Annotated in this window: 98 protein-coding genes (2 of these 98 only partly in view); 85 read left to right on the top strand and 13 right to left on the bottom strand. The window is 56.6% G+C overall.

The genetic code is table 11. The features are described from left to right. From rfbD to LDN12_RS09700, 8 genes are all read left to right on the top strand, one after another. On the top strand, positions 1-358 hold the final stretch of the coding sequence (rfbD, locus tag LDN12_RS09735; RefSeq protein WP_223922481.1) for a dTDP-4-dehydrorhamnose reductase. 470 nt of this gene lie to the left of the window's left edge; only the last 358 of its 828 coding nucleotides appear in the window; the start codon falls outside the window, past its left edge; the stop codon is at positions 356-358. Positions 359-510: 152 nt separating this feature from the next. Beyond that, on the top strand, positions 511-870 hold the full coding sequence (locus LDN12_RS09730) for a cupin domain-containing protein (RefSeq protein ID WP_223922480.1): 360 nt from the start codon (positions 511-513) through the stop codon (positions 868-870). 19 nt (positions 871-889) lie between these two features. Continuing rightward, complete coding sequence (locus LDN12_RS09725) at positions 890-1,402, top strand: hypothetical protein (protein ID WP_223922479.1); 513 nt, start codon at positions 890-892, stop codon at positions 1,400-1,402. Between the two features lie 13 nt (positions 1,403-1,415). Continuing rightward, positions 1,416-2,492 carry a mannose-1-phosphate guanylyltransferase gene (locus LDN12_RS09720; RefSeq protein WP_223922478.1) on the top strand — a complete coding sequence of 359 codons (1,077 nt, stop codon included), beginning with the start codon at positions 1,416-1,418 and terminating at the stop codon, positions 2,490-2,492. Positions 2,493-2,501: 9 nt separating this feature from the next. Next, on the top strand, positions 2,502-3,659 hold the full coding sequence (locus LDN12_RS09715) for an ATP-binding protein (RefSeq protein WP_223922477.1): 1,158 nt from the start codon (positions 2,502-2,504) through the stop codon (positions 3,657-3,659). Positions 3,660-3,768: 109 nt separating this feature from the next. Then, complete coding sequence (bioF, locus tag LDN12_RS09710; RefSeq protein WP_223922476.1) at positions 3,769-4,944, top strand: 8-amino-7-oxononanoate synthase; 1,176 nt, start codon at positions 3,769-3,771, stop codon at positions 4,942-4,944. Further along, a complete protein-coding gene (locus LDN12_RS09705; protein WP_223922475.1) occupies positions 4,945-5,772 on the top strand; it encodes an alpha/beta fold hydrolase in 828 nt (275 codons plus the stop codon). Continuing rightward, the gene (locus tag LDN12_RS09700; RefSeq protein WP_223922474.1) at positions 5,765-6,577 is read left to right on the top strand and encodes a methyltransferase domain-containing protein; all 813 of its coding nucleotides are present in this window, start codon (positions 5,765-5,767) and stop codon (positions 6,575-6,577) included. The genes LDN12_RS09705 and LDN12_RS09700 overlap by 8 nt, the downstream gene beginning before the upstream one ends. Before the next feature lie 10 nt (positions 6,578-6,587). Here LDN12_RS09700 and LDN12_RS09695 read toward each other — a convergent pair whose 3' ends face one another. Beyond that, complete coding sequence (locus LDN12_RS09695) at positions 6,588-6,860, bottom strand: helix-turn-helix transcriptional regulator (protein WP_223922473.1); 273 nt, start codon at positions 6,858-6,860, stop codon at positions 6,588-6,590. 631 nt (positions 6,861-7,491) lie between these two features. On the opposite strand from LDN12_RS09695, the gene LDN12_RS09690 reads away from it, so the two are divergent. The 5 genes from LDN12_RS09690 (at position 7,492) to LDN12_RS09670 (ending at position 11,679) form a co-directional block, all read left to right on the top strand. Next, positions 7,492-7,956 carry a hypothetical protein gene (locus LDN12_RS09690; RefSeq protein WP_223922472.1) on the top strand — a complete coding sequence of 155 codons (465 nt, stop codon included), beginning with the start codon at positions 7,492-7,494 and terminating at the stop codon, positions 7,954-7,956. Beyond that, positions 7,953-8,249, top strand: coding sequence for a type II toxin-antitoxin system RelE/ParE family toxin (locus tag LDN12_RS09685; RefSeq protein WP_223922471.1), 297 nt, complete (start codon positions 7,953-7,955; stop codon positions 8,247-8,249). Before LDN12_RS09690 ends, LDN12_RS09685 begins: the two co-directional genes overlap by 4 nt. Positions 8,250-8,469: 220 nt before the next feature. Further along, a complete protein-coding gene (locus LDN12_RS09680; protein ID WP_223922470.1) occupies positions 8,470-10,995 on the top strand; it encodes an SEC-C domain-containing protein in 2,526 nt (841 codons plus the stop codon). A 136-nt stretch (positions 10,996-11,131) separates the two neighbouring features. Then, positions 11,132-11,356 (top strand): antitoxin MazE family protein, encoded by a 225-nt coding sequence (locus LDN12_RS09675; RefSeq protein ID WP_223922469.1) that lies wholly within the window; start codon positions 11,132-11,134, stop codon positions 11,354-11,356. Continuing rightward, positions 11,353-11,679: a type II toxin-antitoxin system PemK/MazF family toxin gene (locus LDN12_RS09670; protein WP_223922468.1), complete on the top strand. Its 327-nt coding sequence runs from the start codon at positions 11,353-11,355 to the stop codon at positions 11,677-11,679. The genes LDN12_RS09675 and LDN12_RS09670 overlap by 4 nt, the downstream gene beginning before the upstream one ends. A gap of 700 nt (positions 11,680-12,379) precedes the next feature. On the opposite strand, the gene LDN12_RS09665 is transcribed toward LDN12_RS09670, so the two are convergent. Both LDN12_RS09665 and LDN12_RS09660 read right to left on the bottom strand, forming a co-directional pair. Then, entirely contained in the window at positions 12,380-13,366 is a 987-nt protein-coding gene (locus LDN12_RS09665) for an ABC transporter ATP-binding protein (protein ID WP_223922467.1), read from the bottom strand. Continuing rightward, a complete protein-coding gene (locus LDN12_RS09660) occupies positions 13,363-14,325 on the bottom strand; it encodes an ABC transporter ATP-binding protein (RefSeq protein ID WP_223922466.1) in 963 nt (320 codons plus the stop codon). The genes LDN12_RS09665 and LDN12_RS09660 overlap by 4 nt, the downstream gene beginning before the upstream one ends. A gap of 203 nt (positions 14,326-14,528) precedes the next feature. Here LDN12_RS09660 and LDN12_RS09655 point away from each other — a divergent pair, with 203 nt between their 5' ends. Together LDN12_RS09655 and queA are read left to right on the top strand one after the other, a co-directional pair. Continuing rightward, positions 14,529-15,659: a SpoIID/LytB domain-containing protein gene (locus LDN12_RS09655; RefSeq protein WP_223922465.1), complete on the top strand. Its 1,131-nt coding sequence runs from the start codon at positions 14,529-14,531 to the stop codon at positions 15,657-15,659. A 14-nt stretch (positions 15,660-15,673) separates the two neighbouring features. Further along, complete coding sequence (gene queA, locus LDN12_RS09650; RefSeq protein WP_223922464.1) at positions 15,674-16,705, top strand: tRNA preQ1(34) S-adenosylmethionine ribosyltransferase-isomerase QueA; 1,032 nt, start codon at positions 15,674-15,676, stop codon at positions 16,703-16,705. Here the strand turns inward: queA and LDN12_RS17880 are convergent. Next, positions 16,698-16,820, bottom strand: a complete 123-nt coding sequence (locus tag LDN12_RS17880; RefSeq protein ID WP_274382206.1) for a hypothetical protein — start codon at positions 16,818-16,820, stop codon at positions 16,698-16,700. The genes queA and LDN12_RS17880 overlap by 8 nt on opposite strands. A 53-nt stretch (positions 16,821-16,873) precedes the next feature. Between LDN12_RS17880 and tgt the strand changes: the two genes are divergently transcribed. The 7 genes from tgt (at position 16,874) to LDN12_RS09615 (ending at position 24,247) form a co-directional block, all read left to right on the top strand. Continuing rightward, positions 16,874-18,031 (top strand): tRNA guanosine(34) transglycosylase Tgt, encoded by a 1,158-nt coding sequence (tgt, locus tag LDN12_RS09645; protein ID WP_223922463.1) that lies wholly within the window; start codon positions 16,874-16,876, stop codon positions 18,029-18,031. After that, entirely contained in the window at positions 18,032-18,355 is a 324-nt protein-coding gene (yajC, locus tag LDN12_RS09640; RefSeq protein ID WP_223922462.1) for a preprotein translocase subunit YajC, read from the top strand. A 67-nt stretch (positions 18,356-18,422) separates the two neighbouring features. After that, positions 18,423-20,015, top strand: coding sequence for a protein translocase subunit SecD (secD, locus tag LDN12_RS09635; RefSeq protein WP_223922461.1), 1,593 nt, complete (start codon positions 18,423-18,425; stop codon positions 20,013-20,015). Between the two features lie 9 nt (positions 20,016-20,024). Beyond that, positions 20,025-20,945: a protein translocase subunit SecF gene (gene secF, locus LDN12_RS09630; protein WP_223922460.1), complete on the top strand. Its 921-nt coding sequence runs from the start codon at positions 20,025-20,027 to the stop codon at positions 20,943-20,945. Positions 20,946-20,983: 38 nt separating this feature from the next. After that, a complete protein-coding gene (locus tag LDN12_RS09625; RefSeq protein ID WP_223922459.1) occupies positions 20,984-21,559 on the top strand; it encodes a tetratricopeptide repeat protein in 576 nt (191 codons plus the stop codon). A gap of 66 nt (positions 21,560-21,625) precedes the next feature. Then, positions 21,626-23,344 carry a single-stranded-DNA-specific exonuclease RecJ gene (gene recJ, locus LDN12_RS09620; RefSeq protein WP_374045048.1) on the top strand — a complete coding sequence of 573 codons (1,719 nt, stop codon included), beginning with the start codon at positions 21,626-21,628 and terminating at the stop codon, positions 23,342-23,344. 3 nt (positions 23,345-23,347) lie between these two features. Continuing rightward, complete coding sequence (locus LDN12_RS09615) at positions 23,348-24,247, top strand: cation diffusion facilitator family transporter (protein WP_223922457.1); 900 nt, start codon at positions 23,348-23,350, stop codon at positions 24,245-24,247. Between the two features lie 117 nt (positions 24,248-24,364). Here the strand turns inward: LDN12_RS09615 and LDN12_RS09610 are convergent, their stop codons facing one another. Beyond that, positions 24,365-26,602, bottom strand: a complete 2,238-nt coding sequence (locus LDN12_RS09610; RefSeq protein WP_223922456.1) for an EAL domain-containing protein — start codon at positions 26,600-26,602, stop codon at positions 24,365-24,367. Between the two features lie 419 nt (positions 26,603-27,021). Here LDN12_RS09610 and hrpB point away from each other — a divergent pair, with 419 nt between their 5' ends. Beyond that, complete coding sequence (hrpB, locus tag LDN12_RS09605) at positions 27,022-29,553, top strand: ATP-dependent helicase HrpB (protein ID WP_223922455.1); 2,532 nt, start codon at positions 27,022-27,024, stop codon at positions 29,551-29,553. 294 nt (positions 29,554-29,847) lie between these two features. Here hrpB and eno read toward each other — a convergent pair whose 3' ends face one another. Beyond that, the gene (eno, locus tag LDN12_RS09600; protein ID WP_223922454.1) at positions 29,848-31,137 is read right to left on the bottom strand and encodes a phosphopyruvate hydratase; all 1,290 of its coding nucleotides are present in this window, start codon (positions 31,135-31,137) and stop codon (positions 29,848-29,850) included. Between the two features lie 449 nt (positions 31,138-31,586). Between eno and LDN12_RS09595 the strand changes: the two genes are divergently transcribed. The 12 genes from LDN12_RS09595 (at position 31,587) to LDN12_RS09540 (ending at position 45,586) form a co-directional block, all read left to right on the top strand. Further along, complete coding sequence (locus tag LDN12_RS09595; protein WP_223922453.1) at positions 31,587-32,801, top strand: efflux RND transporter periplasmic adaptor subunit; 1,215 nt, start codon at positions 31,587-31,589, stop codon at positions 32,799-32,801. 4 nt (positions 32,802-32,805) lie between these two features. Further along, positions 32,806-33,507: an ABC transporter ATP-binding protein gene (locus LDN12_RS09590; protein ID WP_223922452.1), complete on the top strand. Its 702-nt coding sequence runs from the start codon at positions 32,806-32,808 to the stop codon at positions 33,505-33,507. Then, entirely contained in the window at positions 33,494-34,651 is a 1,158-nt protein-coding gene (locus LDN12_RS09585) for an FtsX-like permease family protein (protein ID WP_223922451.1), read from the top strand. Before LDN12_RS09590 ends, LDN12_RS09585 begins: the two co-directional genes overlap by 14 nt. 168 nt (positions 34,652-34,819) lie before the next feature. Next, entirely contained in the window at positions 34,820-36,190 is a 1,371-nt protein-coding gene (locus LDN12_RS09580) for a sigma-54 dependent transcriptional regulator (RefSeq protein WP_223922450.1), read from the top strand. A gap of 59 nt (positions 36,191-36,249) precedes the next feature. Next, entirely contained in the window at positions 36,250-36,462 is a 213-nt protein-coding gene (locus LDN12_RS09575) for a type IV pilin protein (RefSeq protein WP_223922449.1), read from the top strand. A gap of 202 nt (positions 36,463-36,664) precedes the next feature. Further along, positions 36,665-36,877, top strand: a complete 213-nt coding sequence (locus LDN12_RS17875; protein WP_274382205.1) for a type IV pilin protein — start codon at positions 36,665-36,667, stop codon at positions 36,875-36,877. 51 nt (positions 36,878-36,928) lie between these two features. Continuing rightward, complete coding sequence (locus LDN12_RS09565; protein WP_223922448.1) at positions 36,929-37,249, top strand: hypothetical protein; 321 nt, start codon at positions 36,929-36,931, stop codon at positions 37,247-37,249. A 100-nt stretch (positions 37,250-37,349) separates the two neighbouring features. Continuing rightward, positions 37,350-40,961 carry a tetratricopeptide repeat protein gene (locus tag LDN12_RS09560; protein ID WP_223922447.1) on the top strand — a complete coding sequence of 1,204 codons (3,612 nt, stop codon included), beginning with the start codon at positions 37,350-37,352 and terminating at the stop codon, positions 40,959-40,961. 60 nt (positions 40,962-41,021) lie between these two features. Further along, the gene (locus tag LDN12_RS09555) at positions 41,022-42,965 is read left to right on the top strand and encodes a hypothetical protein (protein ID WP_223922446.1); all 1,944 of its coding nucleotides are present in this window, start codon (positions 41,022-41,024) and stop codon (positions 42,963-42,965) included. Positions 42,966-43,008: 43 nt separating this feature from the next. After that, positions 43,009-43,803, top strand: coding sequence for an ABC transporter permease (locus LDN12_RS09550; RefSeq protein ID WP_223922445.1), 795 nt, complete (start codon positions 43,009-43,011; stop codon positions 43,801-43,803). After that, entirely contained in the window at positions 43,800-44,663 is an 864-nt protein-coding gene (locus tag LDN12_RS09545; protein WP_223922444.1) for a hypothetical protein, read from the top strand. Before LDN12_RS09550 ends, LDN12_RS09545 begins: the two co-directional genes overlap by 4 nt. After that, on the top strand, positions 44,660-45,586 hold the full coding sequence (locus tag LDN12_RS09540) for an ABC transporter ATP-binding protein (RefSeq protein ID WP_223922443.1): 927 nt from the start codon (positions 44,660-44,662) through the stop codon (positions 45,584-45,586). The genes LDN12_RS09545 and LDN12_RS09540 overlap by 4 nt, the downstream gene beginning before the upstream one ends. A gap of 11 nt (positions 45,587-45,597) precedes the next feature. Here the strand turns inward: LDN12_RS09540 and LDN12_RS09535 are convergent, their stop codons facing one another. Continuing rightward, positions 45,598-47,817 (bottom strand): tetratricopeptide repeat protein, encoded by a 2,220-nt coding sequence (locus LDN12_RS09535; protein WP_223922442.1) that lies wholly within the window; start codon positions 47,815-47,817, stop codon positions 45,598-45,600. Further along, a complete protein-coding gene (locus tag LDN12_RS09530; RefSeq protein WP_223922441.1) occupies positions 47,789-50,323 on the bottom strand; it encodes a PAS domain S-box protein in 2,535 nt (844 codons plus the stop codon). The genes LDN12_RS09535 and LDN12_RS09530 overlap by 29 nt, the downstream gene beginning before the upstream one ends. A 295-nt stretch (positions 50,324-50,618) precedes the next feature. On the opposite strand from LDN12_RS09530, the gene LDN12_RS09525 reads away from it, so the two are divergent. The 3 genes from LDN12_RS09525 (at position 50,619) to LDN12_RS09515 (ending at position 52,954) form a co-directional block, all read left to right on the top strand. Beyond that, entirely contained in the window at positions 50,619-51,071 is a 453-nt protein-coding gene (locus tag LDN12_RS09525; protein WP_223922440.1) for a Fur family transcriptional regulator, read from the top strand. Beyond that, entirely contained in the window at positions 51,056-51,808 is a 753-nt protein-coding gene (locus tag LDN12_RS09520) for a metal ABC transporter ATP-binding protein (RefSeq protein WP_223922439.1), read from the top strand. The genes LDN12_RS09525 and LDN12_RS09520 overlap by 16 nt, the downstream gene beginning before the upstream one ends. Positions 51,809-52,114: 306 nt before the next feature. After that, entirely contained in the window at positions 52,115-52,954 is an 840-nt protein-coding gene (locus tag LDN12_RS09515; RefSeq protein WP_223922438.1) for a metal ABC transporter permease, read from the top strand. Here the strand turns inward: LDN12_RS09515 and LDN12_RS09510 are convergent. Then, positions 52,938-54,101 carry a DJ-1 family glyoxalase III gene (locus LDN12_RS09510; RefSeq protein ID WP_223922437.1) on the bottom strand — a complete coding sequence of 388 codons (1,164 nt, stop codon included), beginning with the start codon at positions 54,099-54,101 and terminating at the stop codon, positions 52,938-52,940. The two genes, LDN12_RS09515 and LDN12_RS09510, sit on opposite strands and share 17 nt — an antisense overlap. A gap of 249 nt (positions 54,102-54,350) precedes the next feature. Here LDN12_RS09510 and miaB point away from each other — a divergent pair, with 249 nt between their 5' ends. The 16 genes from miaB to holA all read left to right on the top strand — a co-directional run bounded on the left by miaB (position 54,351) and on the right by holA (position 73,865). Next, positions 54,351-55,676 carry a tRNA (N6-isopentenyl adenosine(37)-C2)-methylthiotransferase MiaB gene (gene miaB / locus LDN12_RS09505; RefSeq protein ID WP_223922436.1) on the top strand — a complete coding sequence of 442 codons (1,326 nt, stop codon included), beginning with the start codon at positions 54,351-54,353 and terminating at the stop codon, positions 55,674-55,676. A gap of 189 nt (positions 55,677-55,865) precedes the next feature. Then, positions 55,866-57,542, top strand: coding sequence for a glutamine--tRNA ligase/YqeY domain fusion protein (locus tag LDN12_RS09500; RefSeq protein WP_223922435.1), 1,677 nt, complete (start codon positions 55,866-55,868; stop codon positions 57,540-57,542). Between the two features lie 26 nt (positions 57,543-57,568). Continuing rightward, on the top strand, positions 57,569-58,459 hold the full coding sequence (era, locus tag LDN12_RS09495; RefSeq protein ID WP_223922434.1) for a GTPase Era: 891 nt from the start codon (positions 57,569-57,571) through the stop codon (positions 58,457-58,459). Beyond that, complete coding sequence (der, locus tag LDN12_RS09490; protein ID WP_223922433.1) at positions 58,456-59,811, top strand: ribosome biogenesis GTPase Der; 1,356 nt, start codon at positions 58,456-58,458, stop codon at positions 59,809-59,811. Before era ends, der begins: the two co-directional genes overlap by 4 nt. An 84-nt stretch (positions 59,812-59,895) precedes the next feature. Next, on the top strand, positions 59,896-60,957 hold the full coding sequence (locus LDN12_RS09485) for a response regulator (RefSeq protein WP_223922432.1): 1,062 nt from the start codon (positions 59,896-59,898) through the stop codon (positions 60,955-60,957). Between the two features lie 82 nt (positions 60,958-61,039). Then, complete coding sequence (locus LDN12_RS09480; protein WP_223922431.1) at positions 61,040-61,423, top strand: response regulator; 384 nt, start codon at positions 61,040-61,042, stop codon at positions 61,421-61,423. 12 nt (positions 61,424-61,435) lie between these two features. Then, a complete protein-coding gene (locus tag LDN12_RS09475; RefSeq protein WP_223922430.1) occupies positions 61,436-63,541 on the top strand; it encodes a chemotaxis protein CheA in 2,106 nt (701 codons plus the stop codon). 4 nt (positions 63,542-63,545) lie between these two features. Then, the gene (locus tag LDN12_RS09470; RefSeq protein WP_223922429.1) at positions 63,546-64,346 is read left to right on the top strand and encodes an ExeA family protein; all 801 of its coding nucleotides are present in this window, start codon (positions 63,546-63,548) and stop codon (positions 64,344-64,346) included. A gap of 15 nt (positions 64,347-64,361) precedes the next feature. Further along, positions 64,362-65,114 (top strand): chemotaxis protein CheW, encoded by a 753-nt coding sequence (locus LDN12_RS09465; RefSeq protein WP_223922428.1) that lies wholly within the window; start codon positions 64,362-64,364, stop codon positions 65,112-65,114. 65 nt (positions 65,115-65,179) lie between these two features. After that, positions 65,180-65,644: a chemotaxis protein CheW gene (locus LDN12_RS09460; protein ID WP_223922427.1), complete on the top strand. Its 465-nt coding sequence runs from the start codon at positions 65,180-65,182 to the stop codon at positions 65,642-65,644. After that, a complete protein-coding gene (locus tag LDN12_RS09455) occupies positions 65,637-67,649 on the top strand; it encodes a HEAT repeat domain-containing protein (protein ID WP_223922426.1) in 2,013 nt (670 codons plus the stop codon). Before LDN12_RS09460 ends, LDN12_RS09455 begins: the two co-directional genes overlap by 8 nt. After that, a complete protein-coding gene (locus LDN12_RS09450; RefSeq protein WP_223922425.1) occupies positions 67,646-68,524 on the top strand; it encodes a protein-glutamate O-methyltransferase CheR in 879 nt (292 codons plus the stop codon). Before LDN12_RS09455 ends, LDN12_RS09450 begins: the two co-directional genes overlap by 4 nt. After that, positions 68,521-69,582, top strand: a complete 1,062-nt coding sequence (locus LDN12_RS09445; RefSeq protein ID WP_223922424.1) for a chemotaxis response regulator protein-glutamate methylesterase — start codon at positions 68,521-68,523, stop codon at positions 69,580-69,582. The genes LDN12_RS09450 and LDN12_RS09445 overlap by 4 nt, the downstream gene beginning before the upstream one ends. Positions 69,583-69,847: 265 nt before the next feature. Next, the gene (leuS, locus tag LDN12_RS09440) at positions 69,848-72,319 is read left to right on the top strand and encodes a leucine--tRNA ligase (protein WP_223922423.1); all 2,472 of its coding nucleotides are present in this window, start codon (positions 69,848-69,850) and stop codon (positions 72,317-72,319) included. A gap of 11 nt (positions 72,320-72,330) precedes the next feature. Beyond that, on the top strand, positions 72,331-72,858 hold the full coding sequence (gene lptE / locus LDN12_RS09435; protein ID WP_223922422.1) for an LPS assembly lipoprotein LptE: 528 nt from the start codon (positions 72,331-72,333) through the stop codon (positions 72,856-72,858). A 2-nt stretch (positions 72,859-72,860) separates the two neighbouring features. Then, positions 72,861-73,865 carry a DNA polymerase III subunit delta gene (holA, locus tag LDN12_RS09430; protein WP_223922421.1) on the top strand — a complete coding sequence of 335 codons (1,005 nt, stop codon included), beginning with the start codon at positions 72,861-72,863 and terminating at the stop codon, positions 73,863-73,865. 182 nt (positions 73,866-74,047) lie between these two features. Here the strand turns inward: holA and rpsT are convergent, their stop codons facing one another. The 3 genes from rpsT to purM all read right to left on the bottom strand — a co-directional run bounded on the left by rpsT (position 74,048) and on the right by purM (position 76,072). After that, complete coding sequence (gene rpsT / locus LDN12_RS09425; RefSeq protein WP_223922420.1) at positions 74,048-74,311, bottom strand: 30S ribosomal protein S20; 264 nt, start codon at positions 74,309-74,311, stop codon at positions 74,048-74,050. An 88-nt stretch (positions 74,312-74,399) separates the two neighbouring features. Next, on the bottom strand, positions 74,400-75,020 hold the full coding sequence (gene purN, locus LDN12_RS09420; protein ID WP_223922419.1) for a phosphoribosylglycinamide formyltransferase: 621 nt from the start codon (positions 75,018-75,020) through the stop codon (positions 74,400-74,402). After that, on the bottom strand, positions 75,020-76,072 hold the full coding sequence (purM, locus tag LDN12_RS09415; protein ID WP_223922418.1) for a phosphoribosylformylglycinamidine cyclo-ligase: 1,053 nt from the start codon (positions 76,070-76,072) through the stop codon (positions 75,020-75,022). Before purM ends, purN begins: the two co-directional genes overlap by 1 nt. Positions 76,073-76,248: 176 nt before the next feature. On the opposite strand from purM, the gene pilB reads away from it, so the two are divergent. From pilB to ccsA, 22 genes are all read left to right on the top strand, one after another. Beyond that, positions 76,249-77,955, top strand: coding sequence for a type IV-A pilus assembly ATPase PilB (gene pilB, locus LDN12_RS09410; RefSeq protein WP_223922417.1), 1,707 nt, complete (start codon positions 76,249-76,251; stop codon positions 77,953-77,955). 14 nt (positions 77,956-77,969) lie between these two features. Continuing rightward, positions 77,970-79,073 carry a type IV pilus twitching motility protein PilT gene (locus LDN12_RS09405; RefSeq protein ID WP_223922416.1) on the top strand — a complete coding sequence of 368 codons (1,104 nt, stop codon included), beginning with the start codon at positions 77,970-77,972 and terminating at the stop codon, positions 79,071-79,073. Positions 79,074-79,092: 19 nt separating this feature from the next. Further along, on the top strand, positions 79,093-80,310 hold the full coding sequence (locus tag LDN12_RS09400; RefSeq protein ID WP_223922415.1) for a type II secretion system F family protein: 1,218 nt from the start codon (positions 79,093-79,095) through the stop codon (positions 80,308-80,310). 3 nt (positions 80,311-80,313) lie between these two features. Beyond that, entirely contained in the window at positions 80,314-81,951 is a 1,638-nt protein-coding gene (locus LDN12_RS09395; RefSeq protein ID WP_223922414.1) for a nitrogen regulation protein NR(II), read from the top strand. A gap of 1 nt (position 81,952) precedes the next feature. Next, entirely contained in the window at positions 81,953-83,119 is a 1,167-nt protein-coding gene (locus tag LDN12_RS09390; RefSeq protein WP_223922413.1) for an ABC transporter permease, read from the top strand. A gap of 15 nt (positions 83,120-83,134) precedes the next feature. After that, the gene (locus LDN12_RS09385) at positions 83,135-83,878 is read left to right on the top strand and encodes a hypothetical protein (protein ID WP_223922412.1); all 744 of its coding nucleotides are present in this window, start codon (positions 83,135-83,137) and stop codon (positions 83,876-83,878) included. Continuing rightward, on the top strand, positions 83,878-86,571 hold the full coding sequence (locus tag LDN12_RS09380) for a cation-translocating P-type ATPase (RefSeq protein WP_223922411.1): 2,694 nt from the start codon (positions 83,878-83,880) through the stop codon (positions 86,569-86,571). Before LDN12_RS09385 ends, LDN12_RS09380 begins: the two co-directional genes overlap by 1 nt. Before the next feature lie 103 nt (positions 86,572-86,674). Then, positions 86,675-87,337, top strand: coding sequence for a YgdI/YgdR family lipoprotein (locus LDN12_RS09375; RefSeq protein ID WP_223922410.1), 663 nt, complete (start codon positions 86,675-86,677; stop codon positions 87,335-87,337). A 408-nt stretch (positions 87,338-87,745) separates the two neighbouring features. Next, entirely contained in the window at positions 87,746-88,336 is a 591-nt protein-coding gene (locus LDN12_RS09370) for a hypothetical protein (RefSeq protein WP_223922409.1), read from the top strand. Positions 88,337-88,470: 134 nt separating this feature from the next. Further along, positions 88,471-90,117, top strand: coding sequence for a fatty acid--CoA ligase (locus LDN12_RS09365; RefSeq protein ID WP_223922408.1), 1,647 nt, complete (start codon positions 88,471-88,473; stop codon positions 90,115-90,117). Between the two features lie 302 nt (positions 90,118-90,419). Further along, the gene (locus tag LDN12_RS09360; protein ID WP_223922407.1) at positions 90,420-91,154 is read left to right on the top strand and encodes a hypothetical protein; all 735 of its coding nucleotides are present in this window, start codon (positions 90,420-90,422) and stop codon (positions 91,152-91,154) included. Positions 91,155-91,299: 145 nt separating this feature from the next. Then, positions 91,300-93,345, top strand: a complete 2,046-nt coding sequence (locus LDN12_RS09355; RefSeq protein ID WP_223922406.1) for a tetratricopeptide repeat protein — start codon at positions 91,300-91,302, stop codon at positions 93,343-93,345. Between the two features lie 9 nt (positions 93,346-93,354). Further along, complete coding sequence (locus LDN12_RS09350; protein ID WP_223922405.1) at positions 93,355-94,896, top strand: glycosyltransferase; 1,542 nt, start codon at positions 93,355-93,357, stop codon at positions 94,894-94,896. Next, positions 94,893-95,771, top strand: a complete 879-nt coding sequence (locus tag LDN12_RS09345; RefSeq protein WP_223922404.1) for a glycoside hydrolase family 26 protein — start codon at positions 94,893-94,895, stop codon at positions 95,769-95,771. Before LDN12_RS09350 ends, LDN12_RS09345 begins: the two co-directional genes overlap by 4 nt. A 184-nt stretch (positions 95,772-95,955) precedes the next feature. Further along, on the top strand, positions 95,956-96,549 hold the full coding sequence (locus LDN12_RS09340) for an ACP phosphodiesterase (protein WP_223922403.1): 594 nt from the start codon (positions 95,956-95,958) through the stop codon (positions 96,547-96,549). Between the two features lie 215 nt (positions 96,550-96,764). Next, positions 96,765-99,347, top strand: a complete 2,583-nt coding sequence (locus LDN12_RS09335) for an EAL domain-containing protein (RefSeq protein WP_223922402.1) — start codon at positions 96,765-96,767, stop codon at positions 99,345-99,347. A 71-nt stretch (positions 99,348-99,418) separates the two neighbouring features. Further along, on the top strand, positions 99,419-100,411 hold the full coding sequence (locus tag LDN12_RS09330) for a D-2-hydroxyacid dehydrogenase (RefSeq protein WP_223922401.1): 993 nt from the start codon (positions 99,419-99,421) through the stop codon (positions 100,409-100,411). 25 nt (positions 100,412-100,436) lie between these two features. Beyond that, on the top strand, positions 100,437-101,393 hold the full coding sequence (locus LDN12_RS09325; RefSeq protein WP_223922400.1) for a diguanylate cyclase: 957 nt from the start codon (positions 100,437-100,439) through the stop codon (positions 101,391-101,393). Between the two features lie 154 nt (positions 101,394-101,547). Further along, positions 101,548-102,138, top strand: a complete 591-nt coding sequence (locus tag LDN12_RS09320) for a DUF502 domain-containing protein (protein ID WP_223922399.1) — start codon at positions 101,548-101,550, stop codon at positions 102,136-102,138. 38 nt (positions 102,139-102,176) lie between these two features. Further along, complete coding sequence (gene recQ / locus LDN12_RS09315; RefSeq protein ID WP_223924049.1) at positions 102,177-103,997, top strand: DNA helicase RecQ; 1,821 nt, start codon at positions 102,177-102,179, stop codon at positions 103,995-103,997. A 191-nt stretch (positions 103,998-104,188) separates the two neighbouring features. Continuing rightward, positions 104,189-105,025, top strand: coding sequence for a zinc-ribbon domain-containing protein (locus tag LDN12_RS09310; RefSeq protein WP_223922398.1), 837 nt, complete (start codon positions 104,189-104,191; stop codon positions 105,023-105,025). 9 nt (positions 105,026-105,034) lie between these two features. Then, positions 105,035-105,754, top strand: a complete 720-nt coding sequence (gene ccsA, locus LDN12_RS09305) for a cytochrome c biogenesis protein CcsA (protein WP_223922397.1) — start codon at positions 105,035-105,037, stop codon at positions 105,752-105,754. Positions 105,755-105,833: 79 nt separating this feature from the next. On the opposite strand, the gene LDN12_RS09300 is transcribed toward ccsA, so the two are convergent. Continuing rightward, complete coding sequence (locus tag LDN12_RS09300) at positions 105,834-107,234, bottom strand: DEAD/DEAH box helicase (protein ID WP_223922396.1); 1,401 nt, start codon at positions 107,232-107,234, stop codon at positions 105,834-105,836. 183 nt (positions 107,235-107,417) lie between these two features. On the opposite strand from LDN12_RS09300, the gene LDN12_RS09295 reads away from it, so the two are divergent. From LDN12_RS09295 to LDN12_RS09255, 9 genes are all read left to right on the top strand, one after another. Continuing rightward, positions 107,418-108,386 carry a polyprenyl synthetase family protein gene (locus LDN12_RS09295; protein ID WP_223922395.1) on the top strand — a complete coding sequence of 323 codons (969 nt, stop codon included), beginning with the start codon at positions 107,418-107,420 and terminating at the stop codon, positions 108,384-108,386. Between the two features lie 47 nt (positions 108,387-108,433). Continuing rightward, the gene (locus tag LDN12_RS09290; RefSeq protein WP_223922394.1) at positions 108,434-108,952 is read left to right on the top strand and encodes a TlpA disulfide reductase family protein; all 519 of its coding nucleotides are present in this window, start codon (positions 108,434-108,436) and stop codon (positions 108,950-108,952) included. Positions 108,953-108,962: 10 nt separating this feature from the next. Next, positions 108,963-109,694 (top strand): cytochrome c biogenesis CcdA family protein, encoded by a 732-nt coding sequence (locus LDN12_RS09285; RefSeq protein ID WP_223922393.1) that lies wholly within the window; start codon positions 108,963-108,965, stop codon positions 109,692-109,694. Further along, the gene (locus tag LDN12_RS09280; RefSeq protein ID WP_223922392.1) at positions 109,691-110,122 is read left to right on the top strand and encodes a VOC family protein; all 432 of its coding nucleotides are present in this window, start codon (positions 109,691-109,693) and stop codon (positions 110,120-110,122) included. The genes LDN12_RS09285 and LDN12_RS09280 overlap by 4 nt, the downstream gene beginning before the upstream one ends. Positions 110,123-110,347: 225 nt before the next feature. Further along, on the top strand, positions 110,348-110,884 hold the full coding sequence (gene pyrR / locus LDN12_RS09275; protein ID WP_223922391.1) for a bifunctional pyr operon transcriptional regulator/uracil phosphoribosyltransferase PyrR: 537 nt from the start codon (positions 110,348-110,350) through the stop codon (positions 110,882-110,884). 159 nt (positions 110,885-111,043) lie between these two features. Then, positions 111,044-111,976 (top strand): aspartate carbamoyltransferase catalytic subunit, encoded by a 933-nt coding sequence (locus LDN12_RS09270; RefSeq protein ID WP_223922390.1) that lies wholly within the window; start codon positions 111,044-111,046, stop codon positions 111,974-111,976. 165 nt (positions 111,977-112,141) lie between these two features. Next, a complete protein-coding gene (locus LDN12_RS09265; protein WP_223922389.1) occupies positions 112,142-113,416 on the top strand; it encodes a dihydroorotase in 1,275 nt (424 codons plus the stop codon). A 46-nt stretch (positions 113,417-113,462) separates the two neighbouring features. Next, positions 113,463-114,584, top strand: a complete 1,122-nt coding sequence (gene carA / locus LDN12_RS09260) for a glutamine-hydrolyzing carbamoyl-phosphate synthase small subunit (protein ID WP_223922388.1) — start codon at positions 113,463-113,465, stop codon at positions 114,582-114,584. A gap of 202 nt (positions 114,585-114,786) precedes the next feature. Further along, positions 114,787-115,343: the 5' portion of a radical SAM protein gene (locus LDN12_RS09255; protein WP_223922387.1), read on the top strand. The gene runs 346 nt beyond the window's last position; only the first 557 of its 903 coding nucleotides appear in the window; it begins with the start codon at positions 114,787-114,789; the stop codon falls past the right edge of the window.

Genomic DNA, 115,343 nt, shown 5'->3' with positions numbered 1-115,343 from the left:
CATGCTGCGCCTGGGCGCGGAGCGGGATGAACTCTCGGTGGTGGACGACCAGATCGGTTCCCCCACCTGGACCGTGGACCTGGCCCACGCTATTCTGGCCCTGATCGAAAAGGGGTGCCGCGGCGTCTACCATGCCGCCAACGGGGGGTATTGCTCGTGGAATGAGTTTGCCCGCGCCATTTTTCAGGAGGCGGGGATGGGGGTAAAGGTCACCGCCATGACCACCGAGCAGTTGAACCGTCCGGCGAGGCGTCCGCTCTATTCAACGCTGGACTGCGGCAAACTGTTGCGCGATTGCGGCTATGGGCCGCAGCCGTGGCGGGATGCGCTACGCTCGTATCTGAGATTGAGGAAATAACAGGCTGTTAAAAAACTCAGGTTGTTCAAAAATAGTCAGATCGTCGCACCCGCAGAAGGCCCTGCGGAGGCGTAGCAGCGCTACGCCGCACAAAAGGGCTTTCGAGGACGGAGGCGAGATGGCTGTTTTTCAACAACCTCCCAGGAGAAGATATGGAACGGGGAGAGCGCCCTTGGGGGGAATACGTCGTACTGGACGAGAACACCAGCTACAAGATCAAGCGCATCGAGGTCAAGCCGGGACAACGCTTGTCGTTGCAGAAACACCATCACCGCAGCGAGCACTGGATCATCGTGTCCGGCATTGCCAAGGTCACCTGCGGTGATGACGAGTTTCTGGTCAATGTGAATGAATCCACCTTCATCCCCATCGGGAAGACCCACCGCCTGGAAAATCCGGGGAAGATCCCCCTGGTAGTCATCGAGGTGCAGAGCGGCGAGTATCTCGGGGAAGACGATATCGTCCGTTTCGATGATGATTACAACCGGTGCAATCTCCCCGATGCCTCTTAAAGTTTTACTGTGACTAAGTATGTTCAATTATCTGAAATATAGCGCCATATTTGTATTGTTGTGCCTGCTGACGGCCTGCGCCACCACATCCACCACGGTTGTGGATGAGGAGGTCGTCACCAACAAGCAACCGATGGCTACCTATAAATCCCTGGTCATCCGCAACTTCGACTTGAGCCGCGATTTGTACACCAACGTCCCGGAAGAGCGCATGAGCGAGCGCGAGCGGAACTACGCCCGGATGCCCGACGAACTGGCCAGGCAGATAGAACGGTACGTCCTGTCCCGGCATATCTACCAGGAAGTGACCCGCGACGGCGAGATAACCGGGACGACACTGGTATTGAAGGGGAAATTTACCAGGGTGGGGCGTTTTCGCGTCTCCATCACGGCGACGCTCCACGACGGTGCGACAGGCCAGGAGGTCGCCTATTTCCGGCAGACCCTGTGGGATGTCTTCGACACCAGCGAAACCCTCAACAGCCTGGCCCGCGAGGTATCCGACTTTATAGATCGCATCCAATACAAGTGAGGAAGGGACGACCATGTATATCGTGATCCTTGCCGGCGGTTCCGGCACCCGTTTCTGGCCTTTATCCCGTGCCGCCCGTCCCAAGCAGCTCATCTCCATCACCGGGGACCGGACCATGCTCCAGCGGACGGTCGAACGGGTGCTGCCGCTCAACCCCAAGCGTATCCTGGTGATCACCAACCGGATTCAGGCCGAAGAGACGGAGCTTCAGCTCTCCGGCTACAAGGGCGTGCCCATCGACGTCATCGCCGAACCCTCGGCCCGGAACACCGCCCCGGCCATCGGGCTGGCGGCCGCCATCATTGCCGCCCACGATCCCGCAGGGATCATGGTGGTGCTGCCCGCGGACCATTTCATCAAGGACGAGGAGGGGCTCCGGGAAACCCTGGTGCGCGCCCGCCACGCGGCGCACAACGGTTACCTGGTGACGCTGGGCATCATGCCGTCCCGCCCCGAGACCGGTTACGGCTATATCGAGGCCGATCTCGAACTGCGCGGCGACGGACCGTTCCCGGTACGACGCTTTGTGGAGAAGCCGCCGTTGGAGCAGGCGGTCCGTTACCTGGAAGAGGGCAACTTTTTCTGGAACAGCGGGATGTTCATCTGGCGCTGCGACACGATCCTGGGGGAGATAGCCTTCCATGTACCCGATTTGGGGCGGGCCCTGGCGGGCATATCGTTTACCGGCGATGTCTGGGAACTCTCGGACCTTGCCGCGCAGATCGAGACGATGTACGACGCCGTTGCCGGCGTTTCCATAGATTACGCCGTCATGGAGAAATCCTCCAAGGTCCTGGTGGTGCCGGTGGAAATGGGGTGGAGCGATGTGGGAAGCTGGAGCGCCCTCCCCGAGGTGGTCGCCCCGGACGCCTCCGGCACGGTTTGCATCAACGCCGCAGGCCATGTGGCCATCGATTCGTCGGATTGCCTGATCTACGCCGACGGCAAAATGGTGGCCACGGTCGGGGTACGGGGGCTGGTGGTGGTGTCAACCCCGGATGCCCTGCTGGTGTGCGACCGGGAGCGGGCCCAGGATGTGAAAAAGGTGGTCGAGCAACTGACGGCGCGCGGGCTTACGTCCTATTTGTAGGGGGCTGGCATGGCTCAAACACAATCCGCACTCTCCATGACCCGGTTTGCCCCTGCCGAGCTGGCCTCCGGCGATGTTCTGGCGGAACAGCAGCGGGCCGTTCTCCACGAAGAGTTGGTGGACACCCTTATCCAGGCCATGCCGGGCTATGTGGTGCTGGTCAACGAACAGCGGCAGATCGTGGCCTGTAACCGTAACGCGCTTCAGCTTTCCGGGGCTGCCGACAATGGGGAACTGGTCGGCAAGCGTCTCGGCGAGGTGCTCAACTGCGCCCATGCCGAAGATTCCTCCGGCGGGTGCGGCACCAGTGAGTATTGTTCCGTATGCGGCGCCGTGCTCGCCATTCTGAAGAGCCAGGAGAGCGGCGGACAGGTTGTGCGCGAGTGCCTGGTCGCCGTGAAGGGCGACAGGGAGCTTGCCCTCGATATGCTGGCAACGGCGACGCCGATCCGTATCCACGACCGGAAATTCACCATCGTGGTACTCCAGGATATCAGCAACGAAAAACGTCGCGAGGTTCTGGAGCAGCTTTTTTTCCATGATGTCGTCAATACGGCCGGCGGCATTCATGGTCTGGCCTCCCTTATGGCGGAGCGGGAGGACGTGTCCGGGCATGCGCCTTCCGACTACGTCGGCTGGCTTGTGACGCTGTCGGGAAACCTGCTGGACGAGATCCAGGGACAACGCAATCTGCTGGCGGCGGAACGGGGAGAGTTCGTGCCCGAATGCGCCCCCGTAAGCATCCGGGAGGTATTGCTCGAAACCAGCCGGCTTTTCAACCATCACGAGAGGGCGCCCGGCAGGGAGTTGGTGCTGAAGGACGGCCCGGATTTCATCGTCACCACCGATGCGGCGATCCTGCGCCGGATCATCGGCAATATGACGCTGAATGCCCTGGAGGCCACACCGGTCGGAGGCGTGGTGACGCTTTCGGCCGATTCGGACGGATCGCGGGCAACTATCGAGGTACACAATAGCGGCGAGATTCCGTCGGAGGCGCAGTTGCAACTGTTCAAGCGCTCATTCAGCACGAAATCTGCGTTGGGCCGGGGCATCGGCACGTACAGCATGAAATTGTTCGGGGAGCGCTATCTCAAGGGCAAGGTCGATTTCAGAAGCAATCAGGACGAGGGCACGGTTTTCTCCTTTTCCCTGCCCCTGGGTTAGGGTCCTGTACGGCTCATGTGTGTGAAAAACCGGGCATGCGAACACCAGCATTTTTTTTGCCATACTTGTCAACCTCGGTATTGATGCGGGTTGACTATTCGGAGGCATTGTGGAGATTTCCATTCAACAGGAGTTGGAGCAGATCAAGGAGCGGGGACTGTATCGCAGGACGCGCCTTATCCAGGGGCGCCAGTCGGCGTGGGTGGAGATGGCCGGCAAAAAGGTGCTGTTGCTCTGTTCCAACAACTATCTGGGGCTTGCCGATCATCCGGCCCTGATCGCGGCGGCGGCCGACGCCGCAACCCGGTTCGGCGTTTCGAGCGGGGCCTCGCGGCTCGTGTCCGGCACCATGGAGTTGCATGAGCGCCTGGAGGCGGCGGTGGCCCGCTTCAAACAGACGGAGGCGGCGCTGCTCTTCAACAGCGGTTACGCCGCCAATACCGGCATCATCCCGGCGCTGGCCGGGCGTGGCGACGTCATTTTTTCCGACAGGCTCAACCATGCCAGCATCGTTGACGGCGCTCTTCTGTCCGGCGCGCGGCTGGTGCGTTATCCCCACAACGATCATACCGCTCTGGCCCGGCTGCTGGAAAAACACCGGGGCACGGGCCGCGCCCTGATCGTCACGGACGGGGTCTTCAGCATGGACGGCGATATCGCCCCCCTCGGGGAACTGGTCCGGCTCAAGACCGACCACAAGGCGCTCCTGATGGTGGATGACGCCCACGGCAGCGGGGTCCTGGGGGAACAGGGGAGGGGCACGGCCGAAATGCTGGGCGTCACGGACGGCGTGGATATCGGCATGGGCACCTTCGGCAAGGCTCTGGGGAGCTACGGCGCCTATGCCGCGGTTTCGGCGGAGTTACGGGAGTTGTTGCTCAACCGCGCCCGCAGCTTCATCTTTTCCACCTCCCTGCCGCCGGCCGTGCTGGCGGCGTCCCTGGCGGCGGTCGAACTGGTCCGATCGCCGGAAGTGAAGAGCCTGCGGGAACAACTCCGCCGCAAGAGCGCTCTGTTCAGAAACCATATGCGCTCGGCCGGTTTCACGCTCCCCGACGGCGAAACCCAGATCGTGCCGCTCGTGACCGGGGAGGCCGACACCACCATGCGGTTTTCCGGGATGCTGTTGGAAGAAGGGTTGTACGTCCAGGGGATTCGTCCCCCCACCGTGCCTGCCGGTGCCTGCCGGCTCCGTTTTACCCTCATGGCGACCCACGGCGACGCAGACCTGGACCGGGCGGCCGAGCGGGTCATAGCGGTCGGCCGCAGATTGGGGGTCATCTAGATGCCGTGGTATGAAGATAGCCGGGGGGAGCGGCTCCGGTACCGGGAACAGGGGCAGGGACCGGCGCTGGTGCTGATCCACGGCTGGTGCATGTCCTCCGCCGTCTGGAGCCTCCAGCTTGACCGGCTCTCCGCCCGGTTCCGCGTGATCGCCCCGGACCTGCGCGGCCACGGCGACTCTCCCGTGGGTTCCGGCGAGTGCCGCCTGGAGACGTTTTGCTCCGATATTATCGACCTGTTCCGTTATCTCGACCTGAACGGCGCCATCCTGGCGGGGTGGTCCCAGGGGGCCCAGGTGGCGGTACGCGCCGTACCCCTCTTGCAGGAGCGTTTGAGCGGCCTGGTGCTGATCTGCGGAACGCCGCTGTTTACCTCCGCCGCGGATTTTCCCCACGGGTTGGCCCCGGCCGAGGCCCAGGGCATGGCCCTCAAGGTGCGCCGTAACCTGAAACGGGCCCTTGAGGGGTTTGTTGCCCGCATGTTCGTTCCGGGAGAGTTGGCCGCGAGCGGCCGGGAGGAGGAGATCCGTGCCCTACTGGATGCGGTGCCGGTCCCGGAAACGGCCGTGGCGCTGCAATCCCTGGCCTCGCTCGCGGAGGCCGACCTGCGGAAACAGCTTGCGGCCATCGACCGGCCGACCCTGGTGATCAGCGGCGAACACGACCCGATCTGCCCGTCTGCGGCTTCGGCCTTCATGGCAAAACGGATTCCCGCCGGCCGCCATGTGACCTATGCCGGGTGCGGCCATGCCCCTTTCCTGACCCGTTGCGACGGGTTCAACGCCGGTCTGGCGGATTTCAGCCGGGAGGTGCGCGGCGCATATGTTTGACAGGCGCAAGGTAGGCAGATCGTTTCACCGCCATGCCGACGCATACGACCGGCTTGCCTCGGTGCAGCAGCGCGTGGTGCGGCGTCTCATGGAACTGTTGGCGGGGCGCGTGACGGAGACGCCCCGGATTGCGCTGGACATCGGCTGCGGCACCGGGGCGCTGACGGCCGCCCTGAAGGAGCGCTACCCGAAGGTGCACCGCTGCGGGCTCGATCTGGCGCTCAACATGGTTCGGCAGGCCAGCGTCAAGGAGGAGGGGGATTGCCTGTTCGTCAACGGGGATGCGGAACACCTCCCGTTCCGGGATGGTTCCTTCGACCTTGTGGTCTCCGCATCCACGCTGCAATGGCTCGGTTCGCTGGATGGCTGTCTCCGGGAATGCCGGCGCATCGTTACAAAGGACGGGTTTATCGCCCTGGCCTTCTTCGGCGGCGCGACGCTGTGGGAGTTGCAGGAGAGTTACCGCGAAGCGCTTGCCCGGCGGGCAGCGCCGGACGACCCCCGTCTCGGGCGGCTGCATCGGTTCATGGGGGTTGCGGCGGTGCGGGAGGCGTTGGCCCGCCTCGATCTCGGGCAGGTGCAGGTGACCAGCGAGATCGAGATGGACCATCACCCCGACGTGCAGGGGCTGCTCAGGTCCATCAAGGGCATCGGCGCCGGCGCGGCGGCGCGGGGCGGCGCGGGCGGACTCGGCTGGCGGAGAATTATCGAGGATATGTCGGAGGTTTACCAACGGCGCTTCTTTGCGGATGGGATGATCCCTGCGACCTACGAGGTGATATATCTTATGATAAAGCCGGCTTGACGCCCGAATTTCACAGGACGGCTATGATCTTCTTGGCCAGGGGGTGGATGACGCTGTAGTGCACCTCGACGCCATCCCGTTTGCCTTCGATGATGCCCTTGTGTTTCAACAGGGCAAGGTGCTGGGATACCGTGGCTTGCGGCAGGTTGAGGCACTCCCAGATATGCTTCACGTTGCATTCCTGGGTGCAGAGGCCGGCCACGATCTTGAGCCTGATCGGGTGTCCCAGTACCTTCAAAACCTCTGCTTCTGTCGCAAATTGCATATTTACATTGAATTCCATGGTTGTCCTCGTATAAGAAATAATGAAAAAATATATATATTGATTTCTGAGCTGTCAAGGAGAATAAGCGCGGAGAATTAATAATATTCGGAGCAGGCGGCTGATCGGGGGGCAAAAAGGTCCCTCTTTTGACCCGGTTCTCGAAAGGACTTTACGGTTTGTCACGTATCTATTCGATTTTGCTTAATTTATACGGCAAGCTCCAGATGCACAATGTGCAAGGCGAATATTTCGCCGGGCAACCCGCAGATCATAATCGGCCTGGAGATTCAACCACACCTCCGGTGACACCCCGAAGTACGTTCCCAAGCCATTTGAAGCAGATACGCCATTTGCCATTGATGCGTATGTCTCTCAAAAGCCTAAAACGTTTTACAAACCGATCATCAAAGAGCACTTCGCTGTCTTTATCGTGGAAACCCTTTAATATATGAAATCAACCTATCCGAAACATGGCATTACGCCAATTGTAATAGCCAGATTTATTTGGTGAAACTGTAAATGCCTCTTAATCGCGCCCAGTGGGGATGCTATGTCAAGTTGCCGGGCGGGGTATTCATTTGCCCGTTGCCAATTATTTATTATTTGGTTATAAATGTAATTACAAAGTAAGTAACCGGAGGTGGGTTGTATGGCAACAACGATGGACACAATAGATCATGTGACCCTGCAACACCTGGTCGAGGCCGGGGCCGTGCGCGGCGCGGAAGTCATCGGCCAACCGGGGGGGTGGGGAATCGTCATCAAATATGGCATGATGGAACGGACTTTGGCAGCCCGGCGTGGTGCCGTCAGGGTTTTCAGCCGGTTTGAAACCCTTGTGAACTACCTCAAGAGCATTGGTATATCGCAGTTCAACGTCAATGCCAGTAACTATGACCCTGCCGAGAAGCGGGTACGCCCTGACGCGGCAGCCCGGATGAAGCGGACCTTCGACGCCGCCGAGCATGACAAGTGGTTCCGGGAGCAGGTTGCAGAGGGTATCCGGCAGGCAGACAACCCGAGCGCGGCATGGCTTTCTGATGCCGAGGTCAAGGCAATGAGCGCGAAGCGCCGGGAGGCGTGGGCAAAGCAGGCTAAAGGGCGTGCCGCGTGATCCTAGTATGGTTGCCCATTGCCGCAGAGGAACGTTTCGAGCAACTGGACTACATCGCCCAGGACAACCCGCTTGCGGCGATCTCGCAGGATGAGGAGATTGAGCGGCAAACCAGTCTTATTGTTTTGCAGCCGGAAATGGGGCGGATTGGGAGAGTGAAGGGAACCCGCGAGTTGGTTATCAGTCAGACCCCTTTTATTACTATCTACCGCATCATGGGCGAGCGGATAGAGATTCTGCGGTTTCTGCATGGGGCTCAGAAGTGGCCTAAGAAGTCGAAAAGCAAGCCTTGATACAAGACACATCTAAAGGTGCTCAACAGCAGCGCAGGCACTTACAAGACTTACGACACGCCCAAAAAGGCTGGCGGGTCAAAGCCATTCCCGTTGGCCAAATGGAATTGGAGGTACAGGGTGGGCAGCCAAGGAGACGCATCTAAGAGTATAAGTTTAGAGGAAATTATGTGGGTCCTCTCGGTCCCCGAGTTCTCCTTGCAATGCAAATGAGGATCAAATGGAATTGACTGCCAGTAAACGGCTTCGTGAGGCTTTTTCGCATTGGGTAAAGGCAGCTGAGTCATACAAAAACTCAGATGAGTTTGTCATTTATTTAAATGCCTGCATCCAAGCTTTACGCAATGTTACCTTTGCGTTGCAGTCTGAGAAGTCAAAAATCCATAACTTCGAAGATTGGTATGCTCTATGGCAACAAGCTATGGCAAAAGATACGATAATGATATGGTGCAGAGATGCACGAAATCAAATTGTAAAACAATCTGACTTAGAAACCAAAAGTGTAGCAATCGTATCTATACATAACAATTATCTAAAAGAACCATCATTTACACTGGAAGTCAACCCATTAGAAAAAATCGAAACGATAGGCAAAATGGTTGTTGAAATGGATTCATCGTTTGGTGCTGAAAAGGGGTATTTAAAAGTTGAAAGGCGATGGATTGATAAGAATCTAGAGAGCATTGAATTGCTAAGCGCCCTTGCCCACGCCTTCACAGTGCTTATCATTTTAGTGAACGATATAGACGACAAATTGGGGCCAGACAGAATTTATCCGATATTCGATAAAGAAAAGACGAAAATAGAACCAGGAATAATATTTCAGCTTCTTGAAGAATATACTCCGTCGTGCATGCAGAGCTTTGAAGATTATCGAACGGAATGGCTATCTATCCCAGACTTAAAACCAATTCATTTAAGGTTTCTTCCATTAAAAATGCCAGCTGAAATTTTGGAAGCTGCAAAAGAAAGATATGGTAGTACCTATAAGGAAATGCCCGACTCCTTCGAGGGCCGGTTCAGTTACTTTTTAGAAACAGCAAAACAACTATTAGAAGCAGACGGGTATCATATGACGGTGGTATTTATGGTTAGCTCTCACCGTCGCTTGGAAATGGTGCAAACAAATTTTAGGAATCAAGAAGATAAATATTTATTCTGGCAGAATATTGCAAAAAAAGCAAAACAGCATGGCATCAAAGAAGTATTTTTTGTCGGAGAAGCTTGGAATTATAGTGTTGCTGATAAGATCGAATTCGGCACGCCTGATAAGATCTCTGATAAGCAAGAGATCCTTGCAATCTCTGGGCTATCATCGTTGGGGGAATGTCGGAATGTCGCCATTCCTTTCCGCAAAATAAACGGTAAGTGTGTTTTAGGACCACCACAAGAAGATAAGCTTGTGCCTAATTTCTTTGTTCCAGTACAAAAAATCTGGGGAATTAAACGCAATTCACCAGAAGTCCTAGACCAAGAAGTTGATCCTTATTATCCGTACTCAGACAAAGTTTTAACACAGCATTATTTGCATACATTTGAGCCAGGGCCTAAAGATTCATGTTTGTGTGGTTCTGGTCAAAAATTTAAAAACTGCTGCAGGGGGCTGTACAGTAGTGTGGCTATGAGTGAGGCTAGAAAAGCATATGCATGCGAGAACTATAAAGACGCACTTAGAGCCGGTCGTTTACATCTCACGTGGTACTTACTTTGTCACAGAGCTCATACCGTACCTTTAATAAAGACAGGCGCAGATATTGCTGACAAGTTTATAACTATGGATGTTGATGCGCTAACAGGTATAATTCAATTTTTAAAGAAATGTTATGATATGGCTGGAAATGGAAAAGACTATTACGGAGTTCTGAAATTCCATTCAAAAGCAGTCGAAGACCAGCGATGGTATGATGAAATAGCCTACTTGAAGGCATTGTATCAATTGGAGAAAGCTGGAAATATAAAACTGGCTTATAAAGAATTAAAAAAAATTTCAGACCTAGAAACAACTACAGATATAAAGGTATTAAATCTTTATCTGCAACTTGTTGGGGAACAATTAACTTCGGAAGAAAAGATTTCAATTATTGACCGCATTCTTGATGCGAACCCAGAGGCCGGAACAGTTCTGCACTATCAAACCATGAAGGCGATGCTACTTTATGTGAACAAAGACGTTAATTCTGCCATCAATCTTCTTCATAATACCATTGCATCATTTAAACAGGGCCACCTCGCAAGTTCTTCAAGTTCAGAAAAAGTTCTTTTTGCTGATTGCTTATACTATTTAGGTACTTTAACTGATGAAGAAAATCACCTGAATGAATCACTAATGATTCTAACCCAATTGCAAGAAAGTTCAGCCTTGTCCCCGTCTGATTTAGCTAGAGCATATTTTATCTTGGGAGAGCTGAATTTCCACATTGGTAAGTTTACTGAGGCAAGGAGATATTTTATTGATAGCATAGCCATCGAACCTTCCCCAGTTGGTAATATATTTATTGCAAAAGCAAGCTTAGCGTTGAAAAACTTTGAAGAGGCTAATGAATATTTAACATCGATAGACATAGAAAAGTTAGATGACGGAGAAAAATTGGATTTTGTGCTTGTGCTGTATGGAATTGCTACGGCAACGTCCGATTCTAAACATTTCGACACAGCGAAGAAGATGCTAATGTCTATAACAAAAATAGGTGCGATTTATATGGAGATGAGAAACGATCTTCTAAGTAGAATTGGTGAAAGAGTATAAGGCGGGGTCAGCCCTTGAAAGTGAAATAATCTGAAAATGACAAGCTACCGCCGCATTGACACCCAGGCAATGCCGGGCAATACCCCTTGACATCCTTTCGGCCTGGTGTTACATGTAACAAAAGGAGGATGTTTTTATGCGAACCCAATCTGTTAGACAACGAGTACAAAGCCACAGAGATCGCCTGCGTGCCGCAGGTCTGCGGCCTGTGCAGATTTGGGTGCCGGACACCCGGCGACCGGGCTTTGCCGAAGAATGCCGCCGTCAATCCCGGCTTGTGGCACAAGCCGACAAAGCCGACACGGATATGCAACGTTTCATGGATGAAGCCTTGGCGGACGTGGATGGGTGGACTGAATGAGGCGCGGAGAGCTTGTCACCATTGCTATGCAAGGTGACTTTGGCAAGCCAAGGCCCGCCCTGGTGATCCAGTCCGACCAGTTCAACGGGCATAGCACTGTTACTGTGTTGCCGGTGACAAGCACGCTGGTGGAAGCCCCGCTGTTGCGTGTCACCGTCCAGCCAAGCAGCGAGAACGGCTTGCAGAAGCCTTCCCAGGTAATGGTGGACAAGGCCATGACCGTCAAGTACGACATGATAGGGCCGGCATTCGGGCACGTTGATGCAGATACGCTGGTGGAGATTGAGCGGTGCCTGGCCGTGTTCCTGGGGGTGGCAAAATGACGGTCAGGATTATCAACCAGGACGCGGCCGAACCTCGGAGGTTACCTACGGATGAGGAAGAGAGTTAGAGCGTATAAAAGTGAAGCCATGGAGGCGGCGCACGAAACGGCGCAAGACCTGCATGAAATTGGGTTGATTGATGCGAGGACCATGCGCGAATTCGACGAAGCGTGCCTTACGCCAGTTATGGAAATGACCCCGCCGAGATCATCGAAACACGGTCCAGGATCGGCGTAAGCCAAGCCGCCTTCGCACACTATCTCTTTTATCTTTATCTAATAAATTATTTCAATCCACCTCAAGCGACCTTGCGCCTCAACGGAGTAACCTTGCTGTCTATGCCGATGATGTTGCTGTTAAATTTGCGCTCCTAAGCTTTCCAGGGTTTGTTCTTTTCCTTGTCGTGCTTATGACAATTGTTGGTAAGGATCACGCCTTGCTTGACGTCGTTCAACACCGTGTCGATGATTTCATCCATAACCCCCATACCAACCCCATGCCGACCATGAAAGTTGCCGCCGTCCGCCCCGGATCGTGAGGGGTGAATTTTTCAACCCCAGTCTGTTTTCGGTGGCCGGTTTTCCACCTGCATCAAGGGCTTAAAATGGGGAGTTTTCCTATTTAAGCCCCTATACCGGCCCATGCTGTTAAAGAGAAAATGCCTGGAGAACTTTAAATGGTATCCAAAGCAGGCGGCTGGTCAGCCGGCGAAGATGTCCCTGCTCAGGTGACAGGCGGCAAAATGGCCGTCCCGTTTCTCCTCCAGAGGGGGTGGGGTGGTGCGGCAGATTTCGGCGGCGTAGCGGCAGCGGGGATGGAAACGGCAGCCGCCGGGGATGGCGAGGGGCGAGGGGAGGTCGTCGGCCAGGAGGACCGGCGCGTCGCGGCGTTGCCCGGCGATGCGCGGGATGGCCGCGATCAGCGCTTCGGTATAGGGATGCTGGAAATGCTGGAAGAGCTGGGCAGCCGGGGCGCTCTCCACGATGACCCCCAGGTACATGACCAGCACCCGGTCGCATACATGGCGCAGCACCGAAAGATCGTGGGACACGATGATCATGGTCAGGTGGTGCTCGGACTTCATGGCCTGGAGCAGGTTGATGATCTGGGCCTGAATGGAGATGTCGAGAGAGGAGACCGGTTCGTCGGCGATGATGATCTCGGGCGACGAGGCCAGGGCCCGCGCTATGCCGATGCGTTGGCGCTGACCGCCGGAAAATTCGTTGGGGAAACGGTCGGCGTGCTCGGCCTTCAGGCCGACCGACTCCAGCAGCTCCAGCATTTTGGCGCGGATGGCCTGCCGGGAAGCGCCTCCGGCAATGACCAGCGGTTCGGCGATCGAATCGCCGATGCGCATGCGCGGGTTCAGGGAGGAAAAGGGGTCCTGGAAGATCATCTGGGTCCGCTGCCGGAATTGTTTCCGTTCCGCCGGGGAGAGGGTGTCGATGGCCGTACCGCGGTAGCGGACCTCGCCGCCGTCGGAGGGCAAGAGGCCGGCCAGGAGCTTGGCCAGGGTCGATTTGCCGCACCCGGATTCGCCCGCAATGCCGACGGTTTCTCCCCTGGCGATCTCCACATCCACCTCGTCCACCGCGGTGAGCACCCCTGTTTGCGAGGCGGGACCGGCGCTGACGCGGAACTGTTTGCGGAGTTTCACTCCGCCGAGTAGCGGTTGATTCTCTGTCATAGGCGTTTCCAGCAACGGACGAGATGGCCGGGAGAGACCTCTTCCAGCTCGGGGACCTGGGTCAGGCACGGGGGCTCCGCATGGGGGCAGCGCTCGCAAAAGCCGCACCCGGACAGTTGCTTCGTCAGGCCGGGAGGCTGTCCCGGAAGGGTGGCAAGCGGCTGTCCCGGCTGGGCGTTCTGGGGGAGGGACGCAAGAAGCGCCGCGGTATAGGGGTGCCGGGGGGCGCCGAGAAGTTCCGCCGTCGGGGCCGATTCCACGATGCGCCCGGCATACATGACGCAGGTCCGCTCCGACCGTTCGGCCACAATACCCAGATCGTGGGTGATCAGCAGGATGCCCATGTCCTCCGACCGCCTGAGGGAGTCGATCAGTTCCAGGATCTGGGCCTGAATGGTGACATCCAGCGCGGTCGTCGGTTCGTCGGCGATCAGGAGCGCCGGGCTGCAGGCCAGGGCCATGGCGATCATGACCCGCTGGCGCATGCCGCCGCTCAACTGGTGGGGATAGTCGCGCATGCGGTCCCCGGACGACGGGATCCCCACCTTGCGCAGCAAGTCGGCCCCGCAGGCCTCGGCTTCCCGGCGCGACATGCCGCGGTGCAGCCGGAGCGGCTCCGTAACCTGTTCCCCGATGCGCAGAACCGGATTGAGGGAGGTCATGGGCTCCTGGAACACCATGGAGATCCTGCTGCCCCGGATGGAGCGCATGGCCTCCTCCGGGAGCGGGACGAGATCGGTGCCGTCGAACGTGATCTCGCCGGAGCTGATGAAACCGGGCGAGGGGATGAGGCGCATGATGGAGAGCGCGGTCAGCGACTTGCCCGACCCGGATTCGCCCACCAGGGCCACGGTGCTCCCCTTGCGGACCTCCAGGCTGACGTCGTTGACCGCCGCCAGGACCCCTTGCGGGGTTCTGAAGCAGGTGCTCAGATGTTTGATCGAGAGGAGCGCGCTCATTGCCGGACCCTGCCGGGGGAGGCATGGCGACGTCGCGGGGGTAAAGGCGCTCTATTCGTATAATGGAGAGTCATTGCGGCAGCAGTGTAACGAGTCTCCCCCCACATTTCAATGGTAAATTTGGCGGCCGTCGCACGGCGGCCGGATGTTAAAACAAATTGACATACAGCCTCTTTGTGTGGTCTTATCATCAAGTTTTGCAGATGACAAAAATACGCATAGTTATGGCTGGGTTGTTGATTGCGGCGGCCTTTGTCGTTTTGGCGGGACGCAGGTGCGATGCCGCGCTGTCGGTGGATACGATCAGGGTCGCCATTGTCAAGAACGCCCCCGGTGTCACCGTTGACGGTAACGGCCTCCTGGCACTCCGGGAAAACGGCGCCGCCGTTGCCCTGAACCCCCCTGTTGCCGTTAAGGCGGGCCGGGACGATGTGCTTGTGGATGGCGTGCCTTACCGCCGGCTGGTCTTCTCGGCGGCGTCGGCGGTTTCCATCAACGGCAAGCGGTATCGCGGGGTTGCCGAGATACGTTTTAACGATAAGGGCTTGCTGGTCGTCAACGAGTTGCCTCTTGAGGACTACCTGGTCGGCCTGATCAATTGCGAGATCTCCTCCGCCTGGCCGATCGAGGCGATCAAGGCCCAGGCGGTGATCGCCAGGACCTATGCCGTCAACCGGAGAGAATCCCGGCGCGATGCGCTGTATCATCTCGAATCGTCGGTTATCGACCAGGTGTACAACGGCTGCGAGATCGAGGATAACCGCGCCCGGCGGGGGGTCTCGGAAACCGCGGGCGAGGTGCTGACCTACAACGGCGCCATCATCCAGGCCTTCTATCACTCCAATTGCGGCGGCAAGACCGAGGCGGCGGAGAATGTATGGGGAATGAGCATTCCCTATCTCAAGGGGGTCGATTGCCAGTACTGCCGGTTGTCGCCGTCCAGCGCCTGGGACCAGAAGCTGAGCCTGCGGGACTTGGAGGAAAGACTTAAGGCCGCCGGTTACAAGGCGACGGGCCTGATCGATATCCGGGCCGGGGCTCGCAACAGCAGCGGCCGGCTGAAGGATGTCATCGCCGTTACCCGGCGGGGCGAGGTCGCCGTACCCGGCAACCAGTTCCGCAAGGCGATAGGCTACGGCATTATCAAAAGCACCAATTTCACCGTCAAGGTTGTCAATGGGGACGCCATATTCTCAGGCCTCGGCAACGGGCACGGCGTGGGGCTCTGCCAGTGGGGCGCCAAACAACGGGCTCTGGAAGGCTTTTCGTATGCCGAGATCCTTTCCTACTATTATCCCGGCACGGAACTGAAAAAGCTCTCTGACATTCGCTGAACGGTCGTACGGTTATGTTTGTTAAGGATTTCAATTACCACCTGCCCCAGGAACTGATCGCCCGTTATCCGGCTTCCGAACGGGACGCGTCGCGCCTGATGCTCCTGGGTCGCGGTTCGAAAACCATCGGCGAGGATGTTTTCGCCCACCTGGGGGACCATCTGCGCCCCGGCGATCTGCTGGTGATGAACGACACGCGGGTCATTCCGGCCCGGCTGTTCGGCGCCAAGGAAACCGGCGGGAGCGTGGAACTGTTTCTGGTGAAGCGGTTATCCCCCGGGGGAGACGAGTGGGAATGCCTGCTGCGCGGGTCGAAACGCTTTCGGGAAGGGCAACCGATTCTGCTTGCCGCCGGGATGACGGCGCGGGTGATCGCCCGCCAGGGGCCCGAATCGTGGCGGGTGGCGTTTTCGGGCGCCGAACCGTTCGATACGTGGCTCGAACGGGAGGGGCACATACCGCTTCCCCCGTATCTTCAGCGCGATGACGACGTGCAGGACCGGGAACGGTACCAGACGGTGATCGCACAGGTCCCCGGTGCGGTGGCCGCGCCCACGGCGGGCCTCCATTTCACCCGTGAGCTGCTGGCCGAGCTGGAGGCCAAGGGGGTGGGCAGCGCCCGGTTGACCCTGCATACGGGGCTTGGCACCTTCAAGCCGGTGCGGGTGGAACAGGTGGAAGAACATCGCATCCACCGCGAATGGTATGCCATTCCCACGGAAACCGCCGATGCCGTCCGTTCCACCAGGGAGCGGGGAGGCAGGGTGGTTGCGGTCGGCACCACCAGTGCCCGGGCGCTGGAGTTTGCCGCCGACGATGACGGCAACATCAGGGCCGGCGCCGGTGAAGCCGATATTTTTATTTATCCCGGCTACCGCTTCCGGGTGGTGGACGGCCTGATAACCAATTTTCACCTCCCGGAATCGACGCTGCTCATGCTGGTGGCCGCCTTTGCCGGGCGGGAGTTCGTTCTCGACGCCTACCGGGAGGCCGTTACCCGCGGTTTCAGGTTTTACAGCTACGGCGATGCAATGTTGATTATATGACCTGAACCCGTGACGCCTCCATGCCTTCGCCGGTCAGCAAGGCCTCGGCCTTTGCGTTTGAAGCGTTTGCAACGATCGGACGGGGTGCCGCCGGGCGGGTGGGTTGTCGAGACATGGCGGCGGGCGGGCTCCGGTTCTTCCGGACGCTGCGGTATCACGGATTCAGATATGATAGTAGAGAGAGGGTATGTGTCCGGCACTTTTTCCGTTATTCACCGCGATGCCTCGTGCGGAGCGCGCCTCGGTTCTTTGAAAACGCCCCACGGCGAGATAGAAACCCCGATCTTCATGCCGGTGGGCACCAACGCCACCGTCAAGGCCATGACCCCCGAGGATCTGCATGCGGCCCACGCCCGGATCATCCTGGCCAACACCTACCACCTGTACCTGCGTCCCGGCCACCGGCTGGTGGAAACGCTGGGCGGCCTGCACCGCTTCATGAACTGGTCGGGACCGATCCTCACCGACAGCGGCGGGTTTCAGGTCTTCAGCCTGGGGGAATTGCGCAAGATCAGCGAGGAAGGGGTCAAGTTCCAGTCGCACCTGGACGGCTCCTATCATGTGCTGACGCCGGAGTTGTCGATCAGGATCCAGGAAGCGCTGGGCGCGGACATCATCATGTGTTTCGACGAGTGCCCGGCGGCCACGGCGGATTACGACTATGTCAGCCGCTCCCTGGAGATGACGACCCGTTGGGCGAAACGCTGCAAGGAAGCCCATCACCGCGAGGGGCAGCAGTTGTTCGGCATTATCCAGGGGGGTATGCATCACGACCTGCGCGCCCGCAGCCTGAACGAGATCTGCGCCATCGGCTTTGACGGTTATGCCCTGGGCGGGCTTTCGGTGGGAGAGGAAAAGGAACAGATGTACGGGGTGATGGAATGCTGCGCCCCGCTCATGCCGCAAGACGCCCCCCGGTACATCATGGGGATCGGCGCCCCGGAAGACCTGGTCGAGGCGGTCTGGCACGGCTTCGACATGTTCGACTGCGTCATGCCGACCCGTAATGCCCGTAACGGCATGCTCTTTACCAGCCAGGGGCGGATCAACATCAAGGCCAAGCAGTACGAGGAGGACGGGGGGCCGCTCGACCCGGCCTGCGGCTGCCATGTGTGCCGCACCTATTCCCGGGCTTATTTGCGGCATCTTTACCGGGCCGGCGAGATTCTGGCTTCGCAGTTGAATACTCAGCACAATCTGTATTATTATCTCGATCTGATGCGCCGGATGCGCGAGGCGATTCGTGAAGACCGCCTGGATGTCTTCCGTCGGGATTTTTACGATAGTCAGACGAACAATCAGGCTCAAAAAAAGGAGGATAGTTAAATGTTTGGATTGGCATTCGCAATGGCTGGCCCCCCAGGTGGGGCAGCAGGGCAGGCGGGCGGCATGGCTGCATTTCAGCAGATCATCCCGCTGGTTTTGATGTTCGCCATTTTTTATTTCCTGTTGATCCGCCCGCAACAGAAAAAGGCCAAGGAGCACAGAACGCTTCTGGATGCGCTCAAAAAGGGCGATAGCGTAATTACCGCCGGCGGGGTGCACGGCAAGGTGACGTCGGTCGACGATACCATGGTGACCCTGGAGATCGCCACCGGCGTCAACATCAAGATCACCAAGAGCTACATCGCTACCATCAAGAAGGACTAGTGTAAAAGCAGGACACTGAGCAGGACGCGGTATACAATGTTATTACATCGAAGGGAGAATGAGCCTCATGCCGAAAGGAATTGGCTGGCGTTTTGGCCTTATAGGCATTTTCATCCTGCTGTCGTTTCTCTACCTGACCCCGACCCTGGTACCCAAGCTGCCCTCCTGGTGGAGCGGCCTGTTGCCCAAGGACAAGATCCATCTGGGGCTTGACTTGCAGGGCGGTACCCACCTCGTACTGGAGGTCGATACCCAGAAGGCGGTCGAGGGTACCCTGGACATCGTGGCAACCGACCTTGAGGACACGCTGACCAGTAAAAACCTCCACTTCAAACGAATCAGCCGGACCGGTTCCGACAAGGTGACGTTGGTCCTTTACGAAAAAGGGACTGCCGACACGGTGCAGAAGCTCCTCAAAGACAAGTATCCCGGCTATGAGCAGAGCCCTCTCCACGACGAAGGCGGTTTTGTCGCCCTGGATCTGCGGGTGAGCGAGAAAGATGCCCAGGACCGCAAGGACAAGGCGGTTCAGCAGGCGCTGGAGACCATCAGGAACAGGATAGACCAGTTCGGCGTCTCCGAGCCGATCATCCAGCGGGAGGGCGTGGACCACATCGTCGTTCAGCTTCCCGGCATCAAGGACCCCCAGCGCGCCATCGAGCTGATCGGACGCACGGCGCGGCTTGAGTTCAAGATGGTCCGGGAGGATATCTCGCCGTCCGCAGCCACGATTCCCGACGATTCGGAAATCCTGAAGGAAAAATCCGTCGATCCGGCCACCGGCGCCGTCAGCGAGACACCGTTCGTGCTGCAGAAAAAATCGCTCATCACCGGCGATCTGCTGACCGACGCCCAGGTGCGCATCGATTCCCAGTTCAACCAGCCCTACGTGGCCATCGAGTTCAACTCCCTGGGCGCCAAGCTGTTCGATCAGGTGACCGCCGCCAACGTGGGCAAACGTTTTGCCATCGTTTTGGACAACAACATCTATTCGGCCCCGGTCATCCGGGAGCGCATCTCCGGCGGCAGCGCCCAGATATCGGGCAACTTCACCGAGAAGACCGCCTCGGACCTGGCAATCGTGCTCCGCGCCGGCGCGCTCCCCGCTCCGGTCAAGATCATTCAGAACGTGACCGTCGGCCCCTCCCTGGGGCAGGACTCCATCAACAAAGGCCTGATGGCCGGCCTGATCGGGGTGGTGCTGGTCGTTATCTTCATGACGATCTACTACAAGCTGTCCGGCTTGGTGGCCAACCTGGGCATGGTGCTGAACGTGGTCTACCTGATGGGAGCGCTGGCGGCTTTGGGCGCCACCCTGACCCTGCCGGGTATCGCCGCTATCGTCCTGTTGATCGGTATGTCGGTTGACTCCAACGTTCTTATCTTCGAGCGCATCCGCGAGGAGCTCAAATTGGGCAAGAGTCCCAAGGCGGCCCTGGATGCCGGTTATGACAAGGCCTTCATGACCATCATGGACTCCCACATCACCACCCTGATCACGGCGGCGGTGCTGTTCCAGTTCGGCACCGGTCCGGTCAAGGGGTTTGCCGTTTCCCTCAGCCTGGGTGTCATCATCAACCTGTTTACCTCGCTGATCGGCACCAAGGTGACCTTCGACCTGTTCCTGCACAAGGGAACAGCCAAGAAAATGAGCATATAGGGGGAGCACATGGAACTTCTGGGCAAGACCAACATAGACTTCATCGGAAAACGCAACATTTCGTTCGTCATATCGTCGATCATCGCCATCCTGGGGATCGTCGGCATCATCCAGATCGCCCGCGGGGCGGCAAACATGGGGATCGACTTCTCCGGCGGCACCTCCATGCAACTCAAGTTCGCCAAGCCGATATCAATGGCGGATGCGCGCACGGCGCTCCACAAGCACGGCATCGCCAGGGTCGACCTGCAGGAGATCAAGGATGGCAATAAACTGTTGATCAAGATCGACAAAAACGCCGGCGCCACCGTCGGCAAGTCCGCCGATGCGGTCAAGGCCTCCTTCTCCTCCGAGTTCGCCGACAACCCCTATGTGGTGGAGAGCACCACCGAGATCGGCCCCTCCATCGGCGACAAGCTGCGCAAGGACACTTTGGTGGCGGTGGCCATTTCGCTTCTGGGCATCATCCTGTACATCGCCTGGCGTTTCGACTTCAAGTTCGGCATCGGCGCCACCGTGGCCACAATCCATGACTGCCTGGCCATGTTTGCGGTCTTTTACCTGTTCAACAAGGAGATCAACCTGTTGTTCATCACCGCGGTGCTGACCATTGCCGGTTATTCCCTGACCGACACGGTGGTCGTATTCGACCGTATCCGCGAGAACCTGCACAAAAACCTCAAGGGGGCGATGCAGACCATCTTCAACAACAGCATCAACGAGGTGCTTTCCCGGACCATCGTCACCTCGCTGACGGTTTTCCTCGCCGCGGCATCACTGTTCCTCTTCGGCGGCGAAGTGATCCATGACTTCTCGCTTGCCCTCCTGATCGGCGTGCTGGTCGGCACCTATTCATCGGTCTTCGTTGCCAGCCCCATCGTGGTCCTGCTCGAAAACCGCGCTCTGGCGAAACAGGGCGACAAGGCCTGACCGAATCAAGGATTGAAATTCAGAAGGAGAAACAGCCATTGAAAAACGAAACTATTCTCTTAGCTGTTGTCGCGTTGATTGTTGGTCTTTTAGGCGGTTATCTCGTGTTCAGCATCAGCTCCAGCAATAAGGAACAACAGGCCATGCCGACCATCCCGGCCGGTTCCGGCACGCCCACCGACTATGCGCGGCGCATTGCCGAAGCGGAAAAGATCGTGGCGCAGGACCCCAAAAACCTCACGGTCTGGATCTCTCTGGGCAACGACTACTTCGACACCGATCAGGCCCAGAAAGCCATAAACGCCTACGGCAAGGCCCTGGAGCTGGACCCCAACAACACCAATGTGCTAACCGACCAGGGGGTCATGTACCGCAGGGTGGGGTGGTTCGACAAGGCGATCGCCAATTTCGAAAGGGCGCTGAAGATCGATCCCAAGCATCTCCAGAGTCTGTACAACATGGGGATCGTCTATGCCGTCGACCTGAAACAGCCGGCAAAAGGTGTGCCGTACTGGAAGCGGTACGTCGAGGTGGACCCGACCAGCGCCACCGGCATCCGGATCAAAGGCATGATCGAACAGTACGCCAAGGGAACACCGCCGGTCATGAAATAGATCAGAAAATCCCCCGCCAGCCGGGGGATTTTTTTTGCTCGCGCAACGGAAACAGCGCAGGTAAGGATGATAACCGCCGTGCACAGAAAGTGGAATACAAAACAAACGGATTTGACAAAGGCGGCGCGTCTGGCCGAAGATGCTTCGCTGCACCGGCTTACGGCAACCGTCCTCGTCGCCCGGGGGATCGAAACCGCCAACGAGGCCGCCACGTTTCTCGCCCCGTCGCTGTCTGACATGCTCGACCCCCATCTGTTGCAAGGGATGGATACGGCGGTCGCACGGCTCCTGACTGCGCGCCGCAATCGGGAAACCGTATGCATCTACGGCGATTACGACGTGGACGGCATCACCGGCACCGCCCTGCTGGTTTCCTTTCTGAGGCAGACCGGCTTTTCCTGCCGTTATTTCATCCCCAACCGCTTCGATGACGGCTACGGGCTCAACCGGGAGGCCATCCAGGGGATCATTGCCCTGGGAACCGATCTGATCGTGTCGGTGGACTGCGGTATTACGGCGGTCGATGAGGCGTTGTTCTGTACCGGACAAGGGATCGACCTGATCGTTGTCGACCACCATCTGCCCAAGGAGACCATCCCTGCCGCCCTTGCCGTCATCAATCCCGTGCAGCCCGGCTGCCCCTATCCCTTCAAATCGCTGGCGGGCGTCGGCGTGGCCTTCAACCTTTTGGTGGCCCTGCGCAAGGCCCTGCGCGACGAGGGGGGCTTTCCGGGCGCAGGTGAGCCGGACCTGCGCGACTGGCTCGATCTGGTGGCCTTGGGCACCATCGCCGATGTCGTTCCCCTGACCGGACAGAACCGTATATTGGCTTTTCACGGCTTAAGACAGATCACCAATTCGATAAAACCGGGTATCCGGGCGCTCAAGCGGGTCGCCGGCATAACGGGGGGCGTCACCTGCGGCCAGGTCGGCTTCCGTCTCGCCCCGCGCCTGAACGCCGCCGGGCGCATGGAAAGCGCCGTTCCGGGGGTGGACCTGCTTTTGAGCGCCGACCAGGCGGAGTCCGAGGGGATTGCCGCGGAACTGGATGCCGCCAACGCCGAGCGGCAAGCCGTCGAGCGGCGCATCCTGGATGAGGCGATCGCCATGGTGGAGGCGTCCGGCGCGTATCCCGGTTGCCGGAGCATCGTGCTCTCGTCCCCGAACTGGCATCAGGGGGTGGTGGGGATCGTTGCCTCGCGTCTGGTGGAGCGGTATCACCGGCCGACGATCCTGATCAGCCTCGATGAAGAGGGCAACGCCAAGGGTTCCGGCCGCAGCATCCCGGGCTTTCACCTGCTGGATGCAATAACGGCCTGCGCCGGGTTCCTGGAGCGTTTCGGCGGGCACCGTTACGCCGCCGGCATAGGCCTGCGCGCCGACGCCGTCGTATCGTTTGCCGCCGCCTTCGAGGCCGAGGCGGCCCGGCTGCTGACGGACGGCGACCTTGTGGCGCAGTTGGATATGGACGCCGAGGCGCGGCCGGACGACATTACGCCGGAACTGGCCCGCGAGTTGAAGCGGCTGGAACCGTTCGGCGCCGGTAATCCCGAACCGGCGCTGCTCATGCGCGGGGTGCGGGTCATGGAGCAGCGCATGGTGGGTGACGGACACCTGCGCCTGCGCCTGTCGGCGGAGGGACGCCACTTCAACGCCATCGCCTTTCGCCTTGCGTCCCGTCAGGTCCCTGGTATGGTTGATATAGCCTTTTTCCCGGAGATGAACGAATGGAACGGCAACTCCACCCTGCAGTTGCGGGTGAAGGACCTGCGTCCCGCGGAGTGATCGATGCAGCGTGAAGAACGTTTCGATAGGGCCGAGAGCGTCATCCGCATCGGCTTCTGGGTCAACGCGGTACTGATGGTCTTCAAACTGGCCGCCGGTTACTGGGGGCGCTCGGACGCCGTGTTTGCCGACGGCATCGAGAGCGCCTGCGATTTCATCGCCCTGTTCTCCACCATGGTTGCGCTCAAACTGGGCCGCAAGCCCTTCGACGAGCAGCATCCCTACGGCCACGGCCGGGCTGAAAGCCTGTCGGCCCTGTTCGTCTCCATGGTTATCGTCGCAACCGGCGCCTGGATCCTGGTCGGATCGGTGCATGCCGTCATCGACCGCGACTTCAAATCGCCCGGCCTGATCGCCGTTTTTGCGGCCTTTGCCACCATCCTCATCAAGGAATGGCTCTACCGTTTTTCGCAGAAAACCGGGGTGCACCTGGAAAGTCCCGCGCTTCTGGCGGTTGCCAAGGACCACCGCAAGGATGCCATCACCTCGATCTCCACCCTGGTCGGGGTGGGGGGAGCCTATTTCGGCTGGGGGATCATGGACCCCCTGGCGGCCGGACTGACCTCGTTCTTCATCCTGCACATCGGTTTCCAGACCTTCCGGGAATCGGCCCACGACCTGATGGACGGCAGCGCTCCGCCGGATTTCGTCGGCGAGGTCACCCGCCTGGCGGAGAGCGTGCCCAGGGTGGAGCATGTCCACGGCATCCGCGCCCGCCGTTCCGGCCAGTACATGATCATCGACCTCAAGCTGGATATGGACCCCGCCATGACGGTCAAGGAGTCCCACGACGTGGCCACCAGTGTGAAAAAACTGATCTTCGCCGGTTTTCCCAACGTGGGGGACGTGATGATCCACGTCAATCCCCATGACGAGGAACATGAGGACCTGATCAGGCTTTAGCGCTGCTCTGATATTGGGAAGGACCCCAATCCTGGGAAGGAAGGGGGGCATTTACGGCGTGGCAAAGGGGTTCTGTTTGCATGTCGAATTCGCAAAAACAGCGGCAAATTGGTCGGTTCACAGAGCGTGCTTCCGCTCAACCCCGTAATGTTCCTGCCGCGCGAGGATAAAGGCAAGGCAGTCGGCATGAGACAGCGGCTTACTGAACAGATAGCCCTGATAGATTTCACAACCGAGATGTCGGAAACGCCCCAGTTGTTCTTCCTTTTCTATCCCTTCTGTTATCGTCGTCATACCGAGGTTCCGGCTCAACTCCACGATACTGCGGACAATATGGTCGTTGATGTCGCCCTCGCATGCGTCAGTCAGTGAACGATCTATCTTGATCGTATCCACCGGAAGTTCCTTGAGGTAACGTAACGATGCGTGCCCCATGCCGAAATCGTCGATCGCCACATGGACGCCGGAGTTCCTGATGCGGCGCAAGGTGTCGATTGTCCTGGCATCAGGCGCCAGAACAGTGGACTCCGTTATTTCCAGCTCAAGCTGATCGGGATGTAGTCCGGCGCGTGTCAGGCTGTCGGCAACCTCCGGGCAAAAGAGTTGATTGAGCAACTGGCTGGGAGAGACATTCACTGAAATCACCAGGTCGTTTGGTAGCTTGCCCTTCCATTCTGCTCGTTGGCGACAAGCCAGGTTCAACACGAACAGGCCGAGTTGGTCAATGCAACCGGTGTCTTCCGCAAGGGCTATCGTCACCGGCGGGGGGATGCGCCCGTAGGTTGGATGATTCCAGCGCAACAAGGCTTCCACTCCGCGCACGCGGTTCTCGGTGACATTAATTTGGGGCTGATATTCGAGAAAAAGCTGTGTAGCGTCATGGGTCAGGACGTTTTGCAGATCGTGAGCCAAGGCCTTAGCCAAACGTCCCTCTTCGCCTGGCCGGTCGATGCATTTTCTGCCGCTCTGCCCCGTTTCGCAACCGGTCGCTGTTTGTAACAAGGTATTCAGCCCCAAGATACCCTGCCGCTCCCGCAAATCGTCGGCAAGCCGTACAAAAGGGTAATATAACGCTACCCCCATGGCAAGATTGGCCATCTGCATGAAAACCCCGGATACTGACCCGGTTGCTGCAAAGCCGCTGACAAATACCGGAGTCGTCCAAGCCCAGGTTACCCCGGGGGCGGGATGGGGCACAACACCAAGAACCATTGCGGCATACGTGATTAAGGTTTGAGTTATCGGAGTCAGCACGAACGGGATGAAATAAACGGGATTCAAGACCAGGGGAAGACCGAAAAGCAAGGGTTCGTTCACATTGCATAAAGCGGGGATCAAGGCGAACAGGCAAAGTTTGCGATTGCCTCCATCCCGGCTGTAGAGCAATATGGCGGCGATAAGGCACAATGTACTGCCCGAGCCCCCCATACGGGTAAAAGCATCGAAAAAAGGTTTTGTAAAGATAAAGGATGGTGTCTCTCCCGACGCCGCGACAGCCGAGTTGGCGATACTGGCTGGAACGAGAAAATTCTGCTCGATGGGAAAGAGAAGATTAGGACCGTGGGCACCAAAAAACCAGAAGATTTGCGAAAGGCCGGAATAGACAAGGCCAAAACCGAGGCCATGCCCAACATGGGAAAAGAGGGAGATCAGCAGGTTGTTTGTCGCCAGGTACAGATCAGGAATCCCCGTCATCACCAGGATTATCCGGATCGCCCCAAAAACGGCGATTGTCGCCATGCCGGCGGGCATGACCGTTAAGACATCCCGCACCATGGGATCATGGCCCACCGCGCCAAGCGGTAGTTGGAAACAGCTACACTGCGAGAGGCGAAGGAACAGGCTGCAACCGGCTGCCGCGACGCACAAGGCCACCATAAACCCCTGACTCATGGAAAAAGCAGCCTCCCATGAGGTGGATTCGGCCGGGGCTGTCACAACAAAAAAACAGGACAAGACCACCACGACAACCATGACAGGACTGACAAACTGTCCCGTGCGCCACTGGTTATGGTGCATGGTCATGGCACTGCTGAATGTACACAGCACGGCAAGCGAAGCAATGCCGAAGGTGCCTGAGATCATGTTGTCGCAGGTGATCCGCCAGTTTTGACCAAACAGATGATCAAGAAATAGATGCAGGGATTGGGCGGGAAAATTGCGGAGTGAAAGAGCCAGAGCGCCGATCATGATCAGCGGCAGGACAAGAACCAACCCGCGTTGAATCGACAGGAAAAATGTCCGCCGACTGATATTTTCGGCAAGTTCCAAAAGAGATAACTTTTGCCGGAGGCGGTGTAACAGTTCAGCCGTTGGGAAATATTTCATGTGGATGTCCAAGGTGAGTGTCGGCATGCCGGTCCGGCCTTTGTTGCCGGTTTTTCGTTCACGGTCTTAACCTGAGAGTTCTCGACATAATCCAAGATAGTGATGTGTCGTCTATTTGCGCAGATGGCGTTTGGCTAAAATTATTTGCACAAACTAACATATGGCCGTTCTAGTGTCACCCTCAAACTCACTATAAATTTAGTGGGATTTCCTTATAAATCTGAATCGAGGACGGGGCTGCGCCATGCAATGTCGTCACATGGGTCCGTCATCATAATGCAATTGGTAACAACACTATTGTCCTTTACATTTGCTCAGGCCATAGGTATATCTCGCCTTTTCGAGGGTAAATCGTTCCGATGGCAAAAAAGGTTCACATGATAACGGAGTTTCAAACGAGCGGAACGTCCTTGACCAATACCCCTGTCGACGGGACAGTCCCTGTAATGTCTCCTCTGCCCATCGACGTGGTTCTTCCGGGTCTCCTCGCCACCATCCGAAACCACCCGAACACCGTCCTGCACGCCCCCACCGGCGCCGGCAAGACCACCCGCGTTCCCCTGGCGCTCCTGGACGTCATCCCGCCCGAAGCGGGCCGCATCGTCATGCTGGAGCCGCGCCGCATCGCCGCGGTGTCGGCCGCCCGCTGGATGGCGCGCACCCTGGGGGAAGAGGCCGGGCGGACGGTGGGGTATTCCATCCGCTTCGAGAGCCGGGTATCGCCCGCCACCAGGGTCGAAGTCGTCACCGAGGGGATTCTGACCCGCCGCATCCAGAACGACCCGCTGCTGGAAGGGGTGGGGATGGTGATCTTCGACGAGTTCCACGAGCGGAGCATTCAGGCCGACCTGGGGCTGGCACTCTGTCTGGACGTGCAGCGCCAGGTGCGTCCGGACCTGAAGATCCTGGTCATGTCCGCCACCCTGGACGTGGAACCCCTGGCGCATCTCATGGGGGACGCTCCGGTGGTGAGCTCCGCCGGCCGCTCCTTTCCGGTGGAGGAGATCTATCTGGACGAGCGTTCCCGGGAACGTCTTCCCGACCGCATGGCCGCCGCGGTCCACCGGGTCGTGCGCGAGACCGGGGGGGACGTCCTGGCGTTTCTGCCCGGCAGCGGCGAGATCCGCACCTGCGCCTCGCTGCTGGCCGGAAGCGGCCTGGCGGAGCGGGGCGTTGCGGTCCACCAGCTCTATGGCGACCTCCCCTTTGAGGAACAGCAGCGGGCCATCCAGCCCGGCAGGCAGCGCAAGGTGGTGCTGGCCACCAGTATCGCCGAGACCAGCCTGACCATCGAAGGGGTGCGCGCGGTGATCGACAGCGGCCTGTCCCGGCGTCTCCGCTTTGATCCGGCCAGCGGCATGAACCGTCTGGTGACGGTGCGCGAATCGGCCTCTTCCGCCGAACAGCGCAAGGGACGGGCGGGCAGGCTCGGGCCGGGTGTCTGTTACCGCCTGTTCAGCCGCCACACCCTGAGCGCCATGACGCCCCATACCCCGCCGGAGATCCTGGACACCGACCTGTCGCCCCTGGTGCTGGAACTGGCTGCCTGGGGCGTTCACGACCCGGACACCCTGGCGTGGCTGGACCCGCCCCCTGCGGCGGCCCTGGCCGTGGGCCGGCGCCTGCTGGCCGCCCTGGGGGCTTTCGACCCCCAACAGCGCATCACGCCCCTGGGCGGGATGATGGTCCGCCTGCCGCTCCATCCGCGCCTGAGCCGGCTTTTGCTGCGCGCCGGGGAATTGGGCTGTCCCCGGCTCGGGTGCGATCTGGCGGCGCTGGTCTCCGAGCGGGACATCCTCCGCACTGCCGGGAACGGGCATGCTCCCCGTGTCGGACCGTCGGATATCGTCGAACGCCTGGAATATCTGCATGCCTGGCGCAGGGGCGGCTCCGGGGGACCGGGAGCGGACGCGGCCGCCCTGAAAGCGGTCGAGCGGGTGAGCCGCCAGTTGGAGCGCCTGGTGACGCCCACAGCGGGTGAGGACAAGCGTGTCGACCTGGACGAGGCGGTAGCCCGGCTGCTCCTGGCCGCCTATCCCGACCGGCCGGCCCGGCGACGCGGGGACGATGAGGGGCGGTATCTGCTGGCGAGCGGCCGGGGCGCGCGGCTTTCGCCCCGCAGTGTGACGCGGAAGGCCGAATACCTCGTGGCGGTGGATGTGGACGGCGGCGGTCAGGGGGAGGGGATCATCCATCTGGCCTCGGAGGTCGGGGAGGATATCCTGCGCCAGGAATGCGCGGGTCTGATCGTACAGCGGAACGAAATCGTCTGGAGCGAGCGGGACAAGCGGGTCGTGGCGGTCAGGGAGGAACGTCTCGGCGAACTCCGGCTCTCGTCCGCACCCTACACGCCCCGCGGTGAGGAAGCCTGCCCGGTGGTCCTGGAGGCGGTGCGGGCGTCCCGCTTGGGACTGCTCGACATGGGTGAGCCGGTGCGCCGTCTGCAGGGGAGGGTGGCGCTGCTGCGCACGGCCCTGCCGGAGGAGGGCTGGCCCGACCTGTCGGACGGGAACCTGATCGAAACGTTGGAGGAGTGGCTGGCGCCCCATCTGGAGGGGGTGCGCACCGCCCAGCAGGTGCGGGCGTTGCCTGTCGCCCCGTTGCTGCTCGGGCTGTTGGACTACCGCAGCCAGCGGCTGTTGGACGAGTTGGCCCCGACCCATCTGGAAGTGCCCAGCGGCTCCCGCATCAGGCTCGATTACTCTGCCGGGGATTGTCCGGTGCTGGCGGTCAAACTGCAGGAGTTGTTCGGCCTGGCGGATACGCCCGCCATAGCCAGGGGGAGGGTGGCGGTGCTGCTGCACCTGCTGTCGCCGGCCGGGAGGCCGATACAGGTCACGCGGGATCTGAAGGGGTTCTGGAACGGCGCCTACCACGAGGTGAAAAAGGAATTGAAGGGGCGGTACCCCAAACACCCCTGGCCGGACGATCCCTGGAGTGCACAGCCGACGCGGCGGGCGAAACCGCGGGGTCACTGAATGCGAAAACCTTACATCCGCCACGGGGACACAGAGACACGGAGGAAGGCAACACCGTAAAATCATTGAAAAGCAATTGTCCACGAACGACACGAAAAACACGAACATGTTAAACCGGAATCCAGATAGATAAACCTTTTGTGTTTAATGGTTTATATCTGATTTGTTCGTGTAATTTCGTGTCGTTCGTGGACCAAAATCATGCTGTTTCGCTTTTCTCTGCGAACCTCTGCGTCTCCGTGTCCCTGTGGCGGATTTTTAAAAGCCCTGCCTTAAATATCCAACCGTTACATCCTATTTCTTCACGTTGTAGAATACGTCGTGCCCCCTGAACAGGGCCACGTTGTCCAGTTCGTCCTCGATGCGCAGCAACTGGTTGTACTTGGCGACCCGGTCGGTGCGGCAGAGCGAACCGGTCTTGATCTGTCCGGCGTTGACCGCCACGGCCAGATCGGCCAGGGTGGTGTCCTCGGTTTCGCCCGAGCGGTGGGAGATGACCGTGGTGTAACCGGCCCGCTTGGCCATCTCGATGGCTTCCAGGGTCTCGGTCAGGGTGCCGATCTGGTTGAGCTTGATGAGGATCGAATTGGCGATCCCTTTCTGGATGCCTTCCTTGAGGATCTTGGGGTTGGTGACGAACAGGTCGTCGCCCACGATCTGGATGCGTTTGCCCAGGCGGTCGGTCATCTTCTTCCAGCCGTCCCAGTCGTTTTCGGCCATGCCGTCCTCGATGGAGATGATCGGGTATTTGTTGACCAGGTTTTCGTAGAAGTCGATCAACTGGTCGGAGCTCTTTTTCGGTTCCGCCTCGTTCTCCAGGGTATAGACGCCGTCCTTGAACAACTCGGACGAGGCCACGTCCAGGGCCAGCAGCACGTCTTCGCCCGGCTTGTAGCCCGCCTTGACGATGGCCTCCATGATGACTTCAAGGGCCTCTTCGTTGGATTTCAGGTTGGGGGCGAAGCCGCCCTCGTCGCCGACGGCGGTATTGTAGCCTTTGGCCTTGAGCACGGATTTGAGGGCGTGGAAGACCTCGGCGCCCATGCGCAGGGCTTCCGCAAAGTTCTTCGCCCCGGCGGGCATGATCATGAATTCCTGAATGTCCACGTTGTTGTCGGCATGGGCGCCGCCGTTGATGATGTTCATCATGGGCAACGGCAGCTCGCGGGCCCCGGCGCCGCCGATGTATTTGTACAGAGGCTGCCCCGCCTCCTCGGCCGCCGCCTTCGCTACGGCCAGGGACACGCCCAGGATGGCGTTGGCGCCCAGGTTGCTCTTGTATTCGGTGCCGTCCAGCTCCAGCATCTTCATGTCGATGCCGACCTGGTCGTCGGACTCCATGCCGATGATCTCGTCGGCGATCTGGTTGTTGACGTTATCCACCGCCTTGAGAACGCCTTTGCCCAGATAACGGGACTTATCGCCGTCGCGCAACTCAAGCGCCTCGCGTTCGCCGGTGGATGCGCCGGAAGGAACGGCCGCCCGCCCAAAGGCGCCGGATTCGAGGAACACTTCCACTTCCAGTGTCGGATTCCCGCGGGAATCAAGAATCTCCCGAGCATAGACATCTACGATTTCACTCATTGCTGCCCCCTTGCATGGAATTGATTGGTGGGGAGACCATATACGTCTCCGTAAACACAAAACAGCATTTCTATAGCACATTACTTTCAATAAATACAGACATGCCGGGAAAAAAATGGCAAGCGCCGAAATGCCCGCGTATGGCGGCGTGTCCCCTGAATCCGCGACGCCTCCCTGCCTCCGCTGGTCCGGAAGGCCTCCGCCTTTACGTTTGAAGAGTTTGCAACCATCAGGCGGAGTACCGGCCGGGTACGTGAACTGTCGCGACATGGCGGCGTGCGGGCCCCGGCTCTTCCCGACGCTACGGCATCCGGCGTCACGGATTCAGGGTAGAGTGACTAATTTTAAATCAAAACGACTCGGACTTCACATTATGTTGTAATAATGGTATGAAATACCGTCACATTGTTTACGGATGGAATTCCCCAGATCTGCGGAGAAAACAATTCATGTCATCAGGTTCGCTGGACCGTCTCACCATCGACAAATCCCGCCAGCCCTCGGCCAAGGGGGGCACGGGCAAACGCACGCGTCTTGTGGCAGCCGTTTCCGTGGTGCTCCTTGCCGGGATCGTGCTGCTGCTGGTGCAGCGGCACTCCGTCGCCATCGACACGATCAACGTTTCCCAGGTGTATCCTACCCAGTCCTTCACCCTGTTGAACGCAAGCGGTTACGTGGTGGCCCAGCGCAAGGCGTCGGTGGCGGCAAAAACCACCGGCCGGCTGGAATGGCTGGGGGTCGAGGAGGGGAGCCGGGTTACGAGCGGCCAGGTTATCGCCCGGCTGGAGAACAAGGACCTGGATGCGACCGTGCGGCAGAACGAGGCCAACGTCCAGAATGCCAAGTCTTTGCTTGAACAGGCCAAGGCGGAACTGGTCGATGCCAAACAGGCCTTCCAGCGTGAAAAGGAATTGCTGAAAGAGGGGATTGTCGCCAAATCCGAATACGACGCCGCCTATGCCCGTTATAAAAAGGCAGTTGCCGGCGTTGCGGGCGCCGAAGCCGGCATTCATTCCGCGGCTGCCGCGCTTCGAGGCGCCACGGTGAATTTCGATTACAGTCTGATCCGGGCCCCGTTCGATGCCGTGGTGCTGACCAAGAACGCCGACGTGGGCGACCTCATCACCCCCCTGGGGGCGGCGGCCAATGCCAAGGCGGCCGTGGTGACCATAGCGGACCTCGGTTCCCTGGAGGTGGAGGCCGACGTCTCCGAATCCAACCTGGCAATCGTCAAGGCGGGGCAGCCGTGCGAGATTACCCTGGATGCCCTGCCGAACGCCCGGTTCCGCGGTGTCGTGCATACCATCGTCCCGACGGCCGACCGCACCAAGGCCTCGGTCATGGTCAAGGTGCGCTTCGTGGATTCCGACCCCCACATCCTGCCGGAGATGAGCGCCAAGGTGGCCTTCCTGGAACGTGAGGCCAAAAAGGCGGACCAGCGTCCGCGCATCGCCGTCAAGCCGGAGGCCATCGTCACCTCCGGCGGCCGCGAGGGGGTCTACCTCGTCAAGGGGGACCGGGTGGTCTTTACGCCGGTTACGCGGGGTGCTCCCGTGGGCGATATGGTGGAGGTCGGCGGGGTGAAATCCGGGGACAAGGTGGCGCTCAAGCCGCTGGATAAACTGAAAGACGGTTCCAGGGTCAGCCTGGCCGGGGATAAATAGGAACATGCCTGATTCCGGGGAACGGCGGATTGTCGTCAGCATCCGCAACGCAGCCAAGTCCTACCAGCGCGGCAGCCAGGTGGTGCCGGTCCTGGAGGATATCTCCTTCGAGATCTTCCAGGGGGAATTCCTGGCGCTCATGGGACCGTCGGGATCGGGCAAGAGCACTCTGCTCAACCTGATCGCCGGTATCGATTCGGTTGATCGCGGTTCCATCGTGGTGGACGGCGTGGATATCGCTACCCTGGGGGAGCGTGAGCTAGCCGATTGGCGCGCGGCCCACGTGGGCTTCATCTTCCAGTTCTACAACCTCATTCCGGTCCTGACCGCGTTCGAGAATGTGGAGTTGCCGCTCCTTTTGACGCCGCTCGGCCGCCGCGAACGCCGCGAACATGTGGAGGCGGCCCTGGAGGTGGTCGGTCTGGCCGACCGCATGGAGCATTACCCGTCCCAGCTTTCGGGCGGCCAGCAGCAGCGGGTGGCCATCGCCCGGGCCGTGGTGAGCGATCCCTCCATCCTGGTGGCCGACGAGCCGACCGGCGACCTGGACCGGGTTTCCGCCGAGGAGATCCTGCACTTGATGGCACGACTGAACAGCGAGTTCGGCAAGACGATCATCATGGTGACCCACGACCCGCGCGCCGCCGAAAAGGCCCATATCGTCAGACACCTGGAAAAGGGCGTGCTCAGCGATGTTCCTGCTTAAACTGCTCACCAGGAACGCCCTGCGCCACCGTATGCGCACCGGGCTCACCATCTTGGGGATCACCATCGCCATCCTGGCCTTCGGCCTGTTGCGCACGGTGATCACCGCATGGTATGCCGGGGTCAACGCCTCGTCGACCGCACGCCTGATCACCCGCAATGCCATCTCCCTGACCTTTTCCCTGCCGATCTCCTATCTGGAAAAGATCCGGCAGGTGGAGGGGGTCGCGTCGGTCTCCTATGCCAACTGGTTCGGCGGCGTCTACATCACGGAAAAGAACTTTTTCCCGAATTTCGCCATCGAACCGAAAAGCTATTTCGAGCTGTATCCCGAGTTCGTGCTCTCGCCCGAAGCCGAGCGGGCCTTCGTGACCGACCGCAAGGGGTGCGTGGCCGGGCGGAAGCTGGCCGAGCGCTTCGGGTGGAAGGTGGGCGACAACATCACGCTCAAGGGCACCATCTATCCCGGCACGTGGGATTTCGTCCTGCGCGGCATCTATCGCGGCGCGGAGAAATCGACCGACGAGAACCAGTTCTTCTTCCACTGGGATTATCTGAACGAAACCCTGAAAAAGACGGTGTCCCGCCGGGCCGACCAGGTGGGGGTGGTCGTCGTGGGGTTGAAAAACCCGCAAACGGCGGCTGAAACATCCCTGGCCGTGGATGCGCGTTTCAAGAACTCCCTGGCCGAAACCCTGACCGAGACGGAAAAGGCCTTCCAGCTCAGCTTCATCTCCATGACCGAGGCCATCGTGGTGGCCATCCGCATCGTATCGTATGTGGTGATCGTCATCATCATGGCGGTGGTGGCCAACACCATGGCCATGACCGCCCGCGAACGGATCGGCGAGTATGCCATCTTCAAGGCCATGGGGTTTCGCGGCTACTATATCGCCGGCATGGTCTTCGGCGAGTCGCTGTTCATCGCCATGACCGGCTGTGCGGTCGGCATTGGCCTGACCTTCCCGGTGGCGGCGAAGTTCGGGCAGGTCATGGGCGCCTTTTTCCCCGTATTCCAGGTCGAGCGCTCGACCCTGTATCTGGACGTGGCGTTCTGCCTGCTGGTCGGGCTGGTGGCGGGCGTATTTCCCACCTGGAGGGCGGTGAGGATCGGGATTGCCGACGGCCTGCGCAGAATCGGCTAGTTTCCGTCCGGAAAGGGTTCTTTTCCGCCCATGCGGCGTCAATCTTCGGGCTTGCTTGTGCGGCGTACCGATGTACGCCTCCGCGCAACCCCTCGATTTCCTTGCCTGGACGCAAAATTCCTCCTTTCCGAATCGGAAACCAGGATAGAAACGTGATGAGGAGTACCCATGAAAACCAGAATACTGATCGTCGATGACGAGTTGAGCATGCGCGAATTCCTGGCGATCCTGCTGGAGCGGGAGGGGTACCAGGTGGCGGTGGCGGCCAATGCGGAAGAGGCCCTCGGGCAGATCGACGGCTCCCTGTTCGATCTGGTCATCTCGGATGTGCAGATGCCCGGCCTGAACGGCATCGACCTGCTCGCCCGGATCAAGCAGACGGCCCCGGACACCGCCGTGCTGATGGTGACGGCGTTTACCGCCGCGGACCAGGCGGTGGAGGCCATGAAGCTGGGGGCCTACGATTACATCTCCAAGCCGTTCAAGAACGAGGAGATCAAGATCCTGATCAGCAAGGCGCTGGAGAAACAGGGGCTGAAACGGGAAAACACCATCCTCAGGCAGGAGGTCGCACACCGGGACGGTTTTTGCGGGATCATCGGCAAGAGCGCCAGGATGCGCGAGTTGTTCGACATGATCCAGAAGGTCGCCTCCAGCCAGAGTTCGGTGCTGATCCTGGGGGAGAGCGGCACCGGCAAGGAGTTGGCGGCACGCGCCATCCACGAGTGCAGTCCGCGCAAAGCCAAGCCGTTTGTGGCGGTCAACTGCGGGGCCATCCCCGAATCCCTGATCGAGAGCGAGCTGTTCGGCCATAAGAAGGGGGCCTTCACCGGCGCCGTGGCCGACCGCCCCGGCCTTTTCGAGCAGGCCGAGGGTGGAACCCTTTTTCTGGACGAGATCGGTGAATTGCCGCTTCTGTTGCAGACCAAGCTGCTCAGGGTCTTGCAGGAACGCGAGTTCAGGCGGGTAGGGGACGCCAAGGTCTATAAGGCGGATGTGCGGGTGCTGACCGCCTCCAACCGCGACCTGGACGAGGACATCAAAAACGGCGGCTTCCGGGAGGACCTCTATTATCGTATCAACGTGGTGCAGATCGTCATGCCGCCGCTCCGGGAACGGATCGAGGATATCCCCCTTCTGGTGGAGCATTTCTGCCGCAAGCTCCATCCCGACACCCCGGCGTCCGTCTCCCCCGGCGCGCTCAAGGCGCTGATGAATTACGGCTTTCCCGGTAATATCCGCGAACTGGAGAACATTGTCGAGCGCAGCCTGATCCTGGACAGCGAACTGATTTCCGAAGGCAATCTCCCGAAGCAGGTGGCGGCGGGCAGGGCGCCCTGTCTGAGCGCGGACGTGACGATCCCCGACGAGGGGATGTTCCTGGAGCCGCTGTTGGAAAACCTGGAACGGCAATACCTCCTGAAGGCCCTGGAAAAGACCGGCGGCGCCAAGAAAAAAGCCGCCGAACTGCTGGGCATGTCGTTCCGGTCGTTCCGCTATAGGCTGGCGAAGCTGGGGATGGATAGTGAAACGGCATGATATGTGCTTGGTTTCTCAGGTGTGTAATAGTTATCAGTTTATTACCCAGGGGATGCCACATGAAAATGAAACGGTTGAGCATCAAAGGTTTTACCCTGATAGAATTATTGGTGGTCGTTGCAATAATCGGTATTTTGGTGGCTGTAATGGTGCCAAATTACCAATACCATGTGAGAAGAGGATTCAATGCGGCGGCACTAGCAGACCTCAGAAACTTCAAGGCTAATATGGAGTCATCATATGCGGATAATCATGGGTATCAAACTTTTTGATTCGTGACAATATTTGTCAGCCAGAGTGCCTATAAATGGTCTGTCGCCAATGCGTTGTGTATGGCTTGGTCTTAAAAGGCTAATATATTAGTATGTTAACTAAGGTTGCGTTTGTGGTCCGCTGTTTGCATCTATTTTGACACATAACGATTTATGAAGCTTAATGCTTCCATGAAAGCACACACAACGAAAGGAGAAAAACATGCTTAACAAACTTCGTAGCAGAAAAGGCTTTACCCTGATCGAGCTGCTGATCGTTGTTGCGATCATCGGTATCCTGGCCGCCGTTGCCATCCCGCAGTTCTCCGCTTATCGCATCAAGGGCTTCAACTCGGCTGCAACCAGCGACATCCGAAACTTCAAGACTCAGATGGAGTCGGCTTTCGCTGATCAACAACAGTACCCGACAATGTAATCTGATATTTATATCTTTAAACTTGTTCTTTAAAGAAAGGAGTAATTTATAATGTGTAAAAAACACATCTTTATACTCAGCCTGGTTGCAGCAATCACCATGTCCTACTCCGGCGCTTTCGGAGCCACCATCTCCGACGCAACAACAATTGGCGGCGGCACCTTTTCTCCCTCCAACAAGGTGAAGATCAGTGTTACTGCAACGACTGTCAACTATGCCGCTTGTTCGGGCCATACCAGTGGTGACAGATCCATATGCACCAACAACGTGGACCCCAAGCTTTACTGGACCGCAAAGACCGTGGGCAGCGACCCGACAACTATTTCTGATGCAACCACATCTTTTACCGGATCAGGTTATACGACGCTGTAATTTACATTTTTGTCTTTAGCGGAAAAAAAGCTTGGCATTTTGTCAGGCTTTTTTTTTATTATTGCATAGTGACTCCACTCCATCCTGCGGGTATCGTTCCATGTCTAACCAAATCCAATCTACCGCCTCTTCCACAGATATTGATGCGTGTTTCAATGACGCGGGTCTTTTGTTTCAACAGGGACAATATGATGAGGCGCGCGCACGCTATGATCGGATACTACAGGCATCTCCCGACAATCCCCGCGCGTTGCGCGCGGTCGGGGTGGTTTTGCACCATCAAGCAAAGAGTGAGGAAGGGATTGAATATCTTGAGCGAGCTGTTTTTTGCAAGCCGGATTATGGGGATGCCTATATCAGTTTGGGAATAATTTTAAAGGATATTGGCTGCAAACAGGCCGCGGTGAACGCCTATAGGGAAGCGCTTGCGCTGGATACCGAATCGAGCGAGGTGTTGGGGGAAATTGGCTCTCTTTGCCTTGAACTCAAGCAGTATGACGAAGCGGAAAAGTATCTTGATAAAGCTCTGGATCGCGATCCGAAGAATTGGAGTGTCCATTATCATCGGGGTTTGCTCGAAAAGACTTTTCTTCGTTTTGAAACCGCAATCCAGCATTTTCAAAAAGCACTCGATCTGAAGCCGGATTATATCTATCCACTTGCCCATTTGGCAAAAATATTTCTGGACCAGGGACGCCACGAGGAAGCCTGTCCACTACTCGACAGGGTGTTAGGCATAAAGCCGGATTCATATAACACTCTATCAGGACAACTGTTTTGGCTGAATTACAAAACCGGGACAACCCGGGAGATGATATACAGGGAAAGTATCGCCTATGAGTCGATAGCCTTGGCGAAAAACGGGACCCAGGCATTAACCTCATGGGATGTCTTTCCGGACCCGGACCGGCGACTGCGCATTGGCTTGGTCTCGCCCGATTTCCGTCGCCACCCGGTTGGATATTTTGTACAGGCATTTCTCATGCTCCATGATCGGGAAGAATACGAGATTATCTGCTACTCCGACGTCGAGGCTGAGGATGATCTTACCGGGTTGCTCAAGGATTCGGCGGATAGCTGGAGACGGATATTCGGCGTAACCGATCTCAGGCTTTCCGAGATGATACAGCGGGATGGCATCGATATCCTGATTGATCTTACCGGCCATACCGACAAGAATCGTCTCTGCATGTTCATGATGAAGCCCACGCCTATCCAGGTAACCTGGGCCGGCTATGTAGGGACCACGGGGCTTTCCGCAATCGATTATCTTGTTTCCGACAGGTTCCAGTCCCCTGAGGACGCGGAACAATACTCGGTTGAACAGATTGTTCGCATGCCGGATGACTATATATGCTATTGCCCCCCCGACTATTCTCCCGATGTTGCGCCACTACCGGCTCTTTCCAACGGCTATGTGACGTTCGGTTGTTTCAACAATCTCTCCAAGGTGTCGGAAGATGCCGTTGTCTTGTGGTGTGAAGTCCTCAAGCGCGTTCCAGGTGCCCGACTTTTTATCAAGAACCCTTCGTTCAGCGATCAAGGAACCATCCAGCGCTATCTCGATCTTTTTGCCTCACACGGAATATCTGAAGACAGGATCATCGCTGAAGGGAAAAGTCCGCACCCTGAGATGTTGGCTCGATACTCTCTCGTTGATATCCAGTTGGATACGCGCCCCTACAGTGGCGGACTGACGACCCTTGAATCACTCTGGATGGGGGTTCCTGTCGTTACCTTGCCGGGGGAATTATTCTCTTCGCGTCATTCGCTGACGCATCTGATGAATGCCGGACTTAATGAGTGTGTCGCCTCAACGCGAAAAGAGTATATTTCCATCGCCTGCACTCTGGCGAACAATCTTGAATATCTGGCTGAACTGCGGCGTACACTGCGGCAAAGAATGATGGAATCGCCGGTATGCGATGGTCTTGGGTTCACGGAAAATCTGCAACAGGCCTTTCGCGGAATGTGGGTAAAATGGTGCGAAAGCCAGATAAGGAGCGACAGGACTGAAAACCCGACCGTTAACTCGACAAATATGGACCAGTTGCAAGGTGATCATATCGATTTCAATGATTGGGGCAATCTCCATTCGGATAGCGGCAGTTTCGACAAAGCTATAGAGTGTTATGAAAAAGCTCTGGAGATAAAGCCTAACTATGTTGAGGCGTCATATAATCTCGGGCTTGTGTACTATAAGTTGGGGGCATTAAATGAGGCCCGCCGGTTGTTTAAAAAAGCAATTCTTCTTGACCCCGATTTTGTGGATGCCCACTTGAATCTTTCGACCGTTTTTATCCATCTCGGGCGGAACAACGAAGCATTGCTTTCTTGCAGTAAAGCACTTCTATTAAGGCCTGATCTTCCCGAGGCATACAACAATATTGGAACGGCCAGTCTTAACCTTTCTCGCCCGGAGGCGGCACTTGAAGCATTTCGGAAAGCGGTTGAAATCCGGCCCGATTATGTTCAGGCTCACTCCAATGTTTTGTATGCGATGCATTTTCTCTCTCATGTCAAGGCGCGCGACCTGTTCATTGAGAGTCAAAAGTGGGATGAGTCTCATGCTGTTCCGCTCTATAAGGGCGAAGCCCGTCAGCGGACCTACGGAAATAAATCTCCGCTTCGCATAGGATTTGTCTCCCCCGATCTCTATCGTCATCCAGTCGGATATTTTGTTCAATCGTTGTTCATGCTGCACAATCAGGAAGAATTTGAGATTATCTGCTATTCCGACGCCACCATCGAGGATGAGATAACGGAAATCCTGCGCGACTCTATAGCCCAATGGCGTTGGGTCTATGGCATGTCGGACGAGGATCTTGCACAAAGGATACGTGATGATGAAATAGATATACTTATCGATCTGGCTGGACACTCAAACAACAATCGTCTGCTGGTGTTCGCCAGAAAACCGGCTCCGATCCAGGCTACATGGGCCGGATATATAGGCACCACCGGTCTTTCGTCAATCGACTACCTGATATCCGACCATTATCAATCGCCCGACGGGGCTGATGACTTTGCCACGGAAAAAATAATCCGGCTGCCCGGTGATTACATTTCCTACTGCCCTCCCGACTTTGCACCGGATGTTTCTCCTTTGCCGGCCCTGTCCAATGGCTATGTTACATTCTGCTCATTCAATAAGATGGCCAAGATCTCCGACGATGCGCTTGAATTGTGGGCTGAGATATTAAATAGGGTGGATGGATCGCATTTGCTTATGAAGAACCCTTCCTTGATCGACCCGATTATCTCGAAAAAAATCCAGATGTTCTTCCAGGATCGCGGCATAACAAGCGACAGGCTTGTTATGGAAGGTGCCTCACCACATGTTGAAATGTTCAAACGGTATTGGGCGGTTGATATCCAACTGGACACGCTACCATACAGCGGCGGGCTGACGACCCTTGAGTCACTCTGGATGGGGGTGCCGGTCGTAACGTTGCCTGGGGAGTTGTTTTCATCACGACATTCATTGACGCACCTTATGAATGTTGGGCTTGACGAATGCGTGGCTTCGACATCCGAAGAATATGTTTCCCTTACATGTGCTCTTGCGAGCGATTATGCCCATCTTGCGGAACTGCGCGGTACGCTACGGCAAAAAATGATGGTGTCGGCAATCTGTGACGGGTTCGGCTTTGCAGAGAGTATGCATAAGGCTTTTCGGTACATGTGGGAGCGGCACATTGAAAGTTTGTGAGCATGTCATTGCGATATGTCAGATAATCCATTCAGACGAGCTTTGAGTTAACCATCCAATATGAATAATAATTTCAGTTACCATATCAATAAGTTGAGAATAGGCAGACCTTATCAAATTTGTCTTCTTTGCTTCATTGTCCTTGTAATCTATTACCCGACAATATCTGCCGAGATAAGCCTTCTTGATGACCAAGACGCCATTTCAGGTTTATTGAATATTGAGACGTTCAATCTGAAATCAATTTTCTTTCCGGGGGTTAAGCAGGGAGGTTACTATCGTCCGTTTATAGGTCTTAGCTATATTGTTGACCGGTTTTGGTGGTTTCTGGACGCAAGGATGATGCATTTTGAAAATATTATGATGCACCTGTTCAATACCGTTCTTGTGTTTCTGATCGGCGTTAAATTATATCAAGGAAAAAGCGCTAATACGATGATGTTGCCCTTTCTGGCAGCGGTCCTGTTTGCCCTGCATCCAATCAATACAGAATCTGTGAACTGGATTTCAGGAAGAACGGATGCTATGGCGTGCATGTTTATTCTCACCTCTCTGTTCATGCTCATACTATATCGTGATAACGGTGATAGACGACTACTTGTTGGCGCATACATTATTACGCTGCTTGGAATATTGGCGAAAGAAACCGCTCTTGGATTCATCCCGGGGTCAGTATGTATTCTCCTTTCGTTGCCCCAAACCATACAGAAAGGCGGTGAAAGTGTTCCAAACAATGGTAGATTGCAAGGCTTGACCCTATTCTTTTGCTATGTGGCAGCAGCTCTGTTGTCCGCTTTATTCCTGGATAATTTTTACCTCATCATCGTTATTGGTGTTGCTTACTGGGTACACAGTCTGGTCCTTCTTCGTAATACGGAAAAAGTTCAGAACATTTCGACCAGGATGCGATCGCTATTGATAGTTGCCGCATCGTGTGTTTTGCTGGTTGTTGTTTACCAAGGATTGAGAAAAGCCGCATTTGTTTCCGATATTTCAAAGATACCGGATACAGTTAAAGTCATGACCGCTGATATGAACTATACCATTGAGTTGTTTATGGGAGCGGCCGGATTTTATGTCAAAAAGTTTCTAATTCCCCTGCCGCTTAACATTGCAATTCGCGAAGTTGATCCGCTCTATGAATTGTTTGGAGTGGTCTGTTTTTTCGGTTGTATATATCTTATTTCTCTTCGGCGTATTGAATCAGCCTTGATCATTGCAGGGTTTTTTATGCTTGCCCCTGTATTCCCGCTTTCCTTTGGAACCATAGCATGGACAGGGTATGCGGAACGATACGATTATATGCCATCGGCTTTTTGGATTCTTGGCGGTCTCGGCTTAATTAACTCAATGGCCAATGATTTTTGGCGACGCGGCATATTGATTACCGCATTGATTATTTTACCTTTTTTTGCTGCAATCACTCTGCAAAGAAATTTTATTTGGCAAAGTAATGAAGCTACTTTTAAAGATGCAGTTGAAAAATCTCCCGAATTTAAAAATGTTCGAGGGCTTTATATCTCTGCTCTTGTTGATAAAAAACAGTACGAAGAAGCTGAGAAACAATATTTTATCGCCAAAAAACTATACAGTCTGAAATATGACGAACGATACGATCTGACATATGCATCACTGTTAATACTCAAAAAAAAATTTAATGAAGCAGAAAAAGTTTATCGTGAAGTAGAAGCTAAAACAAAGGGGAAATCGGCGTCATTATATGAATCAGAAATTAATTTCTATAACACGCGTGAAAATGAGGAACTGGATGCCCAAAAAAAACGTGAATATGCACAGAATAAGATTGACGCTTATGAGAACCTATATAAAATTAATAAATCTGCAAACACCAGCTACAGACTCGGGCTCGCGTATCTTTCAATAGGGGAACGGGATAAAGCCATTAAGGCAATAAGAGTTTCGGTTGAACAATTGGAACACAACGACCCTCTAAAACGCAACGCCGAAAAATTATTGGAATCTCTACTGAAACCAAAACAATAATCCAACAAAAATAGTCATGCTGAAACAGAGGAGCTTGGACAGAATGACGACAATTACCGGCATTACTCTCAAAGGTATCTTTCGCGACCGTATCTTTCAGGGCATAATGGCTTTAGCTGTACTCTTCTTCTTCATACCATCGGCCGCTTCCCTCTCCATGCGCCAGGTAGCGGAGCTCTCCATAACTCTCTCGTTGTCACTGATTTCTTTCATTCTGCTGCTGTTGTCTGTCTTCCTGGGGGCGACCTCAATTTGGAAAGATATTGAACGACGTTATACCTTCAGTGTTCTTAGTCTGCCGATGAGCCGAACCCTATATCTTGTAGGCCGATTTTGCGGTATTGCCCTATTCATGCTGCTGACCGCCTTGACCCTGGGGTGTATGGCGATGCTGGCAATCAAGGTTACCTCGGTTTTCAGTCCTCCAACCCGACCGATTCTCTGGAGCGCGATTATTGCCGCTGTTGTTTTTAGTGCGCTAAAATACATTCTGTTGGTCGGAGTTGCCATGCTCTTGGCAACAGTGAGTACCTCATTTTTTCTTCCAGTCTTCGGGACGGTGTGCACATATCTGGCCGGTTCAATCACGCAACAGGTCTATGATTATCTACACACACCTTCCGCAGAGAATGCGGTCACATTGTTTGTCAAAAAATCAGCATTATTTTTGTATTACCTACTGCCGAATCTGAGTGCATTTGATTTCAAGGTCAACGCAATCTATGCCCTTCCGATCAACTCGAACGGTTTGCTGATGACGGTACTCTACTTTATCGTCTATACGTCAATCCTCTTGGCGGCCGGCGCCATCCTTTTTGGCCGGAGAGAGATAAAATGAACAAGGTGCTCCGTCCTTCAGTTGTCTTACTGCTGATGCTGGCATGTTATGGGGCCGTGCTCGGACCTTTCAGCGCCTATATGAAACAAAAGCCGGTGGAGGAGAAGCTAGGATATGTGCCGAGCGTCACACTGCTCCGTTATCTTAGCGCCGATCATAAGGAACTCGTCGCCGCCTCGCTGGTTATGAAGGCCATCATGTACTTCGGGGAGAAAGTCGAAAAACTTCAGGCCAAGGTTATTGTTGCTCCACCGGATTATCCTGGGATGTCGCGGCTTCTCCACGGTGCGGTACAACTGGATCCCTACAACATGGACGCCTACTATTTCGCCCAGTCCTTCCTCACATGGGATGTGAAACAGTACAAACTCGCCAACAATCTTCTGGACTACGGTATGAAATACCGCACGTGGGACTGGTATCTTCCTTTTTTCGCGGGATTCAACAGCGCCTACTTTTTGAAAGACTATGCAGCTGCCGCCAAGTATTATCGGCGTGCAGGAGAACTGTCCGGTTCCGACCTGTCTAAGCTCCTGGCCGGCCGCTACATGCAGGAGTCCGGTCAGACCGACCTCGCCATTGCCTATCTGACCGCCATGGAAAACAATGAGAAGAATCAGGCATTGAAACAGACTTACCAGACCCGGCTTAGCGCTTTTCAAGAGGTTCGTCGGATCGAATTGGCGCGGGACAAGTTCAAAGAGGTTAAGGGAGTGTTGCCGACAGCGGTCGAACAACTGGTTCAGGGCGGTTTTCTCTCCCCTCCACCGGTCGATCCCTATGGCGGGCAGTTCTACCTTCAGGCGGACGGCAAAGTGGCAACCACCAGTAAATTTGCATTCGGAGGGAAATCGAAGTGACAGCGTTCAGTTCCCTTGATATACAAGGACTCACAAAAACATTCAAAGGCAAGCGCGGACAGCGTGTCGAAGCGCTCAAAGGGCTCTCGCTCTCCATCGCCCAAGGTGAAATCTTCGGTTTCCTCGGCCCCAACGGCGCCGGCAAGAGTACGACCATCAAGTGTCTCATGGGGCTGATCCGGCCGACCGCGGGCACGGCAACCATCATGGGCGAGCCTATCGGCAGTGTCGCCTCGCGCACCAGGATCGGCTTCCTGCCGGAAAATCCCGCCTTTTACGATTACCTTTCCGCCGAGGAATACCTTCGTTTTGTGGGCAAGACGTTCAAGATGCCGGAGGCCCTCCTGAGCCGCCGGACGGACGAGGCATTGAAGCAGCTTGAACTGTGGGACGCCCGCAAGCGCCCCATGCGCGGTTACAGCAAGGGGATGGTGCAACGGGTAGGCCTGGCCCAGACCCTGATCCACGACCCCGACCTGTATATCCTGGATGAGCCCATGAGCGGGCTCGACCCCATCGGCAGGGCATTGGTGAAGGAGATCATCATCGACCTGAAAAAACGGGGCAAGAGTGTTTTCTTCAGCACGCACATCACCGACGACGTGGAGAAGGTCTGCGACAGGGTAGGGGTTATCGTCAAGGGGCGGCTGGAGGCCTTGGACAGCGTCGAGAATATCGTGCGGAAGGGGATCGAAGGCTATGTCGTGCAAACCCGGTCGGACCGGGGAAATCACGACACCCTGGGGGGTTTCGACGTCATGCGCAGGAATACGACCTTTGTGGAGTACTTTGTTCCCGTCACGGGGTTCAATGAATTCATGTCGTTGGTCGGGGGCAATTCAGTCGAGGTTACGCTGGTCGAAACAAAACGTAAAGATTTGGAAGCCTTTTTTCTTGATATTGTAGAAAATAAAAGGGGATAATTTTCAACGTATTAAAGTGCTGCAAGCTTTTTTGTATAAGGCGCTGTTTTTAATTTCATCTCCGGGTAATTTTGGTCAACAAGGCCAAAATAGTATTCTGCCTTTTCTCTATTGCCTCGTTGGAAGTAGCATACCGCCGTATAATAGCGGGAGAGCGCATACAATTCGTGCTTCTTCGGCGAAATTCGACCAAACCACATAATGGCCTCACTAGTATTATGAATTGCCATATGCAGGATTCCCATTTCGCTTAACAAAACCTCTTCCTGAGGTTTGAGAGATAGAGCTTGCTTAACGTAATTCATTGCCGTCTGCCAATCCTTTTTGTGACGGTAGATTTTTGCCATGGAAAACAGTGCCTGCCAATCGGTATTATTCCGTTTTTCGACCTCCTGGTATTGCCCCAACGCTTCATCCAACATTCCGTATTGTAGCAGGGTATCAGCCAATTTTCGACGTATACCCAAATCATCCGGGTTCTGTAATGTCGATGCCCGCAATACGTCAAGCTCTGGTTTCAGTTTCGGATATATGTATAAATTCATGTTAAGCATGGTCTTGTATTTGAATGAGTTAGTGTCTGCGTCGGTTGAATCCAATACGTTCTGTAGTGCGCTCAGTGCTGATTTGTAATCGCCCAGTCTTGAATATGAAATCCCCATAAAATAATTGGCCGCCATGCTCTGTTCATTGATTGCCAAGGCTTTTTTGTAGTAACCGATTGCTTCCTCAAGATTATTCTTCCGAAAGGCAATCATGCCTCGCTTGAGTTCATAGTCCGGTTTGGTAGGGTCAAGTTGGTACGCCCGCTGAAGTAGACCAAACGCCTTGTCATATTGTTTTTCATTGAAGTACACATATCCAAGGTTTGCATATCCTTTTGAGATATGAGGCGCTCTTTGTATCATGGTGGTAAAAAGGGTTTTTTCATCTTTCCAGATGGTGTTTTCATAAAATGCCACACCTGAAAGTGTAGCCAGATAAAAGAGACACACAGCTTTCAACCAGATTTCGTGCCGAAGCTTTGCCGTTCGATACAGCAGGATTGAGAGGGCAAAACAGAAGGCATACGAAGGGAGGTAGGCATATCTATCGGCGACCACCGGTTGAGTCGGCATGAGGTTGAGTACCGGGGCAAGTGTTATGAATAACCAGCAGAGGCAGAAGAGCAGGTAGGGAGACTTCTCCCGGTTCTTCCATGCATACCAGAATGCAAAGACTGTAGCGCCTAGAGCGCCAACTACCGCAAAGCTGAGAAAGTTCTTGGCAAACGCAATATCATACTCAGGTGCAAGATTGAACGGAACAAAGAGTTTGTATATATAAAAACAAGGTATTTGAATGGCAGTTGCCAATTTTGTCGTCAGGCTGTATGCGCCGAATTCAATGAGATTTGATTTTATAACATTGGTATGTCGTGCAACAGAGCTAATTAATCGAAATGCCATAAGCCCCATCAGAAAGAACGGTGCAAGTTGGAGCATTCTTGCTGACCATGTTTTGTTGTTTTTATTGAAGGTAGTAATGATCAGCAGAAGAATGGGCAGTGTAACAGAGGTGGCTTTAGAAAAAAGAGCAAGTAAGCAGAAGAGAAGTGCTAGACAATAGAAAATTATTTTCATCTTTATATTCTCTGACTGTTCAAACAGGAGATAAACATAAAGAGTTAAAAAAAAGAAAAAAGCCGATAGTAGCGCGTTACGTTGAATGATAAAGCTTACTACCTGGCTGTGAATAGGATGAATAATAAAAAATAGAGTAATAATAAATGAAACGAAACAGGTCTCATTTAATGATTCGTTCTGGAGAGAGTCATTTTTTAAAATACTTAAAAGCTTGAAACTGAAGAAATAACAAATAATTCCTGTAAAAATATAAATAATAATATTTGATAAATGAAAACCAACTGGATTTTCTCCCCACACAAAATAGTCGATAGCATATGATACGTCACGTACGGGAAGGTACTCAACACCATTTGCCGGATTAAACGGTGTGAAGAGTAGCTTCCAGGTATCAAAATATTTATATGTAGGATTTCCAACTAATAATATATTGTCATCATAGACAAATTTGTTTTTTAGAGAATTTCCGAAAACAAGGATCGTCATGATTGAGAGTGTAAAAATATAAATAATATGGGAAGTAAATGGTCTATTACAGTTCAATCTACAGTATTCCGTTATTCCTCCGAGTCCTGTTTTACTGGATGTCCTGTGAAGTCGGTTCACTTCGCACCCTCCTCAACACCTCCAGAAGTTCCTTGATCCTGTATGGTTTGATCACTGCGCCACAGAAACCGTACTCTTCATAATGGGCCATGATCGGGTCGTTGGAGTACCCGCTGGAGACGATCAGGCGCGCCTGGGGATCGAGCTCAAGGATCCGCTGGGCCGCCTCCTTGCCCCCCATGCCGCCCGGCACGGTCAGGTCCATGATGACGCTGTCAAACGGTTTGCCCGTCTCGAAGGCGGCTTTGTAATGTGAAACGGCTTCTTCGCCGCCGGCGCAGGTCGTTACCTCGTATCCCAGGAGATTGAGCATCTTCGCGGCAAGATCGAGGATCATCCCGTCGTCGTCCATGACCAGCACGGAGCCGCCGGCCGAAATGTCGGTTGCCACGGTGTTGCGCTCCTGGTCCGTCCCTATCGGCATCTCGCCCATTGAGGGGAGATGGATGGTGAAGGCGGCCCCTTGGCCGGGGCTGGAGTTGACGGAAATATGGCCGCCGTGCTTGGTTACGATCGAATAGACCGAGGAAAGCCCCAATCCCGTACCGCCCGATTTTGTGGTGAAATACGGATCGAATATCTGCTTTTGCTCTTCGTCTGAGATGCCGCACCCTTCATCCGAGAAAACCACCTTGATATAGGCGCCCGGTGCCAGTCCCAAGGCATTCGTGTCGCCCAGAAGGGCGTTTTCGGCCTTGACCCTCAACGTGCCGCCGCCCGGCATGGCCTGCACCGCGTTGATGACAATGTTGTTGAAGGCCTGATTGATCTGGCCCGCATCCGCCTCGATGGTGTGCAGATTGCCGGGTATGTCGACGGCGGCGACCACCTTTGTCCCCCGCAGCACGAGCGAGACGGACTCTTCCACCAGCTGCCGTATCGCCACCGGCCTCTTGACCGGGTTGCCGCCTTTGGCGAAGGTCAGCAACTGCCCGGCAAGTTCGGCGGCCCGTTGCGACGCTTTTTCCGCCTGTTCCAGGGGAATGCGGGCCTTGTGCGTGTAATCGAGGAACATCTGGGCAAAGGAGATGTTTCCCAGGATGCTCGTGAGGATGTTGTTGAAATCATGCGCGATCCCCCCGGCCAGAAGTCCCAGGGACTCGAGTTTCTGAACCTTCAGGAGTTCGTTCTGGGTGAACTCGCGCTCGGTGATGTCGGTGAAGATGGCCAGGATACGGTTTCTGGCCATCTGTGTGTTGACGATGACACGTCGCACCGCGCCGTTTTTGCAGGTAATCTTTACGTCGCGAGGGGGGACCGGCGTACCATCCTCCAGGGCTTTTGCCAGATCTTTCGTCCATGTGGAAGTGGTTTGCTCACGGTAGACCGGGTCGGGATAGGCTCTCAGGTACCATTCATCGACCGTGGGGATGTCGTCGATGGTATAGCCGAAGCGGTCCACGAAGCTGCTGTTCAGATATTCGATAACCCCCTGGCCGTCCGTCAGGCCGACCCCGACGGGCATTGCCTCTATAAGGAGTTTTAGGGTCTTTTCGCTTTCCCGCAGTAATTCTTCCGCGTGCTTGCGCTCCGTAATGTCCCTGGCAATGTTAAGGATGCAGGGCACCCCTTCGATATCGATGAGGCGCGCCGACATCAGTCCGACAATAATCGTTCCATCCTTTTTTCTGAATTCGGCCTCGTGATTCGATGCGATCCCGTGAGCCTTGATTTCGCGCACCAGGCGGGCCCGGTCCTCGGGGTTGACCCAGATGTCCAGTTCGAGGGATGACCTGCCGACAACCTCTTCAGGCTGATAGCCGGTAATAGCACAGAAGCCTTCGTTTACCTCCACGTAGACGCCGTCTTCCAGGCGATTGATATTGATCGAATCCGGTGAGATGCGGAATGCGGTGGAAAATTTTTCCTCGGAGAGGCGGAGCCTTTCCTCGGTCCGCTTGCGTTCGGATATGTCCCGGACCATGGCGAGGACGGTGTCTTTGTCGTCATGGGTCGTTCTGCACAAGGTGACCTCTGCCGGAAAACAGCTCCCGTCCTTTCTTTTGCAGGTCCAATCAAACACTTGGGGATGGCCCTCAAGAGCCTGTCGAAGCCATTCCAGCGCCTCTTTCGACGAGTAGGGGGAAATGCCGCTACTTATATCATTGACGGTCATCGTGATGAGTTCGTCATGGGTATAGCCAAACATGCGGCAGGCGGTCTGGTTGGCGTCGATGAATCCGCTTGTTTCGACATCATTGATGAATACCGCATCGTACATGTTGTTAAAAATGCTCCGGAACCGTTCCTCGCTCGTCTGCCCCTCGTGTTTTGCTTCGAGTGTGCTGACGACGTAACGGGCAATGAGGTGGGACAGGAGCGTCGCGGTGACGAGAACAAATAAAAAACCCTTGAAGATGGAGATACGGGCAATAGTGGCTGTGTCTTTAACAAACAGTTCAAGGGCTGAATCTGACAGATATATCCAGAGCAGGCTGAAGGTTGCATAGATGCCGACGATCTTGAAGACCTGCCAACGCTCTTTTGTCCCGAAAAATTTATGCACCTGGATGATCTCCATGAATAACGACTGATAACGATTGCCGTTTTATCGTATGGGGATAATATTAATTGGATATAATATATCCTAGAATAATATTGATAACAACCTATTACAAAATGAATGTCAAAAATATTTCGGGTAATTGGCGATCAAATTGTCCTGCCCATGTCATAACTAGCATGTGTGTCTGTTTACCTTGAATTCAGTCAATCCTTCATCGTATTCGCCCCCGCCTTGACTTGCAGGAAAAGAACGTGTACAAATAAAAATAATTTTCATTTGATTGCGGGTGCCCTTTGTGGACAAAGAGCAGGGTCGAACAATTCTCAAGCGACTGAAATTGAAGGTTACGCCCAAACGGCTGGAGGTTATGAGCTGTCTGGGAGGCGAGCCGCTCTATCTCTCCGCCGATGAGGTCTGGCAGCGTATCAAGGTCAGGGTCGCCAGTATCGGACTTCCCACGGTGTACCGCATCCTCGACGAGTTGGCCGAAGCGGGCGTCATTACCCGTATCTTCCTGGCCGATCGTAAGCAGTACTACTTTCTTTGCACCAATCAGGAGCATCACCATCACTTTGTCTGCGAGTCCTGCCGGAGGGTCGAGGACCTGGGGCAGTGCGTGCTCGGCGAGGGGGCGGTTGAAGCGGTTCAACGGTCGGGCGGGCGCGTGACGTCCCATATCCTTCAGGTCAACGGCGTATGCGGTGCGTGCAGCAATCCGCCTCGGGAGGCGTCATGCCGGACGAAATAGTCAGGACCGAACGGCTCTGTTGCAGTTACCGGACCGGCCGGGTACTGGAGGATATCTCCATATCGGTCGAAGCGGGCGATTACGTCGGGATCGTCGGCCCCAACGGCTCCGGCAAGAGCACGCTGGTGCGCGCCCTGATGGGGCTGTGCGGCATCAGCGACGGCACCGCCTCCCTGTTCGGGATACCCTGCAGCCGCTTCAGTTCCTGGTCCAGGATCGGCTATCTCCCCCAGAGCCTGCACCTGCTCAACCCCATATTTCCGGCTACGGTGGCGGAAACGGTCGGCCTGGGCCTTCTGTCGTTGAAACGCTTTCCCCGCCGGTTGACGCGCGCCGACAGGGAAAAGGTGGACAGGGTCCTGGAACAATTGGATATTTACCCGATAAAATCGAAACTGATAGGTGAGTTGTCCGGCGGTCAGCAGCAGCGCGTTCTCTTGGCCCGCGCCCTGGTCAACGACCCCGAACTCCTGATCCTGGACGAACCGACCGCCGCCCTTGATCCCGAGATGCGTGAACGTTTCTATGCCCTGATCGGAGATATAAACCGTTCCCGGCGCGTTACCGTGTTGCTGGTGACCCACGATACCGGCGCCATAGGGAAATTCGCCTCGAAGATGCTGTATCTGGACAAGCGCATGCTGTTCTACGGCAACTTCGAGGAATTTTGCCGTTCCACGGATATGGCGGCCCTGTTCGGGGAACATTCCCAGCACTTGATGTGTCACCGCCACTAAAAGGTTGTTGAAAAACAGCCATCGGGCCTTCGTCCTCGAAAGCCCTTTCGTGCGGCGTAGCGCTGCAAACCCTCACCCAATCCCTCTCCCGGAGGGAGAGGACACGGCATGCTCTCCCCCTGTGGGGGAGAGATAGAGAGAGGGCCTGCCTCCTCAGTGCATTTAGCAGAACCGTTCCGGTTCTGTCCCTGCGGGATGAACTCCGCTACGCTTCGTCACCGATAATCGCCGGAGGCGATTATACTGTGGGTGCGACGATCTGACTATTTTTGAACAACCTGAGTTTTTCAACAGGCTCCTAATAACATGAATGTGATTGAAATCCTCTCATACGGTTTTATCCAGCGGGCGCTCCTGGCGGGGACGTTGATCGCCGTGCTCTGCTCGGTGCTGGGCGTGTTCCTCGTGCTGCGGCGGCTTTCCCTGATCGGGGACGGCCTGGCGCACGTCACCTTCGGCGGTACGGCCATAGCCCTGTCGCTCAAACTTTATTCGGCCTCGTCATTGCTGGTGTCGCTGCCGGTCGTGATGCTTTCGTCGCTGGGAATCCTCAAGCTGACGGAAAAGGCGCGTCTGAGCGGCGACAGCGCCATCGGCATCGTGTCGGCGCTGGGGATTTCGGCGGGTATCATCCTGGCAAGCGTGGGGGGGGGGTACAATGTCGATCTGCTGAGCTACCTGTTCGGCAATATCCTGTCCATAACCACGCAGGAGGTCGGCATCGCCGCGGCGCTGTTCTGCGTGGTGCTGCTGCTGTTGTCGCTTTATTTCAACGACCTGCTCGCCATTACCTTCGATGAGGAACTGGCCCGTGTCTCCGGCATCCGCACCGCAACCATCAATGCCGTCCTGGTGCTGCTGACGGCCTTGTCGGTCGTCCTGGCGATGAAGCTGGTGGGGATCATGCTGATCTCATCGCTTCTGATCCTGCCGGCGGTATCGGCCCTGCAACTCGCCCGCAGTTTCAAGGCCTGTGTCGTCTTGGCCGCCCTTCAGGGGGGCTGCTCGGTGGTGGCCGGTATTTTCCTGTCGTTTATCACCAATCTGCCCACCAGCGCGATGATCGTGCTGCTCAATCTGCTCTTTTTCAGCCTTGCGTTTCTGGTCCGGCGCTACCTCAACCATCGGTCTAAAAATAGTAACTGAAATCTCTGATTTCAAAGGGTGATTCATTGAGGAACTCGACAAAGACGTCCACGAGAAATGGATCGAATTGCGTCCCTTTTTTATTGTGCAGCTCACGAATGGCTGCCTCTCTATCCTGGGCAGGCCGGTAGGAACGGACGGAGAGCATGGCGTCGAAGGCGTCGGCAATACACACAATGCGGGCGTGGAGGGGGATCTGCTCACCCTTGAGACGGGCGGGATAGCCGTTTCCGTCCCAACGTTCGTGGTGGTGCAGGATGGTGGGGACGATGTTGTCCAGGCTTTCGACCCCCACGATAAAGAGCGTGCCCTTAAGAGGATGCTCACGGACGAGGGTTTCCTCGCGCAGGTTGAGGCGTTCCGGTTTGTTGAGCACCTCCTCCTCGGTGCCGATCTTGCCGATATCGTGGAGAATCGCCCCAAGGTAGAGGTCGCGCAGCTTGGCCTCCGAAAAATTAAGTTTGGAGCCGATGCCGAGTGAATATTCGGTAACGCGTTTTGCATGCCCCTGGGTATAGCTGTCTTTCAGTTCCAGTGCCCCCACCAGCGCCTGGACAATGCTGTTGAACAGGCGCTGATCCCATAGCCCGTCATTTCCGGCAGTAGCGACGAGCATGGCCCTGGCGACGTCTTCCGCCGTGTGGTTGCCGGCCAGCCGGGCAACGACGGCCAGCGCAAAGGGGATTGCCGTGCCCGGCCCCTGGCTGGTGATGATTTTTCCATCCTCCACCACCGTTTTGTCCAGGTAGTATGCCCCTCCCAGTTTTTCCCGGTAGCTGGGGTAGGAGGTCGCCTGTCTGCCGGTCAGCAGGCCGGCGGCGGCAAGCACGGTGGGTGCCGCGCAAATGGCGCCGATAAGTTTGTCGGCTGCGGAAAAATCCTTGAGAAGCTTGTCGATGCGGATGTCGGCGTTAAGGTTGTCGCTGCCCGGCTGGCCGCCGGGAAGGATGATCATGTCGAAATCATCGGCCCTGGCGGTGTCGATGGTCGTGTCGGGAATGACGGCGACCTTGCGGGCGCTGGGTACGGGGCCCGGATGCAGGCCGGCTGTGATTACCTCGATTCCCGCCCTGCGGAGGACGTCGATGACCGTAATCGCTTCCAGTTCTTCGAAGCCGTCGGCCAAGGGGATCAAGACCTTTGCCATGTTCTGCCTCCCTTGCGGAATGCTGAATTTGCGTCCAATAGTAGCGAAGATGCGTCAAAACTCAAACAAAATTTCATTAAGCGGATGGGCGGCAAACGGTCGCAGGTATCTGGCCATACATCTTCAAAGGGGTTAGTATAGAGTAAATACGAAGTTTTTTGGCGGTCCGGCCCGATGCGTCGAACAACGGCAATTTCCCAATTCAATTGACTTTACAGGTGCTAATTGCGTATAAACAATCACTTTACCATGAACAAGAAACATCTCTTTATCGAAACCTTCGGCTGCCAGATGAATGTGAATGATTCCGAGCGGATTGTCACCATGCTGGCAGATTTGGGCTATATGCCGACCGCCACGCCGACCGATGCGGACATGATCCTGCTCAATACCTGCAGTGTCCGGGGTGGGGCGGAGGAGAAGGTCTACAAGCGCCTCATCCATTTCCGTAGCCTGAAAAAGGCAAGGAAGGACCTCATTTTGGGGGTAGGGGGTTGTGTGGCCCAGCAGGAAGGGGACCATCTGCTGCAAAAGTTTCCCTTTCTGGATCTGGTCTTCGGCACCCATAACCTGCACCTGCTCCCCGATATGGTGCGTGGGGCGGAAAGCGGCGAACGGCGGTGCGAGACCGCCTTCATCGATAACGACCAGCGTCTCGACCTGTTTCCCCCGGTCAGGGGAGCCAGCCGTCTGAGCCGCTTCGTTACCGTCATGCAGGGGTGCGACAATTTTTGTTCCTACTGCATCGTGCCCTATGTGCGGGGCCGCGAGATCAGCCGGCGCTCGGCCGATATCCTCGATGAGGTCGGGCAGCTTGCCGCCGAGGGCGTCCAGGAGGTCGTGCTGCTGGGGCAGAACGTCAATTCCTATGGCCTTAAAAGCGCCGATGAGCCGGGTTTCGCCCAGTTGATCAGACAGGTTGCCGGGGTGGAGGGGATTCGCCGTATCCGTTTTACCACCTCCCATCCCAAGGATATGTCCGATGAACTGATAGCTTGTTTTGCTGACGTACCCAAGCTGTGCGGCCAGATCCACCTGCCGGCGCAGACCGGCAGCGACGCGGTGCTCTCCCGCATGAACCGCGGCTATTCCCGGGCGGCGTATCTGGACAGGATCCGCGCCCTCAAGGCGGCCCGGCCCGGCATCGCCATCACCGGCGACATGATCGTCGGCTTCCCCGGCGAGAGCGAGGACGATTTCGAGCAGACGCTGACCCTGATGGAAGAGGTCCGCTACGCCGACCTGTTTTTGTTCGTGTATTCGCCGCGCCCCGGCACCAAGGCCGCGGAACTGCCCGAAGAGCTTTCCCGCGAGCAAAAGGTGGAACGTCTGGAACGCCTGCTGGCTCTGCAAAGGCGCATCACCCTCGAGATCAACAAGTCGTATCTCGGCACCATCCAGGAGGTTTTGGTGGAGGGGGAGGGGAAACGTCCCGGCCAGGTGTCCGGCAAGGCGGAAAGCGGCAGGATCGTGAATTTCCCCGGCGATCCCGGTCTGATCGGGAGTTTTGTTCCGGTGCGCATCGTGGCGGCCTACCAGAACTCGCTGCTGGGGCAATTGCAACAAAACCCGTAACCATAATTCTGCCCCAGAGCCACAGAAACACGGAGAAAAACAAAAAGGTAGGGAGGAACGGGGTTACTCGGAATAGTTGGTTTTTGAGATGTTATCCCGTTAATATCTGTTCATCCCTATGAAGCGCCTTTGAATTTCTCCGTGCCTCTGTGGCTCTGTGGCAGATGAACTTATTTTAAAGAGGCAAGCATGTCCACCGAATCGACACCAACACCGGTATCCAACAATTTCCTGCGCACCATCATCGACGACGACCTGAAAAACGGCAAGCACGCGTCCATAGTCACCCGGTTCCCGCCGGAGCCGAACGGCTACCTGCATATCGGCCATGCCAAGTCCATCTGCATCAACTTCGGGCTGGCCCGGGATTTCGGCGGCCGCTGCCACCTGCGTTTCGACGACACCAACCCGGTCAAGGAAGAGACGGAGTATATCGAGTCCATCAAGGAGAGCGTCCGCTGGCTCGGCTTCGACTGGGGCGACAACCTCTATTACGCCTCGGAATATTTCGAGCAGCTCTATGAATGGGCACAGTACCTGATACAGCAGGGCAAAGCCTACGTGGAGGACCTTTCCGCCGATGAGATCCGCGCCTACCGCGGCACCCTGACCGAACCGGGCAAGGAAAGCCCCTGGCGCACCCGTACCGTCGACGAGAACCTCGACCTGTTCCGGCGCATGCGCTCCGGGGAGTTTCCCGACGGGGCCAAGGTGCTCAGGGCGAAGATCGACATGGCCTCTCCCAACATCAACCTGCGCGACCCGGTGTTGTACCGCATCATTCACGCCACGCATCCTCATGTGGGCGATGCCTGGTGCGTCTATCCCATGTACGATTTCGCCCATGGCCAGTCGGATGCCATCGAGGGTATCACCCATTCCATCTGCACCCTGGAGTTCGAGGCGCATAAGCCGCTGTACGAATGGTTCCTGGACAACCTGCCGGTACCGAACCGGCCGCGGCAGTACGAGTTTGCGCGACTCAACCTGACCTACGCGGTGATGAGCAAGCGCAAGCTCCATGAACTGGTCAACCTGGGGATCGTCGGCGGCTGGGACGACCCGCGCATGCCGACCCTCATGGGCATCCGGCGGCGCGGTTACACGCCCGAGGCGGTCCGGGCCTTCTGCGAACTCATCGGGGTGGGGCGCAGCGATTCCTGGATCGATATGTCCATTCTGGAGGAATGCGTCCGCGCCGACCTGAACGAGCGCGCCCCCCGCGCCATGGCGGTGCTCAGGCCGCTCAAGGTCGTGGTCGATAACTACCCCGAAGGCCGGACCGAGGAGTTCGAGGCCGCGAACCATCCCCAGAAACCGGAGATGGGGAGCCATCGGGTGACCTTTTCCCGCGAACTGTTCATCGAACAGGACGACTTCATGGAGGAGCCGCCCAAAGGGTTCTTCCGCATGACCCCCGGCAGCGAGGTGCGCCTCCGTTACGCCTACATCGTGCGCTGCACCGGCGTGGTCAAGGACGAAACCGGCGCCGTAACCGAGGTGCACTGCGAGTACGATCCCGCGTCGCGGGGCGGTTCGGCGCCCGACGGCAGGAAGATCAAGGGCACCATCCACTGGGTTTCCCAGGCCCATGCCGTGGATGCCGAGGTGCGCCTCTTCGACCGCCTCTTCAGCGACCCCAATCCCGACCGGGGCGGGGCCGACTACAAGCAGTTTCTCAATCCGCTCTCCGTTGAGGTCCTTGGGGCCGTCAAACTGGAGAAAAGCCTGGCCGATGCCGACCCGGAAACCCGTTTCCAGTTCGAACGCCAGGGATATTTCCGTCTGGACCCCGTGGATTCGAAACCGGGAACGCCGATATTCAACCGGATCGTGACCCTCCGGGATGCCTGGACCAAAAAGTGATACATGAAAGAGTGTGATCCAATTATATGAAAAACAAAGAATTTAAATCAGGGTTTGTCTCCATTGTCGGCCGCCCGAACGTGGGCAAATCCACGCTGTTGAACCGTATCCTCGGTGAGAAGATCGTGGCGGTTTCGGATAAGCCGCAGACGACCCGCACCATTATTCGCGGTATCCTCTCCGATGAAACGAGCCAGATCGTCTTCGTGGACACGCCCGGCATTCATGCCGCCAGAAGCCGTATGAACCGGGCCATGGTGGATGCCGCCTACGGGGCTATTTCGGGTATCGACCTGCTCCTCCTGGTGGTGGACGCCACGGCGCCGCGGGACGACGTCTTTATACGGGACGTGGCAACCAAGGCCGGAGCCCCGGTGTTCCTGGTGCTGAACAAGGTTGACCTGGTCGAGCCCAAGGAACGGCTCCTGGAACTGATCGCCTCTCTATCGCGCCTGCACCCCTTTGCCGAGGTGGTGCCGATCTCGGCCCAGGCCGGCAGTAACGTGGAGCGCCTGGTGACGGTGATTCGCGAACGGCTCCCTGAGGGGGTGCCCTATTTTCCCGACGACATACTCACCGATCAGCCGGAAAAGGTCATCTGCGCCGAGCTGGTGCGGGAAAAGGTTTTTCGCCTGACCGGCGAAGAAGTACCCTATGCCACGGCAGTTATGGTGGATTCCTTCAAGGAGCGGGAGAACGGCGTGGTCGCCATCAGCGCCACCATCCTGGTGGAGCGGGAAGGGCAGAAGGGGATCGTCATCGGTAAAAAGGGCGCCATGCTCAAAAAAATCGGCCAGACGGCCCGGGGCGATATCGAACGCCTTCTGGGCACCAGGGTGTATCTGGAATTGTTCGTCAAGGTGCAGGAGCGCTGGACGGAGCGGACGGCCGTTCTGAGAGAGTTGGGATACGAATGAAACCTATTGTAGCCATCGTCGGCCGTCCCAATGTGGGCAAATCCACCCTGTTCAACCGTCTGTTGGGGCATCGCCGCGCCATTGTGGACGATATGCCCGGCGTGACCCGCGACCGCAACTACGCCACCATCAACCGTTTTGAAAAGCCGTTCATCCTGATCGACACCGGCGGCTTCGAGCCGGTGACCGAGGACCGCCTGTTGCAGCAGATGCGGGAACAGTCCCGCCTGGCAATGGAGGAGGCCGACGTCATCATCTTCCTGATGGACGCCCGGAGCGGCCTGACCCCGGCCGATATGGAAGTGGCGGAGATGTTGCGCCGTGTGACGAAGCCGGTCTTCTACGTGGTCAACAAGGTGGACGGCGAAAAGATCGAGAACGAGTCGGCCGAGTTCTATTCTCTCGGCGTGGAGCGTCTCCATACCATTTCGGCCGAGCATAATCGCGGCGTCATCGACCTCATGGAGGAACTGCTGGAGGTGTTTCCCCCGGCGGATACCAGCGTGGCCGACGACGAGATCACCCGGATCGCCGTGGTGGGGCGCCCCAACGTGGGTAAATCCTCCCTGGTCAACCGCCTGCTCGGCTTCGAGCGGATGGTGGCCAACCCCACCGCCGGTACGACCCGCGATTCGGTGGACACCCTCTTTACCTGCAACAAGAAGTCCTACCTGCTGATCGATACCGCCGGTATCCGGCGCAAGGGCAAAACCACCGAGAAGTTGGAGAAATACAGCGTGGTGGACTCCCTGCGCAGCATCGAGCGGGCCGACGTGGTCCTGGTTGTCCTCGACGCGGAGGAAGGGGTGACGGAACAGGATGAGCGCATCGCCGGTTATGTGCATGAAGCCGGCAGGGGGTGCGTCTTCGTGGTGAACAAATGGGATACCCTGGAGAAGGACAACAGCACCCTGGGCGTCTATGTGGATAAGGTCAGGACCGGCTTCAAGTACCTGGCATACGCGCCGATCGTCTTCGTATCGGCCAAGACCGGCCAGCGCATCGGCAAGATCATGACCACCGTGGACGACGTCATGGGACAGTACATACACCGGGTGACCACCTCGGACCTGAACCGGGTTTTTTCCGAAGCCACGGATGCCCACCATGCCCCCCTGGCTCACGGCCGCCGCGTAAAGTTCTACTTTGCCACCCAGGTCGGCACCCGCCCTCCCTCTTTTGTCATCTTTACCAATCAGCCGGAAAGCATCCATTTTTCCTATGAGCGCTATCTGGTTAACCGATTCAGGGAGGCCTTCGGTTTCGACGGGGTGCCGATACGGATCATCTTCAGGGGGCGCGAGAAAAACGGCGCCTCCCGCCGCCCCTTGGCCAGGCGCGAGCGGCGGTGATAAAGGCTTTACTTTGTCGACGGTGATAGTTTACTATTTTAGCCGATTTTTTACCTCTTTTGCACACGGGCGGGGCATTTCCGTATGAGTCTTGTCGGAAATCTTGAAGAGCTTGGTTTGGGCGAGATCCTCCAGTTGATCGGCCTCAGCCGGAAAACCGGGGTGCTGTCCCTCCACAGCAGCGGGCGTGAAGGTTCGGTCGTCTTCAAGCAAGGGCTGGTGGTGAAGGCCCTTTCCTCAACCTCGCGCATGGGCCTGGGGGAAGTGCTCATCCGGAAAGGCGTCATTGATCAGGAGACTCTGCGCAACGCTCTTGCGTTCCAGGAGGAAGCCGGTTTTTGCGAATATTTGGGGGTAATTCTCTCCAGGCGCTTCGCCGTTGCCCGCGAGACCATCGAAGTGGTGGTCCGGGAGCGGATCGAACAGGTTGTCTTGTCGCTGTTCGGCTGGACTGAGGGTACGTTCGACTTTGAGGCCCGGGACGATATCGAGACCATTGACGGCGGTATTGTCGATCCGTTGCAGTTCATGCTTTCCAAGGGGCTTAATCCGCAGTTCCTGGCCATGGAAGGGACCCGGATCGCCGCCGGGAGCGGCTCCGCCGTGGAAACGGACCGCAGCGGCGACGGCGAAGCGGACGAGGTGGAGATTGCCTTCGACCTCTCCGACGTGGTGACCTCGCTGGACGACGTACCTGAAGAGGCGGTCGCCCGGCCGCTGGTGATCGTCGACGATGACGGCACGACATTGCGGAGTTTGTCGGAGATGTTGCGGGAGAGCGGCTACGAGGTTCATGCCATGACCAGCAGCGAAGATACGTTGATCATGGTTGACAACCTCTACCGTGGCGGACAGCTTCCCACGGTCCTTCTGGATCTGATCATGCCCCGGATGGACGGCTCGGGTGTCCTTGGCGGGATCGAATTGCTGGAGCTCCTGCATAACAATTTCAAGGATATCGCCATCCTGGTGATGACGGACTACCACCACGCGGACGCGGAGAAGAAGATCGGCGACATGGGCTATCGCTGTGTTCTGAAACCCCACCGTGCCGACTGTTCTTCACCGGAAAACCTGCGGGCGTTTCTGCCGTTGATCCTGGATGAAATCCGCCGTTCCGAGGCGGAGGGCGCGGCCCGCGGATAAGGGAAAACGACGGGGAGGGGTGTGCGGAAGCCAACCCCGGCCAAGAGTCAATGATGACGTCATATTCAAAAAGGTGTCTCGGGTGAACAAAAAGACCATACTGATAACGGACGATTCAACGGCCTTGCGGGCCATGCTGGTGTCTATCATAGAATCCCTGGGCGATTTTCGCATCGTCGAGGCCGCCAATGGTTTCGAGGCCTTGCGCCTTCTTCCGCGGGAACGTGTGGACCTGATCTTCACGGACATCAACATGCCCGACATCAACGGGCTTGAACTCATCAGCTACCTGCGCAACAATGACAATTACCGGCATATTCCGGTCATTATCATCTCCACCGAAGGACGCCAGAGCGATATTGAAAAAGGCAAACTGCTCGGCGCCAATGAGTATATCGTTAAACCGTTTGTGTGTTCTGACCTGAAGAATATCATCGTGAAGTATCTGGATGATCGCCAAGGATGACGGACAGCCCGCATGACTGACAACAATCCGCTCACGAACAAGGCCGTACGGGATTTTTTGGCCGAAGCCGAGGAAATTGTCGAACACCTCGGTTCGGAGTTGGCCGATCTTGCCGATCTGGCCGATGGCGGGGATATCGATCCCGACCTGCTGAATTCCATCTTCCGGGGGGCGCATTCCCTGAAAGGTTTGGCAGGCATGTTCGGATTTTCGGGGATCTCCGAATTGTCCCACAACCTGGAGAATCTTCTGGATTGGCTTCGGCTCGGCAAGCTCAAGCTCGACGCCGGCGTCATTGCGATACTGCTCGAATCCCACGATGTTTTGTTTTCCCTGGTGCGGGGCCTGTCCGAGGGGAAGGGTGGCGAGCTTGACGAGAATATCCAGGCATGCGCGGCCAGGATCAACGCCTGCCTGGAAGAACCCTCTCCCGGTGCGGAGCACGCTTCCCCCCTGAATACGCTGGGGCTTTCCGAACAGGTGCTGAAATCACTCACGGAATACGAGGAACACCGGCTGCTGGAGAATCTCTCCAAGGGCAAGAACATCTACAGCGTCCATGCCTCCCTCGACCTGGCGACCTTTGACCTGGAACTGGCGAAGATTTCCGATGCGATCAAGACCTGCGGCGAAATCATCAGCACCCTGCCCAGCATGAGCAGCAACCTGGATTCCAACATCGATTTCGATATCCTGGCCGGTTCCTCCCTGGGGTTCGATGAGTTCTCCCAGGCCACACGGCATGACAATGTGACTCTGACGCTCCTGAGCGGGGGGAGGCAACCGGCCGCCGCGCCGGAGGCTGCAGCGTCGGGTGGCGCCCGTCCCGTTCCCGAAAGCCCGCAAGAGGAAGAGCGTTCCGCAGCACCGGCCGCGCAGGCCCCGGTGCCGGACAATCACGGCGCCGGGGCGGCGCCCCTGTCCGCCAAGAGCATCAGTCGCACGGTCCGCGTGGATATCGGAAAGCTCGACGAGTTGATGAACATCGTCGGAGAGCTTGTCCTGGCCCATTCCTCGATCGCCACCCTGGCGGAGCGTCTGCGGAGCGAGCGTTTTTCCCAGATGGCCGTCGAACTCGGCAAGTCCGCCAAGGTGCTGGAGCGCAAACTGACCGACCTGCAGAAGGGGGTCATGGATATTCGCATGATCCCGGTCGGGCAACTCTATGAGAAAATGTCCCGCATTGTCCGCACCATCTCCCGCGAACAGAACAAAAAGGTGGAACTGCTCTTTTACGGAGCGGATACGGAACTGGACAAACTGATCGTGGAAGACATCTCCGACCCGATGATGCACATCATCAGGAATGCCATCGATCACGGGATCGAGAGCCCGGAAAAGCGCCTGGCGGCGGGTAAGGATGAAAAAGGCGTCATCAAGATCTCGTCCTACCAGAAGGGAAACCATGTCGTCATCGAGGTTGAGGACGACGGCGGCGGCATAGATATCGGGAAGGTGAAGGCCCGGGCGCTTCAGAGAGGCTTCGTGCAGGATCCGGATGCCGTCTCCGACAAGGAGGCGCTTGAATTTATCTTCCTTCCCGGCTTCTCCACGACCGATCAGGTGAGCGAGGTTTCGGGGCGCGGCGTCGGCATGGACGTGGTCAGGAACAATATCGCCGCTATTTCGGGGATGGTCGATATAGAGACCACGCAAGGTTCGGGTACCCGCTTCATCATCACCCTGCCGATCACCCTTGCCATCATCAAATCCCTGATCATATCCTGCGCCGACCGAACCTATGCCCTGCCCGTGACGTCGGTGCTGGAATCCCTGATCCTGACCGGTAACGATATCAAGACCGTGGAGCGGCGTGAGGTCACGCAACTGAGGGATTCCACCCTGCCGCTCATCAGGCTTGAGGAGTTTCTCTGCCTGAGCCGCCGCTCGGAGCGTCCCGACGAGTTCTACGTGGTGGTGGTCGGGGTCGCCGAAAAACGGCTGGGAATTATCGTCGACGCGCTCCTCGGCCAACAGGACATCGTCATCAAGTCCCTCGGCGAAGGCTTCAGGCGTTTTCCCGGCATCGCCGGAGCAGCCGATCTCGGGGACCAGCGCACGATCCTGGTGCTGGATGTGGGTGGCATGATCAACGATACCATGAGGTCCGGGAGCTAAGGTCATGTACAAAGCCTTTTTCGGGTTCCGGGAAAAACCGTTCAGCAAGACGCCCGATCCCAGTTTTCTTTTTCTCAGTTCAGGGCATGAAGAGGCCTTGGCCCGCCTGGAGTTCGTTCTGGAAGAACGCGAAATGGCCGTTCTTACCGGCGAGATCGGCTGCGGCAAGACGACGCTCTCGCGGGCGCTGATGGACCGGTTGGGGGAAGGCTATCGTTTTTGCTTTATCGTCAATCCCCGCTTGACCGGCCTGGAATTCCTGCGGACCACGGCGCGCCTGCTCGACGTCGAGGCCCCGGCGACCCGGAAGGACGAACTGCTGGAACAGATCAACACGGTTGTTTATCAGAGCTATCAGAAAGGCATCTGCCCGGTCATCGTGGTCGATGAAGCCCAGATGATCTCCGATGCCGAGGTCTTCGACGAAATCCGGCTGCTGACCAATTTCCAGCTGGATGACCGCAATCTTTTGGCGGTCATTGTCATGGGACAGCCGGAATTGCGTCCCATGCTGGCTTTGCCCCGTTTCGAACCCCTGCGGCAGCGGATCGCCCTCAATTACCACCTTGAGCCGTTGACGCTGGAAGAGACCATGGAATATCTGGATTTCAGGCTGGAAAAGGCGGGCGGCATGCCCGGATTATTCACCCCCGATGCCGTCCAGAAGATCTTTGAATTGACCGGCGGCGTACCGCGCAAGATCAACTCCATCGCCACCAATGCCCTGCTGGTCGCCTACGGCAACGACGCCGCGTTGATCGACTCGGCCGTTATCGACGAGATTAAAGACGAACTGATGATGTAGAGGATTCCGGCACGAATGAACCTGGCAAAGATACGGCAAAAAATCCGGAACACACTGGCGCCCCGGCAGACTGTCGAGGCCGAACTCCCCGAACAGGCCGCGCCGGTGGCTCAGCCCGCGTCGCGGGACGACTCCGCGGCTTCTCCCGTCGTTGCCGCCGGTCGCCCTTCGCCTGCCGGCGCGGCGGCCGCACCGGTCCCCGAGAGCCGTCAGGAAACGCCGTCGCGCCGGGCCAGGAACATGGAGCCGCTCGAGATCATCCTGGCGGGGCGGGCGGCGGCCGGATGCGACGACGACCTGCCGCTGGCGTCGGAAGGCACGGTGGCCGAAGAGATCGAAGAGTACGAGGAAATTCTCTGTTTCCGGATATCCGACGAGATCTACGGCATCAACATCATGGAACTCAAGGAGATCATCAAGCCCCGGGAAGCGACCGAGGTCCCCCGTACCCCTCCGTTCATCATGGGAGTGATTTCGTTGCGGGGTATCATTATTCCGATCTTAAACATGCGCGAGCGTCTTGGCCTTTGCCGGGAAGAACAAAGCGGACGTGAGCGCATCGTGATCGTGAAGCGTGGCGACGGGTTCACCGGTCTCCTGGTGGATGAGGTCATCAAGGTCGTGCGTATCGGAAAAGAGGGTCGCGAACCGGCGCCGGCGGTTCTCGAGGGGATCGACCGCGATTTCGTCGGCGGGATCGGCCGTACCGCCACCATGATGATTATCCTGCTTAACGTGGGGAACATAACCGATATCAACCTGTCCTGAGCCGTACCCGGCCTGCGGCCGCTGCGGACCATGATCGCTGGCATGACGGAGCCGCCCGATAGATTATGAAGAATGACGTGCAAAATATTCAACTGGCCTGTTTCAGCCTGGGAGATAGACTCTTTGCGGTGGATATCATGCGCATCAAGGAGATCATTCTGCCGCAGAAACTTACCGGTCTGCCCAGGGAATCCGAACTGCTGGAAGGGGTCATCAGTCTCCGCGGCGCCGTGATTCCGGTCATGGACATGCGCAGTCGTTTCAGCATGCAGAAGGCGGTTGAGCGTATTCCGGGCAAGCTCCTGATCGTTTCCCTCCAGCGGCAGATGCTGGCCCTGGCCGTGGACGACGTTCTGGAGGTCATCACCGTCCCGGTCGGCGAGATCAAACCCGCTCCCGATGTCCTCGAAGGGGTCGGGATGGAATACATACTGGGGATCTGCTTTTCCGGCGAGCGGATGTTCATGATCCTCGACATCGATTCTCTATTCTGTCCCTCCGATGGTCAACAGGAGCCTGTGCGTGGATAATCCGGAAAAGGTGCGTAACGCCCTCAAATCTCCCGACGAAGAGCTGCGCCGCTCCGTCATCGATTCCCTGCGCGGCCAGGACCTGGGCGACGTGTGCGAGTTCATCTTTACCGCCATGGGGGACGACAGTTGGCGGGTGCGCAAGGAAGCGGTCAATGTCTTTGTGGCGGCGGGGCCTTCCGGAGATTTTATTACGGCGCTTCTGGAACTGTTGCGTGATGAAGACAATGCCGGATTGAGAAATTCCGCCGCCGAGGCGGTTATCATGCTGGGTATGCAGGCGTCCCGGCAGTTGAAAGCGCTTGCCGGCGATACCGACCCCGGCGTCCGGAAGTTTGCTCTCGACATGATGGGCGGCATTGGGAACGCAGAGTTTGTCCCGGTACTGCTTGCCGCCCTCCATGACCCCGATGTGAACGTTTCCGCCGCTGCGGCCGAACACCTGGGCACCATCGGCGATACGGGAGCCGTACCGGAACTGCTCGCGGCAATCGTTACCCACGAGGAGGTTTTTTTCCGGTTCAGCGCCCTGTCTGCCTTGGGGAAGCTGGGTATCCCCGCACCGGTACCTGAGGAAATCAAACAGCTCGTCGGGCAGGAGATCTTCAGCAAGGTCATTTACGACTGCCTCGGGAGCATCGGCGACCACACGGCAGCGCCCATCCTGCTTGAGGGGTTCCTTGCCGGCCGGAAGAGCGCCCGGTGCGCAGCCGTGAAGGCCTTCAACCGCATTTTGCAGCGGTGCGCCCCCCCGGAGCGTCGGGAGCTTTCGGACTCTTTGCGGCGCTTGTCGGGCAGCGAGGTTGTACCGGCCTTCATTGCGTTATTGGACGTGGAGGGGAAGGATAACGCCCTGGCGGAAGCGGTGACGAACCTGCTCGGGGTTATCGGCGACGCGCGGGCCGCCGTACCGCTTTTGGCACCTTACCTTACGGAACGGCTTTCAAGCCTGGCGTTGAACGCCCTGGCCGCCATAGGTCCCGCCGGGATGGACGCTTTGCGCGGGTTCTATCCGCATGCCGATGAAAAATTGTGCGGGGCCATGTGCACGCTGTTCGGAGAGCTGGGGTATCAAGCGGGGGACGGCCTGATCCGCGAGGCGTTGCACGATCCTTCGCCGCTGGTGCGCCGGGCCGCGGTGAAGGCCGCCGGCCAGCGGGGATTGTCGGACTGCATCCCGGAGATCATCGGACTGCTCGGCGAGGCGGACAGTGAATTCAGGGGAGCGATCATCTCCAGTCTTCAGATCCTGGCCAGGAAGGACAGCGTCCCTGTCAGGGCGGTCGCGTGCCGATTGGCCGATTCCGAACAGCCGCAGCATCGTCGCGATTCCGCGTTGCTCTTTGCAACACTCAGCGACGGGGGCTACCTGTCACGGCTCGTCAAGGACGAGGACCCTTCCGTCCGTCAGGCTTCGGTGGCTGCGATCGGAAAACTTCAGATTTCGTCCCTGCAGGGCATTTTGCAAATTGCCCTGGTGGATGAAACCCCGGATGTGCGCATGGTGGCCGCCGAGGCCTTGGGGGAATTGGGGAACGCCGAGGCGGTCGCCCCGCTTATGCTGGCATTGCGTGATGACGATTCGCGGGTACAATGCGCCGCCCTGAAGAGTATTGCCCGTCTGGCCCCTGAGGAGGTCCTCAAGGTGGTCCGCACGCTGCTTCCCACGGCCAGAGGGTTGCTCACGATCACCTGCCTTGAGGTCCTCGCATCGTTGGGGAACGACGCTGCCCTGGGGTTGGTGGAGACGGTCCTCACGAACGGCGATGAAGAGCTGGTGAAGTTGGCCCTCAACATCCTGTCACGTCACGATGGCGAGCGTATCGTGCGGAATGCCGAACGGCTTCTTGCCCATCCTTACGCGGGTATCAGATATGATACGGCGGTGGCCCTGGCGGCGCTTCCCGGCCAAAAAACCCGGGCGGCCCTGAAGGCTGCCTTGAAGAAAGAAGAAAACAATCTTGTCAGGGACCTGATGAAACGCCTGGTAAAGGGGTTCGCATGACCTTGTCCCTGGAACCCGGGCAGCCCATGGCCGATGATGAGTTCCGAAACATACGGGACAGCATCTACAGTCATTGCGGCATTTATTTCGACGACGACTCCAAATACCTTCTGGAGAAGCGCCTGGCCCGCCGTCTGTCCGCCCTGAACCTGAATAATTACCGTGAATATTATCACTTTCTGAAATACGACCGGAACAAGGACCAGGAAATGATGGACATCATGGATGTCCTCACGACCAACGAAACCTATTTCTTCCGGGAATCGTTCCAGCTTGCCGCCTTTACAGATGAGATCATCCCGGAACTCATGAGCGTCAAGTCCGGCCGGGGCGATCGCACGTTGCGCATCTGGAGCGCCGGTTGTTCCACGGGTGAAGAACCGTATACCATAGCCATGCTGCTCAAGGACATACCCGGCCTGCGAGGTTGGAAAATCGAGATCATCGGCACCGACATCAGCCAGCGGGTCCTCCAGCATGCACGGCGCGGCGTTTATACCAAAGCATCGTTCCGGGTAACCGAGGATAGCTATATCAAGCGTTTTTTTTACGAGTGCGACGGCGGGCTCAAGGTAACGGACGACATCAGGGAAATGGTCACCATCAGCCATCTCAACCTCTTCGACAAGACGCGGATGATGATGCTCGGCAAGATGGACCTCATCTTTTGCCGCAATGTGATCATCTATTTCGACCTGGCCGCCAAGAAAAGGGTCGTCGAAGATTTTCACCGATCCCTCAATGACGGAGGTTTTCTGCTTTTGGGACATTCCGAGTCACTCATGAACGTCACCACGCTTTTTACCTTGCGCCACTTCAAAAACGACATGATCTATCAGAAGCCGGAACGTGCCGCATTGGGGGGTGGCCCATGAAAAAGCTCAAGGTGCTTGTCGTCGACGACTCGGCCTTTAGCCGGCGCACCATAACCAGGATGCTCGAAGGGCTTGACTGTGTCGAGGTGATCGGCTATGCCACGAACGGCGAGGAAGGGATACACAAGGTGGCGACCCTCAAGCCGGACCTTGTCACCCTCGACCTCGAAATGCCGAAGATGGACGGTTTTACGCTTCTCCGTATCCTGACGGTGCGTTATTCGACCCCGGTGATCGTCGTCAGCGCCCTGAACAGTGCCGACAAGGTCTTCAAGGCGCTGGAACTGGGAGCCCTCGATTTTGTGGCCAAGCCGTCCAGCGGTGCGTCGAACGATTTGCTGCTCATCAGGGAAGACCTTCAGCAGAAGGTGCTCCAGATCGTCAGCCTGGAGCCCCAGAGATTTAAACAACCGCACCTGCAACCACCTGAAAGGGGGCACGACGCTCCCCGTGGAGCGGCCGTCATGCCGGCCGGCCAATCGCCTTTCGACCTGGTCGCCATTGGCGCTTCAACCGGAGGTCCGCCGGCGCTGCAATTTTTCTTCTCCGCGTTCGAGAGGTCATACCCCTTCGCCATGGTGGTAGCGCAGCACATGCCGTCCGGTTTCACCCATGCCTTTGCCGAGCGCTTGAACCGGGTCTCGAAGTTCGATATAAAAGAGGCCGAGGATGGGGATCTTGTGTTGCCGGGAAAAGTGCTGATAGCCCCCGGCGGAATGAACCTCGTGCTGGAGTTGCAGGACGGCCGGGTCGCGGCCCGGGTCGTTCCCCCCACGAGCGCCGACCGTTACGTGCCGTCGGTGGATGTCATGCTTGAGTCCTGTGCCGCGGTCTACAGGAAGCGCATGATTGCCGTAATCCTGACCGGCATGGGAAATGACGGCACCAAGGGCGTCCGGAGCGTGAAAGACGCGGGCGGATTCGTGATCGCCGAATCCGATGAAACAGCCGTCGTTTACGGGATGCCCCGCGAGGCGGTCGCCACCGGCCTTGTGGACCGGATTGCGCCCATGCAGCTCGTACACCGGGAGATTTTGGCGAAAGGCGCATTTTCGTGACCATCCCGCGTCCCGTGTAATCTCTTCAAGTGTTTAAGTTTGGCCGCAGAGACGCAGCGGAAATCAAAACCTGCCACGGAGGCACAGGGACACGGAGAAAACCATGAGTAAGGCAAGAAAGAACAAAGATACATGATGACGGTTTTCTGAAAATAGTTTCTCGCTTTTCTCTGCGGACCTCTGTGTCTCTGTGGCAGATGTCGGCCTTCACGGTTGCAAAAGCTTTTTGCGGGTTTAATCCAATTGTCCAGAAAGGAATAAGATTGTGGAACTGAAGTACATCCCCAAGGATATCGAACAGAAATGGCAGCGTTGCTGGGAGGAAGCGGCATCCTTTGCCGTCACCGAAGACCAGGATAAGAAAAAGTACTATTTGCTGGAGATGTTTCCCTATCCCTCCGGCAGGATTCATATGGGTCACGTGCGCAACTATTCCATCGGCGACGTGGTCGGCAGGTTCAAGAAGATGCGCGGTTTCAACGTGCTGCACCCCATGGGATGGGACGCCTTCGGGATGCCGGCGGAGAACGCCGCCATCCAGAACAAGAGCCATCCGGCCAAGTGGACCTACGAGAATATCGACTACATGCGCGGCCAACTCAAGAAGATGGGGCTTTCCTACGACTGGAGCCGCGAACTTGCGACCTGCGACGTGGAATATTACCGTTGGGAGCAGAAGATTTTCCTGGAGATGCTCGACCGCGGGCTGGCGTACAAAAAGACCTCCTTTGTCAACTGGTGCCCCAAATGCGAGACCGTCCTGGCCAACGAACAGGTCGAGGACGGCGCCTGTTGGCGTTGCGACAGCGAAGTGAAGCAGAAGGAGCTGGATCAGTGGTTCTTCCGCATCACCGATTATGCCGAGGAGCTCCTGGACTGGACCTTCAAGCTTCCCGGGTGGCCGGAACGGGTACTGGTCATGCAGCGCAACTGGATCGGCAAGAGCATCGGCTGCGAGATCGATTTCCCCCTGGAAGACGGCAGCGGTGCCGTACGGGTCTTCACGACCCGTCAGGATACGGTTTTCGGCGCCACCTTCATGTCCCTGGCCCCCGAACATCCCATGGCCCAGCAGGTGACCACCCCGGACAGGAAGGCCGAGGTCGATGCCTTTATCGAAAAGGTCAAGAAAACCGACCGCATCAAGCGGACCGCCGAAGATTTTGAAAAAGAGGGGGTCTTCACCGGCTCGTACTGCGTCAATCCGCTTACCAAGGCCCGCATGCCGGTATATCTGGCCAACTTCGTCCTGACCGATTACGGGACCGGCGCGGTCATGGCGGTTCCGACCCACGACCAGCGCGATTTTGAATTCGCCCGCAAATATTCACTGCCGCTTCAGGTCGTGATCCAGCCGGAAGGCGAGCATCTCGATGCCGCCACCATGCCGGCCGCCTTTACCGAGGTCGGAATACTCGTCAACTCGGGCAGGTTCGACGGCCTGAAGAGCGATGCCGCCAAAGAGGCCATCGCCGATTATCTGGAACAGGAGGGGATCGGCAAGAAGACGGTCAATTTCCGCTTGCGCGATTGGGGCATCTCCCGTCAGCGCTACTGGGGCAACCCCATCCCGGTCATCTACTGCGACAGTTGCGGCGTGGTGCCGGTTCCGGAAAAGGACCTGCCGGTACGGCTGCCCATGGACGTGGAGTTCAGCGGGGAAGGCGGCAGCCCGCTGGCCAAGCTGGAGTCCTTCGTCAACTGCACCTGTCCCCTGTGCGGCAAGCCGGCGCGCCGCGAAACCGACACCATGGACACCTTTGTCGAGTCGTCCTGGTATTTCCTGCGCTATTGCTGCCCCGACTTCCAGGACGGCCCTCTGGACCGCAAGCGGGTGGATTACTGGATGTCCGTTGACCAGTATATCGGCGGGATCGAGCATGCGGTCCTGCATCTTCTGTATGCCCGCTTCTTTACCAAGGTGTTGCGCGACCTGGGCTATATCTCCTGCGACGAGCCCTTCTCCAACCTGCTGACCCAGGGCATGGTCATCAAGGACGGCGCCAAGATGAGCAAGTCCAAGGGCAACGTGGTCGATCCCAACGCCCTTATCGAGCGTTACGGCGCCGATACGGCCCGCCTGTTTTCCCTGTTCGCGGCGCCGCCGGAAAAGGACCTGGACTGGAGCGACCAGGGGGTGGACGGCTCGTACCGTTTCATCAACCGCGTGTGGAAACTGGTCCATGACCGTCTCGAACTCGTCAAAAACGCCGCTGCGCCGGACCTGGCGGCGCTTACGGCGGAGGAGCGCACCCTGCGCCGCGCCGTGCACAAGACCATCAAGAAGGTGACCGAGGATATCGAAGAGCGGTTCCATTTCAATACCGCCATCGCTTCGGTCATGGAACTGCTCAACACGCTTCAGCCCTCGGATCTCTCGACGCCCCAGTACGGGGCCGTCATGAAAGAGGCCCTGGAAGCCACGGTGCTGCTGCTGGCCCCGTTCGTCCCGCACGTGAGCGAGGAGTTGTGGCAGCGTCTCGGGAACACCACGCCCCTTTCCCGCACCGCCTGGCCGGAGTACGACCGGGATGCGGTGGTCGACGAAGAGGTGCTGGTTGTCGTCCAGGTCAACGGCAAGCTCCGCTCCCGGGTTACAGTGCCCGCGGGGACCGGCGAGGAGCAACTCAAGGCCAGCGCCCTGGCGGATGAGAAGGTGCTGCCCTTCCTTGAGGGGAAACAGGTGCGCAAGGTCGTCTGCGTGCCGGGCAAACTGGTCAACATCGTGGTGGGGTAGGGGAGAAGGATATGTCTTTCGTGGGATTCCGCCGCTTCACGCTTCTTCTGTTCTGCTGCCTGTCGTTTGTTGCGGGGTGCGGCTACCGCTTTGCCGGAACGGCCGAAAACAGGATCACAACGGGTCAGTCCCTGTGGGTGGCGTTTATTGGCAACGAGACGATCAGTCCAACGGCGCAGACGGTGATCCGGCGGGCGCTGTACGAGGAATGCCACGCCATGCGGGGGCTCTATCCGGCGGGCAAGGAGTCCGAGGCCGACCTCAGGATACGGGGCAAGCTGACCTCCTATACCCTCAAGGCGATCTCGTATTCCGCGATCGACCGGGTAAAGGAGTACCGTCTGCTGATCTCCGTCGATCTGGAATTGCTCCGCAAAGGCGGGGCCGCACCAGTCTGGAAAGGGACCGTCCAGGCAGGGCAGGATTTCCCCGCATCCACCGACCTGGCGCTCCAGCATAATGCCGAAGAGAGCGCCCTCCAGGCCGCCTCCAGCACCCTGGCCCGCAACTTTCTCGAGTTAGTGGAACAGGCCTACTGACCATGACCGCCCAAGAGTTTGAAACGGCCATAGGCAAGGGGACCATACCGCCGCTCTGCTATCTGTACGGAGAGGAAACGTTCCTGGTCGAACGCAGCGTCCGCCAGTTGCTGGAGCGGGCCATCGATCCTTCGCTCAAGGATTTCAACTTCAACGTCTTCTACGGCAACGAAACCAAAGGGGTCGAAATCCTCGACGCCGCCCAGACCCTGCCCATGTTCGCCGAGCGGCGGGCCGTGCTGGTGAAGCGCGCGGATGCGCTCAAGGCGGATGTCCTGGACAGCCTGCTGCCCTATGTGCGCAATCCCGCGGCCACGACCTGCCTCGTGTTCACCGGCGCCAAGGTCGACCAGCGCAAGAAATTCTTCCAGGAACTCAAGAAGCTGGGCTGCCTGGTGGAGTTCAAGCGGCTCTACGACAACAAGTTGAGCGGTTTTATCCAGAGCGAGGCGGTGGCCCACGGGAAGGCGATCGACCCGGCCGGCGCCGGGTTACTGTCCCAGTTGATCGGCAACAACCTTCAGGAACTGGCGTCCCAGATCGAGAAACTCGCCGTGTACTGCGCCGCGCGGCCGCGGATAACCGTGGAGGACGTGCGCACCATCGCCAGCAGCAGCAAGGCCTTTACCGCCTTCGAGCTTGCCCGTTTTGCCGGTATGCGCGACCTGCAAAACGCCCTGAAGAGCCTGGGGGCTCTCTTTCGCAACGGCGAGGATGCACCGCTCATGATCGGCGCCCTGACGCGGCATTTCCGGCAATTGTGGCGGATCAGGGAGTTACTGGATCGCAAGGTGCCCCAGGCCGATATCGGCCGCGAACTGAACATCCACACGTTTTTCCTGGGGGAGTTGGTCCAGCAGGCGAAAAACTTCTCGCGGGGGGAATTGGGAAAGCTGTTTGAAGAGCTCTATCGCTGCGACGTGGCGTCCAAAACCGGGGGAGGGCAACCCGCAACCCTGATGCAGGGTCTTGTGGTCGGCATCTGCACGGCGTCGTTGGCGCCGTAATGCGAATCTGTAGATACTGATACGGCAGGACCACGAAGGCTCAAGGGAAAAGAGCGGATTTCAAGTCGTTTTTCATTGTGGAGCCCAGTGCCGTTGCGGCAAAGGCTTGCTCAGAACACGACATAAAAAAGGGAACCCCCATCGCATGGGAGTTCCCTTTCGTTTGTTATGTCGCGAGCGTCTTAGCCCAGGGTATTGACGAGCTTGGTCAGGCGCGATACGTTTCTGGAGGCGTTGGAGCTATGGATGACGCCTTTGGAGGCGGAAGCGTCGATGACCGGGATGGCGGCCTTCAGGGCAGCGGCGGCGGCTTCCTTGTCATTGGCCTCGACGGCCTCGCGCACCCGCTTGATATATGTCTTCAACGTTGAGGATACATGCCGGTTGCGGGCATTCCTCTTGGCGTTCTGTTTGATCCTTTTGATTGCCGATTTATGATGTGCCAAACTGCACCTCCGTATGATTCTTTCTGCGTGAAATGTCTAAATTGAAGCTAGTTTACTAACACCAGTCAGGTAGCGTTGTCAAGAAAAATTATGGTGACACCCGCACCCGCCTGCCGTCCACGCAAATCTTCCCTGCGCAGAAGAGGCGCACGGCCTCGGGGTAGATGCGGTGTTCCTCTTGCTGGATGCGGGCCGCGAGGGTCTCTTCGCTGTCGTTTTCAAAAACGGGGACGACCGCCTGGAGGATGATGGGGCCGGTATCGGTCCCGCGGTCCACGAAATGGACCGTGCAGCCGGCGAAGCGAACGCCGTAGTCAAGGGCCTGTTTCTGGGCGTGGAGTCCCGGAAAAGCGGGCAAAAGGGCGGGATGGATATTCATGATGGCGTGGGGGAACGCATCGACCATCACATCGGTGAGTATCCGCATGAAGCCCGCCAGTACGATCAATTGCACATCGTGGTTCCGCAGGATTGCGACCAGGGCGGCATCGTAGTCCCGGCGGTCGGCGTAAGCGCCGCTCTCGTGGACGATGGTCGGAATGCCGTATTGTTCCGCACGTTTCAGGGCAAAGGCGTCTCGTTTGTTGCTGACGACACAGGCGATGCGGCCATTGATCTCGTGAGACTCGATATGGTCGATAAAGGCCTGCAGGTTGGTGCCGTTTCCCGACACCAGTACCGCCAGCCTGACAGGAACGGCGTCGGCCATTACCCCTCCACCAGCTCGACGCACTCGCTGCCTTCCGCGCAGGTGGCGATGTCGCCGATGATCCAGGCTTGTTCGCCAAGGCCCTTGAGGCGGTAGACGATATCTTCGGATTCCTGTTCCGACACGGCCACGACCATGCCGATCCCCATGTTGAACGTGCGGTACATCTCGTTGCGTTCAACGTTGCCGGCCGCACGCAGGATGTCGAAAAGCGGCTGCCGTTCCCAGCGGTTCAGATGGATGGAGGCCTTGCATCCCTTGGGCAGGATACGGGGAATGTTCTCCAGGAGCCCGCCGCCCGTAATATGGGCGATGCCGTTGATACTGAAATCCTTGAGCAGGTTCATGATGGAGCGGGTATAGATGCGTGTCGGCGTAAGCAGCTCTTCGCCGACGGTCCGGCCGGTGTCGGCCAGTTGGGAGTCGAGGTTCAGCCCCATGCACTCGAAGATGAGCTTGCGTGCCAGCGAATAGCCGTTGCTGTGGAGGCCGCTGGAGGCGATGCCGATCAGGTGGTTGCCCACCGCAATGCCCGAGCCGTCGATGATGTTGTCACGTTCCACCACCCCTACGGCAAAACCGGCGACATCGTATTCGCCGTCGGCGTAGAAGCCCGGCATTTCGGCTGTTTCGCCGCCGATCAGGGCGCAGCCGGACTGTTTGCAGCCTTCGGCGATCCCTTTAACGATGTCCGCCGCTTTTTCGGGAAGGAGCCGGCCGGTTGCCAGGTAATCGAGAAAAAAGAGCGGCTCGGCCCCCTGAACGATAATATCGTTGACGCACATGGCCACCAGGTCGATTCCGACGGTGTCATGACGGTCGGCCATGAAGGCTATTTTGAGCTTGGTGCCGACCCCGTCGGTCCCGGACACCAGCACCGGATTTTTGTATTTGGCCGTATTCAATGAAAACAGGCCGCCGAAACCGCCGATATCCGCCATGACCTCGGGCCGGGACGTTGCCTTGACAAACGGCTTGATCATGTTGACAAAACTGTTGCCGGCTGCGATGTCGACCCCGGCATCCTTATAGGTAATCCTTTGTTCGCTCAAGCTATCCACCTCCTTAGATGAGAAACTTTTGTAAAACACGGGCCGTGAAATGTCAATTTCAAACTGCCGAAAGCCGCTTGGTCCCGCCCCGGAGCGGCCTCTGCCAGCCAACAACAACTTGACAATAGGGGGGACTCCGCATAATATCTGAGGACGCTAACGTTGGCGGGGGGTCTATGCAGTCAAGCCGGCTGGGAGAAATCCTGGTAAAAAATAATCTGATCACCAAAGAGCAGCTTGCCAAGGCGCTTGAGGAGCAGAAACTTTCCGGCGGCCAGATGCGCCTCGGCACGATTCTCATCAAGCAAAATGCCATCAGCGATCAAAACCTTACCTCGTTTCTCTCCAAACAATACGGCGTTCCCGCAGTAAACCTGTCCGATTACGACATAGACCCGGCAGTCATCAAGGTCATTCCCCAGGAAGTTGTCCAGAAATACCAGCTTATACCGGTGAACCGCGCGGGCGCCACATTGATCGTCGCGGTCAGCGACCCTTCGAACCTGTTCGCCATCGAAGATATCAAGTTCATGACCGGCTACAACGTGGAGATGGTGGTCGCGTCGGAAATGGACATCAAGACCGCCATCGACAAGCACTACGACCAGTCCGCATCGCTGGCCGATGTCATGGGCGATATGGATTTCGAGGATGTGGAAGTCGTCGGCGACACCGACGACGTCGATGTCAACTCCCTGGAGAAGGCCACCGAGGACGCCCCGGTCGTCAAGATGGTCAATGCCATCCTGCAGGACGCCATCAGGAAAAAAGCCAGCGATATTCACATAGAACCCTATGAAAAAGTGTTCCGCGTCCGCTATCGCATCGATGGCGTGCTCTACGAGGTGATGAAGCCGCCGCTCAAGCTGAAAAACGCCATTACCTCACGCATCAAGATCATGTCGGAACTGGATATCGCCGAGCGGCGCCTGCCCCAGGACGGACGCATCAAGATCAAGCTGGGCGGCGGAAAGGACATGGATTTCCGCGTTTCGGTGCTGCCGACGCTGTTCGGCGAGAAGATCTGCCTGCGGCTTCTGGACAAGAGCAATCTGCAAACCGACCTGACCAAGCTGGGGTACGAACCGGAGGCTCTGTCGCACTTTCTGCGCGAGATCCACAAGCCGTTCGGAATGGTGCTGGTCACCGGTCCCACCGGGAGCGGGAAAACGGTTTCCCTCTATTCGGCCCTTGCCGAACTCAACAAGGTTTCGGAGAATATCTCCACCGCCGAAGACCCGGTCGAATTCAACTTCGCCGGGATCAACCAGGTGCAGATGCACGAGGATATCGGCCTCAACTTCGCAGCAGCCCTGCGCTCGTTTCTGCGGCAGGACCCCGACATCATCATGATCGGCGAGATCCGCGATTTCGAGACCGCCGAAATAGCCACCAAAGCCGCCTTGACCGGGCACCTGGTGCTTTCCACCCTGCACACCAACGACGCCCCGGCCACCATCAACCGCCTGCTCAATATGGGCATCGAGCCGTTTCTGGTGGCGTCCGCCGTCAACCTGATCACGGCCCAGCGTCTTGCCCGCCGGGTCTGCGCCGAATGCAAGGAGCCTGAAGACATCCCGGTCCAGGCGCTGATCGACGCCGGCGTCTCCCCCGACGAGGCCCCCTCCTTTGTCTGCATGCGCGGCAAGGGGTGTTCCGTCTGCAACAGTACCGGCTACAAGGGGCGGGTCGGCTTTTATCAGGTGATGCCCATGCTGGACGAAATCCGCGAATTGATCCTGAATGGCGCCAATACGGCCGAGATCAAGCGTGAATCGATGCGGTTGGGCATCAAGACCATGCGCCAATCAGGGCTTACCAAGCTCAAGGAGGGGGTTACCTCCTTCGAAGAGGTTCTGCGGGTTACGGTTGCCGATGACTAGAAAGGACGGGCTCAATGGTTAATCTGCACCAGCTGCTGAAAATTCTTGTGGAAAGCAATGGTTCCGACCTGCACATCACCACCAACACCGCGCCCCAGATCCGGGTCGACGGCAAGCTGACGCCGCTTGACTTTCCGCCGTTGAACCAGATCGAAACCAAACAACTCTGTTATAGTGTCCTGACCGATGCCCAGAAACACAAATTTGAAGAGGACAACGAACTGGACCTCTCTTTCGGGGTCAAGGGACTTTCCCGTTTCAGGGGCAACGTATTCGTCCAGCGCGGCGCCGTGGCCGGGGTATTCAGGGTTATTCCCTACCGGATCCTGACGTTCGAAGAGCTTGGGCTGCCCCCCATAGTCTCCGAGCTGGCGGCCAAGTCCCGGGGACTGATCCTGGTGACCGGGCCGACCGGCAGCGGCAAATCCACAACGCTGGCCTCCATAATCGACTACATCAATATAAACCGTCGTGAGCACATCGTCACCATCGAGGACCCGATCGAGTACCTGCACCCACACAAAGGGTGTCTCGTCAACCAGCGCGAGGTGGGGGCCGACACCAAGGGGTTTAAAAATGCCCTCAAATACGTACTGCGCCAGGACCCTGACGTCGTACTGGTCGGGGAATTGCGCGATCTTGAAACCATCGAGGCGGCACTGACCCTGTCGGAAACCGGCCACCTCTGTCTGGCCACCTTGCATACCAACTCCTGCGTCCAGACCATCAACCGGATCGTGGACGTGTTTCCTCCCTATCAGCAAACCCAGATACGGGCGCAGCTTTCCTTTGTACTGGAAGGCGTCCTGTCCCAAGCGCTGATCCCGAGAATGAATTCGCGGGGACGTGCGCTGTCCCTGGAAATCATGGTCCCCAATGCCGCCATTCGCAACCTTATCCGTGAGGACAAGGTTCACCAGATCTACTCCCAGATGCAGGTGGGACAGGAAAAATTCGGCATGCAGACCATGAATCAATCGCTCCTGTCCCTGTACCAGAAACGGATGATATCTTTGGAAGAGGCCCTTGGGCGTTCACAGGACCCGGAAGAGCTCAAACAGATGATCAGCAACCCCTCTGCCGGCCTGAACATGCAGAGACGGCCGCCTGCGCACTAAAAGCGAGGAGTATCGGACAATGCCAAAATTTTCATGGGAAGCGCGCACCAGAACCGGTGGAGTGCAAAAAGGCGTCATCGAGGCCGCAAATGCCAATGTCGTTGAAGCCCAACTGAAAAAGTACGGTTTCACCAATATCAGCATCAGTGAACAGGCCAAGGCCCTTTCCTTCAAACTTCCCAAATTAGGCGGCGGGGGCAAGATCGAAACCAAGGATCTGGTCGTTTTCACCCGCCAGTTTGCCACCATGATCGATTCGGGCCTGCCGTTGGTCCAATGCCTTGAGATCCTTGCCAGCCAGCAGGAGAACAAGACCTTCAAGGACATACTCTACAAGGTCAAGGAAAGCGTGGAAAGCGGTTCCACGTTTGCCGACGCCCTCGGCAAACATCCCAAGGCCTTTGACCAGCTCTACGTGAACCTGGTGGCCGCCGGCGAGGTCGGCGGTATCCTCGACACCATCCTGAACCGTCTGGCGGCCTATATTGAAAAGGCCATGAAACTGAAGAAACAGATCAAGGGCGCCATGGTCTATCCGCTGACCATCATGTCCATCGCGGTTGTGGTCGTCGGGGTCATCCTCATCTTCGTCATCCCGACCTTCGCCAAGATGTTCGCCGACTTTGGCGGCGACCTGCCGGCACCGACCAAGTTCGTCATCGCCCTGAGCAATTTTCTGCTGAAGTATATCATCGTCATCATTGCCGTCTTTTTCGGTATTGTCACCGCCATCAAGAAATACTACGCCACCCCCGGCGGCCGCAAAAAGATCGACCGCATGGCGCTCAAGGCGCCGGTTGTCGGACCGCTGATCAGAAAGGTCGCCGTTGCGAAATTCACCAGGACCCTGGGGACGATGGTCAGTTCCGGCGTACCGATCATGGACGGTCTTGACATCGTGGCCAGAACCGCCGGCAACAAGATCGTCGAAGAGGCCATCTACGGCGTGCGCCAGGCCATCTCCGAGGGCAAGACCATGGCCGAGCCGCTGGCCTCCTGCGGCGTTTTCCCGCCTATGGTCGTCCAGATGATTGCCGTCGGCGAGGCCACCGGCGCCATGGACGCAATGCTGACCAAGATCGCCGATTTCTACGATGACGAGGTGGATGACGCCGTGTCGGCCATGACTGCCATGATGGAGCCGTTGTTGATGGTGTTCCTGGGCACGACCGTCGGCGGTCTGGTTGTCGCCATGTACCTGCCGATCTTCAAACTGGCGGGGGCCGTCGGCGGGTAAACCATGGGGCTTGAACGAAAACTCAGGCTTTTCATCTATGCCAGGATCGTGGTGTCGTTCCTGTTCCTGGCTTCTACCATACTGCTGAGTTACCGGGATCTTACCCTGGCCGATGAACACCTTCAGAGCGGTTTGATCCGCCTGATGGCGTTTTCGTTCCTGTTCTCGCTGTGCTGTCTGCTGTTTCTCCGGTTTCGGAGATTCCATTCTTTCATCGCCTACCTCCAGACGATTTGGGATCTGCTCTTCGTAACGGTTCTTCTGCTGTTTACCAACGGCATACTCAGTCCCTATTCGTTCCTCTACCTTCTTTCCATCATGAGCGCCGGTCTGTTGCTGGGAGGCCGGGAAGCGCTTTACACGGCGTCCCTCTGTACCATACTGTACGGTTCCATCGCCGATCTGCAGTATTTCGGCCTGCTGTCCGGGATCGGCCTCAGCCAGTCCGACGCCCAGCAGCTTGGCGCAACGCATATTTTCTACACAATCTTTTTGAACCTGATGGGTTTCTACCTGACAGCGCTCATCACCGGCTTTCTTTCGGCGCGGGCACGGGAAAGCGAGGAAGCCCTTCGGGAGAAAACCGTCAATTATGACGAACTGGAACGTTTAAGCACGGGCATCGTGTCGAATCTGGAGAGCGGTTTACTCACCATAACCCCGACCGGCAGGATCAGGGTGTTCAACCATTACGCCGAAATGGTTACCGGCATGACGCAGGCAGATGCCTATAACACCCTGCTTGTGGATGTCTTCCCGGCGCTTGCGGGCATTACGGAAAACATGGATGCCAGGATGGATGGGGAATTCGACTTTCCACTGAAGAACGGCGAGCAGATGACCCTCGGCTATAACGCCGTACCGTTCACCGACAGCCAGGGGGTACAGGCCGGCGCCATTGTCAACTTCAAGGATCTCACCTCCATGAAACGGATGGAGGCGGCCCTCAAGAGGGCGGACCGGCTGGCGGCCCTGGGCGAGATATCCGCACGCATGGCCCACGAGATCCGAAATCCCCTGGCCGCCATGAGCGGCTCGGTCCAGTTGCTGGCCGAGCATGGCTCCATTTCGGAAAACGATCAGCGGCTGTTGAAGATCGTCTTGCGCGAGGCGGCCCGGCTCAATGGCCTGATTACCGATTTTCTTGCCTATGCCCGTCCTTCCTCGCCCTGCAAGGAAAGGTTCGAATTGCGGCCCCTTGTGGACGATATGATTATGTTTCTGGCTTCGGACAGCCATTTCGGCAAGGTTTCCTTTCGTAATCTCGTCGCCGCGCATATACTGATTCAGGCCGACGTCAATCAACTGCGCCAGGTTTTGCTGAACCTGTTCCGCAATGCCGCCGATGCCATGCCTGAGGGAGGGATTGTGGAGGTCGAATCGCGGTTTCAACTCAGCGGCGCCGATGGCTTCCATAAAGTCCCGGCGGCGGTTATTACGGTGACCGACACCGGCTGCGGCATTGACGGCGCTACTGCGGCCCACTTGTTCGAGCCCTTCTGGACCACCAAGACGGACGGTTCCGGCCTCGGTCTGGCCGTTACCTACCGTATTATCGAGGCTCACGGCGGAACCGTCTCTGTTGAATCGCCGCCCGGAAAGGGCTGCCGTTTCACCATCATGCTCCCGGTGACGGATTGAAATGCCGATACCGATTTCCTACAGCTTCCGCAATCTTCTTACCCGCCGCCTGACAACCTTTCTGACGGCAACCGGGATGGCGCTGGTGGTGTTTGTTTTTGCCTCGATCCTGATGCTGTCCGCCGGATTGGAGAAAACGCTGATCGAGACCGGTTCCGACGATAATGTGATCGTCACCCGCAAGGGCGCCAACTCGGAGGTGCAGAGCGGCGTGGAGCGTTCTCAGGCCGCTATCGTCGAGAGCCTTCCCGATATCGCCACCGGAAGTGACGGCGCCCCTCTCGTGGCCAAGGAGATGGTCGTGCTGATCAGCCTCCCCAAGCGCGGCAGCGACAAACCGGCCAATGTAGTCATCAGGGGGGTCGACCAGGCATCGCTCAAGCTGCGGCCCCAGGTCCGGCTGGCGGAGGGGCGCATGCCGCGTCCCGGTTCCGCGGAAATCATGGCGGGCAGGAGTATCGCAGAGCGCTTCAAAGGCGGCGGGATCGGAGAATCGCTCCGTTTCGGCATGCGCGACTGGACGGTGGTCGGCATCTTCGACGCCGGCGCCACCGGTTTCAACTCCGAGATATGGGGAGATTCCATCCAGTTGATGCAGGCCTTCCGGCGGCCGGTGTATTCGTCGGTCACCTTCAGGCTGCGCGACAGTGGCGATTTTACGGCGGTCAAGGCCAAACTGGACGCCGATCCGCGCCTGACGCTGGACGTGCGACGCGAAACCCGTTACTACCGCGACCAGTCCGAAGCCATGGCCAAGTTTCTGCGTATCCTGGGGACATCGTTGACGGTGATCTTCTCCCTGGGGGCCATCATCGGCGCCATGATCACCATGTATGCCGCCGTCGCCAACCGGGTTGGAGAGATCGGCACCCTGCGGGCCATCGGCTTTCATCGCAGCAGCATCCTGGGGGCCTTTCTGATGGAAGCGCTGCTGCTCGGGCTGGTCGGTGGGGTCACCGGTCTTTTCATGGCGTCCTTCATGCAACTTATCACCATCTCGACCATGAATTGGCAGACCTTTTCCGAGCTTGCCTTTTCATTTACCCTCACCTTCGAGATCGTCTATAAATCGTTGCTGTTTTCCTTGTTGATGGGCTTTGTGGGCGGCGTTGTCCCCGCCTTGCGAGCCAGTCGGCTGAATATCGTCGATGCCCTGCGGGAAAGTTGAATCGGAGAAAAGCGCGTGAACGGATTCCTTCTTAAAAAGAACATTGTACTGGTTGTCCTGGCCTGCGTATCCCTGGTTCTGTACCTTGTCGACTACTTCGTTCTCGGCAACAGCCGTGACATCTTTTCGAGTTTTATTGGAAACTTAGCTTTTTTGCCTGTTTATGTAATATTTATTACATTGATTGTTGAGCAAATTGTGCGGGAGCGGGAACGGCAGGCGGTCATGCGCAAGCTGAATATGGTGATCGGCGTTTTTTTCAGTGAAGTGGGCAATCGCCTGCTCAGGGAGTTGTCCGACTATGTGGAGGCCTGCGCGGAACTGAAGCGCCATCTCCTGGTCAGCGGCGTCTGGAAAGACGCCGAATTCGCCACGGCCCTGGACTACCTGCGCCGGACCGATATCAAGGTCAGTTGCGACGGTTGCGACAAAAAACGGTTGAAGGAATTCCTGATCGAAAAACGACCGTTTCTGGTCGGACTCCTGGAAAATCAGAATCTGCTCGAACACGAGCAGTTCACCGACCTCCTGTGGGCCGTCTTCCATCTGGTCGAAGAGTTGGAGGCTCGTCTGTCCTTCGACGATATGGCCCAGAGCGACATCGAGCACATCAATGGCGACATCAAGCGCGTCTTCGGCCACCTGTCCCGCGAATGGGTGCTGTACATGCAGCATCTCAAGGTCGATTATCCGTACCTGTTCTCCCTCGCAGTCCGCCTCAATCCCATGATCGATCATCCCGATCCCCACGTCTATTGATGGACTGGCATCTGCGGGACATAGCCACGGTCCTGGCAGAGCAGGGGGCCGACACCGCCGGCGGCCTCTCATCCTCCGAAGCTGCTCGCCGTTTGACCCGCTTCGGCAGCAACGAACTGCTTGAGCGGGGCGGCACTTCGCCCTGGCTGATCCTGTGGGAGCAGTTTACCTCGACCATGGCGCTGATCCTGACCGGCGCAGCGCTCCTTTCCGCCTTTGTCGGTTCTTTCAAGGATAGCGTGACCATTCTGGCCATAGTCTGCCTTTTTGCCGTTTTAGGGTTTGTGCAGGAATACCGCGCCGAGCGGGCCATGCGCGCGCTCAAGCGGCTGGCCGTGCCGGTGGTGCGGGTGCGCCGCGACGGCTGCACCGTTGAAATACCGGCGGTCGATTTGGTGGCGGGCGATATTGTCCTTCTGGAGGCCGGCAACCTGATACCGGCCGATTGCCGGGTAGTGGAGGCCCACAACCTGCGGCTGCGGGAGGCGGTTCTGACCGGAGAGGCGGAAGAGGTCGAAAAGGGTACCGCCGCTTTGGCTGTTACGGATGGGAGCACGCCGCTCGGCGACCGTCTGAACATGGTCTTCATGGGCACCACGGTCAGTTATGGCCGCGGTGTCGCCGTTGTGGTAGCCACCGGGATGAATACCGAATTGGGACGCATTGCCGGCATGTTGCAGAATGTGACCGAGGAGTGGACCCCCTTGCAGAAGCGGCTCGACCGCCTGGGCAAGATTCTGGCCCTTGGGGCGGTGGCGGTTTCGCTGCTGTTTTTTGCCGTCGGGCTGTTGCGGGGCGAGGAACTGCGCCTGATGCTGATGACCGCGGTCAGTCTGGCGGTGGCCGCCATCCCGGAGGGGTTGCCGGCCGTGGTGACTATTACCCTGGCCATTGGTTCACAGCGCATGCTCAAGCGTCAGGCCCTGATCCGCAAGTTGCCGGCCGTCGAAACCCTCGGCTCGGTAACCGTGATCTGTTCCGACAAGACCGGCACCCTGACCCAGAATCGCATGACGGTGACGGAAGTCGTCACCGCGGTCGAGATCCTTGAACCGGCTGTTCCGCTTACCCCTGGCCCAGGGGAGGGGAGAGAGCCGGGGACTGCCGATGGGACGGGCGTTGGCCTCCGCGGCATACTCGCCTGTGCTGCGCTTTGCAACGAGGCCGTGCTGGCTGAAGACCAACGGGAAGGGGTAGGGGACCCGACCGAAACGGCGCTCCTTGTGGCGGCGGCACACGAAGGGCTATTGCGCCACGAACTTGAGGTCCGCCTGCCGCGCGTGGCCGAGATCCCTTTCGATTCCACGGTCAAACGCATGGTCACGTTCCACACGGTGGCTGATGCCGCCCTGGCCGTATCGCTTGGTCTTCCCGTCCACCTGGAGCCGGGCGAATATCTCGTGGTTGCCAAGGGGGCGCTGGATGCGGTGCTGGAACTGTGCGGCAGGGCCGGTGAGCAACCACGTGGCGCCATGGAGCGCCGGGAGGCAGCCGATGCGGCCGATCGGCTGGCGCGCCAGGGAAAACGGGTCCTGGCCGTTGCCTGCGGCATCGGTGGCCGGGATACGGCCGACGTCCACGATCTTTGCCTGCTCGGCCTGATCGCCATGATGGACCCGCTGCGGCCCGAGGCGCGGGATGCTGTTGAACTCTGCCGCCAGGCCGGCATCCGCCCGGTTATGATCACCGGCGACCACCCCCTGACCGCCGCGTCCATTGCCGGATCGCTGGGTATGGGAGACGGGGTGCGGGTGATGACCGGCGCCGAGATCGAGCGCACCGGCACGGATGGTCTCGCTGCCGCGAGCGGGGAGGTATCGGTCTATGCGCGGGTCTCGCCGGAACACAAGCTGATGATTGTCGACGCCCTGCAACGCCGGGGCGAGGTGGTGGCCATGACCGGCGACGGCGTGAACGATGCCCCGGCCCTGAAAAAGGCCGATATCGGCGTATCCATGGGAATCACCGGTACCGATGTGGCTCGGGAAGCGGCCGACATGGTGCTTTTGGACGACAACTTTGCCACCATCGTCTCGGCGGTGCGCGAAGGGCGGACCATCTACGACAATATTCGCAAATTCATCGAATTTTCCGTGGCCGGCAACCTGGGCAAGATCCTGGCCGTGCTGACCCTGCCGTTCCTGGGGCTGCCCAGTCCGCTCACCCCTTTACAATTACTCTGGCTCAACCTGCTCACCGACGGCCTGCTCGGCCTGGGCATGGGGGTGGAACGCTCCGAACCGGACATCATGGCCCGCCCCCCTGTCTCACCGGCCTCCCAGGTCTTCGACCGCCGCATGCTGCGCCATACCCTGCTGACCGGCGGCAGCATCGGCATCTCCACCATTTTGTTGACCTATCACCACTGGCGGTTCCATCCCGAAAACTGGCAGACCGTTCTGTTCACCTCCCTGGCCTTTGCCCAGATCGGCCAAGCCATGGCTCTGCGTTCATTCCGGTATTCCTTTTTTCGTATGGGGCTCTTGGGCAATCCGCTGCTCCTGGCCATGGTCGGCATGGTAATCCTGCTGCAAGGGATGGTCGTTTATCTGCCGGCCATGCAGGCCTTCTTTAAAACCGCCCCCCTGTCGGCCGAGGCGCTGGCCTGGGTGTTCGTTCCGGGGACGGCGCTGTTTGTCGTCCTGGAGATCGAAAAAAGTATCGTGCGAATCAAGCGCAAACACGTTACATGACCGCACCGTTATGACGTTGTACTTATCTTGCGGCTCTTGTTGTGTGTGGTACTATATTGATAAAGACACATAAAGGAAGGTTTGGCTTCTCAGGGAGGTGGCTATGAAGCGACTTATCCGAACGGTTCTAGTGGCGTTCATGACCATGGCGTTGGCAGGGTGTGGCAATGACAGCGGCAGACCGTCGGTTGTTACCCAGATTCTGAGTGATCCGACCTACGACGGCAATATTGCACAGGATTCCATCACCGGCGCATTCACGGTGACACAGGGCATGTCGTCGAGCGTCCAGAGTGTATTTGCCGGTATAGATCCGACGAGTGGCGCGGAATTTCGCGCGTTCCTCGACTTCCCCTTGACGGGTGCGGGTGGTGTCCCGGGTAACGCCGTCATTGCGTCGGCGTTCCTCGATATCGTCATCACCAGTATCCTTCCCCAACCGCTGAGCGGCACGATCCCGATCCGCGTTGACTTGGTATCCTTCCAACCGCCTACCTTGGTGGGGACGGATTTCGACCGGACGCTCCAGCCGGCGTTGGCAACCACCACGATCTCACCCCCCATCTCCCAATCCGACTTCGGCGGGCACGTAACGGTCGATGTGACTGCATTGATGGTTGAGGCGCAGCGCCTGGGCCTGCCTGATTTCCAGGTCCGCATATTGCGGGATTTGGGGATAGCCGCGCCGGGACTTGTGGAAATCAACAATACCATCGGAGCAAACCGGGCGAATCTCGCGCCTCTGTTGCAGGTTACCTATTTCTGACTTTCTTGGATGTCGGGATGAGGGAACCGGGAAAGACATCCAGAACGTCCCGGCGGCGCCGACGTTTCATGTTTTCCCCCATGCCGACGGCGCTGATGTCTTTATCGCCGGCACCTGTGCCATACTTGTGGCCGAGCTGCTGGGGGCACGAACATGATCCGCCCTGCCATCGGCTACCGCTGGGCGATCCGGTGTTTTTTCCGGTTGGTGCGTTACTACTGGAAGCCGCCCTTGATTTCCCAAGGTGCCCAGGCACGAGCGCGAACCCGGTAGAAGTAAACGCTGTTGTTTGGCTTTATGATGGTTTATGATAAACGAAAAGAATGTTTTTTCCTACGATACCGCGCTGCCTGAATGTGCCAGACAGCGCGTTTTTTTTTTGCAGCACTACCCGAACGGGAGACAGGCATGACGCCACAAATAGATGAACTGATTGAAAAGATCAGGGGGCTTGAAGAAGAACTGGAGGTTGAGCTTCGCGCCAAACGCGAGCAGTTCCAGTTCATCATCGAGGAAAAGCGCGTCCGCTTCGCCGAAGAGGTGGCCCGTCAGCAGCGCCGTCTCAAAACCGGGCTTTTCCGCTATCTGATCGAATCCCGGCCGCTGAACGTGCTGACCGCGCCGATCATCTACGCCGGGTTTGTTCCCTTTTTGTTGCTCGATCTCTTCCTGTCCATCTACCAAGCGGTCTGTTTTCCGGTCTACGGCATCCCCAAAGTCAAGCGCTCCGAATACCTGTTATTTGATCGCGAGGACCTGCCGTATCTCAATATCATCGAGAAAATCAACTGTTTCTACTGTTCTTACGGCAACGGCCTGGCAGCCTATTTCCGGGAGATCGCCGCCCGAACCGAACAGTATTGGTGCCCGATCAAGCATGCCCGCCGCATCCGGGCCGCCCATGGACGTTATCCCCGTTTTTTCGAGTACGGCGACGCGGAGAGTTATTGCAAAGGGTTGGAGCGGCTGAGAAAAGAACTCCGGAAGGGTGACGGCTAACCAAGGAGGACTAAGTGTGACATGAGCGTAACGTAGTGGATGGACTTTTGGTGTCCTCGCAGGTAGTATTGAAGCCTTTGTTTGCGGTTGACCCAGGCCGCGACGAGCAACGATGCTGAAAGGACAACATCCTCATGAAATCCATCCCCATCCCCCGCACCGAATCCGCACACGATTACCAGTTGTTGATTAAACGCCTGTTTCTGCACCCGGTGGTGGATGCGCCGGATCAGGAGATTGTGTATCGGCAGCAGGTGCGTTATAGCTATCGCCAATTTCGTGAGCGTGTTCACCGCCTTGCGGCTGCTCTGACCCGTATGGGAGTAAAGACCGGAGACACGGTTGCGGTCATGGATTGGGACAGTCATCGCTACCTGGAGTGCTTTTTCGCCGTGCCGATGATCGGTGCAGTGCTCCACACGATCAACGTCCGTTTTTCCGCGGAACAGATCCTCTTCTGCATCGACCACGCAGAGGATGATGTGCTCTTGGTCAATTCGGAGTTTTTGCCGATTCTCGAACAGATCCGCGGCCGTATCGACACGGTTCGCGACTTCATACTCCTCAAGGGCGACGACCCCCACCCCCACGAGACAACCCTCACATTCACCGCGGAATATGAAGAGCTGCTGGCCTCGACCCCGCCGGAGTTCGAATTTCCCGACTTCGACGAGAATACCCGCGCCACTACTTTTTATACCACCGGCACCACCGGCATGCCCAAGGGCGTCTACTTCAGCCACCGCCAACTGGTGCTGCATACCCTGGGGGTCCAGGCGGCGCTTTGCTCCACGATAGTTCAGGGATGCCTGCACCGCAACGATGTCTACATGCCCATAACCCCCATGTTCCACGTCCATGCCTGGGGATTGCCCTATGTGGCCACCGCTTTGGGGCTCAAACAGGTATACCCGGGGCGTTACGCGCCGGACATGCTGCTGGAGTTGGTCGAACGCGAAAAGGTCACATTTTCCCACTGCGTGCCGACCATCCTTCACATGTTGCTCAAACATCCCCATACGGCCAGAATCGACCTGAGCGGTTGGAAACTGATCATCGGGGGCGCGGCCATGTCTCGAACCCTGTGTCTGGATGCCTTGCGACACGGTATCGATATCTTCACCGGTTATGGCATGTCTGAAACCTGTCCGATCCTGACCCTTTCTCAACTGACCTCCGAGATGCTGGAACTCAGTCTGGAAGAACAGGCAGAGATTCGCTGTAAGACTGGTTTGGCGTTACCTCTGGTGGACCTGAAATTGGTAGGGGAGGGGCGGAACGAGATGCCTCGTGATGGTCGTAGCGCCGGCGAGATTGTTGTTCGGGCTCCCTGGCTGACCCAAGGGTACCTCAAAGATCACAAAACATCCGAGAAACTCTGGGAGGGGGGCTACCTGCACACCGGCGACGTTGCGGTCCGCGACGAGCGGGGATATATCAAGATTACCGACCGGAGCAAGGACGTTATCAAGGTCGGCGGAGAATGGATATCTTCCCTGGAATTGGAGGATATCATCGCTCACCATCCCGCCGTGGCCGAGGTGGCGGTTGTCGGCCAGCCCGACGAAAAATGGGGCGAACGGCCGCTCGCTCTGGTGGTGCCAAAATCTGGCATAGTGGTCACGGAAAAACAGATTCAGCATCATGTGCGGGAATATGCCGACAAAGGAATGATTTCCAAGCAGGTAGTCCTTCTTAAAACACGGCTGGTGGAGAGCATTGATAAGACCAGTGTGGGGAAAATTAATAAAGTTGCGCTGCGGGAGAGGTATGTGTATTGAATGCTGGGTTGGAGAGTAGGTCCTGAACATGTGAAATGATTTCTGAGAAATTTTGTTAATTTATTCGACAATGTCCTCGTCAGAATGTCCTGAAATTGTAAAAAAAATTGACAATTTAATTTTTGAGGTTTTTATGTATTTAATCGTTATCTAAAATTTGTATATTTTTTGTCGATAAATTAATGAAATATTCTGTTTGATTCGACCCGAAAAGCAGGTTTGGTACTAAGTAACATTTGGTGTATAAATTGCAATAATTATTTTTATTGATGACGAATGCGTAGTTAAATACGGGGCATAAGATGAAACTAATATTTTTAAATTTTGCCAATCTTGTCTTTACGGTCCTAGTAATTTTTTTTACATTAGCGGTTGACGCAAATGCGACCGCAATTTATACAAACAGTTTTGAGAATTCAGTTGGAAGCGAATGGTCGGTCAACACAATATCTGTAACCCCTATAGGCGACCGTCATTTTTTGGGTGAATTTTCCAACGATTCTGCAACACTTACTCTGAACAGTGTTTCAGCAGGTTTGGCAACTGTTTCGTTCGATGTATATTTTATCCGGTCTTGGGACGGTAACAGTCAAGTTTTTGGTCCGGATTATTTTAATGTCGCAATTAACAACTCCCTCTGTCTCAGTGAAACCTTCAGTAATGGAGACCTCAGTGTGCAGCCAAATGCATCACAAGCCTCAGAACGCTATACTCTTGGATACTCATATTACAATGGCCTTCCAGAATATAACGTCACATATACTAACATGGATTCAGTTTACCACTTTGTCCTTACACTCCCTAATGTTTCTGACCTCCTCAGCATTACGTTCTGGGGCCAAGGTTTACAAGATAACTATATAACTGGATTAGATGGCTCTTCATATTTTGATGAATCATGGGGGCTCGATAATGTTATGGTGGATGTTGTCCCCGTACCTGAGCCTTCCTGTGTTTGGATGCTCTTTGCCGGGATGTTAATATTGTTGACATTGCATTGGAAAAGTCGAAAAACATATCTCTTTTCTAAATATTAAGATCTTACTGATAGGCTTATTTTGTTTACTTGTTTAATTTTGTAAGCATCAAGTTACATTTGACTTCAATTTAATAGAATAGTTCATTGATCAGCTGGCAAGTTGTTACTTAAAAAATACTCTTGTTCGGACTAAAAGGAGAATAATGTTTCCTCCGTGTCTGCTAGGCATCCTGATTATTTTTATGGTTTTACCTCCACAGTTATCTGCAGCAACAGAAAACGCCAACAAATTATTTATGAAGGGTCTGTCACTTGAAGCATCTCTCCAGACGTTCGAGGCACGAAATTATTTTGCTGAAGCCATTCATGAGGAACCCGATAATTCGGGCTACAGAGAGCATAATGCGTGGTTTCTTAATGAGTATGGTTTCTCTGAAGAAGCCGAGAAAGCTTTTTTAAATCTGACAAGAATAAAATCGACTGATATTATCTATCAAGGACTTGGCTGGAACCAATTGGCTGTTGGGCACCTGACAGATTCTATCGCAACATATCGGCGAGTTTTTCCGGATATTTCAACTACAATGTTGGAGTCGCAGGCTTTGGCCGAGATTCGTCACCGATTGAGCGATGATAATACTACTAAAATAACTAATCTGCTTATTCATCTATCCCATTCACCTTCGGATATTTCTGCCCAGCAAGAATTATTCCGAACATATGCCTATCAGGGGTTGTGGAACGATGCCTTTCGTATCGGTCAACAAATTCGAAATGAAGTTCCTAATGATTTTCACTTTCACTGGGAATTTGCCCGTGCACTTTTTTGGAGTAATCAGCTTGAACAAGCTGACTCTGAGTTTGCGTTAATGGTTGTAAGTCATCCGGACAATGCTTTCATTCTTTGGGAATGGGCAAAAGTTCAATTGGCGAGGAATAAGCTTAAGGAAGCTGGGAACAATCTTGAAACGGCATTGCGACTCGCACCTACTACTCCTGAAATCATCAGAGACTTAGCCGAACTTTATGCCCGTCTAGGTTACAGTAAAAAGTCATTAAATTTGGCTCAACAACTTCTTCAAAATAAGGAACGACCACTAGCTGCTACCTTGACAGAAGCGCGTTGCAAACATTTTCTTGGAAGTTTTGCTGAAGCACAGCAACAATATAAACAAATTCTCGCCATATATCCTACCAACAATGAAGCTCTCTGGGGCCTTACTGAAGTCTCCGCTAAAACAGGCTCTGCATATGATGCTGCAAGTGCTATTACAGTACTTAAAAACATTGATCGTGATGATCCGCGCATTCATGCATTACGTGAATTTCTTAAAACTTCAAACGCTCCAAGAATAACTGTTCAGACTGATTGGTACAGTAACTCTAATAAGTATTCCCGATTCAACATCGGCTTTGATTTTGAAGGGTCGCCGTGGTCGGGCCTATTAGCGAGTACTGGCTATACCTTCTCGAGCTTTAGCCAGAGCGATTTCAACACGATTAACCGTCAATCGGTCTTTGCACAGGCTGAAAAGAAAATTCTACGGTTTTTATCTATAGCCGGTCGATTAGACGGTAATTTCTATGATAATCAACAAAATCATCTAAACTTAAGCCTTTCTACTACTTTTTTACTTACTTCGTCAGGTGTAGTTAAACTGAGTTATGACCATATTGATTTAATTGATACGGAACCGGCCTTTGGTAATCAATTCTATAATCCAATTGTTTCCATAGGCGCAGTACGTCTGAAATTGACCACAAATGGCTATTCAGCTTATCTCCGGCAAGGGATTGCCAAGGAGTTAGCATTGTGGGGAAAACTGACATATGGTGATTATTCAGATAATAACCATAAACTTAGTTCCGTTATTGGAATAGATTATTCACCAGTCATATTTCCAAATATTAAGGCATTCTATAGCTACTTTTTTTTGGATTATTCTCATGAAGCCCCAGAGCATGCCTATTTTGATCCTTCAAATTTATCTGCCCACACAATAGGAGTGTCTTACGACATTAAATCCGATTACTTCAGCTATGGAGCGAAGTGGAGCCTAAACTATCTTCAGCGTAGCGGGGGCCTTAGTAATACTATTTCAGCCTTTACAGATATGCATATAACTGACCTCCAAAGGGTTCGTTGTGATGCCAAGTTTTTCTATCAGAATAGAGGAGAAAACAGGGATTCGTTTAGTGGTTATTATTCTGCTCAACAGTTTTTACTGTCTTATTCTATTTTATTCTAGGAGGACTATATGTCCATACATGCAGCCACAAGAAACTGGCTGGATGATATTCTTGGTAAAAAAAAGTATCAACGTTACAAAGAAAAAGAAACACGAACCCGAAGGGTTCTGGGGCAAACATTTGCAATACTGAATATTCCCTGTGCTCTGTTTTATTTTTTTTGGTGCGTTGATAAAGCTAACTGGCAATTTTGGTATATTTTTATTCCTTTTATCTTAACTGAAAGTGTATTTCTCATTCACTACTTGTTATGGATTAATCTGCTCTGGTACAAACGTCATCACCATCCTGAAGGAATAGCCTCTCAAAAAAATTTTTCAGTAGATATTTTTATTCCAGTTTGCAGAGAACCGATTGATATCGTAAGGAGGACGGTTCTAGCGGCCTGTGCTATTGACTATGAAGACAAAACCGTTTACGTTCTTGACGATGGTGAGGACGATAAACTGTTCTCAATGACTAAGGAGCTTAATATCGGTTATATTTGCCGCCCCACCCATGAACACCGTAAAGCTGGCAATCTTAATTATGCATTTAGTCGCACTTGCGGGGACTTAGTGCTTGCGCTTGATGCCGATCAAGTTGCTGAAAGCAATATTTTGAAAAGTATTGTCGGATATTTTTCAATTTCTCGTATAGCGTTTGTACAAACCGCACAACGCTTCAAGCTTCCCCAAAACGACCCTTGGGGAAATTCTGACGCGGTATTTTACAAAGCTATGCAGTCTGGTAAGGATAACGATAATGCTGCAATTTCTTGCGGTAATGGTGTTATCTATCGTCGTGAAGCTCTGAGAGAAATTGGGGGTTTCTCAGAGTGGAACTTAGTGGAAGACCTTCATACATCTATGCGTATCCATGCTAAGGGGTGGAAAACTGTCTACCATGATACCGCATTCACTACAGGTCATGCCCCAGAAGATGTCCGTAGTCACTTGAAACAGCGATGTCAATGGGCTGTGGATTCCCTGAGGCTTTTTTTCTGGGATTCACCGCTACGTCACAGTGCCCTATCTTGGAGGCAAAAAGCTCAGTATTTTCATTTCGGTTATAATTATATTTCTTTTGGAATTTTTCTACCTGTTTTTTTTCTTCTTCCTATTTGGTCTCTTTTTACACATAATTTTATGCTTAAGGCAAGTCTACAAGACTATGCACTCGCTCGATTACCATATTTTCTTGTATATATGATTGCAAATAAACTTCTCACCGATGGTCTCAATAATTACAAGGTGTTTCAGTGTCAAGCCGGACTGTTTCATGTATATTTCAGCGCAGTCGTGACTGCTCTTCGCTGTCGCACAAAACTTCCCGCCTACACTGTAACTAGCAAGGTAAAAGAACACTCGCAAATAACTACAAAGTTTTTATCATGTTGGCCTCATATACTTATTTCACTGCTTTCTATTATGGCCATAACCTATGGCATTGTGACCATACAACATGATCCTTGGTTTCTAGTGGTGAATATTTTTTGGGCTACCTGGACTATTGTTACGCTCAGCCGTTTTATTGGCCTAAGTTTATGGCCTCGCTTGTACATGCAATGAAATTTGGTATTTACCGTCTGAATTATTTGTTAAATAGTATAGCTCTAATTGACCTTAAAGAAGAATATGGAGCTGAAGTTTCTTTTCTTTCTTTTTATAGAGCTTGGAATCATTGTAATATTGAAAATGATCTTTCCTGGCTGAACTGGGTTTTATCTTCACCAAGCGATGTCCTTTTAACATGGGAACCTTGGCTTATCCCACCAGCACACCATGCCCCTGAAATACAACCAGATTTTTCACTCAAAAACATAACCTCAGGGATGTATGATACCTACATCAGGGCCTTTGCGTCTATTCTTGCGGCTTTTCAGAGAACTATTTTTCTTCGTCCTATGCATGAAATGAACGGATGTTGGTACCCTTGGTGTGGCACTGTAAACCAAAACACCCCTGATGACTTTATAAATGCGTGGCGGCATATTAAAAAACTCTTTGTGGAAGCAGATGCGTCAAACATCAAGTGGGTCTGGTCACCCTATACGTCATCATATCCTGATAATTCTGAAAATGGAATCTGCAGCTATTTTCCGGGTGACAATCAAATCGATATGATAGCTCTTGATGGCTATAATTGGGGGACATTAAATGAGTCGGGGGCATGGCAGAGTTTTTTAGAATTATTTGGAAAGGGTTATGATATAGTAACATCCCTTTCAACAAAACCAGTTATAATTGGTGAGGTTGGATGCACAGAGTTTGGGGGGGAAAAGTCAAAATGGATCAACAATATGTTTTTAATTTTGTCTTCAAAATTTAGTCGAATACAAATTTTGATTTGGTTTGATATTGACAAAGAGTGTGATTGGCGCATCGCTTCATCTGATTCTGCTTTAGATACTTTTAAGAAAAATGCTAAGATTTATTTTAAGTAATTATTAATTTATATATTATCAATAAATTAGTTGTTAAAAAATTAAAATTTATATTGAGTATGTTATTAAATTTTGTATTTAATATTTTGTAGCCCTAAAATTGAGCTGATATAATAATACTAAGTATAATCATTAAAATTTAAATATATAAATTGTATTCCAAATTTTAGCCAAACTGATCACTATGAACTTCCTTTTCCATTTACATCTCTCCGGTAATGACCCTGACCTGCTGACCGGCAACTTCATGGGGGATTTTGTTAAGGGAAGGCTTGGGGACGTGTATCCTCACGGTGTGGCGACTGGAATCATGTTGCACCGCCGGATCGACAGCTTTGCCCAACAGCATCCGCTTTTCCGTCGGAGCTGTGGTCGGATTTCACCGCAATATGGCCTGTGGCGTGGCGTTCTGGTGGATTTGTTCTACGATCATTTTTTGTCTGCGGCCTGGGATGAGTGGGGGGATGCTTCTTTGGAGGCCTATCTTTCTCAAGCCAGGAAGATGATCGAGGAACGTCGCGAATGGTTACCGGAGCGTCTGCAAAGCCTGTTGCCGGTTATTTTTGAGGATTTGATTCCTTCCTATTGCGAGATAGCCGGTATTGGTGTGGCTCTTGAGAGAATGTCGCGACGGGTGAAGCGGGACAACCCGCTGGCTGGCGGAGAACAGGAGTTGATACGGAGCTTTGCGGAACTGCGTGAAGACTTCCGTTGTTTTATGCCAGCTGCCCGCGAATTTGTTTCGGATTTTTTGGGTACGACCGCGCCTCCGGCATGACCGATGGAGCCCCAATTCACCAGTTTACACTATTTCCCCGTGGATCAGCTCCGTTTTTTCTTGCAACCCATTGATTTTTAATTATATACAAGTAAAACACACCGTGGCGCAGTAAAGCGTAACAACTGCGCCCCGTTTTTGTGATTGGTTTCATACTCCATTCATTGGTCTCACCGGGTTCTTCTATGAAGCAACGCTCAAGGTTATTACCTATCATGTCCGTCTCTTTGGCGGGTATGTTTCTGTTGCTTTTCTATGTTACGAAGATATTCCTGCTCGACAGCTTTGTAAGGATCGAGGAGTTGGACGTTACGGAAAACGTAGGGCGTGCGGTCAACCTGATCAACGATGAGGCCAGGAACATCGACATAATCTGTGGTGACTATTCGGCGTGGGACGATGCCTACCGTTACGTGCGCGACGGCAACCAGGCTTTTGAAAAATCGAATCTGACCCTCCCCACGTTTCTAAAACTCCGTCTTAACCTGGTAATGTATCTCAACGGCGCAGGCGATGTGGTCTTCGGCAAGGCTATTGATCTTGAAAACAGCCGTTTTGTGCCAATTTCCGCCGGATTCTCCCGGCACATCTCCTCGGCAGACCGCCTGCTCAGCCATACGACACCCGACAGCTCGGTAAAAGGAATCGTAAACCTGCCGGAAGGCCCGATGATAATTGCATCGCGACCGGTGCTCACCAGTGAATACGTGGGGCCGGTCCGAGGCACCTTGATCCTGGGGCGCTATCTGAGTACTACCGAAGTTTCCCGCCTGGCGCATATGGCCCGTCTCTCGCTCAGTATACTGCCCAGCGGCATGATGAGTGCCGTGACCAAGGACGGAGTCATGCTTGGCGGGGACCCCCCCCGCGTGGTCGTGGCGAACGGATTCCGTATCATTGACGGGTATGCCATGGTAAGGGATATTTACGGCGCAGACGCCTTCATTGTGAAGGTGTCCAACCCGCGAACTATCTACGGGAAAGGGATGCGGGCCGTAGGATATTTTTTGCTCTGTTTTTTGGGGCTTCTTCTGGGGTTTGCCCTTGTTGTATATTTTTTGCTGAAAAAACTCGCCGTATCGCAACGGCAAGGCGAAGAGCTGGAGCAGCGCTACAGCCGGGTTATTGAAGGGGCCAGTGAAGGGATCATCGTCACTAACAGGGCGGACGGGACAGTCCTGGAATCCAACGGAGCGATTCAGAATTATCTGGGATATGCCGCCGAAGAGTTGACCGGTTTGTATCTGGGGCAACTTGCTTTTGGGGATGCAGCCATAACCGATACCCTGATAGAAAGGCTCTTGCAGCAAAAACGGGAGTACCGCCTCCGCCGTAAGGACGGTTCCGCTCTTGATGCCGAACTGAGCGCAGGCCTGATTCCGTATGACGGGAAAGAAGCCGTATGCGTCATGGTCAAGGATATCACGGAGCGGAAACAGTTCGAGGAAACGCTGTTTTTTCAGGCGAATCACGACCTTCTGACCGGTATCCCCAACCGCTATCTGCTCCTCGACCGCCTGGAACAAGCCCTGGCGGCGGCTCGGCGCGAAGGGCATATCGTAGCGGTTCTCCTCCTGGACCTGGATAATTTCAAGATCATCAACGACACCTATGGCCATGCGATCGGTGACCATCTTCTGAAAAGCGTTGCCCAGCGGTTGAAATCCGTTGTCAGAAGCGGTGATACCATTGCCCGTCTTGGCGGCGATGAATTCGTGGTTGTCCTCACGCGCATCGACAGGATTGAAAACGTGGTCCTGGTGGCAGAACATATCCTGAATCACTTTACAAATCCCTTTATCGTTGATGATAAGGAATTTTTCGTGTCGCCAAGCATTGGGCTTGCACTTTATCCCAACGATGACGACAGCGCGGCGGCCCTGCTTACCAAAGCCGATACCGCAATGTACCATGTCAAGGACAAAGGCCGGGCCGGGTTTCAGTTTTTTACGACTGAGATGAACACCAGGGTTGTGGACCGCATGGAACTCGAGGTGGGACTCCGGCGTGCCCTTGAGCGAGGGGAGTTCGTCATCCACTATCAACCCAAGGTTGATTTGTCCACCCGGCGGATACAAGGCATGGAGGCGCTGTTACGATGGAACCATCCCGATCGGGGGTTGATCCCTCCGAACACGTTTATCCCTTTGGCGGAAGAGAGCGGCCTGATCATCATGATCGGCGAGTGGGTATTGCGCACGGTCTGTGAGCAGCACAAGAAATGGCAGGCTGAGGGACTGCCGCCGATGACGATGGCGGTCAACATCTCGGCGCGTCAATTCAAGCAACAGGATCTGGTGGAGCGGATCGGCGCCATTCTTGCCGAGACCGGGCTTGAAGCCAGCGTTCTTGAGCTCGAACTCACCGAAAGCTATCTTATGGACAATGTCAGCGAGGCGATTGCCAAGCTTCATGCGCTCAAGGGCATGGGTCTCGGTCTTTCCCTGGACGATTTCGGAACAGGCTATTCATCGCTGGGGTATCTGAAACAGTTTCCCATCGATGTCGTGAAGATAGACAAATCCTTTGTGGACGACATTCTTGTCAATCCCGACGACGCCACCATCGTAAGAACGATTATTCTTATGGCGCACAATCTCAACATGACGGTGGTGGCCGAAGGGGTGGAGACCGAGGATCAATTGGATTTTCTTGCGGCGCACAACTGCGAGATGGTCCAGGGATTCTACTTCAGCCGGCCCTTGGCCGCTGACGGTTTTGCGGCAATGGTTCGTTCGTGGGGCCGCGTGGCGGCCGATGAAGGCGACATGACCGTCATGATCGACGTTGACACGTAATGAATGGCTTGATACCCTCCCGTATCGGCTTGTTGCTAAAATAGCAGTTTCTTGAGAAGGAGCGCCCCTCCATGTCCGCACCCGCCCGTATCGTTATCCTTGACGGCTATACCATCAATCCTGGCGACAACCCCTGGGTCCCGGTCGAAAACCTGGGGGCATGCGCGATCTATGACCGAACCCCGCCCGAACTTACCGTGGAACGTGCCGCCGAGGCGGAGATCATCCTGACCAGCAAGGTCAAGCTGACCGCCGCCATCTTGAACGCCTTGCCAAAGCTCAGATATATTTCGCTGTTAGCGACGGGGTATAACAATATCGACGTGGCCGCAGCCGGCCAACTCGGCATTCCGGTCTCGAATGTCCCGGCCTATTCCACCGAATCGGTGGCCCAGACCACCTTTGCCCTGCTGTTGGAACTGGCCGTGCAGGTGGGGGTGCACGATGCAGCCGTCAAGGCCGGCGAATGGAGCCGTTGCCCCGATCATTCCTTCTGGAAGGCGCCGATCACCGAACTGGACGGCCTGACACTGGGTATTGTGGGCTATGGCACCATCGGCCGTGCCGTAGCCCGTATCGGCACGGCATTTGGTATGCGGGTTATCGCCTATGCCCCACGCATCCCCCAGGAACCGGGACCGACCCCGGTTCGTTTTGTCGGCCTGGAAGAGCTGTTTTCGACGGCCGACGTGGTAAGCCTCAACTGTCCCCAGACCAGCGAAAATACCGGTTTCGTCAACGCCCGGCTGCTGGAGATGATGAAGCCCAACGCCTTTCTGATCAACGTGGCGCGAGGCGGGTTGGTTAACGAGGCCGATCTGGCCCAGGCGTTACGGAACGGCCGGATTGCCGGGGCGGGGCTGGATGTGGTCGCCCATGAGCCGATGTCTCCCGACAACCCCCTTCTTACCGCCCCCAATTGCATCTTTACGCCCCATATCGCCTGGGCCTCGCTGGCCGCCCGGCGGCGTCTCATGAATATCGTTACCGCCAATATCGCATCATATCTTGGCGGGGCGCCGATCAATGTGATCAACGGCCAGTATCTCGTGCCGAAGCCATAGCAGCAATTCAGCGGGAGATTCACCAATGGAAGAGATCCAACGGAATCCGACAAAAAACTATCCCATACTTGTGGTGGATGACAACCGCCTGCAACGGACCATTCTCGAAGCGGGCCTTAAGGCGGCGGGATATGAGGTGGTAGCCGCAGAAAACGGCAAGGAAGGGCTCGACGTCTTCAGGAAAGGGTATTATCCGATCGTCATGACCGATTGGGTGATGCCCGAGATGAACGGCCTTGAACTGTGCCGTGCCATACGGAGCGACGATTCCGGCCGTTATACCTACATCATCCTGCTCACCTCCCAGGATTCCAAAAACGATATCATTGCCGGTCTTGAGGCGGGCGCGGATGAATATCTGATCAAGCCCGCCCACCAGGCCGAGCTGGTTTCCCGCCTGAAGACGGCCAAGCGGATACTTGAGCTGGAGATATCTCAACAACGTTACATCGAAGAGATCAAAAACCTCTCTCTCATCGACCCGGTTACCGGTGTGTTCAACCGCCGGTACATGGACGAACATATCCTCCAGGAGATAAAGAGGGCGTATCGCTACGAACGTTCGCTCTCCGTGATCCTTGTAAGCATCACCCAATTCAGGGATATTATCGTGGCCCACGGACACTACTCCGGTGATGTGGTGCTCAAGCAGTGCGCCGATTGCCTGGGAGAATCGATCCGCAAGGACGTGGACTGGCTGGCACGTTACGGCGAGGATTCGTTCATGGTGGTATTGGCGGAAACGGATATGGCCGGAGGCATGATCGTGGCCAAGCGTCTACGGCTCAGAATCGCTTCTTTGGGCATCAGGATACACGACAAAGAGGTCCGCATAAGCGCCAGTTTCGGGGTAGCGGGCTTTACCGCCAGCCAGCAGAAGCTGGGGATGACGGCTGACGTGCTTATCGAGAATGCGGACCGCTGCCTCACGAAAGCCCAGGAGGAGGATGGCGAAACGATCAAAGGGGTTCAGATCGGTTAGAACCGGCTGCGAACTGGATGAAATAACCTGACGGCCTGCCTTTACCGACAGGCCGTTTTTTGGGGATCTCTCCCTTATAGGCCCGCATGCGCCTCGGCTATTGACTTTATGGATGCAAAGGGTATTCTCGGCGCATCATCATTGTGAGGACGCTATGAAACTGGTTATCGACCATCTGAAGGAAAAATTTTTCACCGGCCTGTTCGTAGTGATCCCGGTCGGGATCACGATCTTCATCCTGACCTTTTTGTTCAATTTCGCCGACGGCATCCTGGGCAGTTATCTGGACTCCCTCTTCGGCTTCATCACCCATCAGGAACTCCATATTCCGGGCCTTGGCATGATCACCGGCGCGGTTGTTATCTATCTCACCGGCATCCTGGCCACCAACGTCCTGGGGAACCAATTTCTCAAGCTGGGGGACAGTTTGCTGTCGCGCATCCCCCTCGTCAAATCGATCTACTCGTCCAGCAAACAGCTTATCAAGGTGTTTAAGGAGGGTAAGACCTCCTATCGCCGTGCCGTCTTTGTGGAGTGGCCTCGCCCCGGCGTGCGCGCGATCGGGTTCGTCACGGCCGAGGTGGAGCGCGACGGGGTACCGTTGGTGGTGGTCTATGTGCCGACCATGCCCAACCCTACCTCCGGATTCGCCCTTTTTTTCCGGGAGGACGAGGTGTTCGACAGCGGCATGACCGTTGAGGAGGCCGTGAAGTTCGTGGTTTCCGGCGGCATGGTGGTAACGTGATTGGCCCCTCGTTCCGATCCGTTGTTCCCGGCGCCGCAGTGACCGCCTCCCTGCACGAAACCCTCAAGAATGTTTTCGGCTATACCTCGTTCCGTCCCCACCAGCAGGAAATCATCTCCGCCGTCATTGGCGGCGAGGATGCCTTTGTCCTTATGCCGACCGGCGGCGGCAAGTCGCTTTGCTACCAGGTGCCGGCCCTGCACCGGGCCGGCGTGGGTATCGTGGTCTCGCCGCTCATCTCGCTGATGAAGGACCAGGTGGACGCCCTGACGGCCAACGGAGTCTCCGCCGCCCTCTACAACTCTTCCCTGAAGGAAGCGGAAGCGCGGCGGGTGCTGGCACAACTTCACGGCGCTCAGTTGGACCTTTTGTACGTCTCGCCGGAACGGTTGATGAGCACCGCCTTTCTGGAGCGTCTGAAGGATCTGGAGATCGCACTCTTCGCCATTGACGAGGCCCATTGCGTCTCCCAGTGGGGGCATGATTTCCGGCCGGAATACGTGCAGCTCGGCCGATTGCGGAGCCTCTTTCCCGGCATACCGCTGATCGCCCTGACCGCCACCGCCGATCCCCAGACGCGCAACGACATCATCGAACGTCTGGGGCTGACGGAGGCGGTCTGCCACGTGGCCGGCTTCGACCGTCCGAACATTCGGTACACGGTCCTGGAAAAGCAGAAACCGTTCCAGCAGTTGAGCGCTTTTCTCAAAGGGCGCCCCGCTGAAGCCGGGATCGTGTATGCCCTTTCCCGCAAGCGGGTGGAGGAGTTGGCCCGGCGCCTGGCCGAGGCAGGCGTCAAGGCCGCGCCCTATCACGCCGGTCTTTCCGACAGGGACCGCCAACAGACCCAGGAGGCCTTTCTCAAGGACGACCTGCGGGTGGTCGTGGCAACGGTGGCCTTCGGCATGGGGATCGACAAACCCAACGTGCGCTTTGTGGTGCACTATGATCTGCCCAGGAATATCGAAAGCTACTACCAGGAAACCGGCCGGGCCGGCAGGGATGGGCTGCCGGCCGAGGCGCTGCTCCTGTTCGGTTACGGCGACATTGCCATCTCCCGGGCCTTGATCGAAAATGGCGGCAACCAGGAACAGAACCGGATCGAACTACACAAGCTGAATGCCATGGTCGGTTTCGCCGAGGCGCTTACCTGCCGCAGGCGGGTGCTCCTGGGGTATTTCGGCGAACATCTGGAGGATGATTGCGGTAACTGCGATATCTGCCACAGCCCGCCGGAGCGTTTTGACGCCACCGAGGATGCGCAGAAGGCCCTCTCCTGCGTCTACCGGGTCGGACAACGCTTCGGTATGGGGCATGTCATCGAGGTGCTGCGCGGTTCCCACAGCCAGCGCATCCTGAACCTGGGACATGACCGGCTGTCCACCTACGGTATCGGCAAGGAACTGTCCCAGGATGTTTGGGGGGCGCTCATACGCCAATTGCTTCATCTGGGGTATCTGGAGCAGGATGTGGGCAATTACTCGGTGCTGCGGTTGACACCCCGCTCAAAGCCGGTCCTGCGGGGCGAGGAGCGGGTGGTGCTGGCCCGGCCGCGGGTCAGGGTGATGGCGGAAAAGAAGGAACCGAAACGGGGCAGGGGAGAGCTGGATTACGACCGGGAGCTTTTCGAGCAGTTGCGTGCCCTGCGAAAGCGTCTGGCCGATGAACAGCAGGTGCCGCCCTTCGTTGTGTTCGGGGATGCCACCCTGATGGAGATGGCTGCCTACCGGCCCTTGGATGATGACGGTCTGGCGCGTATCAGCGGGGTTGGGAAACATAAGCTGGCCCGTTATGGCGCTGCATTCCTGGGAGTGATCCGCGGAGAAGCCGATGTGTCTGAAGGCTTCCATGAAAATTGATTTGTGGTACTATGCAGCGATCAATAAATATTTTTTAGCAGGCTGTTAAAACTCAGGTTGTTCAAAAATAGTCAAATCGTCGCACCCGCAGAAAGCCTTGCGGAGGCGTAGCAGCGCTACGCCGCACAAAAGGGCTTTCGAGGACGGCGGCGAGATGGCTGTTTTTCAACAACCTCTTAGACGAGCGATCTATGAAGATTGTCTGCCCCAACTGCAATGCCAGCGGCACCATTCCCGACCATGAGATCTCCGAACAGGGGCGTTTCCTGAGTTGTCCCCGTTGCAATCACGGCTTCACCGTCCAGAAGCCCCGTGCCGGCAGCAACGCATACCTGGTGGATACCTGCCCGTCCTGCAACTACAGCACCTTTGGGGATGAATCCTTCTCCACCTGCCCCAAATGCGGGGTCATGGTCAAGGCGTTCGTGGAGCGGCAGCGGGAAGAGGCCCAGCACCTCCGGGACCAGGAACTGCTTGCCCGAAAGTATTCCCACGATGCAGCACCCCCACCGCCGGAGCAGGAAACGACCGCGGTCGCCGATTTTGTGGAGATGCTGCACCCGGTCAATCTCGTCGGGTGGGGCGTTTTACTGGCGGCCGTAATCATCGTGGGCCTGGGACTCTGGGGGCTGATGGAGTATCATGGCGGCGACCTCCAGGCGCAATTGTCGGCCCAGCGGGACGAACCGGTGTCGGCCTGGTATGTTTTCCTGCACTACGGCGCCCTGGCCTGGGTCAAGACGCTGTACGGCTTTGCGCTTCTCGCTGCGGGGGCTCTGTTTATGAAACGGAGCGCGCAGTCGATCAAGTTGCTGTCGCAACTGCTCTGGGCCGCGATCCTGTTCGTGCCGGTCTATTTCATCGGGGGATTCGTCGCCTGGGTGTTGGAACCCATACCCCATTCCCTCAGCGGCTACGTCATCGAAGTGGTGAATATCGTCCTTATGTCGGCACTGTGGTGCATCCCCCTGTTTCTGCTGGTGCGCTTTCTGGCCGACCGCCGGATCACCTCCGTGGTAAAGCTCTAGCGTCCGGCAATGAAATGGCTGCTTGTCATATCGGTCGTTTGTTTCCTTTTTGGTTCATGGCAGCGGGCGATATTCGCCCTTGGCATTGCTACGGAGGTTGCCTATCTGGCGTTGCGCGGCATGGCAGTCGGGCATCTGCCGCTGATCGGGCCCCATGACACCATAGTGTTCTTCTCGGCCTCGTTGGCGCTCATGTCGCTGGTCACCTCCCTTTCGGGGATGATGCGCTCCGCACGATGGTTTCCGGTTATAGCCGGCCTGTTGAGCGGCCTGTTTACCCTGTTTGCCTTGATATTTCCCCCTTTGAACATGCCGCTGCCCCAGGTTCTCGACACGCGCTGGTTCGAACTGCACGTGGTCCTGGCGTTCTTCGCTTACGGGCTGTTCATGGTCGGAGGCCTGCTCTGCGCCGGATTTCTGGTTTGCCGCCAACGGTCCTGGCTGGAGGTCCAGTTCAAGGCCGTCCTGACCGGATGGTCGTTTTTTTCGGCTTCCATGATAGCGGGGGGGATCTGGGGGTATTACGCCTGGGGGACCTACTGGCTCTGGACCCCCAAGGAGCTCTGGACATCCATCCTGTGGTTGTATTATGCGCTGGTGCTGCACGTCAGGCTGAAAGGGCCTGCATGGGACCGGGCAACCGCATGGCTGGGGATTGCGGGCGTGTTTGTGATGCTGTTCACCTATCTGGGGGTCAGCATGCTCATGAAGAGTTCCCACAGCTTTTAGCTGGTTGATGCGGATGGATCGAAAAAGCCCGCCGGATGGTGATTCCGGCGGGCTTTGCGGTTCGTGGGAGGAGAGGGGGCTATTCCCCCTGGGGGAGACTGCTTCCCGGTTCCGTTTTTTCACCCGGCTTGCGGCGTCTGCGGCGGCGTTTTTTTGCAGCCGGTGTTTCGCCGGTTGCGCCCTCCGCCGCGGGTGCAGGAGCCGAAGGGGCCGCCGCTGCCGCAGGTTTCGGTTTCACGCGTCCGCCGCTGCCGGAGCGGGCCGGCCGGTCGCCGCTCCGCCCCCGGCCGCCCGCAGGTTTTGCCTCGGGCTTGCGTTTGGGCCGCGGAGTCCGCACGTAGTCATGGACGAACAGGTCGTCCTCGGCCCACTCGGTGGGGATCTTGTCCTTGATGTACTCCTCGATGGCCTCCAGGAAAAAAGCGCCGTCCTCATCGGCCAGCGAGATGGCCTTGCCCTCGGAACCGGCCCGTGCGGTGCGGCCGATGCGATGGACGTAATCCTCGCTGTCCTGGGGCAGGTCATAGTTGATGACGTGGGAAACCCCCTCGATGTGCAGGCCGCGCGAGGCCACGTCGGTGGCGATCAGGATCGGGAGTTTGCCCTGCTTGAAATCATCCAGGATGCGCATGCGTTTGCGTTGTTCCACATCGCCCGAGATGACGCGGCAGGGAAAGCCGTTGGCGTTTAACCGGTCGAACAGATATTCGGCCTCACGCTTGGTATTGATGAAGATCATGGTGCGCTCCATCCCGTCGCGGCGCAACAGGCCCAGCAACAGAGGAAACTTCTCCTTGCGGGAGACGTGGAACAGCACCTGCTCGACCCGCTCCGCGGTCATCTTTTCCGGGGTGACCGAGAGCTTTTCCGGCATGTTCATGAATTCATAGGCCAGTTCCATGACCCGCTGGCTGAGGGTGGCCGAGAACATCAGGTTCTGGCGCTGGTCGTAGGGGGGGAGCCGCCGCAGGATGAAACGCAGGTCGGCTATAAAACCCATGTCGAACATCCGGTCTGCCTCGTCGATCACCAGCATCTCGATTCCCTTGAGGGAGTAGACCTTCTGCTTGAGATAGTCGATCAGCCGGCCCGGGGTGCCGACCACAATATCGGCGCCCTCCCGCAGGGCGCTTCGCTGTTTCATGTAGTCCACCCCGCCGTAGATCGCCTGGGTGACCAAGCCGCAATTCCGGCCCAGCAGTTGCGCGTCGGCCTCGATCTGGACCACCAATTCCCGCGTGGGAGCCAGGATCAGGGCGCGGGGCTGCTGCTTGCTCCCTTTGTTCTCCAGGAGACGGGTAAACAGGGTGATCAGAAAAGCGGCGGTCTTGCCGGTACCGGTCTGGGCCTGGCCGGCCACATCCTTGCCGCTCAGGGAGAGGGGGAGGGTTTGCTCCTGAATCGGGGTACACTCGGTAAAACCGGCTTCCCGGATGCCTTGCCGTACCTCTTCAGGGATTGATAACTCGTCAAATCGCATTACGTAGATCCTCGTGTTGCTCGAAAATATCTGATTACTGCCAATTTCATACCTTATACCGTGACGTGGCGTCTGGCAATGGAAACATGAATTTTTCTGCACGGCGCAACGGCCAGAAATGCTTTGACAAACCGTTTTTCATTCCTTTACTATGGCGAAACTTCATTTCAAGGAAATCACCTGATGCAGGCCGCCCTGAACATCATTGGCGACGAACTCAAGCTCGTCGAACAGCAATTCCGCAAAGACCTGGAATCCGACGTACCCCTGATCCGCAAGGTGGGGGAATACGTGCTTTCCAGCGGCGGCAAACGCGTCCGCCCCGCCCTGTTGCTGCTCGCCGCCAAACTGTGCGGCTACCGGGGGGACAAGGCGGTTCCGCTGGCGAGCGTCATCGAATTCATCCATACCGCCACATTGTTGCACGACGATGTGGTTGACAGCGCCACCCTGCGCCGGGGCATCGCCTCGGCCAACACCTTGTGGGGCAACGAGGCCTCGGTGCTGGTCGGCGACTTTCTCTTCTCAAAATCATTCTCCCTGATGGTCGGCGTCGGCAGCCTCGATATTCTTGGGGTGCTTTCCGGCGCCACGACGGTCATCGCAGAGGGGGAGGTAATGCAACTGCTCTGCACCGGTGAGCTCGACCTGACGGAAGAGCGTTACATCGGCGTTGTGCGGGCCAAGACCGCCATCCTCATGTCGGCGGCCTGCGAGGCTGGGGCCATCCTGGGAGCTGTTCCGGCCGACCGGCAGAAGGCGCTGGCCGATTTCGGCATGGAGTTGGGAATCGCCTTCCAGTTAATGGATGACCTCCTGGACTACACCGCCACGGAGGAGGAGTTCGGCAAAAGCATCGGCCATGATCTGGAGGAAGGCAAGATTACCCTGCCGCTGATCCACACCCTGCGCCATTGTACCGCCCGGGAGCGCTCCGTTATTGAAGCGGTTGTGGAAAAAGACGAGATGTCGCTGGATGAGTTTCGCGAGGTCTCGGGCCTGGTCAAGCAGTATGGCGGCATCGAGTATACCGTGGAAGCTGCCCGGCGCTACATCGCCGCAAGCCGGGGGCGTCTCGACCGGTTCGATGCCTCGCCGGTCAAGGACGCCCTTTTGGAGCTTGCCGACTACGTGGTTACCCGCAACCGCTGATCCATTCCCGAATCTACTCAACTAACGGGAAATCTTCTGGAGGAAAAATGAAACGGTTTCTGTGTCTTGTTATTTTGGGTGCCGTAGTGGCATTGACGGCATGCACCAAAAAGGAAGAAGCGAAGAATCAGGGGCCGCTTCAGGAAAATAATCCGGCCCCGGCCATAACGGTAAACTCCCTGGCCGGCAAGCCTCTGAACCTTTCCGACCTGAAGGGGAAGGTGGTGATCCTCAACTTCTGGGCCACCTGGTGCCCCCCTTGCCGTGAGGAGATCCCTTCCATGATGAAGCTCAACAGCGCCATGGCCGGCAAGCCGTTTCAAATGGTGGCGGTTTCCATCGACGAGGGTGGTCAGCCGGCCATCGAGGCGTTCTTCAAGACCAGCGGATTCAGCCTTCCGGCCTACACCGACCCGGATAACCGCGCCGCCAAGGCCTATGGCATAACCGGCGTGCCTGAAACCTTTGTCATCGACAAGAACGGTATCCTGCTCAAAAGGGTCATCGGCCCGATGGCGTGGGATTCTCCCGATGTTCTATCGTACCTGGAAGGGCTGATGAAATAGGAGTTTTGCCGTGCATTCCCAGCATGTTACGTATGTAGGCGCATTTATCGCAGGATTGCTTTCCTTTCTCTCCCCCTGCGTCCTGCCGCTGATCCCTTCCTATATCACCTATATCACCGGTATCTCCTTTGCCGATCTTCAGGCTGAACATCCGTCCCACATCGTGCGCCGGAAGGCCATGCTGCATTCGCTGGCCTTCATTGCGGCCTTTACCGTGGTCTTCGTGCTGCTGGGGGCCTCGGCTACCTATCTCGGCTCGTTTCTCCAGGAACATATCGGGGTGGTGCGCAAGGTCGGCGGCGTGTTGATCGTCCTGTTCGGCATCCATGTAAGCGGCCTGGTCCCCCTGCATTTTCTGATGGGCGAGAAAAGGGTCCAGCTTCACCAAAAGCCGGCGGGCTATGTGGGAAGTTTTCTGGTGGGCATCGCCTTTGCTGCCGGATGGACCCCCTGCATCGGCCCGATCCTGGCATCGATCCTGATGGTGGCCGCTACCGAGGGGAGCATCATGCAGGGTATTATCCTGCTGCTGCTGTATTCCTTGGGATTGGGAATCCCGTTCTTTCTTTCCGCCCTGGCCATGCATCAATTCCTGACGGTTTTCAACCGTTTCAAAAAGTTTATCCGGGTGTTCGAGATCTGCACCGGCCTTTTCCTGGTGCTGGTCGGCGTCCTGATCTACACGAACGGCCTCGCGCGTCTTTCCGGCTATGCCGGAATGCTCTTCAAGGGCATTGAATGAAGATCCACCGGGCGCGGCACTCCATGCAACTGGCGGTGTCGCAACTGGCGGTGACCGAGGCCTTTTACGCCGGCATCCTGGAGTTGCCGATGCAGCGCTCCCTTACCTCCCAAGGGGCTCCGGATTACCTGGTGCTGGATATGGACGGCATGGCCCTGATCTTCGTGGAGGAGGATGACGTCATCAGGTCCCACCCGATGCTTGAACCCCGTTTCAGCATGTTTCCGCGCGGTATCGGCATGACGCTGCATTTCCGGGTCACGGATATCGAGGAGATCAGCGAGGCCATCGCGGAGGAGGGGCTGGAGATCCTGTATCCCCTTGAGATCAAGCCGTATGGCATCAAGGAGATGTGGTGCTTCGACCCTGACGGTTACCTTGTGGTGCTGGACGAGCCGCTTGAGGTAAAAAAGAAGCCCGGCGCCTGATCCCCTCCAGTGAAAGGGATTGCCGCTTTGGCGATCAATTAGCTTGACCTTGGCAGTGGAGAGTGCTAGTCTCATCCAACGACATATCGACTACCTTTTAATCCAGCCCGAGAGGTTGGCAAGGGTTACACAGATGACTGACGCGAATCATATATGGAAGGGCCTTGCTGCATGCGCGGTGAGGCTCTTTTTTTGTGTCTCACGGAAAGGTAAAGGTGGCCGACCATGACCGAAAGTTTGACGGTACTGCTGGACGAAAGCGGAATCAAGCGGGCGTTGATCCGTATCTCCCATGAGATACTGGAACGCAACAAAGGGGTGCGGGATGTGGTCCTGATCGGTATCCGCTCGGGCGGGGCGTTTCTGGCCGGGGAGCTTGCCAAGTCCATCGCGGTGATCGAGGGTGCCGAGGTCCCGGTGGGGGCGGTCGACATCACCCTTTACCGGGACGACATCAAGAGCCATGCCCCCCACCTGCCGGTGGGCAAGACGGAGATCGGCTTTTCCCTGCAGGGGAAAAAGGTCGTCCTGGTTGACGATGTGCTCTTTACCGGCCGCACCATCCGGGCCGCCATGGACGCGCTGATGGACCACGGCAGGCCGGAATGCATCCAACTGGCGGTGCTGATCGACCGGGGGCATCGCGAGCTGCCGATCCGGGCCGATTTTGTGGGGCGCAACGTACCTACCAGTCTGAAGGAAAATGTCCAGGTCATATTCAACGGGCAGAATCTACCGGTTGAAGTTGTTCTCGAAAAATAGTGGGGTTGTCGAAAAACTCAGGTTGTTCAAAAATAGTCGGATCGTCGCACCCGCAGAGTGCCCTGAGGAGGCGTAGCAGCGCTACGCCGCACGAAAGGGCATTCGAGGACGGCGGCGAGATGGCTGTTTTTCAACAACCCTCTTAGGGGAGGAGGGGGCATGGCAGAGTTCAAACACAGGAATATCATTGCGCTCAGGGATCTGACCGGGGAAGATATCGAGCTGCTCCTGGCGACGGCTGAAAACATGCGGGAGATCAACAGCCGCGACATCAAGAAGGTTCCCACGTTGCGCGGCAAGACCATCATCAACCTGTTCTACGAGGCATCCACCCGCACACGGACGTCCTTCGAGATTGCCGCCAAGCGGCTATCCGCCGACACCGTCAACATCTCCCCCTCCACCAGCTCGGCCACCAAGGGGGAGACCCTGGCAGACACCGCTCTGAATCTTTTGGCCATGAAGCCTGACATCATCGTCATGCGCCATGCGGTTTCCGGAGCCCACTACCATCTGGCCCAAAAGGTGAGCTGTTCGGTCGTCAACGCCGGCGACGGAGCCCACGAGCATCCGTCGCAGGGGCTTTTGGACCTGTTGACCATCAAGGACCGGTATGGACGGCTGGACGGCCTCAAGGTGGCCATCGTGGGGGACATCACCCATAGCCGGGTGGCCCGCTCCGATATCCAGGGGTTGACCAAGATGGGGTCCCACGTCTACCTGGCCGGGCCGCCGACCATGATGCCGCCGGCGGTCGAAAGACTGGGCAACGTCACGGTGTGCGCCACCATGAAGGAAGCCATCCAGGATGCCGATGTGGTCATGATGCTGCGCATCCAGCAGGAGCGCCAGGGCAAGACCCTGATGCCCAATACCCGCGAATACTCCCGCTACTTCGGGCTCAACCCGGAAAACCTCAAGCTGGCCAAGCCGGGCGCCGTGGTAATGCACCCCGGCCCCATCAACCGCGGCGTGGAGATGTCCTCCTACGTGGTGGACGGCGGTCAGTCCCACGTCCTTAAGCAGGTGGAGAACGGCGTGGCGGTGAGGATGGCCATGCTCTATCACGTGTGCGGCGGCGAGTTGGAGTAAGATGAAGCAGCCGCTTTTCCGCCAGGTCGGCGTAAGTCTTCAGGAGGTCCTTGTGCGGCGTAGCGCTGCTACGCCTCCGCGGCCTCCCTCGACAGCCTTGACCTGACGAAAAATCGACTGCTTCAAGGAAACATATAAAAATACCTAACGGTTAGGGGTGACCATATGAATCTTTTGATCAAGAACGGCCGGGTGATCGATCCTTCCCAGGGGTTCGACGATGTGGCGGATGTGCTGGTTGAAGCCGGGCTGGTGAAAGAGATCGGCAAGAGCCTGAAGGCGCCGGCCGGTGTGGCGACCGTAGATGCCGCCGGGAAATACGTGGTGCCGGGGCTGGTGGACATGCATGTGCACCTGCGCGACCCTGGGCTGGAATACAAGGAAGATATCGTCAGCGGCACCAGGGCTGCTGCTGCGGGCGGCTTCACCTCCATCGCCTGTATGCCCAATACCAAGCCGGTCATCGACAACAAGGCCGTGGCCGGCTACATCATCAATAAGGCGAAATCAGAAGGATTTTGCAACGTCTTTCCGGTCGGTTGCATCACCTACGGCATGGGCGGCGAGCGCATGGCCGAGATGGGCGAGCTGAAAGAGGCCGGATGCGTGGCGGTTTCCGACGACGGCAGGCCGGTGGCCAACGCCGAACTCATGCGCCGCGCCCTTGAATATGCCCGCGGCATCGGCATCCTGGTCATCTCTCATGCCGAGGACCTGGCACTGGTGGGGGAGGGGGTCATGAACGAAGGCTTTACCTCCACGGAACTGGGCCTGAAGGGGATTCCCAGGGTTGCCGAGGATATCGCCACGGCCCGGGACGTGATGCTGGCCGAGTACACCAATTCGCCGCTCCATATCGCCCATGTCTCCACCAGGGGGTCGGTGCGCCTCATTCGCGAAGCCAAGGCCCGCGGTGTCAAGGTCACCTGCGAGACAGCGCCCCATTACTTCACCCTGACCGATGATGCGGTCCGCGGTTACGACACCAACGCCAAGATGAACCCGCCGCTGCGCGAGGCGGATGACGTGGCGGCCATCAAGGAGGGACTCAGGGACGGCACCATCGACTGTATTGCCACCGACCATGCCCCGCACCATCTGGATGAGAAGGATGTGGAGTTCAATGTGGCCGCAAACGGCATCATCGGCCTGGAGACATCGTTGCCGCTCTCACTGAAACTGGTAGAGGAAGGGACGCTCACCCTTAATCAACTGGTTGAAAAAATGTCTATTAACCCTTCAAAAATAATTGGCATTTCACGTGGAAGCCTTAAGATCGGCAGTGTGGCCGACCTGACCGTCATCGACCCAACCGCCGAGTGGACGGTGGAGCCGGAAAAACTGGCCAGCAAGTCGCGGAACACCCCCTTCGCCGGCTGGCGGATGAAAGGGGCGGCGACCTGCACCATTCTGGGTGGCGTGGTAGCCTTTCCCCGGTAACGCCAGAATAGAAGTCATTGAGTCTCATCAAAAGGAGTCATAACGTATGAAAGCAGTCCTTGCGCTCGCCGACGGGCGCATTTTCGAGGGTACGTCATTCGGAGCCGGCGGAGAAGCCACGGGTGAGGTGGTCTTCAACACCTCCATGTGCGGCTATCAGGAGGTCCTGACCGACCCCTCCTATAAGGGCCAGATGGTCACCATGACCTACCCGCAGATCGGCAATACCGGCATCAACCCGGAGGATATCGAGAGTCGCGGCCTTTTCCTCTCCGGCTTCATCGTCAAGGAATATATGGACTGCTATTCCAACTGGCGCGCCACCATGAGCCTGGACGCCTATCTCAAGGAAAACAGCGTGGTGGGCATTCAGGGGCTCGATACCCGTGCCTTGACCAGGCATTTGCGGGACAAGGGGTCACAGAACGGGATCATCTCCACGGTCGATTTCGACCGGGAGAGCCTTGTGGCGAAGGCGCGGGCCGTCCCCAGCATGGCCGGTCTGGACCTGGCCAGCGGCGTCAGTTGCGACAAGCCGTACCACTGGACCGAGGGGCTCTGGGACCTGCAGAAGGGATATGCCGCGGTTGACCCCGCCAGCCTGAAATACAAGGTGGTGGCCTACGATTTTGGCATTAAGTACAACATCCTGCGCTGCCTCGTGGATGCCGGTTGCGACGTGACCGTCGTGCCTGCCGCGTTCCCGGCGGAAGAGGTGCTGGCCATGAACCCGGACGGCATCTTCCTCAGCAACGGCCCGGGCGACCCGGAACCACTGACCGGGGTGATCGGGAACCTCCGTAAACTCGTCGGCAAAAAGCCGATCTTCGGCATCTGCCTCGGACACCAGTTGTTGGGCTTGGCCCTGGGCGGCAAGACCATGAAACTCCCCTTCGGCAACCACGGTTCCAATCTGCCGGTCATGGACATGGCGACCCGCAAGGTCGAGATCACGGCCCAGAACCACGGTTTTGCCGTTGATCTGGACTCACTGGGCACGGTTGCCTGTCTGGGACACGAAAATCTGAACGACCAGACCGTGGAAGGCATTCGTCACTGTGACCTGCCGATCTTCTCGGTGCAGCATCACCCCGAGGCATCGCCCGGCCCCCATGATTCTCACTATTTATTCGGAAGGTTCGTAGAAATGATGGAGAAGTATCGCTAAGCACGTACGGCACGGTTGCCGCTTTTGCGCCGGCCGGCCGCTCTGCATTTAGTTTGCCTTTACCAGTCGGTTGTCGATTTTGCGTCAGATCAAGGCTGTCGAGGGAGGCCGCGGAGGCGTAGCAGCGCTACGCCGCACAAGAGCCTCCTGAAGACTTACGCAGAGCTGGCGTAAAAGCGGCAATCGTAACGAAGAAAGCACTTTGAATTATCTGACGTTATATCAATCCGGCGAGTTGTTGAAGCGTGTGCGCACGGCCTACGCCCGGCTGGCTGCCTGCGACCTCTGTCCCCACGACTGCGGCGTGAACCGCCTCCGGGGGGAACGCGGGGTCTGCGGCGCCGGGGCGCACCCGGCGATCGCCTCGGCCAATGTCCACCACGGCGAGGAACCGCCCATCTCCGGCGAGCGGGGTTCCGGTACGATCTTCCTGACCGGATGCAGCTTGAAGTGCCGTTTTTGTCAGAATTTCCCCATCAGCCAGATGGGTAACGGCGAGACGATAACAACAAAGGTCCTGGCCGACAGGATGCTCAGGCTCCAGCGGCAGGGGGTGCACAACATCAATTTCGTCACCCCGACCCACTATCTGCCCCAGATCCTGGCCGCGCTGTACCTGGCCATCCCCCAGGGGTTCCGCCTTCCCCTGGTATGGAATTCCAGCGGCTACGAGAAGGTGGATGCCCTGGCGCTCCTGGACGGAGTGGTGGATGTCTTTCTGCCGGATATGAAGTATGTCGTCAACGAGACAGCAGAGCG

The sequence above is a fragment of the Geobacter sp. AOG2 genome (genome assembly GCF_019972295.1).
Lineage (GTDB): Bacteria > Desulfobacterota > Desulfuromonadia > Geobacterales > Pseudopelobacteraceae > Oryzomonas.
The sequence above is the reverse complement of the archived record's forward strand: the minus strand, read 5'-3'. Positions and strand labels throughout refer to the sequence as shown.

Bases quoted from the DNA above. Each gene is read 5' to 3' on its own strand.
- recJ (WP_374045048.1), top strand. From the start codon at position 21,626: ATGATAACCGCCGTGCACAGAAAGTGGAATACAAAACAAACGGATTTG.
- LDN12_RS09320 (WP_223922399.1), top strand. From the start codon at position 101,548: ATGAAACTGGTTATCGACCATCTGAAGGAAAAATTTTTCACCGGCCTG.
- der (WP_223922433.1), top strand. From the start codon at position 58,456: ATGAAACCTATTGTAGCCATCGTCGGCCGTCCCAATGTGGGCAAATCC.
- LDN12_RS09555 (WP_223922446.1), top strand. From the start codon at position 41,022: ATGAATAATAATTTCAGTTACCATATCAATAAGTTGAGAATAGGCAGA.
- LDN12_RS09580 (WP_223922450.1), top strand. From the start codon at position 34,820: ATGAAAACCAGAATACTGATCGTCGATGACGAGTTGAGCATGCGCGAA.
- tgt (WP_223922463.1), top strand. From the start codon at position 16,874: ATGATAGTAGAGAGAGGGTATGTGTCCGGCACTTTTTCCGTTATTCAC.
- LDN12_RS09725 (WP_223922479.1), top strand. From the start codon at position 890: ATGTTCAATTATCTGAAATATAGCGCCATATTTGTATTGTTGTGCCTG.
- yajC (WP_223922462.1), top strand. From the start codon at position 18,032: ATGTTTGGATTGGCATTCGCAATGGCTGGCCCCCCAGGTGGGGCAGCA.
- LDN12_RS09310 (WP_223922398.1), top strand. From the start codon at position 104,189: ATGAAGATTGTCTGCCCCAACTGCAATGCCAGCGGCACCATTCCCGAC.
- secF (WP_223922460.1), top strand. From the start codon at position 20,025: ATGGAACTTCTGGGCAAGACCAACATAGACTTCATCGGAAAACGCAAC.
- purN (WP_223922419.1), bottom strand. From the start codon at position 75,020: ATGGCCGACGCCGTTCCTGTCAGGCTGGCGGTACTGGTGTCGGGAAAC.
- LDN12_RS09730 (WP_223922480.1), top strand. From the start codon at position 511: ATGGAACGGGGAGAGCGCCCTTGGGGGGAATACGTCGTACTGGACGAG.
- LDN12_RS09545 (WP_223922444.1), top strand. From the start codon at position 43,800: ATGAACAAGGTGCTCCGTCCTTCAGTTGTCTTACTGCTGATGCTGGCA.
- LDN12_RS09350 (WP_223922405.1), top strand. From the start codon at position 93,355: ATGTCCATACATGCAGCCACAAGAAACTGGCTGGATGATATTCTTGGT.
- LDN12_RS09615 (WP_223922457.1), top strand. From the start codon at position 23,348: ATGCAGCGTGAAGAACGTTTCGATAGGGCCGAGAGCGTCATCCGCATC.
- LDN12_RS09300 (WP_223922396.1), bottom strand. From the start codon at position 107,234: ATGCGATTTGACGAGTTATCAATCCCTGAAGAGGTACGGCAAGGCATC.
- LDN12_RS09655 (WP_223922465.1), top strand. From the start codon at position 14,529: ATGACAAAAATACGCATAGTTATGGCTGGGTTGTTGATTGCGGCGGCC.
- LDN12_RS09365 (WP_223922408.1), top strand. From the start codon at position 88,471: ATGAAATCCATCCCCATCCCCCGCACCGAATCCGCACACGATTACCAG.
- miaB (WP_223922436.1), top strand. From the start codon at position 54,351: ATGAACAAGAAACATCTCTTTATCGAAACCTTCGGCTGCCAGATGAAT.
- LDN12_RS09520 (WP_223922439.1), top strand. From the start codon at position 51,056: ATGCCGGACGAAATAGTCAGGACCGAACGGCTCTGTTGCAGTTACCGG.
- LDN12_RS09475 (WP_223922430.1), top strand. From the start codon at position 61,436: ATGACTGACAACAATCCGCTCACGAACAAGGCCGTACGGGATTTTTTG.
- LDN12_RS09340 (WP_223922403.1), top strand. From the start codon at position 95,956: ATGAACTTCCTTTTCCATTTACATCTCTCCGGTAATGACCCTGACCTG.
- LDN12_RS09485 (WP_223922432.1), top strand. From the start codon at position 59,896: ATGAGTCTTGTCGGAAATCTTGAAGAGCTTGGTTTGGGCGAGATCCTC.
- LDN12_RS09335 (WP_223922402.1), top strand. From the start codon at position 96,765: ATGTCCGTCTCTTTGGCGGGTATGTTTCTGTTGCTTTTCTATGTTACG.
- LDN12_RS09665 (WP_223922467.1), bottom strand. From the start codon at position 13,366: ATGACAGAGAATCAACCGCTACTCGGCGGAGTGAAACTCCGCAAACAG.
- LDN12_RS09380 (WP_223922411.1), top strand. From the start codon at position 83,878: ATGGACTGGCATCTGCGGGACATAGCCACGGTCCTGGCAGAGCAGGGG.
- LDN12_RS09295 (WP_223922395.1), top strand. From the start codon at position 107,418: ATGCAGGCCGCCCTGAACATCATTGGCGACGAACTCAAGCTCGTCGAA.
- LDN12_RS09595 (WP_223922453.1), top strand. From the start codon at position 31,587: ATGTCATCAGGTTCGCTGGACCGTCTCACCATCGACAAATCCCGCCAG.
- hrpB (WP_223922455.1), top strand. From the start codon at position 27,022: ATGTCTCCTCTGCCCATCGACGTGGTTCTTCCGGGTCTCCTCGCCACC.
- LDN12_RS09565 (WP_223922448.1), top strand. From the start codon at position 36,929: ATGTGTAAAAAACACATCTTTATACTCAGCCTGGTTGCAGCAATCACC.
- LDN12_RS09515 (WP_223922438.1), top strand. From the start codon at position 52,115: ATGAATGTGATTGAAATCCTCTCATACGGTTTTATCCAGCGGGCGCTC.
- LDN12_RS09720 (WP_223922478.1), top strand. From the start codon at position 1,416: ATGTATATCGTGATCCTTGCCGGCGGTTCCGGCACCCGTTTCTGGCCT.
- ccsA (WP_223922397.1), top strand. From the start codon at position 105,035: ATGAAATGGCTGCTTGTCATATCGGTCGTTTGTTTCCTTTTTGGTTCA.
- LDN12_RS09375 (WP_223922410.1), top strand. From the start codon at position 86,675: ATGAAGCGACTTATCCGAACGGTTCTAGTGGCGTTCATGACCATGGCG.
- LDN12_RS09465 (WP_223922428.1), top strand. From the start codon at position 64,362: ATGAACCTGGCAAAGATACGGCAAAAAATCCGGAACACACTGGCGCCC.
- era (WP_223922434.1), top strand. From the start codon at position 57,569: ATGAAAAACAAAGAATTTAAATCAGGGTTTGTCTCCATTGTCGGCCGC.
- LDN12_RS09695 (WP_223922473.1), bottom strand. From the start codon at position 6,860: ATGGAATTCAATGTAAATATGCAATTTGCGACAGAAGCAGAGGTTTTG.
- LDN12_RS09690 (WP_223922472.1), top strand. From the start codon at position 7,492: ATGGCAACAACGATGGACACAATAGATCATGTGACCCTGCAACACCTG.
- LDN12_RS09550 (WP_223922445.1), top strand. From the start codon at position 43,009: ATGACGACAATTACCGGCATTACTCTCAAAGGTATCTTTCGCGACCGT.
- LDN12_RS09370 (WP_223922409.1), top strand. From the start codon at position 87,746: ATGACGCCACAAATAGATGAACTGATTGAAAAGATCAGGGGGCTTGAA.
- LDN12_RS09345 (WP_223922404.1), top strand. From the start codon at position 94,893: ATGAAATTTGGTATTTACCGTCTGAATTATTTGTTAAATAGTATAGCT.
- LDN12_RS09705 (WP_223922475.1), top strand. From the start codon at position 4,945: ATGCCGTGGTATGAAGATAGCCGGGGGGAGCGGCTCCGGTACCGGGAA.
- LDN12_RS09450 (WP_223922425.1), top strand. From the start codon at position 67,646: ATGACCTTGTCCCTGGAACCCGGGCAGCCCATGGCCGATGATGAGTTC.
- LDN12_RS09585 (WP_223922451.1), top strand. From the start codon at position 33,494: ATGTTCCTGCTTAAACTGCTCACCAGGAACGCCCTGCGCCACCGTATG.
- LDN12_RS17880 (WP_274382206.1), bottom strand. From the start codon at position 16,820: ATGTCTCGACAACCCACCCGCCCGGCGGCACCCCGTCCGATCGTTGCA.
- LDN12_RS09610 (WP_223922456.1), bottom strand. From the start codon at position 26,602: ATGCCGACACTCACCTTGGACATCCACATGAAATATTTCCCAACGGCT.
- LDN12_RS09660 (WP_223922466.1), bottom strand. From the start codon at position 14,325: ATGAGCGCGCTCCTCTCGATCAAACATCTGAGCACCTGCTTCAGAACC.
- LDN12_RS09470 (WP_223922429.1), top strand. From the start codon at position 63,546: ATGTACAAAGCCTTTTTCGGGTTCCGGGAAAAACCGTTCAGCAAGACG.
- queA (WP_223922464.1), top strand. From the start codon at position 15,674: ATGTTTGTTAAGGATTTCAATTACCACCTGCCCCAGGAACTGATCGCC.
- lptE (WP_223922422.1), top strand. From the start codon at position 72,331: ATGTCTTTCGTGGGATTCCGCCGCTTCACGCTTCTTCTGTTCTGCTGC.
- LDN12_RS09360 (WP_223922407.1), top strand. From the start codon at position 90,420: ATGAAACTAATATTTTTAAATTTTGCCAATCTTGTCTTTACGGTCCTA.
- LDN12_RS09330 (WP_223922401.1), top strand. From the start codon at position 99,419: ATGTCCGCACCCGCCCGTATCGTTATCCTTGACGGCTATACCATCAAT.
- LDN12_RS09270 (WP_223922390.1), top strand. From the start codon at position 111,044: ATGGCAGAGTTCAAACACAGGAATATCATTGCGCTCAGGGATCTGACC.
- LDN12_RS09265 (WP_223922389.1), top strand. From the start codon at position 112,142: ATGAATCTTTTGATCAAGAACGGCCGGGTGATCGATCCTTCCCAGGGG.
- LDN12_RS09670 (WP_223922468.1), top strand. From the start codon at position 11,353: ATGAGGCGCGGAGAGCTTGTCACCATTGCTATGCAAGGTGACTTTGGC.
- LDN12_RS09700 (WP_223922474.1), top strand. From the start codon at position 5,765: ATGTTTGACAGGCGCAAGGTAGGCAGATCGTTTCACCGCCATGCCGAC.
- LDN12_RS09675 (WP_223922469.1), top strand. From the start codon at position 11,132: ATGCGAACCCAATCTGTTAGACAACGAGTACAAAGCCACAGAGATCGC.
- LDN12_RS09325 (WP_223922400.1), top strand. From the start codon at position 100,437: ATGGAAGAGATCCAACGGAATCCGACAAAAAACTATCCCATACTTGTG.
- LDN12_RS09575 (WP_223922449.1), top strand. From the start codon at position 36,250: ATGAAAATGAAACGGTTGAGCATCAAAGGTTTTACCCTGATAGAATTA.
- LDN12_RS09390 (WP_223922413.1), top strand. From the start codon at position 81,953: ATGCCGATACCGATTTCCTACAGCTTCCGCAATCTTCTTACCCGCCGC.
- LDN12_RS09500 (WP_223922435.1), top strand. From the start codon at position 55,866: ATGTCCACCGAATCGACACCAACACCGGTATCCAACAATTTCCTGCGC.
- LDN12_RS09590 (WP_223922452.1), top strand. From the start codon at position 32,806: ATGCCTGATTCCGGGGAACGGCGGATTGTCGTCAGCATCCGCAACGCA.
- LDN12_RS09715 (WP_223922477.1), top strand. From the start codon at position 2,502: ATGGCTCAAACACAATCCGCACTCTCCATGACCCGGTTTGCCCCTGCC.
- LDN12_RS09560 (WP_223922447.1), top strand. From the start codon at position 37,350: ATGTCTAACCAAATCCAATCTACCGCCTCTTCCACAGATATTGATGCG.
- LDN12_RS09280 (WP_223922392.1), top strand. From the start codon at position 109,691: ATGAAGATCCACCGGGCGCGGCACTCCATGCAACTGGCGGTGTCGCAA.
- secD (WP_223922461.1), top strand. From the start codon at position 18,423: ATGCCGAAAGGAATTGGCTGGCGTTTTGGCCTTATAGGCATTTTCATC.
- LDN12_RS09290 (WP_223922394.1), top strand. From the start codon at position 108,434: ATGAAACGGTTTCTGTGTCTTGTTATTTTGGGTGCCGTAGTGGCATTG.
- LDN12_RS17875 (WP_274382205.1), top strand. From the start codon at position 36,665: ATGCTTAACAAACTTCGTAGCAGAAAAGGCTTTACCCTGATCGAGCTG.
- LDN12_RS09510 (WP_223922437.1), bottom strand. From the start codon at position 54,101: ATGGCAAAGGTCTTGATCCCCTTGGCCGACGGCTTCGAAGAACTGGAA.
- LDN12_RS09400 (WP_223922415.1), top strand. From the start codon at position 79,093: ATGCCAAAATTTTCATGGGAAGCGCGCACCAGAACCGGTGGAGTGCAA.
- LDN12_RS09395 (WP_223922414.1), top strand. From the start codon at position 80,314: ATGGGGCTTGAACGAAAACTCAGGCTTTTCATCTATGCCAGGATCGTG.
- pilB (WP_223922417.1), top strand. From the start codon at position 76,249: ATGCAGTCAAGCCGGCTGGGAGAAATCCTGGTAAAAAATAATCTGATC.
- LDN12_RS09445 (WP_223922424.1), top strand. From the start codon at position 68,521: ATGAAAAAGCTCAAGGTGCTTGTCGTCGACGACTCGGCCTTTAGCCGG.
- carA (WP_223922388.1), top strand. From the start codon at position 113,463: ATGAAAGCAGTCCTTGCGCTCGCCGACGGGCGCATTTTCGAGGGTACG.
- LDN12_RS09405 (WP_223922416.1), top strand. From the start codon at position 77,970: ATGGTTAATCTGCACCAGCTGCTGAAAATTCTTGTGGAAAGCAATGGT.
- holA (WP_223922421.1), top strand. From the start codon at position 72,861: ATGACCGCCCAAGAGTTTGAAACGGCCATAGGCAAGGGGACCATACCG.
- eno (WP_223922454.1), bottom strand. From the start codon at position 31,137: ATGAGTGAAATCGTAGATGTCTATGCTCGGGAGATTCTTGATTCCCGC.
- LDN12_RS09680 (WP_223922470.1), top strand. From the start codon at position 8,470: ATGGAATTGACTGCCAGTAAACGGCTTCGTGAGGCTTTTTCGCATTGG.
- LDN12_RS09460 (WP_223922427.1), top strand. From the start codon at position 65,180: ATGAAGAATGACGTGCAAAATATTCAACTGGCCTGTTTCAGCCTGGGA.
- LDN12_RS09355 (WP_223922406.1), top strand. From the start codon at position 91,300: ATGTTTCCTCCGTGTCTGCTAGGCATCCTGATTATTTTTATGGTTTTA.
- pyrR (WP_223922391.1), top strand. From the start codon at position 110,348: ATGACCGAAAGTTTGACGGTACTGCTGGACGAAAGCGGAATCAAGCGG.